This is a genomic window from Sphingopyxis sp. Q841, from assembly GCF_052384365.1.
Lineage (GTDB): Bacteria > Pseudomonadota > Alphaproteobacteria > Sphingomonadales > Sphingomonadaceae > Sphingopyxis > Sphingopyxis terrae_A.
In genome coordinates this window covers 1-114,172 of sequence record NZ_JBQSUM010000004.1, presented here as the reverse complement: position 1 = coordinate 114,172, position 114,172 = coordinate 1, and the positions used below count along the sequence as shown (strand labels likewise).

At 63.9% G+C, this 114,172-nt stretch carries 97 protein-coding genes, 3 tRNA genes and 1 pseudogene; 51 read left to right on the top strand and 50 right to left on the bottom strand.

The genetic code is table 11. The features are described from left to right. Window positions 1-54: 54 nt before the first annotated feature. Entirely contained in the window at window positions 55-468 is a 414-nt protein-coding gene (locus ACT17R_RS16645; protein WP_444809848.1) for a hypothetical protein, read from the bottom strand. Beyond that, the gene (locus ACT17R_RS16640) at window positions 458-1,363 is read right to left on the bottom strand and encodes a hypothetical protein (protein WP_444809847.1); all 906 of its coding nucleotides are present in this window, start codon (window positions 1,361-1,363) and stop codon (window positions 458-460) included. The genes ACT17R_RS16645 and ACT17R_RS16640 overlap by 11 nt, the downstream gene beginning before the upstream one ends. 242 nt (window positions 1,364-1,605) lie before the next feature. On the opposite strand from ACT17R_RS16640, the gene ACT17R_RS16635 reads away from it, so the two are divergent. Further along, window positions 1,606-2,235, top strand: a complete 630-nt coding sequence (locus tag ACT17R_RS16635; protein ID WP_033073847.1) for a tyrosine-type recombinase/integrase — start codon at window positions 1,606-1,608, stop codon at window positions 2,233-2,235. 402 nt (window positions 2,236-2,637) lie between these two features. Here the strand turns inward: ACT17R_RS16635 and ACT17R_RS16630 are convergent, their stop codons facing one another. Then, window positions 2,638-3,336 (bottom strand): 2OG-Fe(II) oxygenase, encoded by a 699-nt coding sequence (locus ACT17R_RS16630; RefSeq protein WP_186401722.1) that lies wholly within the window; start codon window positions 3,334-3,336, stop codon window positions 2,638-2,640. Window positions 3,337-3,519: 183 nt separating this feature from the next. On the opposite strand from ACT17R_RS16630, the gene ACT17R_RS16625 reads away from it, so the two are divergent. The 4 genes from ACT17R_RS16625 (at window position 3,520) to ACT17R_RS16610 (ending at window position 10,821) form a co-directional block, all read left to right on the top strand. Then, the gene (locus ACT17R_RS16625) at window positions 3,520-6,723 is read left to right on the top strand and encodes an autotransporter outer membrane beta-barrel domain-containing protein (RefSeq protein ID WP_234178968.1); all 3,204 of its coding nucleotides are present in this window, start codon (window positions 3,520-3,522) and stop codon (window positions 6,721-6,723) included. 96 nt (window positions 6,724-6,819) lie between these two features. Next, window positions 6,820-7,503: an RNA polymerase sigma factor gene (locus ACT17R_RS16620; RefSeq protein ID WP_313906801.1), complete on the top strand. Its 684-nt coding sequence runs from the start codon at window positions 6,820-6,822 to the stop codon at window positions 7,501-7,503. Beyond that, window positions 7,493-8,434, top strand: a complete 942-nt coding sequence (locus ACT17R_RS16615; protein WP_062902452.1) for a FecR family protein — start codon at window positions 7,493-7,495, stop codon at window positions 8,432-8,434. Before ACT17R_RS16620 ends, ACT17R_RS16615 begins: the two co-directional genes overlap by 11 nt. Window positions 8,435-8,436: 2 nt before the next feature. Further along, a complete protein-coding gene (locus tag ACT17R_RS16610) occupies window positions 8,437-10,821 on the top strand; it encodes a TonB-dependent receptor domain-containing protein (protein WP_444809846.1) in 2,385 nt (794 codons plus the stop codon). 22 nt (window positions 10,822-10,843) lie between these two features. On the opposite strand, the gene ACT17R_RS16605 is transcribed toward ACT17R_RS16610, so the two are convergent. Continuing rightward, window positions 10,844-11,983 carry an acyl-CoA dehydrogenase family protein gene (locus ACT17R_RS16605; RefSeq protein ID WP_217373444.1) on the bottom strand — a complete coding sequence of 380 codons (1,140 nt, stop codon included), beginning with the start codon at window positions 11,981-11,983 and terminating at the stop codon, window positions 10,844-10,846. 111 nt (window positions 11,984-12,094) lie between these two features. After that, window positions 12,095-13,288: an acyl-CoA dehydrogenase family protein gene (locus tag ACT17R_RS16600; RefSeq protein WP_003051642.1), complete on the bottom strand. Its 1,194-nt coding sequence runs from the start codon at window positions 13,286-13,288 to the stop codon at window positions 12,095-12,097. A gap of 170 nt (window positions 13,289-13,458) precedes the next feature. Between ACT17R_RS16600 and ACT17R_RS16595 the strand changes: the two genes are divergently transcribed. Continuing rightward, window positions 13,459-14,535, top strand: a complete 1,077-nt coding sequence (locus ACT17R_RS16595; protein WP_062902455.1) for an MBL fold metallo-hydrolase — start codon at window positions 13,459-13,461, stop codon at window positions 14,533-14,535. 545 nt (window positions 14,536-15,080) lie between these two features. Here ACT17R_RS16595 and ACT17R_RS16590 read toward each other — a convergent pair. The 5 genes from ACT17R_RS16590 to ACT17R_RS16570 form a co-directional block, all read right to left on the bottom strand. After that, window positions 15,081-15,881, bottom strand: a complete 801-nt coding sequence (locus tag ACT17R_RS16590; protein ID WP_234178962.1) for a PAS domain-containing protein — start codon at window positions 15,879-15,881, stop codon at window positions 15,081-15,083. A gap of 190 nt (window positions 15,882-16,071) precedes the next feature. Further along, window positions 16,072-17,694, bottom strand: coding sequence for a TadG family pilus assembly protein (locus ACT17R_RS16585; protein WP_186401728.1), 1,623 nt, complete (start codon window positions 17,692-17,694; stop codon window positions 16,072-16,074). Between the two features lie 2 nt (window positions 17,695-17,696). Further along, the gene (locus ACT17R_RS16580) at window positions 17,697-18,056 is read right to left on the bottom strand and encodes a TadE/TadG family type IV pilus assembly protein (RefSeq protein WP_082819954.1); all 360 of its coding nucleotides are present in this window, start codon (window positions 18,054-18,056) and stop codon (window positions 17,697-17,699) included. Window positions 18,057-18,318: 262 nt separating this feature from the next. Further along, window positions 18,319-19,197, bottom strand: a complete 879-nt coding sequence (gene yghU / locus ACT17R_RS16575) for a glutathione-dependent disulfide-bond oxidoreductase (RefSeq protein ID WP_003044038.1) — start codon at window positions 19,195-19,197, stop codon at window positions 18,319-18,321. Window positions 19,198-19,274: 77 nt separating this feature from the next. Then, window positions 19,275-20,453: a CaiB/BaiF CoA transferase family protein gene (locus ACT17R_RS16570; RefSeq protein WP_217373446.1), complete on the bottom strand. Its 1,179-nt coding sequence runs from the start codon at window positions 20,451-20,453 to the stop codon at window positions 19,275-19,277. Between the two features lie 142 nt (window positions 20,454-20,595). Between ACT17R_RS16570 and ACT17R_RS16565 the strand changes: the two genes are divergently transcribed. The 3 genes from ACT17R_RS16565 (at window position 20,596) to hspQ (ending at window position 24,486) form a co-directional block, all read left to right on the top strand. Then, window positions 20,596-23,832: an amidohydrolase family protein gene (locus ACT17R_RS16565; protein WP_444809845.1), complete on the top strand. Its 3,237-nt coding sequence runs from the start codon at window positions 20,596-20,598 to the stop codon at window positions 23,830-23,832. Window positions 23,833-23,923: 91 nt separating this feature from the next. Continuing rightward, window positions 23,924-24,013: transfer RNA gene (locus ACT17R_RS16560), tRNA-Ser, on the top strand. A gap of 89 nt (window positions 24,014-24,102) precedes the next feature. Then, window positions 24,103-24,486 carry a heat shock protein HspQ gene (hspQ, locus tag ACT17R_RS16555; RefSeq protein WP_062902462.1) on the top strand — a complete coding sequence of 128 codons (384 nt, stop codon included), beginning with the start codon at window positions 24,103-24,105 and terminating at the stop codon, window positions 24,484-24,486. A gap of 33 nt (window positions 24,487-24,519) precedes the next feature. On the opposite strand, the gene ACT17R_RS16550 is transcribed toward hspQ, so the two are convergent. Further along, window positions 24,520-25,404: an ABC transporter permease gene (locus ACT17R_RS16550; RefSeq protein WP_003044048.1), complete on the bottom strand. Its 885-nt coding sequence runs from the start codon at window positions 25,402-25,404 to the stop codon at window positions 24,520-24,522. Window positions 25,405-25,512: 108 nt separating this feature from the next. On the opposite strand from ACT17R_RS16550, the gene ACT17R_RS16545 reads away from it, so the two are divergent. Both ACT17R_RS16545 and ACT17R_RS16540 read left to right on the top strand, forming a co-directional pair. After that, the gene (locus ACT17R_RS16545; RefSeq protein WP_062902463.1) at window positions 25,513-26,208 is read left to right on the top strand and encodes a GcrA family cell cycle regulator; all 696 of its coding nucleotides are present in this window, start codon (window positions 25,513-25,515) and stop codon (window positions 26,206-26,208) included. After that, entirely contained in the window at window positions 26,205-26,603 is a 399-nt protein-coding gene (locus ACT17R_RS16540) for a PaaI family thioesterase (protein ID WP_062902464.1), read from the top strand. Before ACT17R_RS16545 ends, ACT17R_RS16540 begins: the two co-directional genes overlap by 4 nt. A gap of 57 nt (window positions 26,604-26,660) precedes the next feature. On the opposite strand, the gene ACT17R_RS16535 is transcribed toward ACT17R_RS16540, so the two are convergent. Then, window positions 26,661-27,506 (bottom strand): outer membrane protein, encoded by an 846-nt coding sequence (locus tag ACT17R_RS16535; protein WP_217373449.1) that lies wholly within the window; start codon window positions 27,504-27,506, stop codon window positions 26,661-26,663. 182 nt (window positions 27,507-27,688) lie between these two features. Here ACT17R_RS16535 and parE point away from each other — a divergent pair, with 182 nt between their 5' ends. The 4 genes from parE to ACT17R_RS16515 all read left to right on the top strand — a co-directional run bounded on the left by parE (window position 27,689) and on the right by ACT17R_RS16515 (window position 32,225). Further along, a complete protein-coding gene (gene parE, locus ACT17R_RS16530) occupies window positions 27,689-29,668 on the top strand; it encodes a DNA topoisomerase IV subunit B (RefSeq protein WP_062902466.1) in 1,980 nt (659 codons plus the stop codon). A gap of 82 nt (window positions 29,669-29,750) precedes the next feature. Next, window positions 29,751-30,275: an RNA polymerase sigma factor gene (locus tag ACT17R_RS16525; protein WP_444809844.1), complete on the top strand. Its 525-nt coding sequence runs from the start codon at window positions 29,751-29,753 to the stop codon at window positions 30,273-30,275. After that, a complete protein-coding gene (locus tag ACT17R_RS16520) occupies window positions 30,272-30,865 on the top strand; it encodes a hypothetical protein (protein WP_217373450.1) in 594 nt (197 codons plus the stop codon). Before ACT17R_RS16525 ends, ACT17R_RS16520 begins: the two co-directional genes overlap by 4 nt. Before the next feature lies 1 nt (window position 30,866). After that, a complete protein-coding gene (locus ACT17R_RS16515) occupies window positions 30,867-32,225 on the top strand; it encodes a serine hydrolase (RefSeq protein WP_217373451.1) in 1,359 nt (452 codons plus the stop codon). On the opposite strand, the gene ACT17R_RS16510 is transcribed toward ACT17R_RS16515, so the two are convergent. The 7 genes from ACT17R_RS16510 to uvrC are packed head-to-tail and all read right to left on the bottom strand — an operon-like array spanning window position 32,194 to window position 38,772. Further along, window positions 32,194-32,985, bottom strand: a complete 792-nt coding sequence (locus tag ACT17R_RS16510; RefSeq protein WP_062902469.1) for a LysR family transcriptional regulator — start codon at window positions 32,983-32,985, stop codon at window positions 32,194-32,196. The genes ACT17R_RS16515 and ACT17R_RS16510 overlap by 32 nt on opposite strands. Further along, window positions 32,982-33,383, bottom strand: coding sequence for a Co2+/Mg2+ efflux protein ApaG (apaG, locus tag ACT17R_RS16505; protein ID WP_040590068.1), 402 nt, complete (start codon window positions 33,381-33,383; stop codon window positions 32,982-32,984). Before apaG ends, ACT17R_RS16510 begins: the two co-directional genes overlap by 4 nt. A 17-nt stretch (window positions 33,384-33,400) precedes the next feature. Then, window positions 33,401-34,606, bottom strand: a complete 1,206-nt coding sequence (locus ACT17R_RS16500) for a trans-sulfuration enzyme family protein (RefSeq protein ID WP_058811394.1) — start codon at window positions 34,604-34,606, stop codon at window positions 33,401-33,403. Window positions 34,607-34,612: 6 nt separating this feature from the next. Then, window positions 34,613-35,659: a 3-isopropylmalate dehydrogenase gene (gene leuB, locus ACT17R_RS16495; protein ID WP_062902471.1), complete on the bottom strand. Its 1,047-nt coding sequence runs from the start codon at window positions 35,657-35,659 to the stop codon at window positions 34,613-34,615. A gap of 50 nt (window positions 35,660-35,709) precedes the next feature. Then, on the bottom strand, window positions 35,710-36,447 hold the full coding sequence (gene recO, locus ACT17R_RS16490; protein ID WP_058811392.1) for a DNA repair protein RecO: 738 nt from the start codon (window positions 36,445-36,447) through the stop codon (window positions 35,710-35,712). Next, entirely contained in the window at window positions 36,435-36,827 is a 393-nt protein-coding gene (locus ACT17R_RS16485) for a PaaI family thioesterase (RefSeq protein ID WP_082819955.1), read from the bottom strand. The genes recO and ACT17R_RS16485 overlap by 13 nt, the downstream gene beginning before the upstream one ends. Window positions 36,828-36,837: 10 nt before the next feature. Beyond that, window positions 36,838-38,772 carry an excinuclease ABC subunit UvrC gene (gene uvrC / locus ACT17R_RS16480; protein WP_444809851.1) on the bottom strand — a complete coding sequence of 645 codons (1,935 nt, stop codon included), beginning with the start codon at window positions 38,770-38,772 and terminating at the stop codon, window positions 36,838-36,840. A gap of 66 nt (window positions 38,773-38,838) precedes the next feature. On the opposite strand from uvrC, the gene ACT17R_RS16475 reads away from it, so the two are divergent. Then, window positions 38,839-39,558 (top strand): SDR family oxidoreductase, encoded by a 720-nt coding sequence (locus ACT17R_RS16475; RefSeq protein ID WP_058811863.1) that lies wholly within the window; start codon window positions 38,839-38,841, stop codon window positions 39,556-39,558. Between the two features lie 75 nt (window positions 39,559-39,633). After that, complete coding sequence (locus ACT17R_RS16470) at window positions 39,634-40,071, top strand: surface-adhesin E family protein (protein ID WP_062902472.1); 438 nt, start codon at window positions 39,634-39,636, stop codon at window positions 40,069-40,071. Window positions 40,072-40,134: 63 nt separating this feature from the next. Here ACT17R_RS16470 and ACT17R_RS16465 read toward each other — a convergent pair whose 3' ends face one another. The 8 genes from ACT17R_RS16465 to ACT17R_RS16430 all read right to left on the bottom strand — a co-directional run bounded on the left by ACT17R_RS16465 (window position 40,135) and on the right by ACT17R_RS16430 (window position 46,692). Then, a complete protein-coding gene (locus tag ACT17R_RS16465) occupies window positions 40,135-40,686 on the bottom strand; it encodes a F0F1 ATP synthase subunit B family protein (protein ID WP_217373453.1) in 552 nt (183 codons plus the stop codon). Beyond that, complete coding sequence (locus ACT17R_RS16460) at window positions 40,679-41,179, bottom strand: F0F1 ATP synthase subunit B family protein (protein WP_003044101.1); 501 nt, start codon at window positions 41,177-41,179, stop codon at window positions 40,679-40,681. Before ACT17R_RS16460 ends, ACT17R_RS16465 begins: the two co-directional genes overlap by 8 nt. Before the next feature lie 87 nt (window positions 41,180-41,266). Further along, window positions 41,267-41,494: a F0F1 ATP synthase subunit C gene (locus ACT17R_RS16455; RefSeq protein WP_003044110.1), complete on the bottom strand. Its 228-nt coding sequence runs from the start codon at window positions 41,492-41,494 to the stop codon at window positions 41,267-41,269. A gap of 40 nt (window positions 41,495-41,534) precedes the next feature. Beyond that, window positions 41,535-42,320, bottom strand: coding sequence for a F0F1 ATP synthase subunit A (locus ACT17R_RS16450; RefSeq protein WP_003044113.1), 786 nt, complete (start codon window positions 42,318-42,320; stop codon window positions 41,535-41,537). A gap of 68 nt (window positions 42,321-42,388) precedes the next feature. Further along, on the bottom strand, window positions 42,389-42,709 hold the full coding sequence (locus ACT17R_RS16445; RefSeq protein ID WP_217373454.1) for an AtpZ/AtpI family protein: 321 nt from the start codon (window positions 42,707-42,709) through the stop codon (window positions 42,389-42,391). Between the two features lie 204 nt (window positions 42,710-42,913). After that, on the bottom strand, window positions 42,914-43,309 hold the full coding sequence (locus ACT17R_RS16440; protein WP_062902475.1) for a YdbL family protein: 396 nt from the start codon (window positions 43,307-43,309) through the stop codon (window positions 42,914-42,916). A gap of 15 nt (window positions 43,310-43,324) precedes the next feature. Beyond that, a complete protein-coding gene (locus tag ACT17R_RS16435; RefSeq protein ID WP_371830003.1) occupies window positions 43,325-43,486 on the bottom strand; it encodes a YnbE family lipoprotein in 162 nt (53 codons plus the stop codon). Window positions 43,487-43,539: 53 nt separating this feature from the next. Beyond that, window positions 43,540-46,692: a YdbH domain-containing protein gene (locus tag ACT17R_RS16430; RefSeq protein ID WP_217373455.1), complete on the bottom strand. Its 3,153-nt coding sequence runs from the start codon at window positions 46,690-46,692 to the stop codon at window positions 43,540-43,542. 157 nt (window positions 46,693-46,849) lie between these two features. Between ACT17R_RS16430 and radC the strand changes: the two genes are divergently transcribed. Together radC and rnk are read left to right on the top strand one after the other, a co-directional pair. Further along, on the top strand, window positions 46,850-47,584 hold the full coding sequence (gene radC, locus ACT17R_RS16425; protein ID WP_217373456.1) for a RadC family protein: 735 nt from the start codon (window positions 46,850-46,852) through the stop codon (window positions 47,582-47,584). 229 nt (window positions 47,585-47,813) lie between these two features. Continuing rightward, window positions 47,814-48,242 (top strand): nucleoside diphosphate kinase regulator, encoded by a 429-nt coding sequence (rnk, locus tag ACT17R_RS16420; RefSeq protein WP_217373457.1) that lies wholly within the window; start codon window positions 47,814-47,816, stop codon window positions 48,240-48,242. A 69-nt stretch (window positions 48,243-48,311) separates the two neighbouring features. Here the strand turns inward: rnk and ACT17R_RS16415 are convergent, their stop codons facing one another. Continuing rightward, on the bottom strand, window positions 48,312-48,821 hold the full coding sequence (locus ACT17R_RS16415) for a calcium-binding protein (protein WP_217373458.1): 510 nt from the start codon (window positions 48,819-48,821) through the stop codon (window positions 48,312-48,314). A 215-nt stretch (window positions 48,822-49,036) separates the two neighbouring features. Here ACT17R_RS16415 and purB point away from each other — a divergent pair, with 215 nt between their 5' ends. The 8 genes from purB to ACT17R_RS16375 all read left to right on the top strand — a co-directional run bounded on the left by purB (window position 49,037) and on the right by ACT17R_RS16375 (window position 56,531). Next, window positions 49,037-50,350 (top strand): adenylosuccinate lyase, encoded by a 1,314-nt coding sequence (gene purB, locus ACT17R_RS16410; RefSeq protein WP_062903210.1) that lies wholly within the window; start codon window positions 49,037-49,039, stop codon window positions 50,348-50,350. Window positions 50,351-50,436: 86 nt separating this feature from the next. Continuing rightward, a complete protein-coding gene (locus ACT17R_RS16405) occupies window positions 50,437-50,784 on the top strand; it encodes a lipopolysaccharide assembly protein LapA domain-containing protein (RefSeq protein ID WP_058811860.1) in 348 nt (115 codons plus the stop codon). Then, window positions 50,781-51,455 (top strand): orotidine-5'-phosphate decarboxylase, encoded by a 675-nt coding sequence (pyrF, locus tag ACT17R_RS16400; RefSeq protein ID WP_003044140.1) that lies wholly within the window; start codon window positions 50,781-50,783, stop codon window positions 51,453-51,455. The genes ACT17R_RS16405 and pyrF overlap by 4 nt, the downstream gene beginning before the upstream one ends. Before the next feature lie 139 nt (window positions 51,456-51,594). Then, a complete protein-coding gene (locus ACT17R_RS16395) occupies window positions 51,595-52,227 on the top strand; it encodes a phosphoribosylanthranilate isomerase (protein ID WP_217373460.1) in 633 nt (210 codons plus the stop codon). Window positions 52,228-52,326: 99 nt separating this feature from the next. Continuing rightward, window positions 52,327-53,547 (top strand): tryptophan synthase subunit beta, encoded by a 1,221-nt coding sequence (gene trpB / locus ACT17R_RS16390; protein WP_062903211.1) that lies wholly within the window; start codon window positions 52,327-52,329, stop codon window positions 53,545-53,547. Further along, the gene (trpA, locus tag ACT17R_RS16385) at window positions 53,544-54,335 is read left to right on the top strand and encodes a tryptophan synthase subunit alpha (RefSeq protein ID WP_217373461.1); all 792 of its coding nucleotides are present in this window, start codon (window positions 53,544-53,546) and stop codon (window positions 54,333-54,335) included. The genes trpB and trpA overlap by 4 nt, the downstream gene beginning before the upstream one ends. Next, window positions 54,332-55,183, top strand: coding sequence for an acetyl-CoA carboxylase, carboxyltransferase subunit beta (gene accD, locus ACT17R_RS16380; RefSeq protein WP_444809843.1), 852 nt, complete (start codon window positions 54,332-54,334; stop codon window positions 55,181-55,183). The genes trpA and accD overlap by 4 nt, the downstream gene beginning before the upstream one ends. A 31-nt stretch (window positions 55,184-55,214) precedes the next feature. Next, window positions 55,215-56,531 carry a bifunctional folylpolyglutamate synthase/dihydrofolate synthase gene (locus ACT17R_RS16375; protein ID WP_186401916.1) on the top strand — a complete coding sequence of 439 codons (1,317 nt, stop codon included), beginning with the start codon at window positions 55,215-55,217 and terminating at the stop codon, window positions 56,529-56,531. On the opposite strand, the gene ACT17R_RS16370 is transcribed toward ACT17R_RS16375, so the two are convergent. From ACT17R_RS16370 to ACT17R_RS16360, 3 genes are all read right to left on the bottom strand, one after another. Continuing rightward, window positions 56,528-57,925 (bottom strand): MFS transporter, encoded by a 1,398-nt coding sequence (locus tag ACT17R_RS16370; RefSeq protein WP_003044156.1) that lies wholly within the window; start codon window positions 57,923-57,925, stop codon window positions 56,528-56,530. The genes ACT17R_RS16375 and ACT17R_RS16370 overlap by 4 nt on opposite strands. A gap of 80 nt (window positions 57,926-58,005) precedes the next feature. Further along, window positions 58,006-58,743: a DUF1223 domain-containing protein gene (locus tag ACT17R_RS16365; protein ID WP_217373462.1), complete on the bottom strand. Its 738-nt coding sequence runs from the start codon at window positions 58,741-58,743 to the stop codon at window positions 58,006-58,008. Window positions 58,744-58,801: 58 nt separating this feature from the next. Continuing rightward, a complete protein-coding gene (locus ACT17R_RS16360; RefSeq protein ID WP_003044165.1) occupies window positions 58,802-59,239 on the bottom strand; it encodes a response regulator in 438 nt (145 codons plus the stop codon). Window positions 59,240-59,396: 157 nt separating this feature from the next. On the opposite strand from ACT17R_RS16360, the gene ACT17R_RS16355 reads away from it, so the two are divergent. Next, on the top strand, window positions 59,397-60,251 hold the full coding sequence (locus tag ACT17R_RS16355; RefSeq protein ID WP_040590028.1) for a pseudouridine synthase: 855 nt from the start codon (window positions 59,397-59,399) through the stop codon (window positions 60,249-60,251). Next, a complete protein-coding gene (gene rsmD / locus ACT17R_RS16350) occupies window positions 60,251-60,793 on the top strand; it encodes a 16S rRNA (guanine(966)-N(2))-methyltransferase RsmD (RefSeq protein ID WP_217373463.1) in 543 nt (180 codons plus the stop codon). The genes ACT17R_RS16355 and rsmD overlap by 1 nt, the downstream gene beginning before the upstream one ends. Here the strand turns inward: rsmD and ACT17R_RS16345 are convergent. Both ACT17R_RS16345 and ACT17R_RS16340 read right to left on the bottom strand, forming a co-directional pair. Further along, complete coding sequence (locus tag ACT17R_RS16345; RefSeq protein ID WP_186401919.1) at window positions 60,790-61,896, bottom strand: aspartyl protease family protein; 1,107 nt, start codon at window positions 61,894-61,896, stop codon at window positions 60,790-60,792. The two genes, rsmD and ACT17R_RS16345, sit on opposite strands and share 4 nt — an antisense overlap. Before the next feature lie 131 nt (window positions 61,897-62,027). Continuing rightward, entirely contained in the window at window positions 62,028-63,266 is a 1,239-nt protein-coding gene (locus ACT17R_RS16340) for an MFS transporter (RefSeq protein ID WP_082819959.1), read from the bottom strand. A 235-nt stretch (window positions 63,267-63,501) separates the two neighbouring features. On the opposite strand from ACT17R_RS16340, the gene ACT17R_RS16335 reads away from it, so the two are divergent. Then, a complete protein-coding gene (locus ACT17R_RS16335; protein WP_003044180.1) occupies window positions 63,502-64,305 on the top strand; it encodes an enoyl-CoA hydratase-related protein in 804 nt (267 codons plus the stop codon). Between the two features lie 89 nt (window positions 64,306-64,394). Here ACT17R_RS16335 and ACT17R_RS16330 read toward each other — a convergent pair whose 3' ends face one another. The 3 genes from ACT17R_RS16330 to ACT17R_RS16320 all read right to left on the bottom strand — a co-directional run bounded on the left by ACT17R_RS16330 (window position 64,395) and on the right by ACT17R_RS16320 (window position 66,329). Further along, a complete protein-coding gene (locus ACT17R_RS16330) occupies window positions 64,395-64,997 on the bottom strand; it encodes an HD domain-containing protein (RefSeq protein ID WP_186401920.1) in 603 nt (200 codons plus the stop codon). Between the two features lie 71 nt (window positions 64,998-65,068). Then, complete coding sequence (locus ACT17R_RS16325) at window positions 65,069-65,782, bottom strand: hypothetical protein (RefSeq protein ID WP_444809842.1); 714 nt, start codon at window positions 65,780-65,782, stop codon at window positions 65,069-65,071. Beyond that, window positions 65,766-66,329, bottom strand: coding sequence for a hypothetical protein (locus ACT17R_RS16320; protein ID WP_058811854.1), 564 nt, complete (start codon window positions 66,327-66,329; stop codon window positions 65,766-65,768). The genes ACT17R_RS16325 and ACT17R_RS16320 overlap by 17 nt, the downstream gene beginning before the upstream one ends. A gap of 162 nt (window positions 66,330-66,491) precedes the next feature. Between ACT17R_RS16320 and ACT17R_RS16315 the strand changes: the two genes are divergently transcribed. Beyond that, window positions 66,492-66,938 (top strand): RrF2 family transcriptional regulator, encoded by a 447-nt coding sequence (locus ACT17R_RS16315; RefSeq protein WP_058811379.1) that lies wholly within the window; start codon window positions 66,492-66,494, stop codon window positions 66,936-66,938. A 74-nt stretch (window positions 66,939-67,012) separates the two neighbouring features. Here the strand turns inward: ACT17R_RS16315 and ACT17R_RS16310 are convergent. Continuing rightward, window positions 67,013-67,088: transfer RNA gene (locus ACT17R_RS16310), tRNA-Ala, on the bottom strand. 121 nt (window positions 67,089-67,209) lie between these two features. Next, entirely contained in the window at window positions 67,210-67,530 is a 321-nt protein-coding gene (locus ACT17R_RS16305) for a TIGR02300 family protein (protein WP_003044196.1), read from the bottom strand. A 124-nt stretch (window positions 67,531-67,654) separates the two neighbouring features. Here ACT17R_RS16305 and aroA point away from each other — a divergent pair, with 124 nt between their 5' ends. The 6 genes from aroA to ACT17R_RS16275 all read left to right on the top strand — a co-directional run bounded on the left by aroA (window position 67,655) and on the right by ACT17R_RS16275 (window position 73,018). After that, window positions 67,655-68,983, top strand: a complete 1,329-nt coding sequence (gene aroA, locus ACT17R_RS16300; protein ID WP_217373464.1) for a 3-phosphoshikimate 1-carboxyvinyltransferase — start codon at window positions 67,655-67,657, stop codon at window positions 68,981-68,983. After that, complete coding sequence (locus ACT17R_RS16295) at window positions 68,980-69,636, top strand: hypothetical protein (RefSeq protein ID WP_062902490.1); 657 nt, start codon at window positions 68,980-68,982, stop codon at window positions 69,634-69,636. The genes aroA and ACT17R_RS16295 overlap by 4 nt, the downstream gene beginning before the upstream one ends. Further along, window positions 69,633-69,908: a CBU_0592 family membrane protein gene (locus ACT17R_RS16290; RefSeq protein ID WP_444809841.1), complete on the top strand. Its 276-nt coding sequence runs from the start codon at window positions 69,633-69,635 to the stop codon at window positions 69,906-69,908. Before ACT17R_RS16295 ends, ACT17R_RS16290 begins: the two co-directional genes overlap by 4 nt. Continuing rightward, window positions 69,905-70,534 carry a (d)CMP kinase gene (locus ACT17R_RS16285; RefSeq protein WP_186401923.1) on the top strand — a complete coding sequence of 210 codons (630 nt, stop codon included), beginning with the start codon at window positions 69,905-69,907 and terminating at the stop codon, window positions 70,532-70,534. Before ACT17R_RS16290 ends, ACT17R_RS16285 begins: the two co-directional genes overlap by 4 nt. A gap of 293 nt (window positions 70,535-70,827) precedes the next feature. Further along, a complete protein-coding gene (rpsA, locus tag ACT17R_RS16280) occupies window positions 70,828-72,540 on the top strand; it encodes a 30S ribosomal protein S1 (protein ID WP_003044206.1) in 1,713 nt (570 codons plus the stop codon). A gap of 199 nt (window positions 72,541-72,739) precedes the next feature. After that, window positions 72,740-73,018, top strand: a complete 279-nt coding sequence (locus tag ACT17R_RS16275; RefSeq protein WP_003044209.1) for an integration host factor subunit beta — start codon at window positions 72,740-72,742, stop codon at window positions 73,016-73,018. 86 nt (window positions 73,019-73,104) lie between these two features. On the opposite strand, the gene ACT17R_RS16270 is transcribed toward ACT17R_RS16275, so the two are convergent. From ACT17R_RS16270 to ACT17R_RS16260, 3 genes are read right to left on the bottom strand one after another with little or no spacing between them, the layout of a single operon-like run. Then, a complete protein-coding gene (locus ACT17R_RS16270; RefSeq protein ID WP_444809840.1) occupies window positions 73,105-73,770 on the bottom strand; it encodes a hypothetical protein in 666 nt (221 codons plus the stop codon). Window positions 73,771-73,814: 44 nt separating this feature from the next. Continuing rightward, window positions 73,815-74,582, bottom strand: a complete 768-nt coding sequence (locus tag ACT17R_RS16265) for an ABC transporter permease (protein WP_003044212.1) — start codon at window positions 74,580-74,582, stop codon at window positions 73,815-73,817. After that, the gene (locus ACT17R_RS16260) at window positions 74,579-75,526 is read right to left on the bottom strand and encodes an ABC transporter ATP-binding protein (RefSeq protein WP_062902493.1); all 948 of its coding nucleotides are present in this window, start codon (window positions 75,524-75,526) and stop codon (window positions 74,579-74,581) included. The genes ACT17R_RS16265 and ACT17R_RS16260 overlap by 4 nt, the downstream gene beginning before the upstream one ends. Window positions 75,527-75,616: 90 nt before the next feature. Between ACT17R_RS16260 and ACT17R_RS16255 the strand changes: the two genes are divergently transcribed. The 4 genes from ACT17R_RS16255 (at window position 75,617) to ACT17R_RS16240 (ending at window position 79,879) form a co-directional block, all read left to right on the top strand. Then, a tRNA-Leu gene (locus tag ACT17R_RS16255) sits at window positions 75,617-75,703 on the top strand. A 28-nt stretch (window positions 75,704-75,731) separates the two neighbouring features. Next, the gene (locus ACT17R_RS16250) at window positions 75,732-77,240 is read left to right on the top strand and encodes an ABC transporter substrate-binding protein (protein ID WP_062902494.1); all 1,509 of its coding nucleotides are present in this window, start codon (window positions 75,732-75,734) and stop codon (window positions 77,238-77,240) included. Window positions 77,241-77,281: 41 nt separating this feature from the next. After that, window positions 77,282-77,704, top strand: coding sequence for a DUF4112 domain-containing protein (locus ACT17R_RS16245; RefSeq protein ID WP_003044221.1), 423 nt, complete (start codon window positions 77,282-77,284; stop codon window positions 77,702-77,704). A 66-nt stretch (window positions 77,705-77,770) separates the two neighbouring features. Further along, window positions 77,771-79,879 carry a prolyl oligopeptidase family serine peptidase gene (locus tag ACT17R_RS16240; RefSeq protein WP_217373466.1) on the top strand — a complete coding sequence of 703 codons (2,109 nt, stop codon included), beginning with the start codon at window positions 77,771-77,773 and terminating at the stop codon, window positions 79,877-79,879. Window positions 79,880-79,887: 8 nt separating this feature from the next. Here ACT17R_RS16240 and ACT17R_RS16235 read toward each other — a convergent pair whose 3' ends face one another. Beyond that, on the bottom strand, window positions 79,888-80,655 hold the full coding sequence (locus ACT17R_RS16235) for a COG4705 family protein (protein WP_062903216.1): 768 nt from the start codon (window positions 80,653-80,655) through the stop codon (window positions 79,888-79,890). 91 nt (window positions 80,656-80,746) lie between these two features. Here ACT17R_RS16235 and ACT17R_RS16230 point away from each other — a divergent pair, with 91 nt between their 5' ends. Beyond that, the gene (locus ACT17R_RS16230; protein ID WP_186401926.1) at window positions 80,747-81,289 is read left to right on the top strand and encodes a helix-turn-helix transcriptional regulator; all 543 of its coding nucleotides are present in this window, start codon (window positions 80,747-80,749) and stop codon (window positions 81,287-81,289) included. A 277-nt stretch (window positions 81,290-81,566) separates the two neighbouring features. Here ACT17R_RS16230 and ACT17R_RS16225 read toward each other — a convergent pair. Then, window positions 81,567-82,376 (bottom strand): annotated as a pseudogene (locus tag ACT17R_RS16225) (IS3 family transposase); the annotation flags it as partial. Between the two features lie 75 nt (window positions 82,377-82,451). Between ACT17R_RS16225 and ACT17R_RS16220 the strand changes: the two are divergent. Continuing rightward, window positions 82,452-83,558, top strand: coding sequence for a 2OG-Fe(II) oxygenase (locus ACT17R_RS16220; protein WP_444809839.1), 1,107 nt, complete (start codon window positions 82,452-82,454; stop codon window positions 83,556-83,558). A 15-nt stretch (window positions 83,559-83,573) separates the two neighbouring features. Here the strand turns inward: ACT17R_RS16220 and ACT17R_RS16215 are convergent, their stop codons facing one another. From ACT17R_RS16215 to ACT17R_RS16195, 5 genes are all read right to left on the bottom strand, one after another. Continuing rightward, a complete protein-coding gene (locus ACT17R_RS16215) occupies window positions 83,574-83,990 on the bottom strand; it encodes a helix-turn-helix domain-containing protein (protein ID WP_186401929.1) in 417 nt (138 codons plus the stop codon). 258 nt (window positions 83,991-84,248) lie between these two features. Next, window positions 84,249-86,498: a BamA/OMP85 family outer membrane protein gene (locus ACT17R_RS16210; protein WP_444809850.1), complete on the bottom strand. Its 2,250-nt coding sequence runs from the start codon at window positions 86,496-86,498 to the stop codon at window positions 84,249-84,251. 64 nt (window positions 86,499-86,562) lie between these two features. Beyond that, window positions 86,563-87,927, bottom strand: coding sequence for an HlyD family type I secretion periplasmic adaptor subunit (locus tag ACT17R_RS16205; protein WP_062902499.1), 1,365 nt, complete (start codon window positions 87,925-87,927; stop codon window positions 86,563-86,565). Beyond that, window positions 87,924-89,720, bottom strand: a complete 1,797-nt coding sequence (locus tag ACT17R_RS16200) for a type I secretion system permease/ATPase (RefSeq protein WP_444809849.1) — start codon at window positions 89,718-89,720, stop codon at window positions 87,924-87,926. The genes ACT17R_RS16205 and ACT17R_RS16200 overlap by 4 nt, the downstream gene beginning before the upstream one ends. Before the next feature lie 2 nt (window positions 89,721-89,722). Then, on the bottom strand, window positions 89,723-90,925 hold the full coding sequence (locus tag ACT17R_RS16195; protein WP_444809838.1) for a helix-turn-helix transcriptional regulator: 1,203 nt from the start codon (window positions 90,923-90,925) through the stop codon (window positions 89,723-89,725). A 503-nt stretch (window positions 90,926-91,428) separates the two neighbouring features. On the opposite strand from ACT17R_RS16195, the gene ACT17R_RS16190 reads away from it, so the two are divergent. From ACT17R_RS16190 to ACT17R_RS16155, 8 genes are all read left to right on the top strand, one after another. Next, the gene (locus ACT17R_RS16190; protein WP_444809837.1) at window positions 91,429-92,874 is read left to right on the top strand and encodes a TolC family protein; all 1,446 of its coding nucleotides are present in this window, start codon (window positions 91,429-91,431) and stop codon (window positions 92,872-92,874) included. Window positions 92,875-93,156: 282 nt separating this feature from the next. Continuing rightward, entirely contained in the window at window positions 93,157-95,346 is a 2,190-nt protein-coding gene (locus tag ACT17R_RS16185; RefSeq protein WP_186401935.1) for a calcium-binding protein, read from the top strand. Between the two features lie 462 nt (window positions 95,347-95,808). After that, a complete protein-coding gene (locus tag ACT17R_RS16180; protein WP_444809836.1) occupies window positions 95,809-96,795 on the top strand; it encodes a M23 family metallopeptidase in 987 nt (328 codons plus the stop codon). Between the two features lie 466 nt (window positions 96,796-97,261). After that, window positions 97,262-105,469, top strand: coding sequence for a DUF5801 repeats-in-toxin domain-containing protein (locus tag ACT17R_RS16175; RefSeq protein WP_444809835.1), 8,208 nt, complete (start codon window positions 97,262-97,264; stop codon window positions 105,467-105,469). Window positions 105,470-105,562: 93 nt separating this feature from the next. Next, window positions 105,563-106,966, top strand: coding sequence for a TolC family outer membrane protein (locus ACT17R_RS16170; protein ID WP_444809834.1), 1,404 nt, complete (start codon window positions 105,563-105,565; stop codon window positions 106,964-106,966). Beyond that, entirely contained in the window at window positions 106,963-109,149 is a 2,187-nt protein-coding gene (locus ACT17R_RS16165; protein ID WP_444809833.1) for a type I secretion system permease/ATPase, read from the top strand. The genes ACT17R_RS16170 and ACT17R_RS16165 overlap by 4 nt, the downstream gene beginning before the upstream one ends. After that, entirely contained in the window at window positions 109,146-110,207 is a 1,062-nt protein-coding gene (locus ACT17R_RS16160; RefSeq protein ID WP_444809832.1) for a cell wall hydrolase, read from the top strand. The genes ACT17R_RS16165 and ACT17R_RS16160 overlap by 4 nt, the downstream gene beginning before the upstream one ends. After that, complete coding sequence (locus tag ACT17R_RS16155) at window positions 110,204-111,481, top strand: HlyD family type I secretion periplasmic adaptor subunit (protein WP_444809831.1); 1,278 nt, start codon at window positions 110,204-110,206, stop codon at window positions 111,479-111,481. Before ACT17R_RS16160 ends, ACT17R_RS16155 begins: the two co-directional genes overlap by 4 nt. 102 nt (window positions 111,482-111,583) lie before the next feature. On the opposite strand, the gene ACT17R_RS16150 is transcribed toward ACT17R_RS16155, so the two are convergent. Next, window positions 111,584-112,324: a LuxR C-terminal-related transcriptional regulator gene (locus tag ACT17R_RS16150; RefSeq protein WP_444809830.1), complete on the bottom strand. Its 741-nt coding sequence runs from the start codon at window positions 112,322-112,324 to the stop codon at window positions 111,584-111,586. Between the two features lie 520 nt (window positions 112,325-112,844). Beyond that, the gene (locus tag ACT17R_RS16145) at window positions 112,845-113,948 is read right to left on the bottom strand and encodes a transglutaminase-like cysteine peptidase (protein ID WP_444809829.1); all 1,104 of its coding nucleotides are present in this window, start codon (window positions 113,946-113,948) and stop codon (window positions 112,845-112,847) included. Window positions 113,949-114,172: the final 224 nt, after the last annotated feature.

Sequence of the window (114,172 nt, the reverse complement as noted above, 5' to 3'; positions counted from 1 at the left end):
CTGCTTCGCTTCATTACGTCCGACTCCTTCGCGCCGGACTCTACTCAAAATCGGTCACATTTCAGGGGAGCACGTCACCAGCTTTTCGATCCAATTTTTCGTGTCGCCCAGATAGCGATCAGCGGAATACCCGACCCGATATAACGGGGCGCCTCCAATAGGGACCTCGATCGCCTCGTAAGTGATATTGGTCAATCGCCCAGCGAGCACGCGGCTCGCCACGTGACAGTCATGCGTATGAATAAACGCAGGCATACCCGTAATTATCCGCTGCTCCTTCGGCCAGAGATGGAAGCGCCATTCCTCGTCATCATCGCGGGCTAGCAACGCCACATAAAACCCGTGCGGATGCCGTAAGCAAGGCAGGTTTTGTTCAGCGAGCCAGTCTCGGATTTCTCCCATGGCTTCGTCGACGGAACAATCGTTCGAGATAATAGACGACAGGATACTCGTTCGATCATGAGGCATACGGTGACTGTGCTTTCGTAGCTGCCCTAGCCGCAATTTCCGAACTGGCCGTTACAACATCTGATCCAAATAGCTCGCTAAGCGAAACGGGCAGCACGCCACCAGAGGACGAGACCACGCGCTCAGACTCATCGAACACCCATCGAAGTTCGGCACTGTACGCCGCAAACTCTGGCTGCCCTCTATGGTAGCGGTAGGCAGCGTCGTTTGGGTCCTCCCGTGTCACTATCAAGGCATCAGCTGTCCCTTCGATTCTGAACGTCGAAAGCCTGGGGCTTAAATATAAATCTGCGCTTATGAGGCCATTATTCTCGTTAAGGGCCGTTAAAATCGCAAGTATTGTTGCATGAATTTCGGTTCGTACATAACCCGGGCTCCATGTATTCCGATCAAATGAAGCCGATTGCCGATATCGAGAGTAGCGCGCGCACAAAGATTCGTTCCGAAAATCAAGAAGTGCAACTTCGAGACGAAGAGGAGCGCGAGAAGTGCGCGCCTTCTCGATAATGATAGGAAGTATACTTGCGCGAAAATGTCTGCCAGTTCGAACGAAAATCTTGTACTCTGTTCCATGTCGGGCAAGTTCTGTAAGGCTACTAGAAATGTCCTTTGGGAACAGGTAGGACTGCATCAAAACCTTACTAGGGTCAGAAAAAAAGTACCAAAGATACAATCCGGACAGCAGCGCAAAGACACCGGCGGCAGGCACCGAAATCAGTAAGTTGACGAAGGCATTCCATACCGGAGTTTCCGGTACATTGTGAGCGACCAGCAATGCTAGCAGCGAACCCACCACTAGAACCAGCACGGTGGCGAGTACAAATGCTCGCCTCTGCGAGCGGGAGCCAAGAATCGTGGCCAAATCCATGGCAGTTGGAGGTTTTTCGTTGATCATTCGTATCCGCCTTTTCCTCATACCTAAGGGCCCAGCGCTTTCTACGCCAGCGCGTTGATGGAGCTAGCTGGAATCGAAACCCGCGCTTGACGGAGGGCGGGGAAGGGCGAGCTTTTTTTGCAGCCATACAGCGGAACGTCTGCTATCCGCTTTTTGGAACCAAAACCCGCCTAGCCGCAACCAGCCCTCCCCTTAGCCCGCGCGTTTCCCTTTGTGGCCATTTTGGCCGCAGGAGAACGATCATGGGTAGATCAGAATTCGACTATTTACCTCCACGACCGGCGTGGAATGCTGGTCGAAAGGTAGGTGCAAAGCGGCCGTTAAAGCCACGGCAGATCTGGGCAATTCGCTTCCACTTGGATCGAGAGCATCGACTTCGAGACCGGGCGCTGTTCGATCTCGCAATCGACAGCAAGTTGCGAGGCTGCGATCTTGTGAAGATCAAGATCGGTGATCTCGTCGCCGGCGGTGAGTTGAGAACGCGGGCGATGGTGATCCAGCAAAAGACCAATCGACCAGTTCAATTCGAAATCATGTCGGATGCTCGCGGGAGCCTATTGGCATGGCTCGAGCGGCGCGGTGGATCGATCGAGGATTTTGCGTTCCCGAGCCGGGTTGACCACTCTGCTCATATGAGCACGCGTCAATATGCCCGTCTCGTCGATGAATGGGTCACGGCCGTTGGCCTCCGAAGCGAGGATTATGGGACGCATTCGTTACGCAGAACAAAGGCGTCGATCATTTACAAGGCGACCGGCAATTTGCGTGCTGTGCAGATTCTGCTGGGTCACACCAAGATTGAGAATACTGTGCGATATCTCGGCGTCGATGTGGAAGATGCGCTAACACTGGCGGAAGGCATCGAAGTCTAACCGTCAAATCTCGATATCCTAGAGAGCGAGCGATCTTGATTTTCTCGGAACGTCCGCTCTCTCTGCTTGCTCCCCGAAAGCCGACTGTCTCCAACCGGCCAGTCAAACTCATTGACCGCCCCCCGGCTGGTTCGCTTCCCCCGCTCCGCATCTGCTAACTTCAGGCCTAAAAATCCTCGGGCGATAATAAAGTTGTCTGTCGCGTTGCGCGATGGAGTGGAAAAGAAAATATTAGACAATCACAGCGAACAATGGCAGAAGAGTTACACGGACTGAATCATGAATTCAGATGCGCGGTGGAACCGTGTGGGTCCGAAATCAAGCGGATGTAATTTGAAAAATCATTTCAAATACATAGGTTTAACCTAATAAAACCACCCTGTCCGCCATCGCCGCACGCGCCTAACGCGCGTCGTGAAATATGATGCCGAGCGTTAAGCGCTCGCCTCTGCGAATTTCGCTGACGCCGTGGCGCATTTTGACGCGGTAGGTGCCGCGTGTTCCGGCTCGCGGTGCTTCGTTGACCGCGAACACGACCGCGTCACCCATCCGTAGCGGCACGACATGTGCGCGCGACTGCATTCTCGGGCGCTGTTCGGTCAGGACGAATTCGCCGCCGTCGAAATCGACTTCCGGCTCGGACAGCAGGACCGCCACCTGAAACGGAAAATGGAGGTCGCCGTAAAGATCCTGATGGAGGCAATTATAGTCGCCGGCGCGGTACCGTAGCAGCAGCGGCGTCGGCCGAACCTGACCCGACGCGTGGCAAAGGCGTGTGAAGGCCGACAGATCGGCGGGAAAGGAGGCGCTCGCTCCCAAACGCGCCGCCCATCGGTTCGCAAGCGGCGCCAGGCTTTCATACAGGCGCTGCCGCAACCGTTCGAGGACAGCGGGAAAGGGATAAGCAAAGTAGCGATATTCGCCGCGGCCGAAACCATGACGCTGCATCGTCACCGTGCTGCGAAAGCGCTCGTCGGCGTCGAACATCGCGCAAAGATCGGCGCAATCGGACGGGGTGAGCAGCTTCGGAAGCCGGTGCCACCCCTGCCCTTCCAGATCAGATTCAGGCTGCGGCGTCCGTATTTCCGGTTCGGCGGTCATTGGCATTCTTCCCCTTCGTCGTGCGGTGAGAGGCGGCGAATAGCGGGACCGTGCATCCGATCCGTTCCGTTTCTTGCGGCCAAAAGCCGGCGCGCGACTTTTTTCCAAGGTCGCGCGCGGCGCGCTCCGTCTTGTGTTCGGTTCCGGGCCATCGACCCGGGGGGACATCAAAAGAGGAACTCCATGCGCAAGACCCTGCTGGCATCGACCTGCCTGGCGACGATCATCGCCATGCCTGCATACGCCGAAACGAGCATCACCACCGCGACGACAACGCCGGTCAGCACCTCGACCGTCAAATCGGGCGCAGCCGACGATATCAAGATCGGCTCTGCAGGCTCGATCAAGCCGACGAGCGGCACGGCGGTCACGATCGACAGCAACAACAAGGTCACCAACGACGGCACGATCCAGATCACCAATTCGGACGGCGCGCGCGGCATTTTTGCCAATGCGGGCGTGACCGGCACGATCACCAATTCGGCGACCGGCAAGATCATCATCGACGAAAGCTATACCCCCACCGACATCGACAATGACGGCGATCTCGACGGGCCCTTTGCGGTCGGATCGAACCGCGTCGGCATCGCAACCGGCGGCGCCTTTACCGGCAATATCGTCAACAGCGGCGAAGTGACGGTCGAGGGCAATGATTCGGCGGGCATCCGGCTTGGCGGACCGCTCACCGGCAATTTCACGACCGACGGCAAGGTATCGGTCATCGGCGACCGCGCACTCGGCGTCGGACTGCAGGATGTCACCGGCAATGTCCGCCTCGCCGGCACGATTACCGCGCAGGGTGTGGATGCAGTCGCCGCGCGGCTTTCGGGCAACATCAACGGCGCGCTTGTCGTGCAGGGCACGCTCACCGCCACCGGCTATCGCTACACGGCGGCGCCATCCGACCCGGCGAAGCTCGACGCCGACGATCTGCTGATCGGCGGCCCGGCGCTGTCGATCGAAGGCGATGTCAGCGGCGGCATCGTCCTGGCTGTCCCGCCCAAGGACACGAACGCTGCCGACAAGGATGAGGACAAGGACGGCATCGACGACGACAAGGAAGGATCGGCGGTCGTCCGCTCCTTCGGTTCGGCCCCCGCGATGCGGATCGGCTCGGCGGACCGCGACATCGCGATCGGTGCCGTTGCCGGAACGGGAACCGGCTTCGGCCTGATCATCGACGGTTCGGTGCAGGGAAACGGCCTTTATGCGGGCAAGGACGCGACGGCGATCCAACTCGGCGGCATGGGGCATAATGTTACCATCGCCGGCGGCGTGGGTATCAGCGGCAGCGTTCAAGCCACGTCGAAGGATGCGTCGGCAACCGCGATCCGCGCCGGTGCGGGAACGATCACGCCGGAAATCCGCAACGCGGGCAAGATCGAGGCGACGGGCGGCAGCAGCGCGACCTCGTCGATCACCGGCATCCTGGTGGAAGCGGGCGCCGACGTGGCGCTGATCCGTAACAGCGGGTCGATCTCGGCCAAGGCCGGCGGCGATGCCGCGACCGCGCGCGCGATCGTCGATCTGTCGGGCAATGTCGACATGGTCGAGAACAGCGGCGCGATCAGCGCCAGCGGCGCGCTCGCGTCGTCGGATCGCAATGTCGCGATCGACCTGTCGGCCAACGGCGGCGGTGCGACCGTCAAGCAGACGGCGGTTGCATCGGGTGTCACCGCGCCGTCGATTACGGGCGACGTCCGCTTCGGTACCGGCAACGATATCTTCGACATCGCCGACGGTTCGGTGAAGGGGAACAGCTATTTCGGCGCCGGCGACAACCGCCTCGCGCTGTCTGGCGACGCCACCTATGCCGGCAATGCGCGCTTCGGCAGCGGCAATGACACGATGGCGCTGACGGGAACGTCGGTGTTTACCGGCAATGCCGACTTCGGCGGCGGCACGGACATCTTGTCGATCGGCGGCACCGCCCGCTTTGCGGGGCAACTCGCCAATGCGCAGGGTCTTGCGGTGTCGGTCGACGGCGGCACCTTCGACATTGCCGGCGCGGCCACCATCTCGTCGCTCGCGGTGACCAACAAGGGCATCGTCGCGGTCACGCTCGACAGCGGCAGCACCGGCACGGCGTTGCAGGTGACCGGCACGGCCAGCTTTGCCGCCGATTCCAAGTTGGCGCTGAAGCTGTCGAGCATCGAGGATGCCGAGGGTGACCACGTCGTCCTGACGGCAGGAACGCTGACCGGCGCGGACAATCTGACGGCCACATCGACGCTCGTGCCCTTCCTCTACAAGGGCACGCTGACCTCGACGGCGAACGAGCTGCGCGTCAACATCGCGCGAAAGAGCACGAGCGAGCTTGGCCTCAACCGGTCGCAGGCGTCGGCGTTCAACGCGGTCGTCGATGCGCTTTCGGCCGACCAGGTGGTCGAAGGCGTCTTCCTCGACATCGTCGATGGCGACCAGTTCCGCAATCAGCTCAACCAGATGCTGCCCGAACATGAAGGCGGCGTCTTCGAAACCGTCACCTCGGGCTCGCGCGCGCTCGCACGCTATCTGCAAGACCCCAACGCGCCGTTCCAGGACGAGGGCAAATGGGGCTATTGGGTCAACCAGGCCGTATGGGGCACGTCGAAGAGCATCGGCGATACCGCGGGTTATGATGTCAGCGGCTGGGGCATTTCGCTCGGCGCCGAGATCAAGAGCGGCATCGGCAATTTCGGTGCGTCGGCGGCCTTCCTCAGCGGTAAGGACGGCAACAGCAGCAACGACAGCGAGGTCAGCTCGACCCAGTGGGAAGGCGCGCTCTACTGGCGCCTGAATTCGAACGACTGGCTGGCCCATGCGCGCGTTTCCGGCGCTCCGATCCGGCTCAAGGGCACACGCGTGTTCAGCGCCGAAGCCGGTGCCGAGGATATTCGCGAAACGATGCGCGGCAAATGGGATGCGACGCTGTGGTCGGCATCGGGCTCGATCGCGCGCGACGCGCAGCTTGGCGGGATCAGCTTCCGGCCCACGCTCGCGGTGGATTATTTCAAGCTCAAGGAAGACGGCTATGCCGAAACCGGCGGCGGTGACGCGCTCGATCTGACCGTCGCCGGCCGCAGCAGCGACGAATTGTCGGTCAGCGGCACCGTCGCGCTTGGGCTCGAGTTCGGGGGCGCCGACGAATATGACGGCTGGACACGCTTCGAAATCGAAGGTGGCCGCCGCCAGATCGTCAGCGGGTCGCTGGGTGCGACGGTCGCGTCGTTCAAGGACGGCACGCCGTTTACCCTGGTCCCCGATGATCGCACGAGCGGCTGGGTCGGCCGCATCCGCGGCATCGTCGGCAATTCGGCCTTTCAGGCCGGCGCCGAAGTGTCCGCGGAAGAACAGCAAAGCCATATCGGCTGGGCGTTCCGTGCAAGCCTGCGCGTCGGCCTCTAAGCCCCCCATCGGGGCCGGTCGCAGCCGCAAGGGGGAGGCACTCCCTACCCCCGCCTCCCCCTTGCAAAGGCCGACAGAATGACAACCCCCGGAACCATGCCGATGCGCGCGTTCGCACTGGTACCGGTGCGTGGCCGCGCTCGACCGCGGTTGCAAGCCTCCTCGCTGCCGCTATATGGCGGCATCAGCGGGGGGGCGTATGGTGCCGGTCGGGCGGGCCGGGATCGAAAAGGAATGGCGTTCCGAAACAAGTTCAGAATGACCGAGGCAAATGACCGATCCGACGCGGCCCACGGCATCGAGGGCGTCCTGCTCGCCAACCGCGACCGGATCATCCGGTTTCTGACGGTTCGCGGCGCGGGCGATGCTGCCGAAGATCTGTTTCAGGATTTGTGGATGCGCCTGACCGAACGCCACAGCGGCCCTGTAGCCGACCCGCTCTCTTATGTCATGCGCGCGGCCAATAATTTGATGCTTGACCGCTATCGTTCGGTGCGTCAGAGCCAGTTGCGTGACAAGGCGTGGGGCGAAGCGAGCGCAGCGCAGAAACCCGGCGCCGAGGCGGTGCTTATCTCGCGCGAGCAATTGGCAATGACCGAGCGCGCCATCGCTGCGACCGGCGATCGCCCGGCACAGGTCTTTCGTCGATTCCGCTTCGACGGGGTATTGCAACGCGATATCGCCGCCGAAATGGGCATCAGCATAAGTACGGTGGAGGCCGATCTCCGCAAGGTCTACGCCGCGCTCGCTGCCGTCAGGAGGCAATTCGATGCCGGCTGACCATGTGACCGCGAGCGAAGCCCAGGCGATCGACTGGATCGTCCGCCAACGCGCGCCCGACTTTGCCGATTGGGACGGCTTTGCCGACTGGCTTGCCGAGGACCCAGGACATGCCGAAATCTACGACGCGTTGGCGAGCCTCGACCTCGATCTCGATGCGTTGCCCCCCGCTGCGCCGTCGGTATCCCCGGCGAATGATCCGGCTGAACTCGATCGGGGCATGCCGCGTCGCTGGTGGCTTGGCGGAGCGGTCGCCGCGGCGATCGTCGGGGTCGTCGCCCTCCCCTCGCTCGACCTGTCGGGCGGCCGGAACGTGATCCAGACCGCCGCGGGTGAGCATCGCACGATCACCCTTGCCGACGGCTCGCGGATCGAGATCAACGGCGGCTCGACCCTGCGGCTCGACAAGGACCATCCGCGCTTTGCCCGGCTGGAAAGCGGCGAAGCGATGTTCCATGTCGTGCACCGCACCGACAGCCCTTTCGTCGTCGAAACGGGCGGAACGCAGATCATCGATCTCGGGACGGCCTTCAATGTGGTGCGCGCCGGCAATCGGACCGCGGTCGCGGTTTCGGAGGGCGTCGTGCTCTATTCCCCCGATCGCAGCAAGCTGCGCCTGGTGGCTGGGCAAGCGATCGACGCGCGCGACGGCGATACGCAGCCGCCACGCATACGGCGCGTCGGTACGGCCACGGTCGGTGGATGGCGGAGCGGCCTGCTGGTCTATGACGGCGCGGCGCTTCAGACCGTCGCCGACGATCTGAAGCGGACGGCTGGGATATCCGTGCAGATCGATCCCTCGGCGTCGCGCTTGTCGTTCCGCGGTACCCTCGTCGTCGACAAGGCGAGCGATCGCACCGTGGCCGACCTTGCGGCGCTGTCGGGCGCCAAAGCCGAGCGGCGCGGCGATGGCTGGGTGGTCAGCCGCTGACGATGCACGCGCGCCTGTCTCTTGCGCTGGGACTCGCGACTATCATCCTGCCCGCGCAGGCGATGGCGGCTGAAGAACGCGCGTTCGACGTGCCGCGCGCCAGTCTTTCGACCTCGCTTCCGTTGCTCAGCCGTCAGGGCGGTGTCAGCATCAGCGTCAGCGACCCGGCGCTGTGGCGGACGCGGATGCGCCCGGTGCGCGGGCGGATGTCGGTCGACGAAGCGATCCGGCAGATGCTCGACGGCACCGGCGTGCGCGCAGTGCGGGTCAGCGCCACAAGCTGGCGAATCGAGAAGCAGGTCGCCCCGCGCTCCGTACGTCGCCCGCCCCCGCCTGCGGTGCCTGCGGCAGCGCCGCCGCCCGAAGCGCCGCCGTATGAATTCATCGTGACCGCGACAAAGGCCGACCTGCCCTATTCCAGTTTTGCGGGCGTCGTCACCCGGATGGATGGCGACGATCTGGCATTCGGCGGCGAGCGCGGTACGGAATCCATCCTGTCGCGAATGGCCACCGTGTCGTCGACCCATCTGGGCTCGGGCCGCAACAAGCTGTTCATCCGCGGAATCGCCGATTCCAGCTTCACGGGGCCGACACAGGCAACCGTCGGGCAATATTTCGGCGACATTCGGCTGAGCTACAACGCCCCCGACCCCGACCTGCGCCTCTATGACATCGACAGCGTCGAGGTGCTCGAAGGGCCGCAAGGCACCCTCTACGGCGCGGGATCGCTTGGCGGCATCATCCGCGTCGTGCCGCGCGCACCCGACGCGCGAGAGGCGAGCGTACAGGCAATCGCCGGTCTGACCGCAACCCAGCATGGCGAACCGGGCGGCGACATCGGCGCCATCGCCAATGTCCCGATCGGCGACAGCGGCAGCGCACTGCGCCTTGTCGGCTATATGATCACCGATGGCGGCTATATCGACAATCCGCTGCTCGGCCAGAATGACGTCAATCGCGTCACGGTGCGCGGCGGCCGCGGGACATTGCGCCTTGTCCCGGCGGCCGACTGGACCGTCGATATCGGCGGCGTCTATCAATCGACGACCGCCGACGATGCCCAATATGCCGACAAGGATGCACCGCCGCTGACGCGCAATTCGCTCGTCGAGCAGAATGCGCGCGGCCGTTACGGGATGGGCACGCTCGTCGTTACACGCGACTGGGACAATCTGCGCCTGCAATCCTCGAACGCCTATATCGATCACCGGCTTTACGAGCGCTTCGACGCCACCCCCGCGGGCGGCGACCCGCGCGTTCTGGACCAGTTCAACGATACGCGCATGTGGGCGAGCGAGACGCGATTGTCGCGCCCCTATAGCGATGGTTGGGGTTGGGTGGTCGGCGCGAGCATCGTCGACAATGAAACGCAGCAGCGCCGCGAATTCGGCGGCATCCAGATGCGGTCGGCACTGACCGGCGTCACCAACCGCGTTACCGAATATACCGGCTATGGCGAGCTGACGGCCGAACTTTTGCCCGATGTGATTGCTACGGCGGGGCTGCGTTACTCGCACGCACGCTTGGGCGGAAGCGGCGAAGACGTCGCCCTCGCTCTGGCGCTCGCAGCGTCGGGCAAGGCGATCACCGCGCATCGCAACGAAAGCGACCTTCTTCCTTCCTTCGCCATTCTCGCGCGGCCGCTATCGAACCTGACGCTTTATGCGCGGTATCAGGAGGGGTTTCGGCCCGGCGGCCTTGCCGTCGACGGCAATTTCGTCCGCCGTTATCGCAACGACCGGGTTCATACGTGGGAAGGCGGCATAAGGCTCGGCGAGCGCGGCCGCACCCCGTTCGATGCCAATATTTCGGTATCGCACACGCGCTGGTTCAACATTCAGGCCGACTTCATCGACGGCAACGGCTTTCCGACGACCGCCAACATCGGCGATGGGCGTATCACCAGCATCTCGGGTTCGCTCGCCGTCCGCGTGACGCCCACTCTCTCCTTCGATCTGGGCGCGGTCTATAACCATAGCCGCGTCGATGATCTGGCTCCCCAAATCGCGCTGGTTGCCGATTTTGCGCCGGGCCGGCTGGGGCGGATCCCCAATGTCGCAAGCCATGCGGTGCGCGGAGCGATCACCTATGCGGCGCCCGTCGGCGACGACAAGGAAATCCGGATCAACGGCTGGGCCAACTATATCGGACCGTCGCGGCTCGGGATCGGGCCGGTGCTTGGCGAGGGCCAGGGCGATTATGTCGATACCGGCCTTGCGATGCGGCTCGGCAACGGGCGGCGCGGCCTGTCGGTGACGCTGACCAATCTGCTCGATTTAAAAGGGAATCGGTTCGCGCTCGGAACGCCCTTCGTCGAGGGGAGCCCCGGCTATCTGACGCCGCTGCGGCCGCGGACGCTGCGGGTCGCCGTCGACATCGCTTATTGAGCGCGATGCCGACGGCACACCCTCATTCGGCGAGGGTCAGTTGCTCGAACCTGTCGAGGTGATAGTCAGCGCTGCCGAACTGCCCCTCGATCATCGTCGCACGCTTGAAATAATGGCCGATCGCCAGTTCCTGCGTGATGCCGATGCCGCCGTGCGTCTGGATCGCATTCTGGCCGACGAATTTCGCGCCGCGGCTCACCTTCGACTTGCACGCAGAAACAGCCGCCTTGCGCGCATCGGCCGCGAGGTCGAGCTTCAGCGTGCCCATGATCGTCATCGACCGCGCCTGTTCGACTTCCATGAACATGTCTACCATGCGGTGCTGCAGCACCTGGAACTTGGCGATCGGAACGCCGAACTGCTTGCGTTGCTGGGTATATTCCAGCGTGCCTTCGTGCAGCTTCTGCATCACGCCGGTCGCCTCGGCACAGACCGCGACGGTCGCTTCATCGACGATCTGTTCGATCAGCGGCAGCGCGGCGCCTTCGCCGCCGAGCAGCGCATCGCCCGGGACCACGACATTTTCGAAATAGATTTCCGATGCGCGGTTGCCATCGACGGTGGGATAATCGCGGCGCACGATGCCGGGAAGATTGGCGTCGATCAGGAACAGCGACACGCCATCCTGGTCGCGCTGGCCGCCGCCGGTCCGCGCCGTGACGAGCAGATGGGTCGCCCAAGGTGCGGCATAGACGACGCCCTTGTGACCGTTCAGGACATAGCCCGCTCCATCCTTCTTCGCAGTCGTGCGTAGATTGGCGAGATCATAGCGCCCCTGCGGTTCGGCGTATGCAAAGGCAACGATGGCGTTGCCGCCGATGATTTCGGGGATCATCGCATCGGCCTGCGCGCCGCCAACGGCCTTCAACGCGCCGCCCGCGATCACGACGGTCGGCAGATAGGGCTCGATCCCGATGACCTTGCCCAGTTCCTCCATGACGATCGCATTTTCCAGCGCCCCGCCGCCAAGGCCGCCCTGTTCTTCCGAAAAGGCAGCGCCAAGCATTCCGAGTTCCTGCGCCAGCGCCGTCCAGATCGCCGGATCGCGCCCGCTGTCCGAATTGATGAACTTCTGACGCGTCTCGAAATCATAGGTGTCCGAGAGGAAGCGCGACAGCGTGTCGCGGATCATGTCCTGCGTTTCGGTATAGGTGAAATCCATTGTCGTTATCCTCGATTTCATCGTCATCCCGGCGAAAGCCGGAATCTCACCGCCGCATCATGGCAACAGGTCGAGATCCCGGCCTCCACCGGGATGACGTTGATTATGTGATCAGAGTCCCAGAACCATCTTCGCGATGATGTTGCGCTGGATCTCGTTCGACCCGCCATAGATCGTGGTCTTGCGCATGTTGAAATAGGTCGGCGCGGCGCGGTGTGCATAGTCGGGACCGATCGGGTGCTCGTTATCGCCTTCCCCGAAGCCGCGGAAATAGGGCGCCCCGTAATGGCCGACCGCTTCCAGCGTCAGTTCGGTGAGCCGCTGCTGGATTTCGGACCCCTTGATCTTGAGCAGGCTCGATTCCGGTCCCGGTCCCTTGCCGGCATTGGCGCCGGCCAGACTGCGCAGTTCGGTAAATTCAAGCGCGGTCAGGTCGATCTCCAGTTCCGCGACCTTGCGCTTGAAGAAGGGGTTCTGAAGCAGCGCCTTGTCGCCGTCGAGTTCGGTGCGCGCGATCGCCTTGACGCGTTCGACGCCGCGCTTCGACGAGGCGACACCGGCGATGCCCGTGCGTTCGTGCGCGAGGAGGAATTTGGCGCAGGTCCAGCCTTTGTTCTCCTCATAGACGCGCTGCTCGACCGGCACGCGCACGTCTTCGAGGAAGACTTCGTTGACCTCATGCTCGCCGCCGAGCGTGATGATCGGACGCACGGTGATGCCGGGCGACTTCATGTCGATCAGCAGGAAGGAAATGCCCTCCTGCTGCTTGGCGTCCTTGTCGGTGCGAACTAGGAAAAAGCCCCAGTCGGCATGCTGCGCCATCGTCGTCCAGGTCTTCTGGCCGTTGACGACATATTCATCGCCGTCCCGCACCGCGACGGTACGCAGCGAGGCAAGGTCCGATCCCGAACCGGGCTCCGAATAGCCCTGGCACCACCAATCCTCGCCCGACAGGATGCGCGGCAGGAAGCGCGCTTTCTGTTCGGGGGTTCCGAAGGTGTAGATGACCGGGCCGACCATCGACAGGCCGAATGGCATCAGGCGGATACAATCGGCGCGCGCGGTTTCTTCCGAAAAGATGAAACGCTGCGTCGGGGTCCAGCCGGTGCCGCCATATTCGACCGGCCAGGCCGGCGCGACCCAGCCCTTTTTGTAGAGAATCTTGTGCCACGCAAGGAAGTCTTCCTTGGTCAGTTCATCCCCTTCGTCCTGCTTGCCGCGCAGCTCGGCGGGGTAATTTTCGGCGATGAAGTCGCGCACTTCCTTCTGGAAAGCGAGATCTTCGGGGCTGAACTCCATGTCCATTTTCTGATTCTCCCTTGGGCTATGGCGCCCTTATAGAAAGCGCTCACGTTTACGTAAAGGTAAGTTGCGCGACGAAACGCAGTCGTCCGGAGACTGCGCCGAACATCGGCCCTTGTCCAGACGCCCGCGTCGTCGCATGAAAGGAGCGGACCAAGGGGCGGGAGAGGAAAATGCGGAAATCTTTGCGGCTGCTCGTCGCGCTTGCGGTGCTGATCGCGCTGTGCGGCGGCGCGGCAATGCTGTTCCAGCAACAGATCGGCATGTGGGTGTTCAAGCGCGGCGTCGAGCGCGGCGTCGGCCGCGACCATCTCGCCGGTCTGCCCGACGGTCTGCATGTGGCGCTGTGCGGCACCGGATCGCCGCTCCCCAACCGCGATCGTGCTGGCGCCTGTACGGTGGTGATTGCCGGCAAGGCGATGTTCGTTGTCGATGCCGGCGAAGGCGGCGCGCGCAACATCTCGCTGATGGGGCTGCCCAATGGCCAGATCAAGGCGCTGTTCCTGACCCATTATCATTCGGATCATATCGACGGCATGGGTCCGATGATGCTGCTGCGCTGGACGGGCAGCGGCAACAAGGCGCCCCTGCCCGTCTACGGCCCGACGGGACTCGATCAGGTGATCGGCGGCTTCGACGCGGCCTATGCGCTCGACAATGGCTATCGCACAGCGCACCACGGGCCGGTCGTGACCCCGCCCGCCGCGGCGGGTGCGACGGCCCTCCCCTTCGCGACGCCCACCGAACCGGTCGTCGTCTATGAAGCGGACGGCCTCCGCGTGACCGCCTTCCCGGTCGATCATCGCCCGGTGCAACCCGCGGTCGGCTATCGCTTCGATTACAAGGGGCGCAGCGTCGTGCTGAGCGGCGATACGGCGCCATCGAAAATGGTAGAACGGGTTGCCAAGGGCGCCGATCTTCTGGTGCACGAAGCGCTGCAACCCGAAATGGTCAAACTGATCGCTGCGCAGCTCAAGGCGTCGGGCCGACCGCAGACCGGGCAGATCATGGACGACATCCTCGATTATCACGCCAGCCCCGCGCAAGCGGCGGACAGTGCGAAGGTCGCCGGGGTGCGAATGCTCGTCCTCAGCCACATCGTCCCGCCCTATCCGTCGCGCTACCTTGACGCCGCGTTTCTAGGTGATGCGAAGCGGCGCTATCCGGGACCGATCGTCGTCGGCGAAGATGGCGACTTTTACTCGCTTCCCGCGGGCAGCACCGCGATCACGCGGGGGAACTGGTTCTAGCAAATCGGGGACGGGAGTCGGAATGGCGGAGAGCGACCGGTTGCGGACGATGCGAGATGGCCGCGCCTATCGCCTCCGCTGGTGATACATCACGATAACCGATTGTAGCTTGCCGTCATCTGTCCAGCCGTATCGATCTACCATGTTCTGCGGCTGCGGGAGCTCGTTAAGAAAGTGGCCCACAACTTCAAAAGAGCATTCCGGCGTGGCGATGTAATAGTCGCACCGCACATTATTCACAGACACTAAAACGGGCTTCTGCGACGGGCGAGACGCAAATCGAGCAAATCGTGGGCCGTAGTCCGTTTCCCACTGCAAGCGGATATAGGCGGCAACCTCGTCAGACGTTGGAAGCCTCTCTTCTGCACGAGCCTGCTCCATCGAGATTGCATAATTTGCACACCCGGAAAAGCAAAGCAGGGCGAGGACCATTGGGACACTCTTCATTCGCCTAGATGTAGCAGGCATAGGCCGACTTTCCACCCAGTAACCGCCGTTCGCCGCCGATTTGGAGGGAATGACCGGAATCGATCGTTATCGACCGCTCACCCCGCCCGCGGCGACCTTGGTACCGCCACGACCACCGCGCCATCGCTGGCATAGGCGCCGCGCCGTTCGGCGATCGACAAGGTTACGGGCACCGCCTCGCCTTCGCGGCTGATCAGCTCGGCCTCGACGCGCGCGGGTTCGCCGGTGCGGAATACGGTTTCGAGCGCTTCGGCAAAGCAGCGCCGCGTCGCGATCGACAACAGCGCCGAAAAGCGCACGCGCCGGATCGCCAGCGCGTCGACGCCTACCATCGAAATCAGCGCAGAATTGGCGTCCTCGATCGCCTCGCGCACCGAAAGGCGGGCGTGGCCGATCATTCCCTGCGCCTCGATCGCCGCAATCGTCGCGGCGCGCGTGTCGCCTTCGACCGCCCCCTCGAAGGTCGCGCTTGTGTCGCGAAGGATCATCGCGCCGCCCGCGGGAACCGGCACCAGGTCGACGCGCAGCCACTGGCGCGGATGCAAAAGACCAGGCACCTCGCCCGCAAAGCGTTCGCGGCATTCGATCAGCCGGGCGACATGGCTCGCCGCCAGACTTGCCCCGAAACCCGGAAATATATCGACCAATTGGCGCCCGAGCAGATCGTCATCACCGGCGACCAAATCGCGCGCGGCGGGGTTGAGCGCCACGATGCGCCGGTCGCGATCGAACAGCAGCACCGCATCGCGGATCGCCTCGACGAGGTTCGCAAGCGAGGCCTGCAGCGCGTCGACCGCTTCGCCGCTCGCGGGCTTGCGCAGCCGCCGGTAATCATCGTGCGAGATCAGAACGTGCGCGTCCTTTCCATGGTGTGTCACTACAACCGGCCGCCGCGCCGACCGGAGCCGCCAGCTTGCAAATCCCCGGATGAAGTCCGCCGCCGATACCCGTTCGGGTTCCTGTGCCGTCGCCAAATTCGCCTCCCCTTCGAAGCCATGGACATATTATGGGAGGAACGCGGGGCGGCTGGCGGCGCGGCGTACCGGCAATGGCGCCGAAACGGAGCGATCAGACCAATCGCGCCTTGCCGCACCGCAGCGCGTTGACCCGCGCATCCGCCTCGCCCAGATGCAGCCCCAGCGTCGCGGTGACGCTTTCAAGCACGCCGTCGAGCACGGGCGCGGCCAGCCCGACCGTGTCGCCGACAAGGCTGGTCAGCGCCTTGGCGTTCAATCCGATCCCGAGGATGTTGACCGACAAATCCATCCGATCGGCGAGTGATTTGGCGGCGCCCGATACCAATCCGCCGCTTTCGACCGTCTTGACGCGGCCAACGTCGATGTCGTCGCGCGTGAAGCGTGCGGGCTTTTCGGAAAGATCGGACAGCACCAGTTCGGCCTTTGCGTTTACGCTCGCGAGCGGCAGGCTGAGCAGCTTGACCGGCTGCGGGTTCAGTGGGCGCTGTATATTCTGAAAATCGATCGCATTGACCTTGCCGATCGACAAGGTTGCGGGGGCCGTCTTGATCCCCAGTGTTACCGCGTCGCTGCCGTGGTGGCAGTCGATGTCCGAAATGCGCGCTTCGGCCGATCCCAATTCGGTATAGACCGGGATATCGATTGCGGCGAGCGGCGTGTTGACGCTCGCCGCCAGCTTGAGCCTGACCTGCGCAGTGCGCACGATGACGTCCTGCTTTTCGGTCACCGCGATCAGCGGCGAGTTGGCCGGCGGCTCGCCGATCATCAACGCCACATCGACCCCCGAACCCCCGGGAATGGTGACGCCGGTCGCAAGATCGAGCTGGCGATTGGCGTTGGCGAGCAACAGCATCGTTCGCACCATGCTGAGCGCGTTGACCTTCACCGGATTGGCTGGGTCGATCCGGATGCTCGATGCGCGCGGGCCGAGGTCGATTGCGCGCGACGGCAGGAGGCTACGCGGCAGTGCCGCATCGGCGAGCGTGCCGATCGCTTTTGCCGCCTGCCCGTCGCTTGCCTTGGCGAGCGCGCCCAGCACTTGTGGCAAGGTCGCCTGGGTATCGAGCGTCTGGCCAAAGGTCAGCACGTCGGCATCGAGTTCGGTGCGCAACGCGTCGGAAAAAGCGAGCAGATCGATGTCGGCATCGGCCAGCGCCTTATAGTCCATTAGGTTCAGGTTGACCTGACTCCCCGTGAGCGCCGACAGCAGCGCATTGCGCAGACCGCCGTGCACCGCGGCGACGCGCGAGCCGAGCGAGAACGCGGCATAGCCCTGCCGCGCGGCGGTGGCGCTGGCATATATGACGCTATGGTCGCGTCCGGTCAGAAAGCGCCCGAAGAACAGCGGACGCTCGCGGGTGAGCACGACATGGATTGCGTTGGGAGTGTAGCCGCCGCGGGCGAAGCGCTGTTCGGCGGCTATGCCGGGATCGGCGGTATAGGTTCCGGCTTGGAAGGCCGATATGGTGATCGCGCAATTGCAGTTGGCGGCGATGATCCGGTCGGCCGCCGCCCGTTCGTTGCCGGGGCGTCCCGCCGCCGCCAGCGCGGCGGCATCGGCGATGCCCTGAAGCTTGCGGCGGTCGAGATAGAGCGATCCGAAGTCGACCGCCAGCGCCGCCGAGCCGATCAGCATCGTCATCGCCAGCGCCGATGCGATGCTGATCCCGCCGCGCGTATCGCGCGCCAGCTTTGCGAGGATGCGCCGGCGCATCGTCAATCCGCCGGCAGTTCGAAGGTCGCGCGGGCGCTGATCACATGGCCGGGCGCCGGAACGAAGGAGGAGCGGAGGAAATGGTCGGCGGGAACGGTGTAGGTCAACGCGACGGTCACCGCCTCGCTTGTCTCACTGACCGCTATCGTGCGGTTGGCGGGGCTGTAATCGCCGATGCTCGCCATGCTGCGATCAACCGCGCGGATCGCCACCGCCCGGCGATCGGCGGCGTCGAGGCCGACAATCGCGGCGCGCGCGCCATCGTTCGCAGCTTGCTGCACATTATGTGCGAGGAGGAAATATTGCCCGTAGATCAGGATGCCGATGAGCAGCGTCAGAAACAGCGGCAGCACCAGCGCCATTTCGACGATCGCCGCCGCCCGCTCGTTGCGGGCCAGACGCAGAACCTCGCGAATGACCGTCGGGCGGCGGGCGATGTTTTGGGGGGTATGGACCTGTCATGCGGCCAACATGACCGCTGCGCGTCAAGCATCGCTCAAAGGCGGCGTGTGGGAATTTTGCGCAATTTACCGAATATGGGCGCAGCGGTCGGCGGCGAAATGCACGGCACGCGGGCAGAAGTTAACGATCGCCCGCGCGCCCCGCATGCAAAATGCGCAAAAATTATCCGTTCGCTGCCTGCAGCTTGTCCTCAGTGCGGAGGTCGAAATCCGACGCATCGTGGCGTTCGCGCAGCTGGGACGCGGGGTCGCCCATCACCCGATTGACCATGCGCCCGCGCTTGACGGCAGGGCGCGCCGCAAGCTGATCGGTCCAGCGCTGGACATTCTTGTAGTCCTGCACCTGCAGGAACTCGCCGGCGTCATAGATCAACCCCTTGGCAAGCGCGCCGTACCAGGGCCAGATCGCCATATCGGCAATGCTGTAATCGCTGCCGGCGATATATTCATTGTCGGCCAGACGGCGGTCGAGCACATCCATCTGGCGCTTCACTTCCATCGCATAGCGGTTGATCGGATATTCCTGCTTGAAGGGCGCATAGGCATAGAAGTGGCCGAAGCCGCCGCCGAGAAAGGGCGCGCTTCCCATCTGCCACATCAGCCAGGACAGCGTTTCGGCGCGCTGCGCGGGATCGGTCGGCAGGAAAGCTCCGAACTTTTCGGCGAGATGGATCAGGATCGCGCCCGATTCGAACACCCGGATCGGCGTGTCGCCGCTGCGATCGACGAGCGCCGGGATCTTGCTGTTCGGATTGGCGTCGACGAAACCGCTCGAAAACTGGTCGCCCTCGCCGATGTTGATCAGCCACGCATCATATTCGGCGCCCGAATGACCCGCCGCGAGCAATTCCTCCAGCATGACGGTCACCTTCACCCCATTGGGCGTACCCAGCGAATAGAGCTGGAGCGGATGCTTGCCGACTGGCAAATCCTTGTCGTGGGTTGGGCCAGCGATCGGGCGGTTGATGTTGGCGAAACGTCCGCCGCTTTCCTTGTCCCAGCTCCACACTTTCGGCGGCACATAGTCATTCTGGTCGGCCATCGGACACTCCTGCGCTAGATTTCGGTTGTGGTTCGCAACTTAGGAAGGCGATGTTACCCCGTCCACCGCAAGGCGGATCAAATAATCCTTTGCGCGCGCAAAGCGGAAATGCTGGCGGCATCATAACCAAGCTCCGCAAGGATCGCGTCGCTATGTTCGCCCGCCTGCGGTGCGCGCTGCGCTGTGACCTTTGCCGCATCCGACAACCCGATCGGCGCGCGAATTACCGGCGCTGGCGCGGGAGAGCCGGGATAGGCAAGCGGCTCGATCAGGCCCATCGCGGCCACCTGCGGGTGCGCCAGCGCTTCGCCGGGCTTCAGGATCGGCGCGGCAGGAACGCGCGCGGCGCCAAGCTCGGCAATCGCCGCGTCGGTGCTGCGTTCGATGCACCAGCTCTGCATGATCGCGCTCAGTTCGGCACCATTATCGCCGCGGTCGATGTCGCTTGCGTATCGCGGATCGTCGACCAGTTCGGGGCGCCCGACCAGCGCCGCCCAGCGCGCGAAGATCGCGCCGCCGACGATCTGGGTAACAATCCAGCCGTCGCGGGTGCGAAACAGATCGGTGGGCGCCGAGCTGAAACTGCGATTTCCCATCGGCTGACGTTCGATCCCGTTGATCGCATGATCGATCGTCAACGCGTTCGAAAAGGCCAGCGCGGTGCCGAGAAGCGAACCCGAAACGCACTGCCCCCGCCCCGTCCGCTCGCGTTCACGCAGCGCCACCATGACCCCGAAGGCGCAGTGGAGCGCAGTGCCGAAATCGACGTAATTGACCTGCGCGCGATAGGGCTGGTCGGGCGTGCCGGTCAGGTGAATCGTCCCCGACATTGCCTGACCCACCGCGTCGAAGCCCACGCTCCCCGAAAGCGGCCCCTCGCTGCCGAAGGCCGACGCGGTTGCAAGAATGATGCGGGGATTGATCGCCGACAGGCTTTCATAATCCAGTCCAAGCTTGCTCAGCACATCGTGCGGCAGGTTGGCGATCACGACATCGGCGCCGGCGACCAATTTGCGTACGATCTCGCGGCCCTCGGGCGTTCCCGGCTTCAGGCTCAGGCTCCGCTTGCCGCGCGCCATCTGCATGAACATCGCGCCCGATCCATCCTCGGCGACGGGCACGGTAAAACGGTCATCATTGCCGCCGGGCGCCTCGATCCGGATGACATCGGCGCCATAATCGGCGAGCAAGGCGGCACAATAGGGGCCCGCAATATAGCGCCCGAAATCGAGCACGCGTATTCCCGTCAGCGGCACAAATCTCTCCCAGTCCTTTATTGCTACCTATCGCGCTAGCAGCCGTCCGTCGACGCCGCCAGCGGCTTCGTCGAAAGCGGCGGCTTGCGCTTTGCGGGGAGCGCCATATGCTCACAGCATAATTACAACAGGGGATAATTTCATGGCGCGCATTGCACTCGCCCTGGCCGCGACTCTGGCCTGTTCGACATCGGTTTTCGCTCAACAAGCAGCCACGCCTGCGGCCGACGCAAAGCCCGAAAAATGGGACGTCAACGCGCCGCCCGGAATGGTAACGCACAAGGTGCCGATCGCGGTCGACGAAGGCAGCTGGATGAACATCGATGTCGCGCCGGATGGCAAGACGATCGCCTTTGACCTCCTCGGCGATATCTACACCATGCCCATCGCTGGCGGCACGCCCACCCGTATCGCCGAAGGGCTCGCTTATGAGCATCAGCCGCGGTTCTCGCCCGATGGCAAGCGCATCGCCTTCGTCTCCGACCGCGGCGGCGGCGACAATATCTGGATCATGAACCGTGACGGCAGCGACAAGCGCCAGCTGTCGAAGGAAGAATTCCGCCTGCTCAACCAGCCGAGCTGGAGTCCCGACGGTGAGTTCATCGTCGCCAAGAAGCATTTCACCACCGGGCGCTCGCTCGGCACCGGCGAAGTCTGGCTCTATCATGTGTCGGGCGGGGCAGGCGTTCCGCTGGTCAAGCGCCCGAACGAGCGGCATCAGAAAGAGCTGGGCGAACCGATTTTTGCGCCCGACGGCAAGCATGTCTATTACACGCGCAACGTCACGCCGGGGCCGATTTTCGAATATGCGCAGGACAGCAACACCGACCTGTTCCATATCGAACGCTATAATCTCGACACGGGAGAGGTCGACACCGCCGCATCGGGCGATGGCGGCGCGGTGCGCCCCACCCCCTCGCCCGACGGAAAGAAGCTCGCCTTCGTCCGCCGCGAGGGCGCGCAGTCGAAACTCTACGTCAAGGATCTGACCTCGGGCGCCGAGAAGAAGGTCTATGACGCGCTCGATCAGGATGTGCAGGAAACCTGGGCGGTCACCGGCGTCTACCCGAATATGGCGTGGACGCCCGATAGCGGAGAAATCCTGTTCTGGGCCGGCGGAAAGCTGCGCCGCGTGGCCCCCGGAGGTGGCGATGCGCGGATCATTCCCTTCCAGATCGACGATGACCGCGTGATCATCGATGCGACGCATCCCGTGGTCAAGGTCGCACCCGACAGCTTCCAGACCCAGATGCCGCGCTGGGCCGAAGTCTCGCCCGACGGCAAGCAGGTGGTTTTCGAGACGCTCGGCAAGCTTTGGGTCAAGCCCGCGACGGGCGGCACCGCGCGCCGGTTGACCGCGGACAAAAGCGCCGCGTTCGAACTCTGGCCGAGTTGGTCGTCCGACGGCAAGCAGATCGTCTTCGTGCGCTGGACCGACGCCGGTCTTGGCGAAATCCATACCATCGCTGCAGGCGGCGGCGCGTCGCGCAAGGTGACGAGCGTCCCCGGCCACTATGCCGAACCGCGCTATTCCCCGGATGGTAAGCTGATCGCATTCGAGCGCCGTTCGGGCGGCGGCTTGACGTCACAGCGCTGGGGCGACGACCCCGGCATCTACAGCGTCGCAGCGACCGGGGGCGCCCCCGTCCGGATCACCGACAATGGCGCCAAGCCGCAGTTCGGCACCGATAGCGACCGGATCTTCATGGTCGCGTCGGGCGACGGCAAGAACCAGCTGGTCAGCACTGACCTCAACGGTCAGGACAAGCGCGTTCATGCCAGCGGCGACCTGGTCAGCGATTATGAAATTTCGCCCGACGGCCGCACCCTCGCCTTCCGCGAGAATCATGATGCCTATGTCACCCCGCTGATGCCCGGCGGTCAGGACGTATCGCTTTCGACCAAGAGCGGCGCCCTGCCCGTCACGCGGATCAGCGGCAGCGGTGCCGACTATATGCATTGGTCGGACGGCGGCCGGCGTCTCCACTGGACGCGCGGCGCAACGCTGTTCAGCGCCGACCTGGGCGCAATGTTCGCTGACGCTCCCGGCGACGACCGCGCGGTGAAATTCACGCCGCCCGCCGAAGGCGTTTCGCTTTCGATGACCCAGGCTGCAGCGAAGCACAAAGGCGTCGTGGTGATCACCGGCGCCAAAATCGTGACGATGGCGACCAAGGACGGCGGCATCATCGACAATGGCGCGATCGTCATCGACGGCGACCGCATCGTTTCCGTAGGGCCCGCGGGCGCCGTGACCGTTCCGGCAGGCGCGGTGACGGTCGATGCGACGAGCAAAACGATCGTTCCGGGCTTTGTCGATGCCCATGCCCACGGCCCGCATGGCGATGACGAGCTGGTGCCGCAGCAGAATTGGTCGGAGATGGTCAACCTCGCGATGGGAACGACGACCAGTCACAACCCGTCGTCGCGCGCGTCCGAAATCTTCGTGTCGTCGGAAATGCAGCGTGCCGGCCTGATCCTCGCGCCGCGCATCTTCTCGACCGGCGAGATCATCTACGGCGCCAAGGCGGCAGGCATCTATGCCGAAATCGACGGCTATGAAGACGCTCTGGCGCATGTCCGCCGCCTGAAGGCCCAGGGCGCGCATAGCGTCAAAAACTATAACCAGCCCCGCCGCGAACAGCGACAGATGGTGGTCAAGGCCGCGCAGGCCGAAAATATGGCGGTCGTGCCCGAGGGCGGCTCGCTCTACACGATGGACCTGACGCTCATCCAGGACGGCAACACGACCGTCGAGCATAATATTCCGCTGCACACCTTCTACAAGGATCTGGTGCAGCTGTGGGGCCAGACGAAGACCGACTATACCCCGACGCTGGTGGTGACGTACGGCGGCCCTGCTGGCGATCCCTATTGGCGCGCGCATACCAATGTGTGGGAACAGCCGATCCTCGCGCGCCACATCCCGCCTGCCATTCTGGCGGCGGACAACAAGCGCCGCGTGATTGCGCCCGAAAGCGACTATGTCGACGATGATTCGGCGCGCGAGGCGGGCAAGATCGCCGCGGTCGGCCGCAACGTGTCGATCGGCGCGCACGGCCAGCAGGCCGGCGTCGGCGCGCATTGGGAGATATGGTCCTTCGTACGCGGCGGTTGGAGCAATATCGATGCATTGCGCGCCGCAACGATCATGCCGGCCACGGCGCTCGGCTATGCAAAGGACGTCGGCTCGCTCGAGGCCGGCAAGCTCGCCGACCTGCTGATTCTCGATGCCGATCCGACCGAAAATATCCGCAACACCGAACAGATCCACCGCGTGATGCTCGGCGGACGGCTCTACGACCCGATGACGCTCAACGAAGCCGAAACCGGCAATCGCAAGCGCGATCCCTATTGGTGGGAGGCCGACCGGCCCTGATGCACCGGTGAAAAATGGCGGCGGGACGCAATTTTGTGACGAAGGGGTTGCAACATATGCGGACCGCCGCTAGGGGCAACCGCCTCAGCGAGGAGAGTTGGCTGAGTGGTCGAAAGCGTCGCACTCGAAATGCGAAGTGCCGGCAACGGTACCGAGGGTTCGAATCCCTCACTCTCCTCCATTTTTCCCCATGTTTCGACCCGTGGCGCGGGCCGTCGCGGGACTGGGGAATGGACTTGAATCCCCCGCGGATCGTCATAAGTTAACGACATGACGATCAAGAATACTTCCCTGCCCGATACGCCCGCCGCCGCTATATCCGCGCCGCTGATCGAACGCGCGCGCTTTGCGCCGGGCGATATCGTGCGGCACCGGATGTTCGATTTTCGCGGCGTCGTGTTCGACGTCGATCCGGTCTTCGCGAACAGTGAGGAATGGTATCAGGCGATCCCCGAGGCGATCCGCCCGGCCAAGGAACAGCCCTATTACCACCTACTCGCCGAAAGCGAGGACAGCGCCTATATCGCCTATGTCAGCCAGCAGAATCTGGTGGCCGACGGCGACGAAGGGCCGGTCGATCACCCGCAGGTCGAGGCGATGTTCGACGGGCTCGATCGCGGTCGCTACCGCGTCCGCTCGATCCACCGCCACTGACCTGACCGGCCCTCGCGGGTCGGTGCGGACTCTTCAGGCCTTGAGCTTCCAGCCTGACGCCAGAAGACGATAGGTGATGACGCCCAGCAGCGCATTTACGCCGATAAGGAACAGCGCTGCGGTCGCGACCGGATTGGCAATCGTCGAATCGACCGTGCCGATGAAGCCGTACCGGAACCCCATGATCGCATAATAGACGGGGTTGCCGTGCGCGACCGACTGGAACCAGGGGGCGAGCTTGTCGACCGAGTAGAACGTCCCGGACAGCAGCGCGAGGGGCGTGACGACGAAGTTGGTGACCGCGGCGGCATGATCGAATTTTTCGGCCCACACCGAGGTCAGCAGCCCGAGGAAGCCCAGCATCATCGCCCCGAGGACGCCGAACAGCGCGACCGCCCATGGATGCTGCGGGGCGACGTGGACGCCGGGCCAGAACAGCATGGCGGCCCAGAGCGCGATACCGACGAGGATCGCGCGCGTCACCGCGGCGCCGACAAGCGCGATAATCAGCTCGCCCACGGCGAGTGGCGGCATCAGATAATCGACGATTGTGCCCTGAATCTTGCCGACGAGGAGCGAGAAGCTCGAGTTGGCGAAGCTGTTCTGCAGCATCGCCATCATGATCAGGCCGGGGGCAATGAAGTCGGCAAAGGGAACGCCGATGACGCGGCGACCCGCACCGCCCAGCGCGACGGTGAAAATGACGAGGAAAAGGAGTGTCGTGACCGCCGGAGCCCAGATAGTTTGGAGCTGGACCTTGAAAAAGCGCCGCACCTCCTTGACATATAGCGCCTGCATCCCCGGAACATTGAGCGTCCGGATATGCGGGACACCGGGTTCCGCGAAATGCGGCGCGGCACGGAAATCGCCTGAGCCTGTGCCCGACTCCGGGCGCGAAATTTGGGGCTGGTCGTTCATGGCGTTCTCGCCTATCGCCTCCCCGATCTTACCGCAAGCTGGGCTGTGACTGCGCGCGTCCTTTCGGGAATGCGATCCGCCCGCGGCGTGGAATGATGAGGAATAAAGATGTCATGGACTGATGAGCGCATCGAACAGTTGCGCAACATGTGGGAAAAGGGCCTGACCGCCAGCCAGATCGCCGACGAGCTCGGCGGGGTCAGCCGCAATGCCGTCATCGGCAAGGCGCACCGTCTGGGGCTGAAATCGCGCCCGTCGCCGGTCAAGGCCACCGACAAGCCGGTAAAGGCGCCCGCGCCCAAGGCGGCGGCGCCCGCTGCACCCAAGCCGGCGGCCGCGCCTGCTGCACCCCGTGCTGCCGCACCGGCGGCTCCGCGTCCGGCAGCTGCACCGCCCAAGGCCGAACCGAAGCCGGTTGCCTCCGATGCCTCGGCCCCGGAAACCGACGCGCCATCCAAGCCTGATGCGCCGCGCATCGTCTCGATCGGCCCGGGAGGCTTCATTCGTCAGGGACCCGGCGACCAGCAGGCTCCGATTCCGCCGGCGCCGCCGCGCCGCCTTGTGCCCGCAAAGCCGAGCCCCGAGATCGCCGACAAGACCAGCCTGCTCGATCTCAACGATCGTATCTGCCGCTGGCCGATGGGCCATCCGGGCGAGCCCGATTTCCATTTCTGCGGTGAGGCGGTGAACCCCGGCTTCCCCTATTGCGTCGAACATTGCGGACGCGCCTATCAGGCACAACTGCCGCGCGGGACGCGCCGCCCGCCGCCGCCGCCGCCCTTCGGGGGGCCGCGCGTCCGGTGAGGCCGTTCGGACAGGATTTCGAATTCGCGCGCTTCATGGGGTTCGAAATGGTCGAACGCGGCGATGGTCGATGCCGGATGGCGATCGACATCGACCGCGCGCGGCACTTCAATCCGCAGGGCGTTGCGCATGGCGGCGTCGCCTATTCTCTCGCCGATACGGCAATGGGCGGGGCGCTGACGAGCCAGATGCCCGACAGCAAATGGTGCGCGACGCTGGAAATCAAGTTCAACTATCATGTCGGCGTGCGCGAAGGCCGGCTGATCTGCGATGCGAGCGTGCTGCATCAGGGCAAACGCATCGCCAATATCGATGCGCGTCTCTATCAGGACGACCGGCTCGTCGCGAGTGCCAACGGCAATTTCGCAATCTTCGACGCCCCGCTCGACCGATAGACTGACCTACGAAAAGGCGCCGGATCGCTCCGGCGCCTTTCCTTCATTTCCAGCCTGTTAAAAACGGAAGCTCAACGTTCCGCGAACGCTGTGCGTCCGGAAATGCGGATCGCTGCGCTGGATATTGGTGCCACCGCCGTTGAGGAGGAACGGGTTGGTTGCGGGCGCGCTGCCCGCGCCGACGTTCACCACATAATCATCGTCCTTCACGTCGGTGTAGAGATATTCGAGCCCGACCGCGATGTTGTTCGTGACCATCACCTCGGCGCCGCCGCCGGCGGCATAGCCCCAGGCGTTGGTCTTGCCATTGTCGGCAAAGCTGTTGGCGGTGTTGGTCGTCGTAAAGCGGTTGTCGAGCCGCGCATAGGCCGGACCGCCAGTGACATAGAAGAGCGCGCCGCCGCCGGGCGTATAACCCGCGCGCAGGCGGGCGCTGGCCTGCCAATCGGCTTCGCGGCTCATCGTATAGCTCGCGGGGGTGGTCGAAAAGCCGGTGACGCTATCGCGGGCGACGCTGTGACCACCCTCGATCAATGCGCCGACGACGAAATTGCCCATACGCTTGTCGAGCCCGAGCCGACCGAAGAATTCGGGGCCGTCCTTGTCGTTGCGGCAGCCGACGTTCGCGGTGCCTGTCGCGGCGCCATTGCAGAAACCGGGGGAGAAAGCGTCGGCGCCGGTCGAAGTCGTGACCTGATCGCCGTAGGTGCCGTCGCGATCGGTATCGAAGACGAGCGTTTCACCGCGATCGCTGCCCTGCAGCGTCGCGCCGCCGCCGACCGAGACATAGGGGCCGTTGAAATCCTGCGACCTGTCGCGCGCGGTGGATCCGCTGTCCTGAGCCATGGCCGGGACAGCCAGCATCGTCGCCGCCGAAGCGACGAGGAGAGAGGCGAGTTTCATATATTTTCTCCACTTTTTGAGTGACTTTGCAGTCACCCGATCAACCCGCCGGCTTTCGGCGAAGTTCCTGCCTGTGCTGAAAACGGGATGAGCCGAGCGGCAGGAAATCGGTCCGCGCCGCGCCCTGGATCGCCCGAAAACCGCGCTTGCCAGCGCCCTTCCCAGCCCCCTATAGCAAGGCCATGAGTCACGATTTGTTCGACAGCTCCGCCCCCGCTACTGAAAGCTACAACGCCTCCCAGATCGAGGTGCTGGAAGGGCTCGAACCCGTCCGTCGCCGTCCCGGCATGTACATTGGCGGCACCGACGAGCGTGCGCTGCATCACCTTGCCGCCGAAGTTATCGACAACAGTATGGACGAAGCCGTCGCGGGCCATGCGACGCGGATCGAGATCACGCTCGACGTCGGCAACCGGTTGACCGTAGTCGACAACGGCCGCGGTATGCCGGTCGATCCGCATCCGAAGTTTCCGGGGAAATCGGCGCTGGAAGTCATATTGACCATGCTCCATTCGGGCGGGAAGTTCGAGGGCAAGGCCTATGCGACGTCGGGCGGCCTGCACGGGGTTGGGGTCAGCGTCGTCAACGCGCTTTCGATCGAAACCATCATCGAAGTTGCACGCTCCAAACAATTGTATCGTCAGTCTTTTTCGCAAGGCCTGCCCTTGGGCCCGATCGAGGAACTGGGGCCCACGCCGAACCGCCGCGGTACCAGCGTGACCTTCGTGCCCGATCCCGCGATCTTCGGCGAACATGGCCGGTTCAAGCCGCAGCGGCTCTATCGCATGGCGCGATCGAAGGCCTATCTTTTCGCGGGGGTCGAAATCCGCTGGAAATGCGCGCCCGAACTGATCGGCGACGACACGCCCGCAGAGGCGGTGTTCCAGTTTCCGGGCGGACTCGCCGACCATCTGAAGGAACAGATCGGCACACGCGAATGCGCCACCGCCGAACCTTTCGTCGGGCGGCAGGAGTTCCCCGATGAACAGGGACGCGCCGAATGGGCGATCGCCTGGCCGCTGTGGTCGGATGGCAGCTATAGCTGGTATTGCAACACCATTCCCACCCCCGCAGGCGGCACGCACGAAGCCGGGCTGCGCGCTGCACTGACCAAGGGGCTGCGCGCCTTTGGCGAGTTGATCGGGCAGAAAAAGGCGGCACAGATCACCGCCGAAGATGTCTTCAACGGCGGCGAGATGATGCTGTCGGTCTTCATTCGCGACCCCCAGTTCCAGAGCCAGACCAAGGATCGGCTGTCGAGCCCGGAGGCCGCGCGCCTCACCGAATATGCCGTGCGCGACCATTTCGACCATTTCCTCTCGGACAATATGGATCGGGGCCGCGCGCTCCTCGGGCTGATCCTCGAACGGATGGACGAGCGGCTCAAGCGCAAGGCGGAACGCGAGGTCAAGCGCAAGACCGCGACCAGCGCGCGCAAGCTGCGCCTGCCCGGCAAGCTGACAGATTGTTCGAACAACGGCCCGGAAGGCACGGAATTATTTATCGTTGAGGGCGACAGCGCCGGCGGTAGTGCCAAACAGGCGCGTGATCGCAAGACGCAGGCGATCCTGCCCATTCGCGGCAAGATATTGAATGTCGCCAGCGCCAGCGCGGACAAGATCCGCGCCAATCAGGAAATCGCCGATCTTGCGCTCGCGCTCGGCTGCGGGATGCGCAAGGATTGCGATGCCGACCGCCTGCGCTACGACAAGATCATCATCATGACCGATGCCGACGTCGACGGCGCGCATATCGCGACGCTGCTGATGACCTTTTTCTTCCAGGAAATGCCCGACATCGTCCGCACCGGCCATGTCTATCTGGCGCAGCCCCCGCTTTACCGCATCACCGCGGGAGCAACGTCGGCCTATGCGCGCGACGACGCCCACCGTGCCGAACTCGAAGCGACCCTGTTCAAGGGCAAACGCGTGGAGGTCGGACGCTTCAAGGGGCTGGGCGAGATGAATCCCAACCAGCTCAAGGAAACGACGATGGACCCGGCGACGCGGTCGTTGCTCAAGGTCACGCTGCCGCAGGAGTATGAGGAGCGGCAGATCGTCAAGGATCTGGTCGACCGGCTGATGGGCAAGCATCCCGAGCATCGATTCCAGTTCATTCAGGCCAATGCCGCGACACTGGACGAGGCGGCGATCGACGCCTGAAGCGAATTTTTCGCCTCCCCTGTCAGAAACACGCGCCGCCGGCGACTAACCGGATATTGGCACGGGCTTTTGGGAGATCGGGGTGACCGGAAAGGCGCAAGACAGGCTGTTCGAAGAGGCGATCGACCGCTTCGGCGGCGCTATCGCCCGCATGGCGCGCGGCTATGAAGCCGATCCCGAACTGCAACGCGACCTTCTCCAGGAGTTGCAGGTCGCGCTTTGGCAGAGCTTCGCCCGCTTCGATGCCCGCTGCGCGATGAGCACTTGGGTCTGGCGCGTGGTGCATAATCGCGCCGCCTCGCACGTCGCCGCCCAAGCCCGCAAGCGTCGGCGGCCGTGGGTCGATATCGAGGATCTGGCGCTTGCCGATGAAGCCCCCTCGCCCGCCGAGCGCGCCGAGACCCATCAGGCGCTCGCCTTGATGCTGGCTATCATCGACCAGCTCGGACCGCCCGACCGGCAGATATTGCTCCTTTATCTCGAAGGGATGCCAGCGGCCGAAATCGCCGACGTCACGGGCGTGTCGTCCGAGGCCGTCGCAACCAAGGTCCATCGCTTCAAATCCATGCTCACGCGCCGTTTCGTCGGCCTGGGAGATGCAACATGACCGATTTTTCCGACGACATGACCCTTCACACCCTGTGGCAAAGCGATACGGCCGCGTTCGACCCGATGCCGGTCGAGGAAGTCAGGCGCCGCGCGTCGCGGCTCGGCGACATCGTCGCCCGGCGAAATCGCCGCGAATATTTGGCCGCCGCCATCGTGATTGCGGGTTTTGCCGTCTATGCCGTGCTCCTTCCCGGCCTGCTGTTCAAGCTGGGCAGTCTGCTCGTGATTGCCGGGACACTGTTCGTCAGCTGGCAGCTAACCCGCCGAACCTCGCGTCCCGATCCGGCGGCAGAAGCCGCGGACATCCGGTCCTATTACCGCGCGCGCCTCGTTCGTGAAGAGCATATGCTGTCGCGCGTCGGGCGCTGGTATCTTGCACCTTTGCTGCCCGGTCTGCTGCTGTTCATGACCGCACAGGCGCTGGATGACCGTTATGGCATGGTTGGTAGCACGGTGCTGATCGGCGGGCCGTTGCTGCTTTTCGGGGCCATCTGGCTCCTCAACCGGCGCGGCGCCGCGCTGCTGCGACGTCAGATTGCGCGGATCGATCGCGATCCGCCCGCCCCTGTTCCCGAACAAGGAGAATGATATGAACCGCCTGCACCGCCTTGCTGCAGCTGCCCTGCTCGCCGTCCCCTTGGTCGCGCTGCCTGTCGGCACCGTCCATGCTCAGCCGGGCACAGCCGCACGCGCCGAACAGAGCGCCTTCGACCGCCGCGCCGGTCAGCTCGTCGCCCTGTTCGAAGGGCGGGTGCCCTATGCCGAATATTTTGCGCCTTCCTTTCGCGCGGCGATCCCAGAAGCGCGATTTCGGGAGATCAGCGAAAATCTGGTCGGCCAATATGGCAAGCCGGTCGCGGTCAAGCGAGCGACATCAGACGACGGTCAATCGGGCACGATACTGCTCCGCTTCGAACGCGGGACCGCGACGATCCGCCTGGACGTCGGCCCGGCCCCCGAAGGGCTGGTGCTGGGACTTCGAGTAACCGGATTTGTGGCTGCCAACGATAGCATCGCCGCAGTTGCAGCGGAAATCGCTGCTTTACCGGGCGATACCGGGTTTCTTGTCGCCGAAGTTGACGGCGACAACATTCGTCAGATTGCGGGTTTGGGCACCGATCGGCAGTTTGCTGTCGGATCGATATTCAAACTCTATGTGCTCGACGAGCTCGCTGCGCAGGTGGCGGCGGGTAAGCGGCATTGGGACGATGTCGTCCCGCTTGCCTATCCCAGTTTCTCGTCGGCGGCGACCGCCAACTGGCCGCTCAACACGCCGGTTACGCTGCAAACGCTGGCGAACTGGATGATCTCGGTCAGCGACAATGGCGCCGCCGACACGCTGATTCATCTGCTCGGCCGCAAGGCGATCGAAGAACGGATGCGCGCCGCGGGCAATAGCGCCCCCGCACGCAACACGCCCTTTCTGACGACGGTCGAGGCCTTCGCGCTCAAGGGCAACAATTTCGCTGATCTCCGTTCAGCCTTTCTCTCCGGCAGCGAAGCGGAGCAACGCAAGATCGTCGATGACAATGCCGATCGCTTCACCCTCGCCAATGTTGACGGCGTCAGCTTCGAAGGAAAACCGCGCTTTATCGACAGCCTCGAATGGTTCGCCTCGCCGATGGATGTGGCGCGGGCCTTTGCCGATCTGCGGGCGCGCGGTTCGGCGCCGACGATGGCGGCGCTGGCGATCAACAATGGCGTCGGCCCCGCAGCGGCGGCGGACTGGTCCTACCTTGGCTACAAGGGCGGGTCGGAGCTTGGCGTGGTGTCGATGAGCCTGCTCGGACAGCGCAAGGCCGACGGCAAATGGTTCGTCGTCACGGCAAGCTGGAACAATGCGGCCTTGGACCTCGACGGCAACAAGTTCGCCGGTCTCGTCACCCGGCTGCTCGCGCTCGCAGCCAAGGAGGGCGTTACGCCGTCAGCGCCGCCACCAGCGCCTTGACCTTCGCCTGCCGCCATTGCGGGGTCGGCGCGACGAGCCAATAGCCGCGTTTCGTATCCATCGCCTCACCCACTTGGCGCACCCGCCCGGCGGCAATATCGGCCTCGGCGAGCATGGCCGGGACGCAGGCTTGCCCCAGACCGTTGGCTGCGGCGTCGATCGCAAGCCCGGCATCGCCCAGCCGCAACGCGGGCTCACCCTCGGCGACGGGGCATCCCGGCCACGCGATCCGCGTGTCGTTGCCGCCGCCAGGCCCCGCAACGGTGACCATCGATGCCGCCGACAGCGCGACGCCTTCATGGTCGCCGGCCCCATCGGTCCAGAAAATCGCGAGATCGAGATTGGCCTCGGTAAAATCAATGCCGCTATCGGCTGACACAAGCGTGAACCGCACGTCGGGCGCCTGCTGGCTGTACCGCGCGAGACGCGGGGCCAGCCATTTGGCGGTCAGGTCGCGCGGCGCGGCGATGGTCAGCGATTGCGACGACTGCCCCGCCTGCATTGCGCGGACCGATTCCTCGAACTGCAAAAAGCCCTGCCGCAGCGCGTCGAGCCCGGCATGTGCTTCCCCCGTCAGTTCAAGACCCTTAGGGGTGCGGCGGAACAGGACGACGCCCAGCATGTCCTCCAGCGCGCGGATCTGTTGACCGACCGCCGCCGGGGTCACCGCCAGCTCGTCGGCGGCACGGGTAAAGCTGAGATGGCGGGCAGCGGCGTCGAAGACGCGCAGCGCGTTGAGAGGCAGATGGGTGCGCTTCATGACGCGGTCGCGGGGGCCACGAGCGGAAAGGCCGGAATTGCCGCCAGCATCTGCGACCCGTCGGTCATTTCCATCACATAGGTGCCGACCATCCCGCCTTCGGGCGTCGGCAGCGGGCATCCCGAAACATAGTCGAACGACCCGCCGGGCGCGATGAGCGGCTGTTCGCCGACAACGCCTTCGCCCTCAACCTCGCTCACCTGCTCGCGGCCGTCGGTGATCCGCCAATGCCGCGTCAACAGCTGCACCGCGGCCTCACCGTGATTTTCGATGCGGACATGATAGGCCCAGAACCAGCGCCCCAGCGCCGGATGCGACTGTTCGGGCAGGTAGCTGACCGACACGCGCACCGTGATCGGCCCGGTTGTCGCGGCAAAGGGGAAGAGGGAGTCGATCATCGCGCCGCCAGCGTCGCTCAAAGCCCGACCTTGGTCAATGCCTGGTCCAGATCGGCGATCAGATCGCGCGGATCCTCCAGCCCGATATTGATGCGCAGCATCCCCTCCTCGATGCCCATGTCGGCGCGCGCCTCGGCGCTGACGCCATAATGGGTGGTCGACGCAGGATGGCAGCACAGGCTGCGCGCATCGCCGATATTGTTCGAAATATCGACGAGTTCGAGCGCGTTCAGAAACGCCATCGCTTGCGCCCGATCCTCGAGGAAGAAGGAGAAGATCGGCCCGCAGCCATCCATCTGGCGCATCGCCAGATTATGCTGGGGGTGGCTGGCCAGGCCGGGATGCAGAATGCGCCGCACGCGCCCCTCGATCGCCTTGCCGACCGCCAGCGCATTCTCCGACTGGCGGCGGGCACGCAGGTCGAGCGTTTCCAGCCCCTTCAGAACAACCCATGCGTTGAACGGCGACAGGTTCGGGCCGGTATTGCGCTGGAACGGCAGCAGCACCTCGTTGATGAATTTTTCCGTTCCGCACACCGCTCCGGCGAGGACGCGGCCCTGCCCCTCCATCAGCTTGGTCGCTGAATAGGCTACGACGTCGGCGCCGAATTCCAGCGGGCGCTGAAGCGCGGCGGTCGCGAAGGCATTGTCGACGACGGTCGTGATGCCATGCGCCTTGGCGAGATCGCACACCGCCTGCAGGTCGACGATATCCATCGTCGGATTGGCGGGGGTTTCGAAAAAGAAAAGCTTGGTGTTCGGCTTGATCGCTGCCTTCCACGCGTCAAGGTCACGGCCATCGACGACGCTCGTCTCGATCGCGAAGCGCGGCAGCAACGTATCGACGAGCCAGCGGCACGACCCGAAGGCCGCTTTCGCAGCAACAACATGGTCGCCAGCGGACAATTGACACAGGAGCGCCGTCGTCATCGCCGCCATGCCGGTGGCTTGCGTCCGGCACGCCTCGGCACCTTCCATCAACGCGATGCGTTCTTCGAGCATCGCAACGGTGGGATTTTGCAGGCGCGAATAGGTCATGCCCTGCGCCTCGCCGGCAAAGCGGGCCGCGACTTCCTCGGCGCTGTCATAGGTATAGCCGGAGGTCAGGAACAGGGCCTCGGACGTTTCGCCATGTTCGCTGCGCCACGTCCCGCCGCGCACCGCCTGCGTGGCCGGACGCCAGTTCCTCGTCTTGCTGCGATCGAATCCCGTCGTCTTTTTCATCTCGCTCTATCCGTTCAAAGCCGCGACAACCGCATCGCCAAGCGCTGCGGTGCCCATCGATCCGCCCAAATCGGCGCCGCGGCATCCGTCGGCAAGGATTTTCGCTACCGCACTCTCGATGCGCGCCGCGCTCGCCTCGTCGCCGCCCGAATGGCGAAGCAGCATCGCAAGCGACAGGATCATCGCGAGCGGGTTGGCTATCCCTTTACCCGCAATATCGGGGGCGCTGCCGTGAATGGGCTCGTACAGTCCCTGGCGGCCTTCGCTCAGCGAGGCCGATGCGAGAAGACCGATCGAGCCGACGCACATCGATGCCTGATCGGACAAAATGTCGCCGAACAGATTGCCCGTGACGACCACGTCGAACTGCCCCGGATTGCGCACCAACTGCATCGCGGCATTGTCGACATACATATGACTGAGCTCGACGTCGGGATAGTCGGCCGCAACCTCGATCACGACGTCCCGCCAGAGCTGCGAGGTTTCAAGGACGTTCGCCTTGTCGACCGAGCACAGCCGCTTCCGGCGCCCTTGCGCGGCGCGGAACGCGACATGCGCGATACGCCGCACTTCGCTCTCGCTATATGCCATGATGTCATAGCCTTCGCGCTCCCCGGTCGCGGTCGTGCGCATGCCCTTTTCGCCGAAATAGACGTCGCCGTTGAGTTCGCGCACGATCAGCAGGTCAATCGCCGAGGCGACTTCGGGCCGTAGCGCAGAGCTGTCTTCCAGTCCCGCGAACAGCTTGGCCGGACGAAGATTGGCGAACAGGCCGAGTTCCGACCGGAGGCCGAGAATAGCCTGCTCGGGCCGCAAATGACGCTCGACAGCATCGAAGCGCGGATCGCCGACCGCACCGAACAGGATCGCATCGGCCGCCTTGGCCTTTGCGAGCGTCTCGGGCGGCAGCGGGTGGCCGCTGGCGGCATAGGCCGCACCGCCGACAAGCGCGCGGTCGATCGTGATGGGCAACGCCAGCGCGGCGAGGGTCTTTTCGGCCTCGACCATGATCTCCGGTCCGATACCGTCGCCAGCCAGCAGCAGGATTTGCACGTGCGTCGCCCTTTCCTATCTTCGCGAGCCGCTTAGACAGCGGCGGCCCCTCACGCAACCGCCCTGCCCAGCCTGCCGAGCAATCTTTCCCTCACCGCCAGCAAGTCGCGGTTTCGGCCATCGAGAATGTCGCGGTCGAGGAAATGGCCGGTGATGGCAAGTCCGGCGATGACGTCGGCAATCGACGGATCGGCATCGCGGCCGCGCAAAAAAGGCGGCAGTGGCATCAGCCGCGCTTCATATCCAGCCGCGGCGGCGCGGCCGACCGCCCCGCCTGACTTGGGGCTGACAAAGGCCAGATCGTCGGCGGTGCCGGTCGCCACGCATTCGTCGAGGCTGAGCCCGAAACCGAGCTCGGCAAGCAACAGCAACTCATAGCGCGCGAGCGCCGCTGCCCATAGCCGCGCCGCCGGCGCCACCGCAATCGCCTCCAGAAGCGCCGACAGCGCGGCGTAGAGCGACGGGTAGGGCTGGCTTTCGGGAAGCGCCGCCGCGGTCAGGCTGGTCGCCCAGTCGATCGCGGCGGCCGCCAGCGGTTCGGCGAGCAGTGGCGCGCGGCTGGCGATCATTTCAACCGTTGCGCCGCCAAGCTGATCCTCGGTCCGCGCCCGCAGGTCGAGCGCGACGAGGTTTCCCGGCATAAGTATCGGGCGCAGGCGCCGCGATCGCCCCCCGCGCACATAGCCGGCGACAAGGCCGGCGCGTTCGGTGAGGGCGCGCAGGATCGCGCCATGTTCGCCATGCGCCCGAACCGCGCAGACGATGGCATCGGCGGTCAGGCCGGCCAAAGCACCATCTGCGTCTGGGTGACGAGCGCGACCTCTTCGCCCCCTTCGGTGCGGATACGCGTCTGCCAGACCGACAGGCGCTTCCCGATCTTGACCGGCGTCGCTTCGCCGACGAGCACCGACCCGACCGGGCCGGCGCCAAGGAAATTGGTCTTGCTTTCGATCGTCGTCGTGCCGCTTGCGCCGTCGGGCAAGGTCAGGAAGGCGCCGACCGCGCCCAGACAGTCGGCAAACGCCATGATGGCGCCGCCGTGGACGATATTGCCCGCGGTGCAGATGTCGGGCCGCACGGGCAACCGCCCGGTAACGCGCTCTTTCATCCCTTCCTGTATCGTCACGCCCAGCGTTCCGGCGAGCGGCATGGCGGCTGCGAAATCCACGTTCTTCTCCTCAGCTTCCCGGATTGTAGAAATCATAAACGGCCTGCGCGACCGCCGCGCTGACGCCCGGCGCCTTTTTCAGATCGTCGAGGCTGGCGCTGCGGATCGCGCGCGCGGTGCCGAAATGCATCAACAGCGCCTTCTTGCGAGCCGGTCCGATGCCCGGAACCTCGTCAAGCGGCGAGCTGCCCATCGCCTTCGCGCGCTTCTGCCGATGCGCGCCAATGGCGAAGCGATGTGCCTCGTCGCGCAATCGCTGAATGTAGAAAAGCACGGCATTGTTCGGGGGCAGCGTGAATTCGCGGCCGTCGGGCAAATAGAATGTCTCGCGCCCGGCGTTGCGATCCGGTCCCTTGGCGACGCCCACATAAGGAAGATCGTCGATACCGAGTTCCGCGAGCACGGCGCCCGCTGCGGACACCTGCCCTTTGCCGCCGTCGATCAGCACCAGATCGGGCCATTCGCCCTTGTTGCGTTCGGGATCCTCCTCGAGGGCGCGCGCGAAGCGGCGCTGGAATACTTCGCGCATCATCGCGAAATCGTCGCCCGGCTGCGTTTCCGGGCGCTTGATGTTGAACTTGCGATAGGCGCCCTTGATCCAGCCTTCCGGCCCCGCGACGACCATCGCGCCGAGCGCGTTGGTGCCCTGAATATGGCTGTTGTCGTAGATTTCGATCCGCTGCGGCGGTTCGTCGAGATCGAACAGATCGGCAAGTTCACGCCCCAGTTTCGCCTGACTGCTGCTTTCGGCAAGGCGGCGGTCGAGTTCTTCGCCGGCGTTACGCACCGCCTGTTCGAGCAGTCGCTTGCGATTGCCGCGCTGCGGGACGCTGATCTCGACCTTGCGGCCCGCCGTTTCGCCGAGCGCTTCGGCAAGGACCGCGGCGTCCTCGGGCTCGCGATCGACGAGGATCAGCTTGGGGGGCGGCACGCCCTCGTAAAATTGCATGAGGAAGCTCGCCATCACCTCAGGTTCGGGCACCCCCGCGACATGCGCGGGAAAGAAGCTGCGATGCCCCCAATTCTGCCCGCCGCGAATGAAGAAACCCGCAATGCAGAGCTGCCCGCCCTTTGCGGCCAGCGCAAAGACATCGGCATCGCCCAGCCCGTCGGCATGCACCGACTGGCTACCCTGGATGAAGGTGAGCGCCTTCAACCGGTCGCGGAGCACCGCGGCGAGCTCGAAATCCATGGCTTCGGCCGCGCGCGTCATCGCGTCGCCCAGTCGCTTCTGCACCGCGGTCGAGCGGCCTTCCAGAAAATCCTGCGCATCGCCGACGAGTTCGGCATAATCGGCCTTGTCGATACGATCGACACACGGCGCCGAACAGCGCCGGATCTGATAGAGCAGGCACGGCCGCGAACGATTGGCGAAGAAGCTGTCGGTGCAACTGCGCAACAGAAAGGTCTTCTGGAGCGCGTTGAGGGTGCGGTTCACCGACCCCGCGCTGGCGAACGGGCCGTAATAGCGTCCCTTGGCACGGCGGGCGCCGCGATGCTTTTGTACCCGCGGGAAGTCATGATCCATGCGGAGCAGGATGAAGGGGAAGCTTTTGTCGTCGCGCAGCAGGACATTGTAGGGTGGACGATAGCGTTTTATGAGCTGTGCCTCGAGCAGCAGCGCCTCGGCCTCGCTTGTGGTCGTCACGATCTCCATAGCGCGCGTCTGCGCGACCATGCGCTGCAACCGCTGCGGCAGCCGCGCGCCCTGGGTGTAGTTGGTGACGCGGTTCTTCAGCGCGCGGGCCTTGCCGACGTACAGAACGTCGCCGCGCGCATCGAGCATCCGATAGACACCGGGGCGCACCGGCAGCTTGCGCACGACGCCGCGAATGACCTGGGCACCGCGCTCCAGATCGGGCTTGTCGGCCCCCTCCCCCTCGCCGCGGACGACATAGGTGGCCTTCTCTTCGTTGAATCGTTCGGGAGCGTTGGGACGGACCATCATTTCCATGTAGGCGATGGCCGCACGGCCCGCCATAGTGTGGCAGGTAAAAGCATGGAGGGGGCGATGGAATTACACGGCAAACTGGCGCTGGTGACGGGCGGAAGCGACGGAATCGGGCGCGAAATCGCGCTGCAATTGCAGGCGGCGGGTGCCGAGGTGGTCGTGACGGGCCGCTCACCCGAAAAACTGGCGGGGATGCGGGCGCTGGGTTTTGAAACGATCGCCGGCGATCTGTCCGAGCCGGCGGGAATCGATGCCGTCGTCGCGGGGGTCGCAGGGCGACCGCTGGCGCTTCTGGTCAACAATGCCGGGGTCGGTAGCGATTATGAGCTGGACGAGCCGGCGACTCTCGACAGCGCGGCGCAGTGCATCCGTACCAACCTCGACGCGCCGATCGCACTCTGCACGCGGCTGCTGCCGATCCTGCGCGCCCAGCCCGCCGCCGCGATCGTCAATGTGACCTCGGGGCTCGCGATCGCACCGCGCGCCGGCGGTTCGATCTATTGCGCCACCAAGGCCGGGCTGCGCGCCTATACGCAGGCGATCCGCCACCTGCTGCGCGACAGCAATGTGGCGGTGATCGAGGCGCTGCCGCCGGTGGTGGAAACCAATATGACCGCGGGTCGCGCCGGGAAAAAGATGAGCGCGCACGATTGCGCCGCCGAAATCGTGCGCGGCATCCGCACCGGCAAGCGCGAGGTGAATGCGGGGGCGGTGAAGCTGTTGCAACTCGTCAACAGCGTCTCACCCGCCCTCGCCCGCCGGATCATGATCAAATATTGAGGCCGCCAATTTCGGCTTTGCGCGCCTGAACGGCTGTGGCAGGCCGTGCACGGGGCGCACCATCAGGGGGATATTATGCGCATGATTTTTGTGGCGGCCACGCTGTTGCCGCTCGCCACGCCGGCTGCCGCCGCCGAATGGTATCTGGTCGGCGGCAATGATTCGACCCGCACCTATGTCGACCTTGCGAGCTTGCGCGCGCTGAGCGGCAAGATCGTCGGCGACGTGCTGAGCGTCTATGCCAAACCGCTCAACGGCGGACCGATCGTGGGTGCAAAAATTCGCGAGGAGCTCGATTGCGGTGGCAATTCCTTCCGCACGCTCGAATATAGCTATTACCGCGCCGACGGCAGCTTCATCGAGAGCGAACCGTCCGAGACGATCACCGAACACAAGACGCCCGCCGCCAACAGCATCAACGAGGCGATCATGGATTTCGCCTGTTACCGCAAAGGCGGGACCGCTGTCAGCGATCCGTTCAGCGATGCGGCCGACAATTTCGACGAGTATTGACACGAAAAAGCGGGCGTCTCGCTTAGACGAGACGCCCGCTTTTCATGGCCCGATCGGGAAAGATCAGCTCTTGGCGACGGCCGCGATCGCCTGATCGATCAGCGCCTTGTCGGCGCCCGCGTCATGCTTGGCCGCGATCAGCGCTGCGGCCGCATCGGTCGCCGCCTTGGCCGCCGCGGCACGAACCTCGGCAACCGCGTTGGCTTCGGCCGCCGCGATGCGGTCTTCGGCCATCTGCTTGCGGCGAGCGATCAGCGCGGTCGCATCGCCCTTCGCCTTGGCGACGAGCGCTTCGGCCTCGGATTCGGCACGGGCGCGGAGCTCGTCGGCTTCTTTCGCCGCATCGGCAAGCTTGGCCTCATATTCGGCCTTGAGCGATTCGGCATCGAGGCGAAGCTGTTCGGCTTCGCCGAGCTGCTTCGAAATCTCTGCGATCTTCTTGTCGAGCGACGCGCCGATCATCGCCGGCACCTTCTTCCAGACAAGAATGCCGAGGAAGGCGAGCATCGCGATCGACACCCACACGGTAGCGTTAAGCCCGAAAGCCGTCGGATCGGCATGCGCCTCTCCGGCAGCGCCGGCAGCTTCGGACAGGATCACCAGGAAATCAGCCATGCAGCACCGCCTTCACCGCAGCCTTTGCGTCGGTTGCGGCAACTTTCACGCCCGACAGCTTGGCCACTAGGTCGGTCGCCGCTTCGGCAGCGACCGATTCGATTTCCGCCATTGCCGAGGTACGCGCAGCGCCCACATCGGCTTCGGCCGCTGCCAGCTTTTCCGAAAGCTCGGCATCGACCTTTGCCAGACGCTTTTCGGCGTCGCGAGCGGCCTTGTCCTTGGCGTCCGAAACCGCCTTCTGCGCCGCAGCGCGGCTCGCCTCGCTCTGCTGGCGATAGCTCTCCTCGAGGCCGTCGGCGGCCGCGTGTGCGGCCTTGGCCGCCGCCAGATCGTCGGCGACCTTGCGATCGCGCGCGTCAACCGTCGCCTCGATCTTGGGCAGCATGCCGCGGCCGATGACGATGTAGATGCCGGCAAAAACGACCAGCAGCCAGAAAAGCTGCGAGGCGAGATACCAGTTATCAGCGGTTAGCTGGGCTATCTGGGGCATGAAAGGCGAACCTTAAACTTATGAAAAACCTGCAAATCGGTGCAGCCGGTCCCCATCCGAGAACCGGCCACGCCGGATCGTCCGAAATCAGACGACGAAGAGCAGGATCATCGCGACGACGAACGCGAGCAGGCCGAGAAGTTCGGCAGCCGCGAAGCCGATGAACAGGCGACCCTGCTGGCCGTCGGCGGCCGCGGGGTTGCGCAGCGCGCTTTCGAGGAAGCTGCCGAAGACGTTACCCACGCCGATGGCGGCCATGCCGGCACCGATAGCGGCGAGACCAGCACCGATCAGCTTTGCTGCTTCTGCGTCCATTGTAATACTCCTTGGGTGTAAGCGTTTGGTATAAACGGGATTAGTGAAGGTTGACCGCGTCGTTGATGTAAAGCGAGGTCAACAGGGCGAAAACATAAGCCTGGATGCCGGCGACGAGCAGTTCGAGCGCGCTGATGCCGATCATCAGGATGAAGCTGAGGACCGAGACGATCGAGCCGAGCCAGACGGTTTCGGCGTTGAAGCCGTTGATGACGAAACCCGACAGCACCTTAAGCAGAACGTGACCCGCCGTCATTGCGACGAAGAGACGCAGGCCGAGGCTGAAAGGGCGGACCATGAAGGACACGAACTCGATGGGCGCGATGATCGGAATCATCGGCAGCGGCGTGCCGTGCGGCACAAAGAGCGAGAAGAAGTGCAGGCCATGGCGCCAGAAACCGACGACGAGCACGATCGCAAAGCTGACCAGCGCAAGAACCCCGGTGATCGCGATATGGCTGGTCACGGTGAAGGGATGGATGCCGAAAACACCAAGCGGCAACATGCCGAGCAGGTTGCAGAACAGGATGAACATGAACAGCGAGAAGACATAGGGCGTGAACTTGCGCCCTTCGCTACCGATATTCTGCGTCATCATGCTGGAGATGAAACCCGTGAAGCCCTCGACGGCGGCTTGCCAACGGCCGGGAACGAGCTGACGGCGCATACCGCCCCACATGAAGATGCCGAGCGTGATGGCCGCGACAACCATCCACAGCGCGCTGTTGGTGAACAGGATTTCGTGCCCGCCCAGATGGAAACCGCCGCCGAGCGGGGTCACCTCGAACTGGTGCATCGGGTCGATCTTGCCGGATTCCGCCGCCACTCTTCACTCCACGCGCATTGCGGGGCGGCTCATCGGGCCGTCCCGCCAGAAATTCCCTTTGATCCGCGCTACTTGCGTGGACCCGAAGCGATGCGAATGATGTTCCGGAACGCCACGACGATCCCCATGAACAACATTCCCAACAACCCCCAGGGCGACGAGCCCGCGATGCGGTCGATCAGCCAGCCGAACAAGGCGCCACCGATCAATCCACCCAGCAGTTCCGCCAGCACCCGGTTCCCGAGCCGGTAATTGGCATCGGATTCCGGACTGGCGGCGCCTGCGGTCCGTTTCGCTTCTGCGGCTTCGGCCCGGTCCAATCGCTCTTCGAGCGAGACCAGGCGCGAATCCTCCGAAGTTTGATCCGGATCGCTGCCCTTCCCCGTCATCTTCCGCCATCCTCCTGAAACAGAACCGAAAAGAATCGGTGCCGCCCGCGAAAAAGGCCCGGAAAAAGCCGGGGGACCCCTAAGGCGCGGCCCGTTTAGGAACGCCGCCCGATTAAGTCAATGCCCGTGCGCAGGCGCACAAAAATGCCGCCGCGTTTAGGGGCGCGGCGGCATAATGAGGCACGAAGGCCTGCTGCTAATTCGTCAGTTGGCGGCGCAACGCGGATCGCGCACCGGCGGGCTGCTGTCGCGCGTCAGCCATTTGCCGTCGGGCGTGCGGTATTTCTCGCCCGGCGCGGTCTTCAGGATCAGATTGCAACCCGTCACAAAGGCGAACTGTTCGATCGTGCTGCCCGCCGGCGCGTTGCGCGTATAGGCGTCCTTGCGCTTGATATTGATGTCGCTGACCAGCTTGCGCACTGCATCGGTCGGCGTGGTCACAAAGCCGAGGTAGCCGTCGGGCTGTTCGCCGATCAGGCCCGCAGCGCGCGCATTTTCATAGGCGGGGTCGCGCTGTGCCAGCGCCGGCGTGACCAGCGCGGCGACCGCTCCGGCGGCGGCCAGCGCGGCGATTGCGGGTTTGAACATCTGCTTCATCATCTTGTTTCGTCCCTGTCAGAAGATAGAGCCATTTTGTTCGATCAGCTTTTTCGCGTCGCCGTCGATCCTGTACACCACTTCCTGCTGGATGCGGATATTCAGGTTGATCTCGATCGGCTTGTCGGGCGCTGACACCTGAACGCAGCCGCCGAGGCCCATCGTTCCGATCGTCAGCAACAGACACCGACCGCCTATGGCCGCTCTCCTCATCTTTCCTATCTTCCTTACCGTCATTGCACGGGCTCGCTTGCTGGAGGCTGAACGGGCGCCGCCTTCGCCGCTGCGGCGGCTTCGGCATCGCGCTGGGCTTGCAAGAGCTGCGACAAATTCTGCTCCACCAGGACCGATGGATCGTAAAAGCTCTTTGCAGAGAATATCAGGCCGCGGAAAGGCCCTTCGACACGAATGTTGAAGATCAGCGGGATTTTGGCGACCTGATCGACCAGGAAATTGCGCTTTGCGCCGATACCCTGCCCGATCCCGCCGAAGCGGATTTCGGTCACCATTTCGCCGTCGAGGTTGCCGTTGAGGACAATCGTCAGATCGTCATATTTCAGCGATCGCAGCGCCCCGAACGCAAAATTGGCCATCGTGCCGAGGTTGTGATTGGAAAGTTCGCCAACATAGGCGAGCGTGCCGCCGCCGTCGCGCGCGTCGATCCGTCCGTTGACCACGCGCCCGCCGAGCCCGTCGAACTCGACCGGCAGCGTCCCGTCGAACTTGCCCGTCGCGTTGATATTCTCGAACCCGAACTGCTGAAGGAAAACCGCGGCATCGACGCCGACGACATCGAACATCAGGCGGCGCGGCTGGGTGGCGCTGAAATCGAGCGTAGCGGGGTGCAGCAGAAGCTCGCCGCCAGCGAACGGCCAGCGCCCACCCTCGATCCGCACCCGATTGCCGCCGAGGAGCTGATAGTCGATCTTGCCGTCCACGACAGGAATGCCCGGATTGACTTCCTTCAGCGCGACGGTCTGCCCCGGCGCCGAATGGAGCCCCAGCAGATCGTCGAACGTCAGCGTCGACGTCAGTCCGGTCACCGGGCCGAAAGCCGCGGCGAGGTCGGTATTGGCGGTCGCAAAGGTGCCCCCGCTCGTGACGCCCTCGGCATTCCACTCGATCCGCCCGTCGCCGACGACCGAACCCTGGACATTGGCCACGACGCCTTGCGCAAGCGTCGTGAGCTGTTCGGGCTGGAAATTATCGTCAAAGCGCAATTCCTTGACGATCAGATCGGCGGCGCCGCTGCTGTCGGCAAAGCGATGGCGGATCACCGTATCGAGAATCTTCTTGCCGCTTTCACGTTCGTCGAAACCCGCCCTTGCGTCGATCACGCCGTCGGCGAAACGGAGATGCGCGTCGCGGCTGATCAGCGGCGCAAAGCGCTTGTCCGCCGCCGCATCGGTCAGCACCAGCCCGCCGTCGAGCGTCAGCGCGCCGTCGGCCCAGCGCCAGTTGCCGGCAATCTCGCTCATGCCGAGCGGGACGGCACCGATCTTGCCCTGCGCATCGGCAAGCGTTCCGGCCATCCCCTGTCCGCCCGCCGCGCCCGAAAGGCGTCCGGCGGCGAAATGCGTCATGCTGTCCCCGGCCCCGATCCGGACATCGGCGTTGGCAAGCGACCAGCGCCACCGCGCCAGATCGACCTCGCCGGGACCGCTGTCAAAAGCAAAGGGTGACGCCCCGCTGGTGCCGCGCAGCTTGAGGCCCGGAAGCCGGACGGCACCGCGCACCCCCGCGGATCCCACGCTGAACAGCGGCGCACCGGGGGTGCTGCACAGGTCGATACCGTTATTGACAAGGCGCAGCCCCGACACGTCGATCTTGTTCGCGGTGACACGGTGGCAGCCGCCGTTGAACGCCATCCCGCCGGTCGCGGCGATGGCACCGGCAATCGGCACGCGCAGCCTCTCTACGCGCCCGCCCGCAAGCGGCCCCGACAGGGTGGCGCTAGTCGAAAAGCGCATCGCGGCGCCCGGCGCGCTCGAAAAACGCACCGGATCGAGCGCCAGACGCGCGCCGCCCGCCTGATAGGCGTCGATTTGCGCCAGCCCGGTCATGTGGCCGTCGGCACGGCGGTCGAGTTCCATCGCGCCGACCGGAAGGCCACCGCCGCCGAAGGTCCAGCGCCCCGTTGCGATGACCTCGGGCCGCGGCGCGGCGAAGAGATAGCCGATGCGGCTGTCGGCGCTGCTCGCGAAGCGTGCGCCGCTGCGGCTCGACAGGCTGGGCGCGGCAAGCTCGAAACGGAGCGCCTCGCCCTGCCCGGTCAGCGCGATCGCCGCTTCGCCGCTTGCACCCGCGAGCGCTGCGGCGAAGGCGGTCGCCGCGCGGTCGCCGATCGGGCCGAGCGGGGTACCGCCCAGCGCCGCGGCGCTGTCCGCGACCGACCGGCGCAGACGCGCGCTCGCGCTTGCATCGGCGAAGCGCAGCCGGCCGTCGAAATTGGGGGTGACGTTGCCGACCGCGCCCTTGCCCTCCAGATGCACGCCGCTCGCCGCAAAATCCGGCCCGGCCAGCTTGGCAACATCCGCCACCAAGGTCAGCCCGGTGCGATCGGCGGTGCCGGTGAAGCGGCCCTTCACGCCGACCCGCTCGGCGGCGAGCGCGGGCATCGTCAGGCGCTGGACCAGCGCGTCGGCGGTGCCGTCCCATTGCTGCAGATTTTCAGCAAGCGAGACGTCCAGCGCGATCTGCGGCGCGGCGACCGCGACCGGCTGCGCGCCGCCGCAAGTCACGGCCGCGCCGCGCAACGGCCCAGTCAGCCGCGGGCGCACATCGCGCACCGCGAGTTTGCCGTAGAAAGTGATTCCCGTGCCGCGGCAATCGGCAGCGGCGATATGCGGGGCCACGAGCGCGAGGGTTCCCGCAAAATCGCGGCGCAAATTGCCGCCGCCGTTCAGCGCCGCGCCGACATTGCCCCACGGCGTTTCGAGCCGCGCCCGCGCGTCGCTCAGCCGGACCGCCATGTCGGGCAATGCGAACGGACTCTTGTCGGTTGGGTCGCGAAATTTGTCGAGCGCGCCGAGCGACAATTGCCCATCGACGAAGCGGCCGTAGAGCCGCAGGCCGTCGGCGCGCACCGATGCGACATAGGGCCCGGACAAGCCGAGCCCGACCGACACCTCAAGCACCCGCGCGGTCAGGTCGGGATGCGCCGGATTACCGATAACGACATTGCTGAGCCGCTGGGTCGACAGGCCGATGCGTTCGATCGTGTAGCGTGCCGGCACGCCCTTCTTCGCAAGCTGGTCCTGAATGAAACGGTCGGCGATCGGGGCGCGGGCAACCCAAAGTCCGAGCGCCAGCGCACCGAGCGCGCCCCCGACGATCCACGGCGCCTTGCGCCGTCGCCGCGCGCGGACTGTCTCTGCCTCGCTCACCCGCGGCCGAACCCATCGACCGCCTGTGACGTCACGCCGTCATCATATGCCCGGCCAAAGCTCACTGCGCCTACCATTGCTGTCCCATGCCCATCGGCAACGCAGGGCAAGGCCATTCGATGCAGGAAAAAGCGCCGCGACATAGGCGCTTGTGTCTATGAGCGTTGAGTGGTGCCCACAAGGCGGTTATTGCCTTGACGATGGCCGACGCGCCCGCCCCCCTTCCCGATCATGCGGCCACCGGTCGCGGCTTCGCGCGCGCCTGCTCGGCGGCGATGCCGACGGTATGGCCGATTACGAACTGGTCGAATATCTCCTCGCGCTTGCGATCCCGCGGCGCGATACTAAGCCGCTCGCCAAGACATTGCTGCGCGAATTCGGTTCGTTCGCACAGCTCGTCAGCGCCGATCCCGAATCGCTGCGCCGAATCGACGGCATGGGCGACGGCACGATCGCCGCGCTCAAGATCGTCCAGCAGGCCAGCCTCCGGATGCTGAAAGGCGAGTTCCGCGAAAAGCCCCTATTGTCGAGTTGGGATGCGCTGCTCGACTGGCTGCGCGCCGACATGGGACCGATCGAGGTCGAGCGGGTGCGGGTGCTGTACCTCAACTCGCGCAACATGCTGATCCGCGACGAGGTCGCGAGCGAGGGGTCGATCGACCAATCGGCGATCTATGTGCGCGAAGTCGTCAAGCGCGCACTCGAACTCGGCGCCGCGGCGATCATCATCGTCCACAATCACCCCAGCGGAAATCCCGAACCGAGCCGCCAGGATATCGCGATCACGCGCGACCTGGCCGATGCCGCAGGGCGGCTGGGTATCGCGCTGCACGATCATATCATCATCGGCGGCAGCGGCCACCGCAGCCTCCGCGCGCTCGGGCTGCTCTGAATCAGGAGGCCGGAAAAGCCGGGCTTTACTTGCCCGGCCTCAGGCGACATCATCGCGTCATGCAGATTCGGCAGCGCCATCTTCGCTTCCGCCTTCACGCGGGTCAGCTTCTCGCGGGCTTCTAGCCCCGGGCTGTGGCGTGCCATGCCCCGGACCGGGGCAAGATTTCCGAACCATCCCGACAGGAGCGCGGCCGCGCCCTGCCCTTTCCATGCGGAAAGCCAATAGAATGACAGTAGCCAAGACCACCTCGACCAAGGCGAGCAAACGCCCGCCCATTCACATGATCGATTCGGAGGCCGATGCGCTTACCGATCTTGCCCTCGGCATCGAAAAGCGCATGCCGCAGGTCAGCGTACTGCTGATGCGCGAGATCGGCCGTGCGACCGTTCACAAAGAACGCCACGTCCCGCGCGACGTCGTGACGATGAACAGCGAGGTCGATTTCGTCGACGAAGCGAGCGGCGCGGTGCGCAGCGTCCGGCTGGTCTATCCGTCGGATGCCGACATCGCGTCGGGACGAATTTCGATCCTGACGCCCATTGGCGCCGGATTGATCGGGATGCGCGCCGGCAGCGCGATCCTGTGGCCCGATCGCGACGGCCACGAACGGGCGTTGACGATCCGGGCGGTCATGCAGCCGCCGCGCGCGGCTTGACGGCCATGGCGATGCAGCCGCCGGATCGCTCCGACGGCTGCATCGCCCCAAGCGGGGAGGACTGCGAAATCAGGCGCCGCGCGAAAGGAACGCGACCAGTTCTTCCTTGGTAACGCTGCCCGACTTGTCGGCGTCGGCCGCGCCATAAGCCTGATCAATCCAGCTCTTCACATCGGCCGATTCGGGATCAACGGCGGGGTCCTGCGCGGTGCGCAGCTTCTTCATCCATGCGCCGAATTCAGCGGCGCTAAGGTCGCCCGACTTGTCGCCATCATAGGTCGGAAATTCGGTTTCGACGATTTGGGCGATCTGCGCGGGGGTCGCGGCCGCGCTGCTCGACGGCGCAGGGCTGGCGGGCGCGGTCTGCGCAGGCGCCTCGCCGGCCGGGGCCATCGTATCGGTGGCCGGCTCGATGGGGGCGGGAGCTGTCGTGTCGGTCGGTGCCGGCGCACTATCGGGCATCGGCGCAGCCTCGGGCTGCTCGGTCGGCGGCGTGGTGCCCGGCGACGGCGGTGCTTCCTGGGCCAGCGCGGGGAAACTGATCGCGGCGGCGCCGATCAAAAGAACTTGCTTCAACATTATCTATCTCCTGTATCGGCGGCGGACCCGCATCTGTTTGCGATCCGCCGCCTTTTCTGAAGGGGCATGGGGGCAACCGTCCGCGTTCGCTGGAAGTTGCGGCGCGCGGGTGATTGGCGAAGCGGTCGACCCCTGCTAGGGGGCGCCCCATCGTGATTCCGCCGCGGTTTTGCGACAAGGCGCCGAACAGCGGCGCACAAAAGGAAGGTATATCAATGGTTCCGCGCTACGCCCGCCCGGACATGACCGCCATCTGGTCGCCGGAAAATCGCTTTCGCATCTGGTTCGAGATCGAGGCGCATGCGACCGACGCGCTCGCGGAACTGGGGACGGTTCCCCAATCCGCCGCGAAGGCGCTGTGGGACTGGTGGGCGACGAACCCCGTCATCGACGTCGACGCGATCGACGCCATCGAGGCGGTCACCAAGCATGACGTCATCGCCTTCCTGACCTGGGTCGCCGAAAATGTCGGCGAAGAAGCGCGCTTCATGCATCAGGGCATGACGTCGAGCGACGTGCTCGACACCTGCCTCGCGGTGCAACTCGCGCAGGCCGCCGACATCTTGCTCGCAGACCTCGACGCGCTGCTCGAGGCGATCAAGCGACGCGCATACGAACATAAGCTGACCCCGACGATCGGGCGCAGCCACGGCATCCATGCCGAGCCGGTCACCTTCGGCCTCAAGATGGCCGAAGCCTATGCCGAGTTCGCGCGCTGCAAGGCGCGGCTGGTCGCAGCGCGCGCGGAAATTGCGACCTGCGCGATTTCGGGCGCGGTTGGCACCTTTGCCAATATCGACCCGCGCGTCGAAGCGCATGTCGCGGCGAAGCTGGGCCTCGCGATCGAACCCGTGTCGACGCAGGTCATTCCGCGCGACCGCCATGCCATGTTCTTCGCAACGCTCGGCGTGATCGCCTCGTCGATCGAACGCCTGTCGGTCGAGGTCCGCCACCTTCAGCGCACAGAGGTGCTCGAAGCGGAGGAATATTTTTCGCCGGGGCAGAAGGGCTCGTCGGCCATGCCGCACAAGCGCAACCCGGTGCTCACCGAAAATCTGACCGGGCTCGCGCGCATGGTGCGCAGCGCCGCCATCCCGGCGATGGAAAATGTCGCACTGTGGCACGAGCGCGATATCAGCCATTCGTCGGTCGAACGCTTCATCGGTCCCGACGCGACGATCACGCTCGACTTCGCGCTCGCGCGACTGACCGGCGTGGTCGACAAGCTGCTCGTCTATCCCGAGCGCATGCAGAAGAATCTCGATCGCATGGGCGGCCTCGTCCATTCGCAGCGCGTCCTGCTCGCGCTGACCCAGGCAGGGGCGAGCCGCGAGGACAGCTATGCGCTCGTCCAGCGCAATGCGATGAAGGTTTGGGAAAGCGACGGCCAGCTTTCGTTGCTCGAACTGCTGAAGGCCGACGCTGACGTGACTGCGCGTCTGTCGGCCGAGCAACTGACCGCGCTGTTCGACCTCGACTATCATATGAAGCATGTCGATACGATCTTTGCGCGGGTGTTCGGCGGCTGAACGCGCCGGGCCTCGCCCAGAGACTCGCATCATGCGCCAAAGTCGCTTAGGGTTCGATGCAGAGGCCGGTAAAGGAGCGCAATAACGTGGGAATCGTGCGAACCGTCATCTGGGTGTTGCTGACCATCATCCTCGTCGTCTTTTCGATGGCCAACTGGAATCCTGTCACCGTGACCATATGGCCGGGACAGGTGCTCGACACCAAATTGCCGGTGCTGATCTTTGCCGCCTTCCTGATCGGCAGCCTGCCGCTGTGGATCGCGCTGCGTACCTCGCGCTGGTCGCTGAAGCGCCGTATCGAAACGAGCGAACGGCAACTTGCCGATTTGCGCGCCATGGCCAACCGCCCGGCCGAGACGCCGCTCACCCCCGAACCGGCGCCGCAGTCGAAGCCCGTCAACGACATCCCACCCTCGCCGCTGGATCCGCAATGAGTTCGCCTGTCTATCTTGCCATCGACACCCCCCACCTCGATGCCGCGCTGACGCTGGCGCAGCGGGTGCGCCACCATGTCGGCGGGTTGAAGCTCGGCCTCGAATTCTTCTGCGCCAACGGCCATCACGGGGTGCACGAAATGGCGAAGCTCGGCCTGCCGATCTTCCTCGACCTCAAGCTGCACGACATCCCGAACACCGTTGCCAAGGCGATCCAGGCGCTGCGTCCGCTCGAACCCGCGATCCTGACCGTCCACGCCGCGGGCGGCCGCGCGATGATGGAAGAGGCCAAGGCAGTCGCGGGAAGCGCGACCAAGGTGGTCGGCGTTACCGTGCTCACCAGCCTCGACGCGCCCGATCTCGATGATATCGGCGTCGGCGGCACCCCGCACGACCAGGTCGTCCGCCTTGCCGCGCTGGCCCGCGAATCGGGTCTCGACGGCATCGTCTGCTCGGGCCAGGAAGTGAAGGCCGCGCGCAAGGCATGGCCCGGCGGCTTCTTCGTCGTACCGGGGGTGCGCCCTGCTGACGGCCGTGCCGGCGATCAGAAGCGTATCGTTACCCCGGCGCAGGCGATGGCTGACGGCGCCTCGATCCTCGTCGTCGGCCGACCGATCAGCCAGTCGCAGGACCCCGACCTCGCGGCGCGCGCGATCGAAGCGACGCTGTAAACACACTTTCATTCAACCATCGTAATTGCGAGGAGCCGAAGGCGACGAAGCAATCTCCAGCTATCGGGATTGTGTTACGCCGATGGCTGGAGATTGCTTCGCTTCGCTCGCAATGACCTAAATGATCGAACCCTGATATATGCCCCCACTTGTCAAAATCTGCGGCCTCTCTACGCCCGAAACGGTTGACGCCGCTATCCGGCTCGGCGCGACGCACATCGGCCTCGTTCACTATGAACCGAGTCCGCGCCACGTCGATCTGAAGACCGCTGCCGCGCTTCGCCAGCGCGCCGGGGGGAAAGTGAAGGTTGCGCTCCTTCTCGTGAATGCCTCGCGACAGGTGACCGGCGAGGCGCTCAGCGCGGTGCGCCCCGACATCGTCCAGTTTCATGGCAATGAAACACCCCAATGGCTCGCCGCGGTCAAACGGCTCGTTCCTGCCGAAGTCTGGAAGGCGGTCGGCCTGAAGGATGCCGGAACGCTGGAACGCGTCCGGCAGTTTGAAGGTGCGGCCGACCGCATCTTGTTCGATGCGCCGGCAGCGGCGTTGCCCGGCGGCACCGGCGCCAGCTTCGACTGGTCGCTGCTCAAGGGCCATCGCCACTCGATCGATTGGGGCGTCGCAGGCGGACTGACCCCGGCCAATGTCGCACAGGCGATCGCCGAAACCGGCGCGCCGCTCGTCGATGTGTCGTCGGGGGTCGAAAGCGCACCGGGCGTCAAGGATATGGACAAGATCGCCGCTTTCCTTAAAGCGGTCGGCAGATGCTGACACCGCAGTTCCTCATGATGCGCATCGGAAAACGATGGCGCTGACCGCTTGAGACCCGATCTTCAAGTGCGCGCCCACCCGTAACCGATGGAAATGACCATGACCGAAGCACCGACCCTGCCCAACAGCCTCCGCACCCAGCCCGACGCGCGCGGCCATTTCGGCGCCTTCGGCGGCCGCTATGTCGCCGAAACGCTGATGCCGCTCATCCTCGACCTCGAACGCCATTATCGCGCTGCGCAGGCCGACCCTGCCTTCAAGGCCGAGTTCGACTATCTGCTCAAAAATTATGTCGGCCGCCCGAGCCCGCTGTGGTTTGCCGAGCGGCTGACGAACGATCTGGGTGGCGCGAAGATCTATTTGAAGCGCGAAGATCTGAACCACACCGGCGCGCACAAGATCAACAATTGCATCGGTCAGATCCTGCTCGCCAAGCAGATGGGCAAGACCAAGATCATCGCCGAAACCGGCGCCGGCCAGCACGGCGTCGCGACCGCGACCGTGGCAGCGCTCTTTGGCCTGCCCTGCACCATTTTCATGGGCGCGGTCGACGTCGCGCGGCAGCAGCCGAACGTCTTCCGCATGAAGCTGCTCGGCGCCGAAGTCGTCGCGGTCGAAAGCGGCGCGAAGACGCTGAAAGATGCGATGAACGAGGCGCTCCGCCACTGGGTCGCGAACGTCGAGGACACCTTCTACATCATCGGCACCGTCGCGGGGCCGCATCCCTATCCCGAACTGGTGCGTGATTTCCAGTCGGTGATCGGCGAGGAAGCGAAGGCGCAAATTCTCGAAGCCGAAGGGCGCCTGCCCGACATGCTGATCGCCCCCGTCGGCGGCGGGTCGAACGCCATCGGGCTGTTCCATCCCTTCCTCGATGACACAGACGTCGAGATCGTCGGCGTCGAAGCCGCGGGCGAAGGATTGGGCGGCAAGCACGCCGCCAGCCTCGCCGGCGGCAAACCCGGCATCCTCCACGGCAACAAGACCTATCTGCTGCAGGATGAGGACGGCCAGATCACCGAGGCGCACAGCATCTCGGCGGGGCTCGACTATCCGGGCATCGGCCCCGAGCATAGTTGGCTGCATGACATCGGCCGCGCGCGTTACGAACCGGTCACCGACGAAGAGGCGCTCGCAAGTTTCCAGAAACTGACCAAGCTCGAAGGCATCATCCCCGCGCTCGAAAGCGCGCACGCGATCGCCGCTGCCGAACGCATCGCGCCGACGCTGGGCAAGGACAAGATCATCATCGTCAATTGCTCGGGCCGCGGCGACAAGGACATCTTCACCGTGGCGGAAGCATTGGGGGTAAAGCTGTGACCCGCTTCGCCGCCGCGTTCGCCAAGCCGCGCCCTGCGCTCGTCGCCTTCATCACCGGCGGCGATGGCGACACCGCCGCGAACCTTGACGCGCTCGTCGCGGGGGGTGCCGATGTGATCGAACTGGGCATGCCCTTCACCGATCCGATGGCCGACGGCCCCGCGATCCAGGCCGCAAACCTGCGAAGCCTCGCCAAGGGGACGACCACCGCCGACCTGTTCGGTATCGCCGCCGCCTTCCGCCAGCGCCATCCCGACACGCCGCTCGTGCTGATGGGCTATGCCAATCCGATGACGATCCGTGGCGCCGACTGGTTCGCCGCAGAGTGCGCGAAAGCAGGGGTCGACGGCGTCATCTGCGTCGATATTCCCTCGGAGGAAGATCCCGAACTCGGCCCCGCGCTCCGCGCTGCCGGGGTCGACCTGATCCGCCTCGCAACGCCGACGACCGACGCGGCGCGCCTGCCAGACGTGCTGAACGGCGCGGGCGGCTTTCTCTATTATGTTTCGGTTGCCGGGATCACCGGGATGCAGCAGGCCGCTCAGGCGAGCATCGAGGATGCGGTTGCGCGCCTGAAAGCCGCGACCGACCTGCCGGTCGCGGTCGGATTCGGCGTTCGCACCCCCGCGCAGGCGGCCGACATCGCCAAGGTTGCCGACGGCGTCGTCGTCGGATCGGCCTTCATCGACATCATTGCCGAGCATGGCGACGCCGCGGCGGCGCATGTCGAGGCCTTCGCCCGTTCGCTCGCCGATGCTATCCACAGCGCAAAGGAGATCGCCGCATGAGCTGGCTCGACCGCGTTCGCAACGCCCTGCCCTTCACCGCCAAGCGCGACACCGCCGACAACCTCTGGCACAAATGCCGCCAGTGTCAGCAGATGGTGTTCGTCAAGGAGTGGGAAGACAATCTGAACGTCTGCCCGCGCTGCGACCATCACGACCGCATCGGCGCCAAAGAGCGCTTCGCGCAGCTTTTCGACGGCGGCCTGCACGAGTTGATCGCCGCCCCCGCGGCACCCGAAGATCCGCTGAAGTTCCGCGACACCAAGAAATATGTCGACCGCATCAAGGCCGCACGCGCGCAGACCGGCGACCGCGACGCTTACCAGAACGCCTTCGGCCGCATTTCGGGCCAGGGCGCCGTGATCGGGGTGCAGGATTTCGCCTTCATGGGCGGATCGATGGGCGTCGCGGTCGGCGAAGCCTTCGTCGCCGGGGTCGAGGCCGCGATCAAGCGCGGCGTCCCCTACGTCGCGATCACCGCCGCGGGCGGCGCGCGGATGCAGGAAGGCACGCTGTCGCTGATGCAGATGCCGCGCGCTACGGTTGCGCTCCAGCGGCTGCGCCGCGCGGGCCTGCCTTATGTGGTGCTGCTCACCGACCCGACGACGGGCGGCGTGACCGCGAGCTATGCGATGCTGGGCGATGTGCAGATCAGCGAGCCCAATGCGCTGATCGGCTTTGCGGGCCAGCGCGTGATCGAAAATACGATCCGCGAAAAGCTGCCCGAAGGATTCCAGCGCGCCGAATATCTGCTCGATCACGGGATGATCGACATGGTGGTGCATCGCAAGGAGCTGCCCGCGACGCTCGGCCGCCTGATCGGCTATCTCGCGCCCGAAAAGGCGGCTTGATCCCTCCTCCTGACGGACGGAGGGAGAATCCATGCCCGACCACGCGCACAGTTCCGATCCCGCCGTTCAGGCGCAGCTCGACCGCCTCGCGGCGCTGTCGCCGGGTCGCGACATATTGGGGCTGGAACGCATCGGCGAACTGTGCGCGCGCCTCGGCGATCCCCAAGACCGGCTGCCGCGGACCTTCCATGTCGCAGGGACCAACGGCAAGGGATCGACCTGCGCCTATCTGCGCGCAATACTGGAGGCGCAGGGGCGCAGGGTCCACGCTTATACCAGCCCGCACCTCGTCCGGTTTAACGAGCGCATCCGACTGGCGGGCACCCTGATCGATGATGCGGCGCTCGCCGCCTTGCTTGGCGAAGCCCTCGACGTCGCGGAAGGGCTGCACGCAAGCTTTTTCGAGGTGACGACGGCGGCGGCTTTCCTTGCCTTTTCGCGCATCCCCGCCGACGATTGCATCATCGAGGTCGGGCTGGGCGGACGACTCGATGCGACCAATATCATCCCGGCGCCGGCGGTGTGCGGCATCGCCTCGCTCGGCATCGACCATGAGGCCTTTCTGCTCGCGCCCGAAGACGGCACCCCGACGCGCCCTGCCGAACGGATCGCGTGGGAAAAGGCCGGCATAATCAAGCGCGGCGCCGCGCTGGCGACGCTCGCCTATCCGCCGCCGCTGGCGCGGGTAATCGCGGACCGGGCCGAGGCGGCGGGCGTGGTCCCGTTCGTCGAGGGCGAAACCTGGTCGGTCGAAGCCGTCGGCGACGCCTTTCGCTGGCGGTCGATGGACGGGGAACTCCCCGCCTTGCTGCGCCCGCGCATGGCGGGCGGGCATCAGATGCGCAACGCGGGCCTTGCGATTGCGATGCTCCATCTCGCGCCGGGACCGAAACCCGATGCGGGCGCGATCGAGCGCGGCATCGCCGCGGCTTACTGGCCGGCGCGGTTGCAACGACTGGAGAGCGGACCGCTCGCAAAGCTGCTCCCGCCCGCCACGACGGTGTGGCTCGACGGCGCCCACAATGCCGATGCAGGGCATCAACTCGCGCAGCATTTTGCGGGCGATGCGCGCCGCATCCATCTGGTCACCGGGATGCTCGCCAACAAGCATCCCTCGGCGTTGATCGATCCCCTCGCCGGCAAGCTCGCCTCGATCACCGTCGTGCCGGTGCCCGGGCACGAGCATCATGGCGCCTCAGCCTTCGGGCCGGAAGCGCTCGCGGCCGATACCGTCGAGGCTGCGCTGGCCGGATTGGCCGTAGACCCTGTGACCGAGATCGTCCTGATCGCCGGCTCGCTTTACCTTGCGGGCGAGGTGCTGCGCGCGAACGGCGAATTGCCCGATTAGGCCGACGCCTCGCGCGCATGCCGGGTACCCGCCGTGCCGACCGATTGGTCAACGAGCCCGCTGCGCATCATCAGCCAGAATAGGACAATACCCGGCAGGGCCGCGGCGACGGTGAACAGATAGAAGTTCACATTGCCCATATTGTCCATCATCGCGCCCGCCGTGGTGCCGGTCAGGAAACGACCGACAATGCTCGCTGCGGAGGAGATCAGCGCATAATGCGCCGCAGTGAAGCGCAAGTCGCAGAGTGCCGAGAAATAGGCGACGACGACGACGCCGCCGATGCCGCTCGCAATATTTTCGAACCCGATCGCGCCGGCGAGGCCCCAATTGCTGTGGCCCGCCGCCGCGAGCAGCGCGAAGCTGAAATTGCTCACCGCCATCAGGATCAGGCTGAGCAGTACCGACTTTTTCATGCCCATCCGCGCGTAGAGAATCCCGCCGATGAAAATGCCGATCAGATAGGCCCAGAAGCCGATACCGACGTCGTAGATCGCAATCTCGTCATTGCTGAAGCCAAGATCGTTGAGCAGCAGGCGCAGCGTCAGATTCGCGAGCGTATCGCCGATCTTGTGGAGCAGGATGAACAGCAGCACCAGCCAGGCGCCATGGCGACTGAAAAACTCGCGGAAGGGACCGATGATACCCGCGACAAGTCCTGGTTTGCCTTCGCGCGAGAGTGCCGCGCGGTGCCGCTCGGGCTCGCCGACCCAAAAGCCCGCAATGACCGCCGGCAATGCAAAAAGCGCACATGCCAGATAGGCCGCCTCCCATCCTTGCCGCGCGGCAAGATAGAGCGCGAGCGCACCGGCGCCCGCCGATCCGATCCGCCAGCCATATTGCGACATGCCCGATCCGACACCGAGTTGTTCGGGCTTCAATATCTCGATCCGGTAGGCGTCGATCACAATGTCGAACGTCGCGCCCGCTGCACCCACGAGAACCGCACCGACCGCCATTTCGAACAGCGCGGCGAATTCGCCTTCATGGCCAAGCCCGAACCGCTGCATGAGGTGCCCCACGGGGGACTGGCCGACCTGCTGCGGATCGACCAGCGCGAGATTGCCGACCGCCAGCATGACGAGCATGGCCGTCAGGATCAGCCAACTGATCCGTTGGCCGACCACCCCGGCCCCCGGAAGGCGGATCGTATCGACGATCCAGGCCCACAGCGGTTTGAAATTATAGACGAGAAAGGCGAGCGAAAAGGCGGTGATCGATGATTTTTCGAAACCGTCCTGCGACAGTCGCGTCGTCAAGGTGGCACCGATCATCGCATAGGGAAATCCCGACGAAATGCCGAGCAGCAGCGCCGCCAGCGGCGCGCGTTCCAGATAGGGCCGGATGCTGTCCCACCAGCTTTGCGGTGGCGGCGGCGCCATATCTGCCTGCATAGATCCTCCCTGTCGCGCTCGGCTGACCGGCGACGCATCGAACCGTTCGGCCTAAAGCAACAGGACCAAATTGGAAGCATCTATTTGGCGGGGCGCCCGATCCAGCGGACGGCGTGCGCGCGCCCGCCGGCGCGGTCCTGCAACAGCACCGCCCAGCGGTCGGCGCCGCGCTGGCCCGCGATCGCTGCGGGTATTGCAGCCGCGCAGGCGCCGCTTGCGGGGCAAGGAACCGCCGCCTCGGCCAGCACCACATTGGTATAGCCCAGCGTCCGGTTGCCATTCTCGCCGCGGGCGACGTCGACCGAGGCGCGGTGCGCGATCGCCAGGAAGCGCAATTCGGCACCCGCTGCGGACCGCGAAGCGACCACACGGCCGCCGTCGAGGCGAAGCGCCGCGTCGCTTGGCGCGGCGCCGAGCATCCGGCGCAGCGCCCGCTCGTCCGATCCGACGGCGGCCGCGCTCCCCTGCACGACGGTTTCGGGGGTATAAACGCCCGCCCCCGGCAGCCCGCGCCGCGCATAGCGGTCCTGAAGCGCATCGTTCGCGGCGCGCGCGAGCGTATCCTTCCATCCCAGCCGGTCCCAATAGGTAACGGGGCGGCTGACCGCGACCACGGAGCCTTCGGCATCCAGTCTTTCGAGCAACCGGTCGGCGGGCGGACAGGAGGAACAACCCTGGCTGGTGAACAACTCGACCAGCACGGGCGCCGCGGGCGGCGTCGAAGCCGCGATGGCGGCGGACGGTCGATCGGATGGCCCGAACAGGAGCGCGGCGGCCGCCCCCAAAGCCAAGCTGAACAGCGGAAGCAATATCTTCAACGGGATCCTCCTCGCGCATCGGCACTCAACCGCCGGTTCGGTGGAGGCAGCGGGCCGGTTACGCGGCCTCGGGACGCCAATAGGTTTGCATCCCGCTCACCTTGCGCGGCATCTTGTGCTTGCACACCATCGTCTCGACGGCGCGAACCGCGTGGAGAAGCGCCGCCGCCCCGTGCGGCTTGGTCAGGCAGGCGAGCGCGATGTCGCCCGCATCTTCGGGACATTGCCCCGTTACCAGCAGTACGGCAACGCCGCGGTCGCGCGCGAGCCGCGCAACCTCGCGTCCCGTCATGTGCCCCGCGAGCTTGAGGTCGAGGATCAGCGCATCGATCGTCTTGTCTGCCAGCATCGCGACAGCCGCTTCGCCCGAATCGACCGTCGCAACGACGTCATAGCCACCATGCTTCAGGGTCCGCTCATTGTCGAAAGCGACCAGCGGATCATCCTCGACGATCAGCAGCCGTTTGAAGCAGGACGGGCGGGACGCGAAGAGCATTTTACCTACCTTCCGTCCGCCGCATGACTCTGCGTGCGCGTCCTCGCAAGATTGCTTTTGCTTGCCATCGACGAAGCGACACTTTTCCGGCTATGAGCGTGGCCATATTACAACATCCCTTTTCCCGAATAACGATATGAAAGCCGCATCCGTTCCGATGACGACACGCCGCCCACCCCGTTCGCCGTCCCGCCCGCCCGCTTCCCCGCAGGGCGACGCTCCGCGTGGCCGCCGCAGCGCGCGCGCTGCACAACCGCCGCGTAAGGCTCCGCCGAAGGAAGAGGAGCGCGAGGACGGGCCGCAGCGCATCACCAAGCTCCTGGCGCGCGCTGGCGTCGGGTCACGGCGCGATGTCGAACGAATGATCGAGGAAGGCCGCATTGCACTGAACGGCGCGGTGATCGTGCAACCGGCGCCGCTGCTCTCATCGCTCGAGGGCTTGACCGTCGACGGCAATCCGGTCGCAAAGCCCGTATCGACGCGCCTCTATCGCTTCTACAAGCCGGTCGGCTGCCTGACCGCGGCGCGCGACCCCAAGGGACGCAAGACGATTTATGACGTGCTGCCCAAGGGGCTGCCGCGGCTGATGCCCGTCGGGCGGCTCGACTATAATACCGAGGGCTTGCTGTTGCTGACCAATGACGGCGAATTCAAGCGCCAGCTCGAACTGCCCGCCAGCGGGGTCGAGCGCACCTATCGCGCCCGCGCGTTTGGCGACATCAGCCAAGCGCAGCTCGAGGAACTGGTCGAGGGGGTCGAGATCGACGGGGTCCGCTATGGCAAGATCGACGCCAATCTCGAACGGCGGACGGGGCGCAACCAGTGGATCGAGCTGACGCTGACCGAGGGCAAGAATCGCGAGGTTCGCCGCGTGCTCGAACATCTGGGGCTGCAGGTGAGCCGCCTGATCCGGACGCGATATGGCGCTTTCGAGCTCGACGGCCTCGATGTCGGCGCGGTCGAGGTCGTACCACGCGATGCCTTGTTCCAGTTCCGGCGGCGGATGAGCTGATGCGCGTCATTTCCGGCAAATGGCGCGGTCGCAAGTTGATCGCGCCCAAGAATGATGCCACTCGCCCGACCGCCGACCGCACGCGCGAGACACTCTTCTCCATGCTTGCAAGCCGGCTCGGTAGTTTCGAGGGCTTGTATGTCGCCGACCTGTTCGCGGGGTCGGGCGCGCTGGGGATCGAGGCCTTGTCGCGCGGCGCCGCGCAGTGCCTGTTCGGTGAGCAGGATCGCGAGGCGATCGACGCCCTGCGCAAGAATCTGGCGGCGCTCGGTGCGGCCGGACGCGCCGAGGTGCGGGCCGGTTCGGTCCTCGCACTTGGGCCAGCGCCACGCAGTTTCGATCTGCTGCTGCTCGATGCGCCCTATGCAACCGGCGCGGGCAGTGTCGCACTCGACAAGCTGGCGCGGCTCGGCTGGGTCGATACCGATAGCTGGATCTCGATCGAAACAGGCGAGAAAGAAAGCGTCGACGTCGCAGGCTTCGCGATCGAAGCGGAGCGAAAGGTCGGAAAAGCTAAGCTGACGCTGCTCCGTGCCGACTAAAGATAGGGCTTCAGATTGAACTGCGCGTGACCGCGCTTCCCGTCGCGTTCATAATCGAACGCGACTTGATCCCCGGGCTTGCCGCCCAGCCGGCGCAACATCGCGTTCCATTCGACCCCCACAAGCGTATCGCCCGGTTGCAGCCCGGCGTCCTTGGCCGGGCTGCCGTTGCCAACATCCTCGATCACGATACGCGTACCTTTGCGGTCAAGCCACAGCCCCGACATCGGATAGCGCTCGGTTCCTGCAAAATCGAGTCCGTTGGGCGCCATCCATAGCTGTTTGCGCTTGGGATCCGTCGACAGGTGGAAATGGCGGATCATGTCCAACCCGACCAACCCCTCGACATTATCGAAATTGCCGTTCCGCGGGCCGGGCTCAGCAAGTGTGACCAGCGCGCGCGGAAAGGCGAATTTGTGAAGAAGGACCTTGTCCGCCCGGAACATACGGGTCCGCAGACTTCCTTTGCCGAAGCCGCTTGCACGCACGGGAACATAGGGTCGTTCGCTATCCCACCAACCGATGTCGCGCGCCGCCTTGCCATCGAGCAGGATGTTGCGGGGTGCGCCTGTGTCGATCAGGAAGCGCCCGGAAAAATCGCCGATCTGCACGGGCGTGGTCAAACCGTAGCTCGCCCGGCGGGGCATATAGCTTTCGGGTATCAGATACATGCCAGGCCGCTCGCTACGGCCATCGGGATAGATGCGCCACTGGTTCGCCACGAAATCAAGATCGCTGTCCATATCGGTAAACAGCGGCGCGCCGATCAATCCCCGGGTGCTCGAGTCGACGACTGACTTGGTGCCGTGAAATTCCATATAGGGGATGCGAAAGGTGCCGCCGATCACCACATCCTCGACGCGCAGGACCGACGTCCGCTCTACCCCGCCCAGGCCGCCGATAATGCTCGCGCCGCGTTCGCGCAGCTTGACGGAGTTCGCCCAGCTATCCGAAATCAGGCTTTCGGTGGTACCGGTGTCGAGAATGAACGGTTCGGGAGGCAAGCCTTCCACCGACACATCAAGCCAGACGCGATTGCCCTGCAGCCTGATCGGTGCGGCGAAGACCATTGGCGCCAAAGCGGCTGCGGAACCCGGCAGCATGAGGCCGGCGATGACCGGCCATGAGGCGATGAAAGAACGGCGTGCGATCAAGGACATGGGCAGATCTCGCGGTGGTGGGAGACTATCCGTTTGTTAGAGATTCAATGATGACGCCGCAATGACATTGCGCCTCACGCGTCACCGCGTTCAATTTTTGTCACCAAGGCCAGGCCGCAAAAGCTGACCAGTCCGGCGAGCGCCAGATAGAGGCCGACGACCTCGGTTCCGCGCCAGTCACCGAGCGCCTGCGCCGCGATCGGCGCGGCTGCGCCGCCCAATATGCCGCCGACATTGAAGGCGACCGACGCGCCGGTGTAGCGGACGCGCACGGGGAACAGGCCGGTCAGCCAGCTCCCGAGCGGGCCGTAGACGAGGCCCATGACGAACAGCGATGTGGCGAGACCTGCGAAGATCGTCAGCCAGCTCCCCGAGGCCAGCGCCGGACCGAACAGCAAGCCGACGAGCATCGTCGCGCCGCAGCCCCAGCGCAGCACGCGCTGCGCACTCGACGCATCGCTGGCATAGCCCGCAAAGATAATGCCGCCCGCCATGAACAATATCGCACCGAGCTGGATGAGCAGAAACTCCTCCTTCGGATAGCCGAGCGTGGTGGTGCCGTGCGCAAGGGCGAAGCTGGTCGCGAGATAGAAGATCGCGAAACAGGCGACGACCGCGAAGGTGCCGGCAAGCGTCGCGACGAAGTGGCCGCGCAGCAACTCGCCGATCGGCACGCCGACAGGCGCGTCGCGCTCCAACGCCTCCGAAAAGGCCGGCGTCTCACCGATCTTGAGCCGCACCCACAGGCCAAGGCCGACGAGCACGGCGGAAACAAGAAAGGGGATACGCCAGCCCCACGCCGCAAAATCGGCATCGCTCAGCCAAAGGCCGAGGAGCAGGAACAGTCCGTTGGCGGCGATGAACCCGACCGGCGCGCCAAGCTGCGGGAACATGCCGAAGCGCGACTGCCATCCCGGCGGCGCATTTTCGACCGCGAGCAGCGCCGCACCGCCCCATTCCCCGCCCAGCCCGAAGCCCTGCCCGAACCGCAAGATGCACAGCAGCAACGGTGCGACCCAGCCGACCATCGCATAGGTCGGCAGAAAGGCGATAAGCAGCGTCGAGGCCCCCATCAGCATCAGCGAGGCAACGAGCGTCGACTTCCGCCCGATCCGGTCGCCGAAATGGCCGAACACGACGGCGCCGACCGGCCGCGCGAAAAAAGCGAGCCCGAAGCTCATGAAGCTGAGCATCAGCTGCGCCGACGGCGATTCCGAAGGAAAGAAAAGCGGCCCGAAGACCAGCGCAGCCGCGGTGCCGTAGATATAAAAATCATAAAATTCGACTGCGGTGCCGACCAGACTTGCGGTCAAAATTCGGCGATGTCTGCGATATGGCTCCAGATTCACAGTCGCCCTCCCCCCCGGTCAAATCACCCCAGTTATCATCTGTTCCGGTGTGCGATTGCCGACGCGATGTCAAACCGGCGCGGGGCATCGGGGCCCGAGCGCACTGTCGCTACCGTGCAACGCCCCTTGCACTCATCCTCCGAATCGGTCACACCTTTACGTGAACGTAAAGGTAAAGACCGCGAGAGGATTCTTCCCCATGACCGACATACCGACCTTCGACACGATCAAGCTCGCGTGCAGCGACAATGTCGCGAAGATCACGCTCAACCGTCCCGAACGGCTCAATTCGATGCCGCCCGCGATGGCCGACGATATCCGCGCCGCGCTCGACTGGATGGGCGTCCTTGGCGCGCGTGCGCTGCTGATTACCGGTGAGGGTCGCGGTTTCTGTTCGGGCGCGGATCTGGCGGGCGATCGCAGCGCAACCGCTGTCGGCGGCGGCGCGAACAGTCGCAAGGCGCTGCGCAACCATTATAACCCGATGCTGCTCGCGCTCGCCAATCTCGACATTCCGGTCGTGACCGCGGTCAACGGCCCCGCCGCAGGGGTCGGATGCAGCTTTGCGCTGTCGGGCGATTTCGCGATTGCTGGCAAAAGCGCCTATTTCCTCCAGGCTTTCGTCAATATCGGCCTCGTCCCCGACGGGGGATCGTCGTGGCTGCTGCCACGGCTCGTCGGCCTGCCGCGCGCGACGCAGATGATGATGCTCGGCGAGAAAATCTCGGCCGAACAGGCCGCCGATTGGGGACTGATTTACAAGGCGGTCGAGGATGACGCGCTGATGGCTGAAGCCGAAGCGCTCGCAAAGCGGCTGGCCAGCGGACCGACGGTTGCGCTCGGCACGATGCGCAAGGTGCTGCGCGGCGGGTTGACGCAAAGCTATGCCGACACGCTCGACGCCGAGGCGATGGGCCAGTATCTGGCCGGCAACAGCGCCGATGCCGCCGAGGGCATCGCGGCCTTCCTTCAGAAGCGCAAGACCGAGTTCAAGGGCAAGTGAACTACTAGTGCTCCCCGGCGAAAGCCGGGGTCCTTTTGCGCGCCTTCTGACCCCGGCTTTCGCCGGGTATTACCCATGAACGCTGGGGCTTACTCCGCCGCTTCTTCGACCATAATCTTCTTGTAGATGCTCGTGCGCGGATAGGAGCAGAGACGCATCACCATCGGCTCGAAGAATTCCAGCGGCTCGCTTTCATAGTCGGGGTCGAACGCTGGCGCGTCATATTTTTCGCAGAATTCGGCGCACGCCGCGTAATAGGGATGGTCCTTGAACTGGTCGCGCATGTCGCGGTCGAGCCCGAGATAGTGGAAGAAATAATGGCCCTGGAAGATGCCGTGGTGCTGGACGATCCAAAGATTTTCTTCCGACAGGAAGGGCTTGAGGATCGCCGCCGCGACATCGGGATGGTTGAATGCGCCCAGCGTGTCGCCGATGTCGTGGAGCAGCGCCATCACCACATATTCCTCGTCGCGCCCATCGCGATGCGCGCGCGTCGCGGTCTGCAGGCAATGCTCGAGCCGATCAACGGGAAAGCCGCCATAATCGCCGCCAAGCAGTTTCAGATGATCGAGGATGCGCTTGCCGTTCTGCGGCGCGAATTCCTTCTGCTCGCGCGCGATGATATCCCAATCTTCCTGTGTGCCGTCGATCATCGAACGGAAGGACGCGTGATCGTGCGTCATGTCGGTCATGGCTGGCTCTCCCATATATCGGCGGCCAGTCTATGCGTTTCGTTGCGATATGCAACGCTGTTCAGCCGTCGCTATTCTACCGCGTAGGTCACGCCATATTTCAGCGCTTCGTCGAGCGTCAGGCAGCGGCGCGTCGATTTGTCCGGGCCGCTGCCCTTCACCGCCTTCTGCCGATACATGATGTCGGTCAGCAATTTGCGCGACACGCCCATCTTGATCAGGAAATCATTGTCCTCGCTCGCCAGCAGCGCGCTGTCCTGTTCGACGTCGCCGATCAGCTCGGTCGTCGCATCGGTGCCCATCGCCACGCTTTCGTCGATCAGCGAGCGGTCGCCGGTGCTGGTGAACATATGGACGATGAACTCGCCGCCCGGCTCGATCAGCCGCGGCGCGCCGCCCATGAAGACGAAATTGCAGGCGCTGAAACAGGCCCAGCCGCTCGGTATGCGCGTCGCAAGGCCGGGGTTCGACCGGATGATGCGCCCCGCGGCGTTGCCGGCGCGCGCATCGCCGCCGGGCGAACGCAGCCATATCTCGGATACGTCCGGATTGGCCTTCAGCGCGGCGCTCAGCCGGTCGGGCAGTCCCGAATCAACGCGGCCTTCGCCGAGCATCACCTTCATCGCGCCGCGCTTTTCGACCGTCAGCTTCATCGTCGGATTGGCCGACCAATTGGGGTTGAGCGGACAGGTCGGATTGATCGGGTCCATCTCGGTCGCCGCGGTCAGGCTGACGACCGCAAGCGCCGTGAGGGCGAGCTTCGGCAATTCAGGCCGCAAGAACATAGCGCGTATCACCCGGGCCCTTGCACATGCGTTTCGACACACGGGTTTCCTCGCCATCGACGATCACGAAGTCGTTGACGGTCATGCACTTCCTGCCGCCGTCCTCTGTGTTGATCGAAGCCACGGTCGACGACCCGCTGACATTGTCGCGCGTTTCGCTGGTCCAGTTCGACGTCGTGCCGACCGCTTCGCCGCGTGTCACCTCTTCGGTGGCCTTGGCGGCCTGCACCTGTTCGGCGGGGTCGAGGCGGCAAGCGATGGCGTCGGTCAGCGTTCCGCTGACCTCGGCGATCGGGACATAGGAATAGACGCCCGCCTTGCTGGCCGCGTCGCCCACCGCATCGCGGATCACACCGCCCAATATGCCGCGGCCGACGCTGCTGCCCTTCTTGCCCTTGGGACAACCGCCGTTGTCGCTTTCGCTCGACGTCGGGGCGGGGGTCGGCGTCGTGACCTTGCGCAGCAGCCCGCCGAACTGTGCCTGCGCGGGCGCCACCGCCAGCAGGGTGACGGCGGCCCAGGCGGGGACCAACATGATTCGCTTCATATGCGGCTCCAAAAAACCCGTGCCAAAACCTGTGATCGCGACCCCGCTTATCGCCGCGAAACTACGCCGCGCTGTGATTTCAATCAATGGGGCTGGCGCTGAGGCGATAATTGTCATGTCGGGAGGTTGAAATTATCGGCAAAGTGGATCAGACAGCGCGCCATGCTCTCGCAGAAGACCCGCTACACGATACGTGCCTTTCAGCATCTTGCCGATCATTGGGGCAAGGGTCAGGTCCAACTCGCGGACATTGCCGAGGCGCAGAATATCCCGCCCAAATTCCTGACCGTCATCCTGTCGGAAATGGCGCGCGAAGGGTTGCTCATCTCGCAGCGCGGACGCGATGGCGGCTATCAGCTTGCGCTGCCGCCGGTCGACATCAGCTATGGCGATCTTGTCCGGCTGACGCGCGGGTCGCTCGCGCTGGTCCCGTGTGCCAGCCGCAATGCCCACGAAACCTGCAAGAATTGCCTGCCCGAAGCCGAATGCCGGATGCGCACGCTGATGCTGAAGGTGCGCGACGATACCGCCGCGATCCTCGACCGGATCAGCCTGGCCGACCCGATCGGCTTCGAACCCTTGTTCGAAAAGGAAGAAATGGCGCTCTGACGCGCCACGCCAACCGGCACGGCAAAGAAAAAGGCCCGAACGCCGGTGCGTCGGACCTCTTGTTTTCGAGGAAATGGTGGAGCCTAGCGGGATCGAACCGCTGACCTCTACAATGCCATTGTAGCGCTCTCCCAGCTGAGCTAAGGCCCCGTGCCATTTCGTCTGGCCGCCCTGGGTGGTGCGACCGGGACGCCGCCTTTAGCAGCGCCTGCGTTCGATGCAAGGGGCCAAATGCATCTCCGCGATGCTTTTTTGGCCCCTCGCCGAAAAATCAGCTTTCGTCGTCTTCGTCGTCGCCGGTGGCGACGCCCAGATCGTCATCGCCGCCCAGATCGACATCGTTATCCGGCGAATCGCTGTCTTCATCGACATCGACGTCCAGATCCAGATCCTCGTCGATGGCCTCTTCCTTGACCTTGGTCGGCTTCTCGACTTCCTCGAAGGGCATCGGCTGCTTCGATTTCAGCACCGATTCCGGAATCCAGGAATAGCCGCAATTGATGCAGCTGACCGGATCATCCTTGGTCAAATCGTAGAATCGGGTGGCACATTTCGGGCAGCTACGCTTCGTGCCCCATTCAGCCTTTACCATATAAGCCTCGTAACCTTTTGGAAATCGGTTGATATTTCGGAAAAAGATGGGCGCCGGGCCGGCGATCCGTCAAATCGGCGTGCGCCTTGCCAGATTGTCGGGCCGCTGTCAAAAGCCGCACGCCATGACTGACCAGAATGCCCGCCCCCGCAGCTTCGCCGCGTCCGCTCCGCTTAAAGGTAGGATCGCGATTCCCGGCGACAAGAGCATTTCGCATCGCGCCCTGATGTTGTCGGCGCTCGCGGTCGGCACCAGCCACGTGAGCGGGCTGCTTGAGGGGCATGATGTCCTCGCCACCGCCGCGGCCATGCGCGCGATGGGCGCGAATATCGACCGCACCGGCGACGGCGAATGGGTCATTGAAGGCGTCGGTGTCGGTGGCCTGCTCCAGCCGCGCGAAGCGCTCGACATGGGCAACAGCGGCACCTCGACGCGCCTGCTGATGGGCCTTGTTTCCAGCCATCCGATCACGACCACTTTCGTCGGCGATGCCAGCCTGTCGGGACGCCCGATGGGGCGCGTCATCGATCCGTTGTCGCAGATGGGCGCTGACATCTCGGCCTCGCCGGGTGGCCGCCTTCCCTTGATGGTGCGCGGCCTCGCGCCCGCGGTGCCGATCGAATATCGGCTTCCGGTCGCCTCGGCGCAGGTCAAGTCGGCGATCCTGCTCGCCGGCCTCAATACGCCGGGAATCACCACCGTGATCGAACCCGTGCCGACGCGCGACCATAGCGAACGGATGCTCAAGGGCTTCGGCGCCACGCTGGACGTCGAAGTAGAACCCGACGGCACTCGCTGGATTTCGGTGATGGGCGAAGCCGAATTGCGGCCGCAAACGATCGTCGTTCCGGGCGACCCCTCGTCGGCCGCTTTCTTCATCGTTGCGGCGCTGCTCGTCCCCGGATCGGACGTCACTATTGCCAATGTCGGCCTCAACCCGACCCGCGCCGGCCTGGTCGAGGTATTGAAGGCGATGGGCGGGGATATCGAACTGCTCGATGCGCGCGAAGTCGGCGGCGAGCCCGTCGCCGACCTGCGCGTCCGCCACAGCCTGCTCCGCGGCATCGCGGTCGATCCGGCAGTCGCGCCGAGCATGATCGACGAATATCCGATTCTCTTCGTCGCCGCCGCGCTTGCCGAGGGGACGACCGTGACGACCGGCCTCGACGAGCTGCGCGTCAAGGAAAGCGACCGGCTGTCGGTCATGGCCGCGGGCCTCGCGGCGATCGGCGTGCGGGTCGAGGAGAGCGAGGACGGCCTCGTCATCCACGGCACCGGCGGCGACCCGCTGCCCGGCGGCGCGACCATCGCCGGCCACCTCGACCACCGCATCTGCATGAGCTTCGCCATCGCGGGCCTCGTCAGCAAGGCCCCCGTGACGATCGACGATATGGCACCGGTCGCAACGAGCTTTCCCAATTTCGAGGCGTTGCTGGAGGGCCTGCAGCGATGAACCGTCGTCCCATCCTGTCCATCGCGGCCCCGATCGCGCTCCTCGGCCTAAGTGCCGGCGCGGCCGGCGCGCAACAGGGCGCCACCCTTCCGACAACCGCCGACACGGCGGGCGCCTTTGCCGATACAGCGCGCGCGCCGGACCCGACGGCATCGGTCACCAGCGCGACGTGCGACGGCGACGTCGAATATTGTCCGAGCGGTGCGCAGCTTCGGGTCGACCGGAGCTTTTCCGATTATCCGATCGATAGCCGTGCGGCAGACGCCGGCAGCGGACTTCGGCCGATCGACGACGAGCCCTGCATCCCCGACGAGGGCTGCGAACGGCGCGACGCCGCCGGTGTGCGTCATTTTCTGTACGGAGACGGCGCCGACGACCTCCGTGTCATGATCAAGACGGTGGAGGCAAGCGAGTTCGAAGGGCGACCGATCGGCGCGCTCGATATCGGGGCGGCGCGCGACCAGTCCGAGGTGAGGGCCCGGGTTCGCCGCTTTCTGCCCGATGTGGCGTTCGACTGCGACCCGTCGCTCGTGTCGGGAAACGTCGGCCCCGTCGAATGCGGCGCGACGCTCAACCCCGGCTGGGTCGAAATCGGCTTCGACCACGATGGCCGGCTGCTCCGCGTGCGATTTGACGGCTATCAATTCGTATGAGCGCCTATATCTCCTCCTTTGCCGCGAACGCGATCGGCATCATCGGCAGCATCCTGTTCATCGCTGCGTTCGCCTATGCAAACATGGCCAAGACGCTGGATCAGTTGCTGTTCAATGCGGTGGACCTTGTCGGCGTGATTTTGCTGCTGATCTCGCTGTCGGTTCATTTCAACTTGGCGGCGTTTCTGCTCGAAGCGGCTTGGGCGCTGATCGCTTCCTGGGGCTTGCTGCGCGCCCTTCGCGCGCGCCGTACCCGCGGTGATTCGGCATGATTATCGCGGTCGACGGCCCTACTGCGTCGGGCAAGGGCACTATCGCCAAGGCGCTTGCCGAGCATTTCGGCCTCCCCGTGCTCGATACCGGGCTGCTCTATCGCGCTGTGGGCTATCAGACGCAGCTCAATCATGGCGATCCGGACAAGGCGGCCGACGCCCTCGTCGCCTGCGATTTTCCGGACGCCTTGCTCGACGATCCCGCGCTTCGCTACGAAAGCACGGGCAGCCTCGCCAGCCGCGCGTCGGTGCATCCTGCGGTGCGCAAGGCGCTGTTCCAGCGGCAGGTCGATTTCGCCAACCAGCCTGGCGGCGCCGTGCTCGACGGGCGCGATATCGGCACCGTGATCGCGCCGCACGCCGACGCCAAACTGTTCGTGACGGCAAGCGCCGAAGAACGCGCCCGCCGCCGCCATGCCGAGATGCTGGGGCGCGGGGTCGAAATCGGCTATGACGCCGTGCTCGCCGACATCCACGCCCGCGACGCCCGCGATATGGGCCGTGCCGACGCCCCCCTGCTCCGCGCCGACGATGCGATGCTGCTCGACACCTCGGCGATGGACCGCGATGCCGCGATCGCCGCCGCCATCGCCTTCGTCACCGAACGGACAAAGGCGCGCGGCTGACGGGAGTCCGCGGCCGACAGGGCTTTTCGCCTTGCCGAAAGCCGCGTTCGCGACTATACGCGCGCCGTCCGACGGGCCTTGTGGCCGGTCGAGGCACGGACGAACCGTCGCTCTCTATCGAGCGTCGGGCGTGATGGGCTATCCCCGTCGCGCCCTTTTTGCTTTGCCCGTGCTTCTGCCGCCAACCGGTCTTGAGGATGTTCTGCTTCGCATTCGGCGGGCAGGACGGATCGGCCACAAGACCAGCGGAACCAACCGCTTGGCCGGAACAAATGAAGTAAGGAAGAACCCATATGGCCTCTACGGCTTTTCCGTCGCGCGACGATTTCGCCGCGATGCTCGACGAATCGCTGGGTGGTGCTGATGGCGGCTTTGAAGGCCGCGTCGTCAAGGGCACCGTGACCGCGATCGAAAATGACCTGGCAGTGATCGACATCGGCCTGAAGAGCGAAGGCCGCGTGCCGCTTCGCGAATTCGCGATGCCCGGCCAGAAGGCCGACCTCAACGTCGGCGACGAAGTCGAAGTCTATGTCGACCGCGTCGAAAACGCCAATGGCGAAACCATGCTGTCGCGCGACCGCGCTCGCCGCGAAGCCGCCTGGGACCGCCTGGAAGAAGAATTCAACAAGGAAGCCCGCGTCGAAGGCGTTATCTTCGGCCGCGTCAAGGGCGGCTTCACCGTCGACCTTGGCGGCGCCGTGGCGTTCCTTCCCGGCAGCCAGGTCGACATCCGCCCCGTGCGCGACGTCGGCCCGCTCATGGATCTGCCGCAGCCGTTCCAGATCCTCAAGATGGATCGCCGCCGCGGCAATATCGTCGTGTCGCGCCGCGCCATCCTTGAAGAAACGCGCGCCGAACAGCGTTCGGGCCTGATCCAGAACCTGGAAGAAGGTCAGATCATCGAAGGCGCGGTCAAGAACATCACCGATTATGGTGCGTTCGTTGACCTCGGCGGCATCGACGGCCTGCTCCATGTCACCGACATGAGCTACAAGCGCGTCAACCACCCGAGCGAAGTCATCAACATCGGTGACACGGTTAAGGTGCAGATCATCCGCATCAATCGCGATACGCAGCGCATCAGCCTCGGCATGAAGCAGCTCGAAAGCGATCCGTGGGAAGGCGTCGCCGCCAAGTATCCGGTCGGTGCGAAGCTCACCGGCACGGTCACGAACATCACCGACTATGGTGCGTTCGTCGAACTCGAACCCGGCATCGAAGGCCTGGTCCACGTCAGCGAAATGTCGTGGGTCAAGAAGAACGTCCACCCCGGCAAGATCGTTTCGACGAGCCAGGAAGTCGACGTCATCGTCCTCGAAGTCGACAGCGACAAGCGCCGCATCTCGCTTGGCCTCAAGCAGGCCCAGTCGAACCCCTGGGGTGCCTTCGCAGAAGCGCATCCGGTTGGCTCGGTTGTCGAAGGCGAAGTCAAGAACGCGACCGAATTCGGTCTGTTCGTCGGCCTTCCGGGCGACGTCGACGGCATGGTTCACATGTCGGACATCGCGTGGGGCATCTCGGGCGAAGAAGCGCTGCACCTCCACCGCAAGGGCGAGAATGTGCAGGTCGTCGTTCTCGACGTCGACGTCGAGAAGGAACGCATCAGCCTCGGCATCAAGCAGCTTGAAAAGGGTGCTCCGGCCGTCGGCGGCGGTGTCGCCGCTTCGGGCTCGCTGAAGAAGAACGATGTCGTCACCGTCTCGGTCCTCGAAGTCCGCGACAACGGCCTCGAAGTCCAGGCCGGCGAAGATGGCGCCACCGGCTTCATCAAGCGCGCCGACCTCGGCCGCGACCGCGACGAACAGCGTCCCGAACGCTATCAGGTCGGTCAGAAGTTCGACGCGATGGTCACCGGCTTCGACCGTTCGAAGAAGCCCAGCTTCTCTGTCAAGGCGATGCAGATCGCCGAAGAAAAGGAAGCCGTCGCACAATATGGTTCGTCGGATTCGGGTGCGTCGCTCGGCGACATCCTCGGCGAAGCGCTGAAGGCCGGCAAGAAGGATTAATCCTTCCCCGCTTTTGCGGTGAAACAAAAGGCCCGCAGAGTGTCCCTCTGCGGGCCTTTTTCTTTCAGCGATATGTTTTGAAAGAACCCTGAATCATGATAGGTTCGATGCCGCGTTGGGAGGGGTCCTCACGCTGTGGAACCGGCAAAGACCGGATGGCCTGCGCCCGTGGGGCGCGCGTGATAACTAGGGGAAGCTGATGATCCGGTCGGAACTGGTTCAAATGATCGCGAGTGAAAACAGCGATTTGCGCCTCGAAGAGGTGGAACGCATCATCGATGAATTCTTCGACGCCATCGTCGAGCAGCTTGCGGCGGGGGGCCGCGTCGAGCTGCGCGGCTTCGGCGCCTTCTCAACCCGCGAACGCGAGTCGCGCACCGGGCGCAATCCGCGCACCGGCGCGCCGGTCGCGGTAAGCGCCAAGAGCGTGCCCTATTTCAAGCCGGGCAAGGAAATGCGCGAGCGGCTGAACGGCTGAACGGCCAAGCCAAAGCCAGCCGCAGAAAAGACCGGTTTCGCGGGATTTTTCTGCGGCCTTCCTGTCAATCAACGGAGCGCGGGGGCTCAATGCTTGCGCCGCGCTTCCTGCTTGCCGACATCCCGACAATGCGCACTCCCATATGCTTCCTGATATGGTTGCCCAATGCAGGCGATCAATCCATCGACCACATCGAGATTCTGCGGCCAAGACGGCGGGACACTGACCTGCGATCGATCAAGTGTATCGAAACCCGGCGGCATGGGCGAGTTGGCAAGACGGTCCCGCGCCTCCTTCAGCGCATCCATGTCTCCCTCCAGAAAGGCGATCGTTGCCAAGACATATTGGTTCCAAGGCAGCGCGTAGTCGGTCCAGCCTTCAAAGCCCTCGGGGCCCTTCTCCGGCTTGATCGACTGGCGCATCAGGCGAGTGGCCTGCGAAACCTGTCCCGCCATAGCGCGGAGCTGCGCCTCGTGCCATTTGAAGGAAGGCAGCTGCCACTGTCGCACCAATGTTTCTCGGTGACTTTCGATATATAATGCGATCGCATCAGCGGCGGCAGCTTGGCATCCGTCTCGATTGGCGAGCTCTCGCCAACCGGCCTTGTCATCTTGATCGAACATATTCGGATCAAGTTGCAGTATGGCGTTTCGGTCATAGGCACACGCCGCGCGTTCTTCGGCCTCTACGTCGGCTGTTGTAGGAACGAGGAAGAACGCCAAACCTGCCAACCGAATCTTTGGAGTTTTCATCTCCGCTTACTCCTTAGCGATCTTGACGCTCGCCATGCACGCCCTCAGTTCTTGAGCCGGTAGCCCGTGCGGAACATCCAGAAGATCAGGCCGAGGCACAGCGCCAGAAAGAGCGCCACCGCGCCCATGCTGACCTCGATCGCCACGTCGCCCTGTCCGAAAAAGGTCCAGCGAAAGCCGCTGATCAGATAGACGACGGGATTGAACAGCGTCACCGCGCGCCACGCGGCGGGCAGCATGTCGAGCGAATAGAAGGCGCCGCCCAGGAAGGTCAGCGGATAGACGACGAGCAACGGGATCACCTGCAGCTGTTCAAAGCTCTGCGCCCAGATGCCAATGATGAAGCCGAAGAGGCAGAAGGTCACCGCCATCAGCACCATGAAGCCGACCATCAGCAACGGATGCGCGACCTGAATGTCGACGAACAGATGCGCGGTCGCGAAAATGATCGCGCCGATGATTACCGATTTGGTTGCCGCCGCGCCGACATAGGCGATCAGCAATTCGAGCGGCGACATCGGCGAGGACAGCATCTCGTAGATCGTCCCTGTCCATTTGGGCATGTAGATGCCGAAGCTCGCGTTGCTGATGCTTTCGGTGAACATTGTCAGCATCATCAGCCCCGGCACGATGAACGCGCCATAGGGCACCGAGCTGACGTCGCTCATCCGGCTACCGATCGCCGATCCGAAGACGACGAAATAGAGCGTCGTGGTGATGACGGGCAACATCAGGCTGGTCCACACCGTGCGCCCGAAGCGCGCCATCTCGAACATGTAGATCGCGCGGATACCGCGGACGTTGCCGATCATGTCGCCGCTCCTTCGCCATCCCTGGGTTCGTGTACCAGCCCGACGAAAATATCCTCGAGCGAGCTTTGCCGTGTGTGCAGATCCTTGAAGGCGATGCCGATATCGGTCATCCGACGTAGCAGTGACGGCACGCCGGTCGCCTCGGCCTGGCTGTCGAATTCATAGACAAGCTCATGCCCCTCCTCCGCCAGTTCGAGCGTCCAGTCGCCGAGTTCGGCCGGAATGGCATCGAGCGGTTCGGCAAGATTGAGCGTCAGCGTCTTGCGCCCCAGCTTCTTGATCAGCGCGTTCTTCTCTTCGACGAGGATCAGCTTGCCGCGCGTGATGACGCCAACGCGGTCGGCCATTTCTTCGGCCTCTTCGATATAATGGGTGGTCAGAATGATCGTCACCCCGCGCTCGCGCAGGCCCCGCACCATATTCCACATGTCGCGGCGCAGTTCGACGTCGACCCCCGCGGTCGGTTCGTCTAGGAAGAGGATTTCGGGTTCGTGGCTCAGCGCCTTGGCGATCATCACGCGGCGTTTCATTCCACCCGACAATTCCATGATCTTGCTGCCGCGCTTGTCCCACAGCGACAGATCCTTCAGCAATTGCTCGATGAACGCCGGATCGCGCGGTTTGCCGAACAGACCGCGCGAAAAAGTCACGGTGGCCATCACCGTTTCGAACGAATCCGTATGCAGTTCCTGCGGCACCAGCCCGATCATCGATCGCGCCGCGCGATAGTCGCGGGCATGATCGTGACCACCGACCGTCACCCTGCCCTCGCTCGGCGTCACGATACCGCAGACGATGCTGATAAGCGTCGTCTTGCCTGCCCCATTGGGGCCGAGCAACGCAAATATCTCGCCCTTCTCGATGCTGAGGTCGACACCCGCCAAAGCGCGATGCCCGCTCTTGTAAGTCTTTCCCAGACCGGAAATTTCCAGAACCGCTGTCATGCGCGTCGGTCTAGCCGAGGAGCGCGCCGGGACAAAGCGGCAAAGATGACTTGACCTCCCCTCACCCATCGGCATGACAGGCCGCGGTGCGCGGACGTGGCGGAATCGGTAGACGCAGCAGACTTAAAATCTGCTATCCGAACGGGTGTGCGGGTTCGAGTCCCGCCGTCCGCACCAACCGCTGGCACAGGGGAGGCACAGGAATATGACGCGCCGCAGCCTCCGTTCGCGCCGCGGCGCGCGGTTCGCGGGCACCGCGCTGCTGGTCGCCGCGCTCGCCGGATGCGGCCTTTTCGGCGGTGGCGGGGGTCCGGTGCGGATCGCCGCGATGGGGCCGCTCAACGCCGCGGCGAGCCCGCTCAACGGCGAACTGTCCTCGCCCAATGCAGCGCTGCTCGAAATGACGGCGCAGGGGCTTGTCGGCTATGACGCCGACGGCCAGATCGACACCGGTCTTGCCGAACGCTGGACGGTGACCGGCGACGGGCGCAGCTATATTTTCCGGCTGCGCGAGGCAAAATGGTCGAACGGTCGCGAAGTCACGGCCGACGACGTGGTTTCGGTGCTGCGCGGCTATCTTGGCACGAACAGCCGCAACCTGCTGAAGGACGATTTCCCGGAGATCGAGACGATCCGTGCGATGACCGATCAGGTCATCGAAATCCGGCTCGCAGTGCCGCAGCCCAATATGCTCGAACTGCTCGCGCAGCCTTCGTTGACGATCGTCTACAAGGGCATGGGCTGGGGGCCGATGCGATCGCGCAAGGCCGGACGCGCGCTGCTGCTGACGCCCGCGCCCGACCCGCTCGCCGACGATCCCGAGGCCGCCGAAGCCGCCGCAAACGATCCCGCCGCGTCGGTCGAACTCGTCGGCACGACGCCCGCCGGGGCGCTGGCCCGCTACAATAATGGCTATGCCGACGGGGTGATCGGCGGCCGCTTTTCGACCCTCCCCTATTTCCTCGTGTCCAGCATCGGCCGCTCGCGCCTCATCGTCGATCCGGTGCCGGGGCTTTTCGGCCTTTCTTTCACCAGCGCCGAAGGGTTCCTCGCCTCCGACATCAACCGCGATGCCCTGTCGCGCGTCGTGCGGCGGCAGCGCCTGATCGACGCCTTCGGCCTTGCCGAATGGCAGCCGCAGCGCGCGCTTCGGCCGGCAGTCTACCGCCGCGACGGCGGCCCTGAACCCTTGCAACCCGCCTGGGCCGACTTCGACAATGATTCGCGCTTCGCCCAGTCGAAGCGCGTGGTCGACAGTTGGCGCGCCGCCGGGCGAGAGATTGCGCCGCTCCGCATCGCGGTCCCCCAGACGCCGGGCGGCCGCATTCTCTTTGCCTATGTCGCCGCCGACTTTGCCCGCATCGGTATCGAAAGCCGCCGCGTCGCTATGGATGCGGCATCGGACCTGCGCCTGATCGACGAGGTGGCGCCGAATGACGACGCCCTCTGGGCGCTCCGCCGGCTGTCGTGCCAGCGCGACACGCTGTGCAACCGCGAGGCACAGGCGAAGATCGATCAGGCCGTGCTCAATATCGACAGTGGCCAGCGCGCGCGCCAGATCGGCGAGATCGAAACGATGCTGGGGCGCTACACCCCGTTCATTCCGATCGCCACGCCGCTGCGCTGGTCGGTCGCGTCGCAGCGGCTTACAGGGTTCAAGCCGAATGCGCGGGCGGCCCACCCATTGAATCGCTTGCTCGCCAAACCCAACTAATAATAGGCGCACATCGTCGTGCGCGGTTGGAAAGGACGCCGATGCCCCCCTCGACGCCCAATACGGACGCGATTTTCGAAGCCTTGGTTGCCGATCGCAACAATCCTGCGGCGCTGCGCAAGCGCATCGAAACGCTGGAGCTTCTCCTCGAACGCAGCTTCACCATTCCCGGCATCAACCGGCCGGTCGGGCTCGACGCGATCGTCGGGCTGGTGCCCGTCGTCGGCGATGTCGTGACCGCCGTCATGGGGGCCTATATCATCTGGGAAGCGCGCAATCTGGGCATGCCCAAATGGAAGCTGTGGCGGATGATGGGCAATCTCGGCGTCGACACTGCGCTTGGGGCCATCCCGCTCGTCGGCGATGCCTTCGACTTTCTGTTCCGGTCGAACACGCGCAATCTGCGCATCATCCGGAAACATCTCGACAAGCATCACCCCGGAACGATCGTCATCGACCAGTAGGCGGTTCCCATCGGGTGTCTGATAGTGCTAGCACAGCAGCTTCAGACCCTGCTCATGGAGACCGAGATGATCCGCGCCCGCCTTGCCGCGCTCGCCCTTGCCTGTTCGCTGTCCGCGGCGGCCTTCGCCGCGACCGAGACCGACCCTTGGTTGTGGCTGGAGGATATCGACGGGGCAAAGGCGCTGGCGTGGGTGAAGGCGGAAAATGCCGCGGCCGACAAGCTGATCCTAAATCGCCCCGGTTTCGAACAGGATCGGGCGCGCGCGAAAGCGATCCTCGACGACGACCGCCAGATTGCCGACCCCGGTCAGGTGATGGGCGATACCATCACCAACTTCTGGCGCGATGCGGACCATCCGCGCGGCATCTGGCGGCAAAGTCCGCTGAGTGCCTATCTCGCCGGAACGCCCGAATGGACAACGCTGATCGACGTCGACGCGCTCGGCAAGGCGGAGGGGCAAAGCTGGGTCTGGCACGGCGCCGACTGTCTTGCCCCCACCTACACGCGCTGCCTCGTCTCGCTCAGTCCCGGCGGCACCGATTCGGACATCGTGCGCGAATGGGACCGCACCACCGGCCGCTTCGTGACTGACGGCTTTGCGCTGCCGCAGGCGAAGAGCGCGGTCGTTTGGGAGGACGCAAACACGCTGCTCGTGGCCACCGACTATGGCGAAGGCAGCATGACCGCGTCGGGCTATCCGCGCATCGTCAAACGCTGGAGGCGTGGCACGCTGCTTGCCAGCGCAGCGGTCGTCGCCGAAGGCGAAGCGAGCGACGTCGGGATCAACCCGATCGCGATCGACGACGGCAAGACGCGCTGGATCCTCATCGCCCGCAACAAGAGCTTCTATACCAGCGACTACAGCATCCGAGCCGCCCACGGCGCGGGCTTCGTCCCGGCGCCGATTCCCGACACCGCCGACCTACGCGATGTCATCGGCGGTCAGGCAATCATCTTCCTCAACAAGCCCGCCGACGGCTTCGGCGAAGGCTCGCTCGTCGCGCTGTCGCTCGCCGACGCGGCGGCCGGACGCCCCGCGAAAATGGCGGCGGTGATGGCGCCGACCAAGGCGCAGGCGATTGAGGAGGTCAGCGCGACCGACAATATTCTCTGGGTCAAGGCGCTCGACGATGTCGAAGGCAAGCTGTTCGCGCTGCGCCGCGATCCCGCGAGCGGCACCTGGACCCAGCGCGAGGTGCCGCTGGCGGCCAACGCTACGGTGCATCTGGCCGGCGCGATCGCCAAGCGCGACACGATCTTCGCGACTGCCGAAACGATGCTCGACCCGCCGACGCTTTATGCCGTCACCGACAACGCCGCGCCGCGTGTCGTGCAAAGCCTGCCCGCAGCCTTCGACGCCAAGGGCATGACGGTGGAAAAGCGCTTCGCGACGTCGAAGGACGGCACCAAGATCCCCTATTTCCTCGTCCGCAAAGCCGGCGCTAAAGGCCCCGTGCCCGCGCTGATCCACGCCTATGGCGGCTTCCGCGCCGCGCAGACGCCGGGCTATCTGACCGGTCAGCCCTATCGCGCCGGTCCGCTCGGCCTGTTCTGGGTCGAGGACGGCAACGCTTATGTCCTCGCCAATATTCGCGGCGGCGGCGAATATGGCCCCGCCTGGCACCAGGCGGCGCTGCGCGAAAAACGCCAGAACAGTTTCGACGACCTCCACGCCGTCGCGGAGGATCTGGTCAAGACCGGCATCAGCAGCAAGGGCAGGATTGCCATTTCGGGTCGCTCGAATGGCGGCGTGCTGGTCGGCGCCGCGATGACGCAGCGCCCGGATCTCTATGGCGCGGTCATTGCGGGCTCGCCGCTCGAGGATATGAAGCGCTATAACAAGCTGCTCGCGGGCGCCTCGTGGGTCGCTGAATATGGCAATCCCGACGATCCCGCCGACTGGGCCTTCCTGTCGAAATATTCGCCCTATCAGAATGTCCGCAAGGGCGTGAAATATCCGCCGATCTTCCTGTACCTTTCGACGAAGGATGACCGCGTCCATCCCGGCCACGCCCGCAAATTGGCCGCAAAGCTGCAGGATTATGGCAACCGCGTCTATTATCACGAATATCTGGAAGGCGGCCACTCGGTCGGCGCCGACCATGCCGAGGACGCCGTGCGCGCGGCCATGCTCCACGCCTTCTTGCTGCGCGAACTGGTCGAGCGGAAATAGCCGGTCGCTCAGCCGCCGCGATCGTCATGCGCCGCGGCGGCGCGCTGCGGCAGCGCGAGGATCAGCGTGACGATCGCGATGGCAAGCACCGCCGATGCACCGGCGCGGCTCAGCGCCAGCCCGCCATGATCGACCGGCTTGTCCAGAAAATCGCCGACCACGGCGCCGAGCGGACGGGTCAGGATGAAGGCCGCCCAGAACAGTGCGACATGGCTAATCGCGGTGCGATAATAAGCGATGGCGAGCAGCGCGAGCAGCGCACCGAAGATGATCGCCGACCCGAGGTAGCCGAGCGGGCCGTCGGCAATCCAGTCGCCGAGCGCGGTGCCCAGCGTCTGCGAAAAGGTGATCGTCAGCCAGTAATAGAGCTCGGCCCGCGGTTCGTGCACCGACTGGATCGAGATGCTGCCCAGCGCGCGGTGCCAGACCGCGAGCGAGGCCAGTACCGCACCGAGCAACAGCAGCGAACCGCCGGGGTAACCGATGCCGAGCGAGCGCGTCGCAAAGTCGGCCATCGTCGTTCCCGCCGTCGTCGAGGCGATGATCGTCGCCCAATAGAGGAAGGGATGAAAGGCGCGGGCGCGAATCTGCCAGACGATCAGGATCGCCAGCACCGCCGCAAAAATCGCGGTGCCGACCAGATAGCCCAGATTCATCGACATGCTCACCGTGTCGCCCGCGGTCTCGCCAAAGGTGGTCGCCAATATCTTGATGATCCAGAAACCCAGCGTCACCGCCGGCACCTTGGTCAGCACCTGCTTTTCCCTATCGGTCATTTGCATCTCCTTGTGTGGCGCACGATTAGCGCGGCGGAGCGTTTCGCCCTATAAGCAGGCGCTTATTCCCGTCCCGATAAGCGGAAGTGCCATGCCATCTATCCAGTCTGCGCCCGGTAAAAGCCGCTTTTCGTCCCGTCTGATCGGCCCGATCGCCGTGGTGGCGCTTCAAGCCGTCGCCGCGAGCTATTTCGTCGTCGACGGGATCGACGATCTGATCGAACAGGCCGGACGCGGCTTCAGCGTCGAGGTGATGATGGAATGCCTCGTCGCCCTCGCACTGCTCGCCGGCGTCGTACTCGGCGCGCGCCACCTGCGCCGGATCGCAGCCGATCTCGCACGCGCCGACGATGCGCTCGCCCGCGCTCGCGGCGCACTCGCCGACCATATTGCCCATCGCTTCGATGCCTGGTCACTGACGCGCGGAGAGAGCGACGTCGCGTTGTTCGCGCTCAAGGGCTGCGACGTCGCCGAAATCGCTCGACTCCGCGGCGCTGCGTCAGGCACCGTGCGCGCGCAGCTCAGCCAAGTCTATGCCAAGGCAGGCGTCGGCAGCCAGGCCATGCTGATGTCGCTGTTTCTGGAAGACCTGCTCGACACTGATCCCGCCGCGGGGCCGCGACGCGGCAAGTGAGGATCGTCGTCAAAAGCGGTGGTGGCAGGGCTTGTATCGAACCGCACGCTTAGCCATTGATATTTAATTCTTTATTCTTCGATGTCCGCGTCCTACCCCCACATATTTCCCCACATGTTTGGGGCCATAACTGTAGTTCGACTAACAAAATGGTCCAATTTGATATCAATGGAGAGGGCATTTTGAGCGCGTTTCGATCGCACAGTTTGGGCCAGGTCATCAAGAGCTACACCCCGTTTCTGGACCACCCTGCTGGCGGCTTTCCAGCGTGCGGGCATCAGGGCGGGCCATGTGCCGCTGACGCCAACATAAGCGATATCGGTGGTTTGTTGCCGATCGCGCTGTGCGGTCGTATCTCGGTGTAGTCTCTACGCCAAGCCTCGCATTTTTGGACCGCATCATCCAGGCTCATGAACCAGTGGGCGTTCAGGCATTCCGCCCGGAACTTCCCGTTGAACGCGTTGTCGGTGGGCTTGCCAAGCCGCAAGAAGCCGAGCGTCACGCCTTTCATGTAGGCCCACAGATCGAGCTCGCAGGAGATAAATTCGATGCCACTTTCAGCCCATATCGAGGCGGGATAACCCACCTGCCCGCAGACCCGTTCCAGCATTTCGACCACGTCCGGTGCCCGGAACCGGAACCGCGGAACTACTGCCGGCGAGAACCGGCGGAAGGTGTCGACCACTGTGAGGATCCGCAGCTTCGGTCCTGTCGCCACCTGGTCCTGGACGAAGCCCTTGGCCCATACATCATTAACGCGGGAGGCCGCACAGCGGCCTTCCCTCAGCTTCGCCTTCACACGCCGTTTGGGCGGCTTATTGCGCAGCCCAAGGCCCATCTCCTTGTAAAGCCGATAAACCTGCTTGCCGTTGATCGCCCAGCCTTCGCGTTGAAGCAGCATATGAATACGGCGATAGCCGTACCGAACCCGCGTCTCCGCGAGCTCCTTGATCCGCTGCTTGAGGTCGGCCTGATCGGCACCCTTGCCACGATAGTGGTAGCTGGATCGTTCTGACCGGAGCACGCTGCAGGCCCGCCGGATGCTGACCTGCCATGTGCTGCGAATATCATCGACGAGTTGGCGCCGCGCCCGGCGCGCTTGTGCCCATTTCTCCCAAATGCTACAAGGTTCGAGCATCACGCGGGGGCGGGGGGCGGTATCATGGCACGATCTGCGACGCGGGAAGATTCCATACCGAAACCGATCGTCGGATCGGCAGCGCCATGGTTCAAGACGCATGTACTGGACGTAAACCCGCAATATACGTTCCATACGGTTGCCGGACGCGCAGTCTTGCTGTTTTTCATGGGCTCAGCGACCGTCGATCGGGTCCGCGCCGCCCATGCCAGGCTGATGGCTGATCCCGATCGTTTCGACGACAGTCGCTGTTCGTTTTTCGGAGTCATTCTGGATGTCGCGGACCATGCGGCCGGGCGGATCACTACGCGGATTCCCGGGATCCGCTACATCCTCGACAGTGATCGTGCGGTCAGCAACGCATATGGCGCCTCTTCGGCAGACAACAACCATTACGAACCCTATATCATCGTGCTGGATCGCCAGTTACGCGTTGCCGGTCGCTATCATCTGGCCGACGCCGACAAGGCGCTGGCGCTGACCGATCGCCTGACCCAAGAGGGCAAGCCCGAAGACTGGGCGCCGGTACTGTCCGTGCCGCGTGTCTTCGACCGCGCGACCTGTCGGCGGCTGATTGAGCTTTATGACGCCGAAGGCGGGCAGGATTCCGGCTTCATGCGAGAGGTTGACGGCAAGACGATATCGGTCATCGATCATGGCCACAAACGCCGGTCGGACGTCACGATCAAGGATCCGGCCTTTTGCCGCGCGCTCAGTGCCCGGGTGAACCATTGCCTTCGTCCGGTGATCCAGCGCGCCTTCAACTTCGACGCGACCCGCATGGAGCGCTACATTGTCGCGTGCTACGACGCATCGGTCGCCGGTCACTTTCGGGCCCATCGCGACAATACGACAATGGGCACCGCGCACCGCCGCTTTGCGGTGACGATCAACCTCAATGATGATTTCGAGGGCGGCGAACTGCGTTTTCCCGAGTTCGGTGCGCGCACATACCGCCCCGCCCCCGGCGGCGCGATCGTGTTTGGTTGCGGCCTGCTGCACGAGGCGACGCCGGTCACGCAAGGGCGGCGCTACGCGTTTCTACCCTTTCTATACGATGACGAGGCGGCCGCGCAGCGTGAGGCGAACAATCAGTACCTCGGCGAAGGGGTAGGCTCTTACCGGCAATAGCCGTGGCGGGGCATTTCAGAGCTCGATCGAAATTTTCACATTTTGCGCCTTGATCCCGGCAAGCGCCGCAATGCTGAGCTTGGCGGCATAGATCATGATGCTGAGCCGCTGCGGATTGGCGATCCCTGCGGGCATGTCGCCATGTTCCCACCCCGTCGCCAACATCGCCTCGACTTCGTTGTCAGGAACCGCTGCCTCGAGCCCGCCGACAAGTTCGAGCTGCGAGATACCGAGGACGTTCGCCAAAACGCGCAGGTTTCTAAGCCGCGGCCGGGTCTTGCCCGATTCCCACGCCCATATCGTCGGCCGACTGAGACCCGTCCGCAGCGCGAGCTCCGAGCGGCTGATGCCGCACAGCTCGCGAAAACGACGAAGCCGCGTCGGAAGAGGTTCGGTCGTGCCATAATAGACGGGGCCGGCCGAGGCACTCATGAACGGCGCAGCTTCCATCCGGTGCGGCCGAGAACGCGGAGCCGCGCGCATCGGCCAAGAGCCGGTTCGATGCGGATCGACAGACGGTCTTTCGTGCCGATGACGTTGCAATTCATTATCGCCCCCAAAGTCCGCCATCATAATCGACCTCACTTGCCAGAAGCGCCGGTTTTCCATCATTCCCAGATGGGGACATCCGAAAATCCGCCGGTCCCGCGATTGTACAGATATGGAGGCTGCGCGCCTTGCGCTCGACTGCTAGAAGGCCGTTCCCAAGGAGATGGAGAATTTCCTTGAACGATCGCCTTCCTGGCGCACGACGGGCTGGGCGAGACTGAACCGCAATTGCCCTGGCCCAGCGTTGAATGCCAGCCCCAAGCCGACCGCCACGCGTGGCTTCGCTGAGTTTCCGATCAGTCGCTCGCCGGTAATCAGCTCGTTCTTCGACGCGCCGAACACGGACCCGGCATCAACGAAAACGCTGGGGATGACACCGAATTTTTGCATCGCGCCTTCCACCCGAAATGCCACTTCCAACCGCCCGGCATAATAGGCACGGCCGCCGATCGCCGTCGGCGGGGCAACGGGCGCCTTCAGCGGAACGACCTTGGGTCCGATCCCGCGCAGGTCGAAACCGCGCATGCTGTTGCCGCCAATATAGAAACGGTCGAACAGCGGGATTGTCCGCCCCCCGATCGGTTCCATTATCCCCCCCTCCAGTCCCAAGGACACATCAAGCATGTCGCCGATACGGCGGTGGAAGTTACCGGCTGCGCGAAACCGGACAAAGCGCGACGTGCCCCCCGGTCCGGCGATTTCCGGCGTGAGGCGAAGCTGAAATCCGCGCGTCGGACCGACCGCGCGGTCGCGCCGGTCGAGCGTGAGTCCAACGCTCAATACCGAACTGGTCGACCGGCCCAGCGCATTGCAGAACGGGCTGCCATGCAGGCCGACGTCACATTGCGCATTCTGCTGGCGAATCAGGAAATCCTCGTCCGAATAGCGGTAATTTGCGGCGACCCGCAGGCCCCGGCCGAAGGGTTTCGCGGCATAGAAATTAACGCCGCGTGCGCTCTGCCGAAACACAGACGATTTGCTTTGAGCGTCGAAGCCTACCGCGGTGGATCGGGAATAGAAAAATGTCGGCGCCAGCAACAATTTTCTGCCCATGAAATTAGCATCAGCGAGACCAAATTCGAACAGGCGCTGAATTTTCGAGTAGCGCACCGATGCGTTGATGTCGCGGCCCGGCGCGCCGATGTTGGTGCGCGCGATCTTGACGGTACCGATCGGCCCTTCGAGCGACGAATAGCCACCCGAAAAAGCGATCCCTCCCCGCGGCAGCGTCTTGATCGCCAAAAGATCGGTCTCGCTGGCTTGGCCGTCAGCGCCATCAATGCCGGTGACGGCCTCGGACGGCAGGACAGCGCCATCGTCCTCGACGTTGCCGGTCGGCTGCGACGCCATACCCAGCTTCGAAGCTTCGGGCCGCGCGAGGAGCGCGGCCCGGCGCCGCCCCCCGTCGCCGAGCCAGGGGGCGGCAGAGACATCGGCCTCGAAGGCGGGGAATCGGCCCATGCTTGCCGTCGCATCACGGCCAACGCGATTGGCGCTGCCGACGGAAAAGCACGGCGGCCCCGCCCGGTTCTGGGCAGCCACCACGCACGCCAGATTTATCATGTCTGAAGGCAGCGCTGGCGGATCGAAAGTGGTGACGGGAGCGGACGGACCGAAGCGAATAGCAATGCCCGGCCTCAAGCTGTTCGGAATTGCGTTCACCGCGCCGCGTGGAGCCCGGCCGCGCTCCGCCCCTGTCGGGCCGCGCGCGATAGCGGCCGTCTGCCACACCGCGCGCCCCTGCTTATCCGCGAACTTGCCGTCCCGAGGATCGAGGCAGTCGCCACAAATGGCCCGATCCGTGACAGACGTCTCTGCGCGCGCGATCACCGCTCGTCGGCGAAGCCCGGCATTACCCAGCCAATCCGCGCCGCCGACGTCAACATCGACATCGACATTGAGATTGGCAGATGTTTCGCCGATCGCCCCCTTCGAGGCGGTGTCGAAGCCGACATCGTCAGCCTCTCGCGCGCTGGCCAACGACGAAGGCGAGGCAGCGGCAGTCCTTGGTGCGATCGGCGCGTCCCAGTCGATAGCCAAGGGCGTGGCCTGTGCACTTTTCCGATGCGCATCCGACGCTTCGGTCGGCGGTCCGGCTTCGGCCAAACCTGGCGCAATCGGCGCTGACAAGAAAAGCGTGCCCGAAGCGTCCGCCCGCGCCTCGTTGGAAGAATCGGCATCCGCGGGCTCGGGCGGCCAACCTTCCTGGACCGCCAGAACACGCGCCATCGCCGTCGAGTAGCGAAAGGGAGCATAAGGTGGCGCCTGAACGATCGCGCGCTCACGCGCATAGAGCGGCGCGGATTCGCAGACGCAGAATATCGCCGCGACGCCCAGCGCGGCGCCTTGCACCGTCTGACGAAGGCTGCGGAACGATATTCCAGATTCCACCAAGCTCTTCCCCCCATTATGCTGGCCGCCCCCGGCGTTCGCAGTGGACCAAGCCGCGTCGGGGTCATCCCTCGCGGAAGGACCGATTGAAACTGTCGATCATCGGCTGGAACAGATATTGCACCAGCGAACTGGACCCGAGGTCGATATAGACCTCGGCGGGCATTCCCGACATCAACTGGACATCGGGGTATTTCCTGAGCTGCGCTGCCGATACCTCGACAATCACCTTGTAGTAGATTTGCTGCGCGTCCTTGTCGTAGATCGCATCGGGACTTACATCCTTGACAGTCCCGAGGAGGTTGGGGATCACCCGTGCCTTGTACGGCGTCAGCTTGATCTCTGCCTTCAACCCCTTGTGTACCACGTCGATGTCGATCGGACGTAACCGTGCCGACACTACGATCTTTTCAGACGTGGGCACAATGTCGAGGATCGGCTGGCCGGCTCCGATCACGCCCCCGGGCGTAATCAGCCGCAGATTGGCAACGCGACCGGCGATCGGCGCGACCACCTGCTGACGCGCGCGAATATCGCTACTGACCGTCAGCTTCTCGCGTACCTCGGCTATCTGCAATTGCACCTGGCGCTGCTGTCCGGCTGCTTCGAGCACGGCCTGCCCGCGCAGCGACACCATCTGGGCACGCGTCTCGCCAATTGTGTCGCGTAGCCGATCGAGGTTGTTAGCGAGCTTGCCCCGCTCACCGTCAACCAATGCCCTCTGGCGTTGCAGCGCGAGCAGCCGCGATTTTCGCTCCAACCCCTCATCGACAAGCATGTCGACGCTGATCTGTTCATCGTCGAGCAGTTTTGCCTGATCGGTCAGCGCCGCGATTTGCGCTTCTGAGCTGCGGATATCGGCGTTCGACTGACCAACCCGCTGTGAGAGGATCTGCGTCTGCTCGGCAAGACCACGCCGCCGCGAGGCGAATTCCGCATTGGAGGCGGCAATGATCTCCCTCACCTGGGGATCGTCCGCCGCCTCCAGCAATTCGGCCGGGTAGCGGACCACCGACAGGCCCAACCGCTCGGCGGTGAGCCGCGCGTCTTGTGCGAGCAGGCCGTACAAGCTGGTCCGCATGGCCACGTCCGATGCTTCGCTCTGCGTCGCGTCGAACAGCACGAGCGGTTGGCCGGCGCGCACCTCCTGCCCTTCCTTCACCAGGAATTTGCGCACGATGCCGCCTTCCAGATGCTGGACCGTCCGGCGCCCTCCGCCTTCGGCCTCCAGAAATCCACTGGCGATCGCCGCGCTGTTCAATGGCGCAGCCCAGCTCCAAGCCGCGAAAACGACCACGAACAGACCGATCGACACCAGCGCGAGACGCATCGATCCTCTCACCCGCGGACCAGCGACATCATGCGCGGGGGGCGGCAGCGCCAGGCGCACCCGATCCCCGTCCTCGCGGAAGCGAAAAGGGATGTTCATGCCTCCATTCCCCCGTGTTTGAACATCGCTGGTTTGGCGTTGCTGGGATCTGCTGGGGGCGCGGCCTCGCCGGGCGCGATGGACCGCCGCTTACCGGCCATCTCTTCGACCACCGTCCGGGCATCGCCGAATTTCGCAACCTGACCGTCCATCATCAGTAATATCTTGTCCGCCAGTTCGAGCAGATTGGCGCGATGCGAGACGATGATCGTCGTCATGTTGAGCGCCTTCAGCTTCTTGATCGTTGCCAGCAGCGCCGCGTCACCGCGCGCATCAAGGCTGGCGTTTGGTTCGTCGAGCACGACTAGCGGCGGCAGCCCGAACAGCGCACGTGCCAGCCCGATGCGCTGACGCTGACCACCTGACAGCTGATGCCCGCCATCGGTGAGGACGCAGTCATAGCCGCCATTGAGGTGCAAGATCATATCGTGGCAATCTGCCAGCTTTGCCGCCGCGATCACGTCAGCATCACGTGCATCGGGACGAAAGCGCCCGATATTCTCGCGGATCGATCCGGGCAGCAGTTCGACGTCCTGCGGCAGATAGCCGATGTTCGGGCCAAAATCGCTGCGCATCCAGTCGAAGGTATCGGCGCCGTCGAGCCGCACATGCCCTGACAAAGGCTTGAGTACTCCGACGAGCAACCGCGACAAGGTAGTCTTGCCCGACGCTGACGGACCAACGATCGCCAGCGACGTTCCTGGCGCGATCGCAAAGCTGACGTTTTTAAGGATCGCACCCTTCATGCCGGGCGCCGAGTAGGTCAGCTTTTCAACGGCCATCGCGCCCGACGGCTTGGGCAACGCCATCTGCGACGGGCGCGGCGTGGGCAGGTCACAAAAACGTGACAGGCGTTTTAGACTTTCACGCGCCAGCACGAACTGTTTCCAATAGCTCATCGCCGCCTCGATTGGTGCGAGCAGACGCGCAATCAGGATCGATCCGGCAATCATCGCGCCCCCGGTGAGCTGCTGGTCGAGCACGAGCAAAGCGCCGATGCCGAGGACGGCGATCTGAACGAGGTTGCGGACAAACTTCATCCACGCCAGGATCTTGCTAGACTGAAACTGGGTGCGGTCGACCGCGTCGGTTTCGGCGATGTAGCGCTCGCGCCAATGTGCGATGGTATCCGGGCCCATCCCCATGGCGTCAATGACTTCGCTGTTGCGGACCAGCGATTCGGCATATTGCATGTTGCTGCTGGCGAGTGACTGGGCCCTACTGATCGCCGCGCGGGTGATCCTTTCATTGTACCAGGTGAGGCCGAACAACGTTGCTGCGCCGACCGCGGACAGCAGGCCGAAGACCGGGTGCAGCAAAAAGACGACCAGCAGGTAAAGCGGCACCCACAACATGTCGACGACGCTGAATACCGTCGGGGTCGAGATGAAATTCTTGACCTGCATCATTTCGCGTAGCGCTTCGAGCCGGACGTTCGGCGCGACCAGCCTTTGTTCAAGCGAGCGCAGCAGCAGCGTCGGGCCCAATTGCTGCGCCATCCAGGTGCCAACCCGGTTCGCAACCTGTTGCCGAATGCCGTCGAGCGTCGAACCCAACGCAACGACGAGAGTGATTGCCAGTGCGAGGAAGAACAGCGTGTCTTTGCTCTGACTGGTCAGGACGCGGTCAAAGACCTGCATCATGAATAGTGACATGGCCAGCGCCGCCATGTTGGCGATCGCGGAGAACAGGATGAGCCGAACCGCAATCGGCTTTTGCGGGATCAAAAGCTTTTTGAGCAGATTGTCCGGATTGGCAGACGCCCGCCCAGCGGCGAGAGGGTTCCAAGACATGTCTATTGTCCCAGTCGCGCAGAGCCATCCGCAGCGTTCAGCGGCAGCACCAGACCCGAGATCAATCCGGCCAACTCCATCTGGCGATGAACACCCAACTTTGCGCGCACGCGCTTCAGATACGTCCGCGCCGTCTCCTCCGACAGCCCGCACCCTTCCGCCGCAGTGCACAGGCTGCTCGATTTCAGGAAGTGGCCCAAGAACCGCTGTTCGGACGGCAGCAAGCCGAGCGCTTCGAGCAGCGATGTCGGTGCATCGACCTTGCCCGGACCCATTATGATCACCATGGCACAGCGCGTCATGTTCTCTCCGGTGCGCGATTTGGCCGAGATGACGTAGGCGAGTCGCCATTCACCATCGCGGCAATCGAGCCGGAAGACATCTTCGACCGGCGCATCGGGCGATGCGGTGGCGGCGCGGCGTATGCTTTCGCGCAATTGCTTGGCTTGCCTCGGATCTGCGGCGAAAATCGCGCCGTCAGCGGCGCGGATCAGCCATTTTCGCTGTTCGACCAAACTGGTGGCCGCACTGTTTAGAAACAGGGGCTGTGCGTCGGCCGACAACAGCGCCATCGCCATCGAAACCCGGTCAAACATACCCTCCAGCATGGCAGAGCGTTGCGACTGCTGTGCCAGCTGCGCCACCCCGGTGGCCGACTCTGCAAGTAGCGGCGTGATCAGCTGCAGTGATGCCGCATCACGATCGCTGAAATGCGCCTCGCCATCCTGGCGAAAAAACAGCGCGCGAATGTCCTTGCCATCACGCTTCATCTGGATCGCAATGCCGTTGTGGAGCGGACTGTCGACGTGAGCGTCAATCGGTCCAGCTGCCGCGCGGAACAGGGCGCCGGAAAACTGGAAATGATGCACCGGCTGCGCGCCGATCCGCCCCCAGATATCCTGCATCATTACCAGCAGATGCCGAGTAGCGGTGGGGTCGCCGCGCATCTGGTCGAAGCCGATCAAAAAGGAGTGACGTTGACGCCTCGTTCCCGGCAGTGTGACGGTCAAAATCGCCGACCTCACATCAAATTGCAGCAAGTAATCGTGCCAGAGCCGCCGGGTGTTGGCGGCGGCATCGTCCGACAGGCAATGGTCCGCCATGACGTCATGATCTTCGCCCCCTGCCAACGCCTCAAACAGGTGGACATCGCCGCGGATCGCTTTGTCGCGCGTCGCCTCGTGATATTGGGTTGGAAATTCCATGGTCGCAGACATTAGGGCCCCCAAAAAACATCGTCCCCGAAGCGAGGCCGAGGCTCGCAACAGGCGTTTCACGCGCGACCATGATGTCTGGCGCAATGCTCTGGTTACGGGCCAGAACCTATGCGCCCACCGGGATTGCCCGAAGCAATTGTCACCCGGCGTTGGCTTTCGATTGACGCGAATCTCTCGATAGCGTCGCCGGCCGTGACGGATGCTGGCGACGCACTTTGTCTATTTCGATTCGGCCGATCGAGTCTATTATCCCCTCGGACATATCCGTTAGAGTAGTTTCCCGTTCCGCCGCCGCACATTACTCTTTGATAGCTACGAATAGAGGGGGTCGGCACTCGAATCTGGAATGATTCAGGAGGGGTGACGTGCGGAAATCAAGGACGTTTTGGGCGAGCACGCTCGGCGCACCCGCTGCCGCCGCGGCGTTCGCCATAGCTCCGACTCCACTGCTCGCGCAGTCGGCGTCGTCCGCGGTCGCGCCATCGAGCACGATGGCCGCGCTCGCGCGTCAAGTCGTCATCTCCAACCCCGAAATCGCGGCACAGCGCCATCAGGTTCGCGTCGCGGCCGCACGGCTACAAGCGGCCGAGGCAAGCTATTTGCCGACGATCGAAGCGAACGGCGTCGTGCAGCGGCGTGAGATCGACATCAAAAACGGTAGCAGTACGAACGACGCGCGCTACACCGCCGGACAGGCCGGGATCGAGGCGCGGTTGCGCTTCTATGACGGCGACCGCACTTACAACGGCGTCAAAATCGCCAAGGCCGAACTGGAAGCGACCAGCGCGGGGCTGGACGCTGTTATTTCGGACGTACTGCTCGAACTGCTGACCAGCGCCGCGGACGTCCAGCTCAACCGCAAGATCCTGCGATTCACCGAGGCACAGACTGAGGCAATCGGAGAGCAGCTACGCGCGACGTCGCGTCGGCTCGAATTTGGTGAGGCCACCCGTACCGATGAAGAACTGGCGCGCGCGCGGTTCGCGACCTCGCAAGCCGGGGTCCTTTCCGCGACCGAAGAACTGGGCGTCAACGGACATCGGTTTCGCAATATCAGCGGGCAGTCTGGAACGATGGTGCCGCCTCTGCCGCCGCTCGCGGAGGTTCCCTTATCGCTTGCCGCGGCTCAAAGAATTGCCCAGGATGCGGCGCCGCGGCTCCGAGCTGCGCGGCTCAACGCCCAGGCGGGCAAGTCGGGGGTGCAATTTGCCACTGGCGCATTGCTCCCGCAACTGGATGCGGTTACCGGCTATGATTATCTGACCGGCGGCGCGACCAATACATTCACGGGCAAATATCCTGACGATCGCTCGTCGCTCTATTACGGGCTTGAACTGCGCGTGCCAATTTTCCTGCCGCGCGATCATGCCGAGGTTCGCCGCGCTCGCGCGGTCCGCGATCAACGCCTTTCGCAAGTTGATATGGCGGTACGAACGGTAGCGGAGGAGGTCGCGAACGCTTGGGCGCGCTGGCAGTCAGCAAAGAGCACGATCGTCGCAGCTGAGGCGGCGGTCGCGGCCACACAAGAAGCGGCAGAGGGCATCAAGAAGGAAGCGGTCGGTGGCAACCGGACCCTCACCGACGTTCTGAATGCGCAGAATGAATTGCTGAACGCGCGTGTCACCCTGGAGCGCGCCCATCGCAACGAATTTGTCGCGCGCGCGAGCTTGCTGGCAGCGACAGGGCAGCTCGACACCAGGGCCATTCTCGACGGCCGCTGCTGCAGTTCCGACACGAGCGAGCGCCCGACGATGTCGGCGCTCGGCCGACCTCGCGTGGCCGACGTTAACAAGGCCGTTGCCGATCCCGCAACAGCGCCTCGCCCGCAGACGTCAACGCTGGGTCAGACGCCCGATCGCGACCCCTCCGACACTGCTGCGCCTGCGGGAAGCTCGGGACGCCCGGCAAGCTCGACGCTCGGTCAAAAACTTAACTAGCAAGCACGTTTTCTTGCCGGATTGTGCTGCTTCGGCAAGTGCAGAAAGTGGTGAAAGCCGCGCAGCTCGGGAAAAATCGCGGCATGCGTTCGGCGCCGATCTGCCCCAAAATGAACCACCTCATAAATATATCCCCCATGTCCCCAAGCAGGAATGTCCGGTCCCCCTGCCCCGCCATATCCCATTGTCATGGCCTCGAGTTTTCGGGGTCATTTGGGGGGATGGCAAAGCCGAGTCGGCGAAACCGCATCCCTGCGACCCACCAATGAAGAGGATAGCGAAATGCCTACAGTTGGATCATCTAACGCACCGACCAATCCCAAAAATCCCACGGCTCGTGGCCAGGTATTGGGAACCAATGCGGTCGACTTCATCGATCTGAACACCCTCGTCCACACCGCGAACCTGCCTTATAACGCGCGCGGCAACGGCGGGGCGGACACCGTTTTCGGCAATAATTTCGACAACGATCTTTACGGCGATGCGGGTGACGACAATGTCATCGGCCGCAGCGGCAATGATCGCATCGACGGCGGAAACGGCAACGACACGCTGATCGGCGACCAGGCGAGCGTCTCGGTCCCCGCGCCGGGCCAAGTCCTTTACACCGGCGACGACAACGGTGTTGCGGATGGCAACGACACGCTGCTCGGCGGCGCTGGTGCCGACACCGCGTGGGGCGGCGGCGGGAACGACTTCCTCCGCGGCGATGCCGGAGACGACGTGCTTTATGGCCAATCGGGCGATGACCGCGCCGACGGCGGCGCTGGCAACGATATCGTCGATGGCGGCACTGGCAACGACAATCTCTACGGCGGGACCGAAACCGACGTGGTGACCGGCGGCGACGGCGACGACTATATCGATGGCGGCACCAACACCAATGGCGTCGACCTGCTTTCGGGCGGCGACGGCAACGATGTGATCTTCGGTGACAAGGGCGTCAATCGCAAAGCCGACGAAGATTATGCCTATAATCAGAGCAACTATAACCGCGGCATCGGCCAAGCCGACGAAATTTCCGGCGGCGCGGGCGACGACCAGGTCTTCGGCCAAGGCGGCAACGATCTGATCGACGGCGATGCCGGCGATGACCTGTTGTGGGGCGATGATGGCGACGACACCATCTTCGGCGGCAACGGTTATGACCAGCTCGACGGCGGCGAAGGCGACGACTCGCTTTCCGGCGAAAATGGCGATGACGAACTTAACGGCGATGCGGGCAATGATGTCATCCGCGGCGGCGCGGGGCTCGACTTCGTCCAGGGCGGTGCCGACGATGACGACATCGGCGGCGGCGACGACGACGATACGCTGAACGGCAATGACGGCAACGACCTTGTCCACGGCGACGACGGCAACGACGTGATCGCTGGCCAGGGCGGTAACGACACCCTCTATGGCGATGACGGCGACGACGTGATCCGCGGCAACGGGGATCCTTTCTTCGACCCGCTTGATCCGGAGAATACCGATGCCGATTTCATCTCGGGCGGCAACGGCAACGACATCGTCAACGGTGACGAAGGCGATGACGTTATCGAAGGGAATGACGGCGACGACCTGCTCGCGGGTGATGACGGCAACGACAGCATCGCCGGCGGCGATGGCAACGACAACATCACCGGCAACGACGGCAACGACGTTGTTTCAGGCGGCGACGGCGACGACGTCATTCAGGGCAACAACGGCAACGACAACCTCGCCGGCAACGAGGGTGACGACCTGATCTATGGCGGAGCCGGCAACGACCTGGTCGATGGCGGAGACGGCAATGACCAACTCGCCGGCGACATGGGCGCCGATACCATGTTCGGTGGCGACGGCGATGACGTCATGTATGGTGACACGCTGTACGAAAACCTGGGCAACACCCCGGGCGGCAACGACACCATGTCGGGCGGTGACGGCAACGACTATATGTCGGGCGGCATGGGCAACGACAAGATGAACGGCGATGACGGTGACGACACCATCCGGGGCGACACCGGCAACGACACCATCGACGGTGGTCTTGGCGATGACAACCTGGAAGGCGAAAGCGGCAACGACAAGATCACTGGCGGCGAAGGCGATGATCATATGTCGGGTGGCGCGGGCAAGGATCTGTTCCTGTTCGACGCGACCGATTCGTCGCCCGGCTTTGGCGACGACGTCATCGGCGCACCGTTCAGCCTCGGATCGGGCCGCGACTTCAACCTCGCGAACCGTGACACGCTGGTATTCGATGTCGATGCCGGCTTCGATCCCGCTGCCGACATGTTCGTCATCACCGGCGACTGGGACGGCCAGGGTGACGCGCTCGACGTGTACATCTTTACCGCGGTCGGCTCGGTGCTGATCGAGGACTTCTGGGAAGGCGCCTCGGCCCCGATCGCGGCGATCGCTGCGCTGGGTGGTTATGACACGGTTGATGCGCTCAACGCGTACAGCCAGGGCAATGCGTCCTACGACATGATCACGTTCGTCTGAGGACAAGGCTTCGTACGGGGAGCCACTCCTCGACGGACCTCTGCAAACTGGAGGGCAGGCCGCGGCCTGCCCTCCTTTTTATGTTCGGAAAAATCCGCATATCGCCAATGCCACAATGAATTCGGATCGTCACCGAGCGGCAATTTTTTGCAATGTCCCCATCAGGGAATGGCAAGAAACCGCGCCTTCCGCCAATTTTGACGCAAGGATGACAAGCTAGAATCATCCGGACGACGCCTGCTTCGATCGAGCAGGTCTGCAGAGATTGGGTATAAGAAGAATAGGTTTCTGTCGATATTCGGGCGGCAGTTTCGTCCCTCGGCATTCGGCGGAATTTAGTTCGGTCAGCTCCCGCTGGCTAGCCGTGTCCGCCGCCATGCCCCCTGGCGGCGGCCGGCATCGATTTTCCACCCATTGTCACGTTTGCGCCGCGAACGGCCTGCCCGAAACCTGAGCCCAACCATGATGCACATGTTCATCCTGCCTTTGTCGATGGCGTTCGCGGCATTGCAGCCGCTGCCGCCGGACGGCGCCCCTGCACTCAACCTTCCCGTTGACTGCATTGTCGGCCGTTCCTGCCTTATCCAGAAACTGTTTGATCACGACCCGGGGCCGGGCCGCCGCGACTATCGTTGCGGCCAGTTGACGACGAACGGGCATGACGGGATCGACATTCGCCTGCGCACCATGGCCGACATGCGGGCTGGATTTGCAGTCCTGGCCGCGGCACCCGGCACGGTGCTCCGCACGCGCAACGGCGAACCGGACGTCAGCGTCAACAACCGAGGGGCACTCGATGGCAGGGACGCCGGAAATGCGGTCGTGATCGACCATGGCGGCGGCTGGCAGACCCAATATAGCCATCTTCGCCAAGCCAGCATCGATGTGCGCCCGGGCCAGCGCGTCAGCGGCGGGGAGCGGATCGGGTTGATCGGTTTGTCGGGAAATAGCGAGTTTCCGCATCTGCATTTCACCGTCCGGCATCTCGGTAGGGCCGTCGATCCGTTTGTCGGCACCGCCCCCCTTCCGCCCTGCAATTCCGAAGTCCGCACGACGGGGCTGTGGACAGCGGTGACGGCGCATTCGCTGGGGTACGAGCCCAGCGCAGTGATCACGGGCGGCCTCGCCTCGGCAGTACCGCCCAAGGCAGTCACCGATCGCGACCCGCCCCCTATGCCGAACGGACGACACGCGCCGCTGATCCTGTGGGTCGATGCGATCGGCGCGCGCGCCGGTGACTATCAGGCATTTTCGATTGCCGGGCCCGACGGACAGATCGTGCATGAACAGCAATCGGTTGTCGAAGGCGGCGGGCTCAGCTGGTTCGCCTATAGCGGCAAACGCGCACCGGCGGCAGGCTGGCCCGCGGGCCGGTACACCGGCCGATATGTGTTAAAGCGCGAAAATGCAATTGTTGCCAGGATTGAAACGACCGCCATGATAAAATGAGATTTTTCATTGAGATCAAAATATCCAATTGCAAAACCAAATGATATAATCATATTTTCAATCAAATATTAAGTTATCAAATATTATTACGTAAAGAGATTGAATTTAAATCTCTTTCAAGACAATATTCAACATGAGACAACTCATAGGGACATATTTGATATTTTTAGCAATATAAATGGAAAATTAATCCATAAGATATTGTTTTAATACAAAAGTATATGTGTCCATACCGGAAATTGCCATTGCAGAATCACCCCCCGGGGTTTGTATTTCCCGGCGAGTGACAAGACGCGGGCACAGGTCGCCAAAGAGAACCCAGCACGATCACAAGAGCTTGCATGGTGGTTCCGCCCCATATCCGGCGCGGAAATGCGGTGCAGTTCGCCGGTGTGCGCAGCGGCCCCGTACTGGCTGCTGCCCCGTGACCGGCGAACAAAGGTGCAGGGGGCATTAGGCGATGGGGTTGAAGCGGAACGAAAAGGCCGGCGAAATCGCCACCCCCGCGCGCGCCACCCCGCCCGGCGCGGCCTCGATCCTGCCTCTCGATGGCGTGATCCAGCTTCCACCCGGAACACGCCTCGATGCAATCAAGCTTTCGGGAAACGACCTCGTCGTCACGCTGCCCGACGGGCAAGTCCTGGTCATCGTCGACGGCGCGCTGCGTATCCCGCACATCAAGGTCGGCCCCATCAACATCCCGGCGCCCACCGTTGCCGCCCTGATCGCAAATCAGGAGCCTGAACCCGCCGCCGGGCGGCCGCAAAGCTCGGGCGGCAATTTCGCTCAAACCCCAGGCGACATTGGCGATCCGTTCGCGCTCGGCAACCTGCTGCCGCCGACGGAGTTCGGCTTTCCGAAAATTCCTGCTCTCGAAGTCATTCCCGACGCGGTCGACGACAAACCCCGGGTTGTTATCACGACCCCGGACCAGACGGTCGGGGTCACCGCCGCGACCGCCGTGGTTTCTGAAGCGGCGCTGGCCGCGCGCGAAGCCGAACCGGCCGGCAGCAATCCTGACTCGCCGGGCGAAACGACCAGCGGGACGATCCAGATAGCCGCACTTGACCAGCCGGTCGTCGTCACGGTCAATGGCACGGCCGTCACCGAGGTCGGCCAGCTTATCCCGACCCCGCTGGGTCAGTTGACCATCACCAGCATCGCCCCGGGGCTGATCGGGTACACCTACACGTTGACCGACAACAGCACCGACCCCGCCGCGACCGATACGGTAACGATCACCGTTACTGACAACGACGGCGACGTCGGGAGCGCGACGCTGACCCTGACGCTCGAGGACGATGCTCCCATCGCTCGCGCTGACATCGACGATACCGAAGCCGGAAGCCGCCTGCCCGAGTCGGGCAATGTCATCACCGGCGCGGGAACCGCAAGCGGTGCGGACGGCGCCGATACGCCCGGCGCCGACGGGGCAATCGTCACGGGTGTCCGGGGAGGATCGGCGACCGAGTTCGGCCCGACCGGAACGCCGGTGCAGGGTCAATATGGCCGTCTGGCAATCGCGGCCGATGGCACCTACGCCTATGTCCGGTCCGCCGGTACGCCCGGCGGAGTCAGTGATGTCTTTACCTACCAGCTCACCGACGGCGACGGCGATGTATCGACGGCGACACTGACGATCCGCATCGGCGACAGCGCGCCCGCGCTGATCCTGCCCGCAGCGGGCGACGACGGCACCCTCGTCGGCGAAGCCGGCCTGCCTGATCGCGATGGCGAAAGCCCCGGTTCGCGTTCGGGCGACGATTCCAACTTCACGTCCGGAACGATCCAATTTTCTGCCGGCGACGGTCCCGCCGCGCTGACGATCAACGGGGTCGCGATCACCGAAGAGGGCCAGGAAATCGCGCTCACCACCGGGACTTTCTATATCGTCTCGATCAACCCCGATTCGATCGAATATTTATTTGCCCTTACCGACAACACGCTCGGCGCCGCGACGTCGCAGCCGATCACCGTCGGCATCACCGACCTGGACGGCGACACCATCTCCGCCAGCTTCGACATCGATATCCTCGACGACGCGCCCGAAGCGGTCGCCGATTACGACAGCGTCGCTGCGGGCAGTTTTGCCCCGGCCACCGGCAACGTAATCACCGATGCCGAGAATGACGGCGGGCGGGACATCCCCGGGGCCGATGGCGCCAGCGTCTCGTCGGTGTCGGGCGGCGGCGCCGCCGTGGCGGCGGGTGACCCGGTTGCCGGCCTGTATGGCGTGCTGACGCTGAACAGCAATGGCAGCTACAGCTATGTCCGAAATCCCGACACGCCGGGCGGCGTGTCCGAAACCTTCACCTATACGCTGACCGACAGCGACGGCTCCGTCGCCACGGCCACCCTCAACATCGCGATCGCCGACGACAGGCCAGACGCCGTGGCCGACGAAGGAGAGGTCGGCGAAGGCCAGACGCTCGAGGTCGATGCCGCGGGCGGGTTGCTCGCCAACGATGACCTGGGCGCGGACGGCACCAAAATCCTGGGCGTGCGCGCCGCTGGCGCAGACCCGTCGGCGGCGGCGACAGGCGGCGTCGGCGCGGTCATCATCGGCCTGTACGGTGAGCTGACAGTCGCCGCCGACGGGAGCTATATCTATGTCGCCAATCCGAATATTGTCCCACCCGGCACCGCCGAAGATGTTTTCGTCTATACGCTTGTGGATGGAGACGGCGATCAGTCGACAACCACCCTGACGATCCGTCTGAGCGACTCGGGATTGTATGCGGACGTCGTTCAGTTGCAGGTCGACGAGGCAGCGCTCGCCGCCGGCAGCGATCCCGAGAGTGACGCGGAAACAGCGTCGGGCGACCTCAATGACAATGTCGTCGGCGGCACGGGACCATTCGAATTTGGCTTGGTCGGCAACGGCGTAGGCACCCATGGTGTATTCACGCTCAATTCCGATGGAAGCTATTCCTACACGCTGACCGGCGCGATCGACGGGCCGACGGATGACGATGGCACCAACCTTGTGCCCACGGTCGAAAGCTTCACCTACACTATCACCGACGCGTTCGGGAATGTGACGCAGAGCGAAATCGTCATCGACGTGCTGGACGATGTGCCGGTCGCACGGCCGGCACCGTCGATCACCGTCGCTGAAGACGCCGCTGCAATTTCGGGCAATTTGCTGGCGAACGATACGCTGGGCACGGACGGGGCCATGGTCACTTCGGTCACGATCGGCAGCGCGATCGTAGCGGTCGCCGCAACCGGCATCACCAGTTACAACACCGCCAACGGCACTTACACATTTCAGGCAAACGGCGCTTGGGGCTTTGATCCGGCGCCGCAGGTCAGCGTGTTTCCGATCCACGCCGACTTCACCTACACGATCACCGACGGTGACGGCGACCAGTCATCGGCAGTACAGCAAATCCGTCTCGCCGACGGAAGCCTGCCGACCGCAAGCGGTCCGATCCAGCTGACCGTCGATGACCAGCATCTCGAAACCGGATCGAGGCCGTCGCCAGCGCAACCCGTCTCAGCCAGCGGCAACATCCTTTTCACACCCGGGTCCGATGCGATCGCGTCGATCGGCTTTGGCGACATTTCGGCGCTGGACGGCGGGCTCAGCTGGACTCTGGGATCGGATAACCAGATCATCGGCTGGGACGCCGACGAAAACCCCGTCGTCGTGATCGACCTCAGCGTTTCCGGCAACGTGGCGACGGTGACCGCCACCCTGCAATATAATTACGCGCTGCACCCCGATACGACGATCGACGATCTGGTCGATCTGGGGTCGATCGAGGTTGTCGCGATCGACGCCGATGGCGATATAGTCGCGGGAACGGTCAGTATCTCAGTTTCCGACGACGTTCCGTCGATCACTGCCCTGTCGCCCACGACGGGTTTGCTCACGGTTGACGAAACCGACCTTGGCTTCGATGCAACCGCCGATTTCACCAAGCTTTTCAAAATCGTGATGGGCGCGGACGAAGGCACTGTCGGCTATAGTTTCGAAGTGACCACCGCGAGCGGGCTGGTCGATGTCGCGACGGGGTCGAAGATCATTCTGCAGGCGTTCGGCAATGTCGTCGAGGGACGATTGCAGGATTCGCCAACGATCGTCGCGTTCCGCTTGACCGTAGCCTCCGATGGGCAGGCGACGCTCAACCAGATCCGCGCCGTCCGGCATCCCGATGATATGAATCCGGACGATGCGATCACGCTCTCGCCGACGATCATCCGGCTGACCGCGACGGTCACCGACGCCGACGGCGACCATGCATCGGCGCTGGTCGCGATCGGCAACGCGCTGGTGTTCAAGGACGATGGGCCGTCGATCGACGCCACCAACGTCGACACGAATGCGATCACGCTCACCACGCAGGACGCCAACACACGCGGCGACGCGCTCGACGTGGCGACCGCCAATTTTTCGGCGGCCTTTTCGACGTCTCTGGTTAATTTTGGCGCCGATGGCTCCGCGGATGCGGGCACGGTGACCTGGACCTATTCCCTCGCGCTGGGCTCGGCGGCCGCGACCTCCGCCCTGACCAGCCACGGCGTGCCGGTCACGCTGGCCATTATCTCCGGCGAGATCGTCGGCAGCGCGGCCGGTACGCCCATTTTTTCCATCGCCGTGAACGCAGCGACCGGCGTCGTCACGCTGGCCCAATTTGCCGAGATCGACCATCCGCTACCGGGCTCTCCCGGCGATTATGCCGCGCAGCTCGTTGAACTGGCGGCCAATCTGGTCGAACTGCGCGGCACCGCGACGATCGTCGATCGAGACGGCGACAGCATTTCGGATACGGTGGCGGTGGATCTGGGCGGCAATATCCGCTTTGCCGACGATGGCCCGTCGATCGCCGCCGGCGGGACCGCGTCGCCTTTGACGGTCGATGAAAGCAATTTTGCCGCCGATGCGACCGTCGATCTGTCGGGCCTTTTTGCCGGAACGACCGACTCCGGCGCCGATGGCCCGGGCGCTGTGACCTATGAACTTGGCGTTGCCGCCGGGACCAGCGGCCTGATCGATTCGCTGACGGGCGAAGCGGTGATCCTGTCGATCGAGGGCGGCGTCGTTTTCGGGCGCACCTCGACGCACGAAGTCTTCCGCATTTCGGTGGTGCCCGGCGGCCTCGTCACTTTCGACCAGTCGCGCGCGGTCCTCCACACGCCCGACAGCGGCCCCGACCAGGCGCTTTTCCTGGCGGGTAGCAATCTGATCACGCTGACCGCGATCGCAACGGACGGCGATGGCGACACCGCGCGAACGACGACCGACATCACCGGGCAATTTGCGATCCGCGACGATGCTCCGAATGCGGTGGATGACCAGGACAATGTATCGCGCGACGGAGAGGTTTTTGCCGACGGCAATGTGCTGACCGGACTTGGCGGGACCGACGCCAATGGCATGGACGGATCGTCCGACAATGCAGGCGCCGATGGCGGGCTGATGGTTGTCGGCGTGGCATTCGGAGCATCCACGGGAACGCCGGGGGCCGTCCTTTCGGGCAACTATGGCTCGATCGTCATCGCCGCGGACGGAAGCTACCGCTACGACCTCGATCCCAGCGATCCAGCGGTTGTCGCGCTCAATCCCGACACGACGCTGACCGAAAGCTTTGAATATACGGTGCGCGACACCGACGGCGACACGTCGGTCGCGACGCTCACCATCTCTATCACCGGGATCAATGATTTCCCTGTTGCGCGCGCCGACACCAACTGGGTGCTTGACGGCGTCAGCGGTTCGGATCCAATCGCTGCCGGTAATGTGTTGCAGGACATCGCGCATTCCGGTGCGCCCTTTGGCAGCTTTGCCGACGTCGCGGATAATGATCCCGACCTGGAGGCGATCACCGTCACGTCGGCAGGAACATATGTGGGCCTCTACGGCACGCTCGTGATCGATGCTGGCGGCAGCTACACATACACGCTCGACGAGGACAAGCCCGTCGTCAACGCGCTCGACAGCGGACAGACACTGACCGAAAGCTTCGCCTATACGATCAGCGACGGATCGCTGTCGGTCGGCTCCACGCTGACCATCACGGTGTTCGGAAACGACGATGTACCAACGATCGGCACCGCGATCGCGCGCGTATCGGAAGAAGGCCTGCCGAGCGGGCTGCCAGACACGGCACCGAATGCGACGCTCGACACCACCAACAGCGCCGTAATCAGCGGTACGCTCGCCATAGCCGACGCCGACGCCGGCGAGACACTGACCGCAACCCTCGGCGATCCCGGTGCGGTGCTGACTGCGGGTGGCAGCGCGGTCGCCTGGACCGGCGTCGGTACCGGAACCTTGATCGGTTCGGTCGGCGGATCGGAGGTTATTCGCGTCACGCTGGCATCGAACGGCGCCTATACGGTCACCCTGTTGCGCGCTGTCGACCATCCCAATGTCGCGCTCGAGGACCTTAAGGGTTTCTCCGTGCCCGTGTCGGTGTTCGACGGCACGACGACGACGACCAGCGCGTCGGCAATCCAGATTGTGATCGAGGATGACGCCCCGACCGCCACCGGCGAAACCGGATCGTCGTCGCAGCCGATGCAGGATGTGAACACGCTCTTCATCCTCGATTTCAGCGCCAGCATCGACGATGGCGAACTCAACACGATGCTCGATGCCGTTCAGGGCGCGCTGACGCAGCTCGATAGCGCCGCGTCGGGCGCATTAGCGATCAAATTCGTGATCTTCTCCTCGGGCTCGTTCGCATCGGAATCCTTTTCGACCGCGGCCGACGCGAATGCGTATCTCGACTCGCTCAATCCGGCAGCGGGCGGCGAGCGGCCGTCGGAGGACGATATCGGGCTGAATACCAATTACTCTGGCGCCATCCAGACGGCGCTGGCCAATTTCGCCGCGATCCCCGGCGCCAGTAACCAGGTCTTTTTCCTTAGCGACGGCAACCCGAACCAGCAGATCCAGTTCGGCGGCATTCCGCCAACGGTTATCAATTCGCTGACGGCAGCCACGGCGACAGCCTGGAACGACTTTGTCGACGGCAATGGCGTTAATGTTACCGCGATCGGTATCGACAACAATCCCTTGCAACCACTCAACATACAGCGGTTGCAAGACATCGACCTGAACGCGGCACCGGGCAATGCCCCTATCCTGGTCGACGATTTCGACGATCTGGTCCCGACCTTGCTGTCGGTCATCGTCCCTTCGGCGGTGTCGGGCGATCTCGACGCGAACGATTTCTTGGGTGCCGACGGCGGCCGCCTGCTTTCGATCACCGTCGGCTCGACCACCTATAACTGGGACGGCGCTTCGAGCATCGCCGTATCGAGCGGCGGCAGCATTGCTGGGACGACCCTGAACGCGATAGCGACCCCGATGGGCGGCACACTCACCCTGAACTTCGCGACGGGCCACTATAACTACCAGCCGCCCAGCCCGATCACGGTGACCGCGACCGAAGTGTTCACCTATGTGGTCACCGACCGCGACGGCGACACCGCAACCGCCAACCTGTCGGTCACCATCACCGCACTCGCGCCGCCGATCGCCGTCGACCTCGACGGTGACGGGGTGGAATTTGTTTCGAACGCGGCCGGGGCCAGCTTTGACTATGATGGCGACGGCATCGCCGAAACCACTGCATGGGTCGGCGCCGATGACGGGCTGTTGGTGATTGACAAAAATGGCGACGGCAAAGTCAACAACGGATCCGAGCTGGTCTTCGGCAGCGGCGTGCTGTCCGACTTGCAGGGGCTAGCCGCCGCCTATGACAGCAACGGAGACGGCAAGCTGGACGCCGCCGATGCCGAGTTTTCGAAATTCGGGATCTGGCAGGATGCCAACGGCAACGGCATGACCGACGCGGGCGAATTCCGCTCGTTGGTCAGCGAAGGCATCATCGCTATATCGCTGACGCCAGATGGACGCGCCTATGTCGCCGCTAACGGACAGGTCGAGGTCCGGGGCGAAGCGCTTTATACGCGCGCCGACGGCAGCACCGGCAAGCTGGCGGATGCAGCTTTCGCGACCAACTTCGCCGATCAGCAGCGGATTGCCGCAATCAATGGTACGGCGGGGGTTTCGGCTGCAATGCTGGTCGCAGGGCTTGCCGCAACGGCCCCGCTGGCCGCTTACCCACCGGGAGCACCCGACGGCGAAATCTCGGTTTCCGGCCCGCAGGTCCAGGTGTCGAGCGAAGCGGCGGAACAATCACTGACCCTGCCCGAAGCAAAAGCCGACGGCTTGGTCCACGAATTCTATTCTGGCCCCGAGATCGCCCGGATCGAGCGCGAGGATACCTCGTGTCGGTTGGGCGACGACGACCGCGATGCGGCGCATGACGACACAGCCGATACGGCGCCGCCCGATCCGGACTACGTCGGGTTGCTAGCGGCAACCGAAATCGACCTTCCACCCGAACCGGCGAGTTCTTCCGCATCGGGCGATCAGATACAGTTGACGACGACGACGCAAGCAGTGACCGCTCCCGCTGCGGCGCAGATCGGCACAATCGTCGCCGCTGCCCTGGAGGGGCCGGCGGTCGAACTCGACGCCTTGCTGGGCCCCGTGGAGCCTCCCGAACCGGTACTCGCCCGCATCATGCTGGGCGTCGGCGGGATCGGCGACGGGATCGGCGGCGGCGCATCGGGCCACTCGTTCATCGCCGATCTCACACAGCAACATGTCGTGGTTCAGCTCGAGCAGATAGCGTCGGCCGGGCACGCCTGAACCACAGGCGGCGATGTCGGTCAGGACGAACCACGGGCGCAGACCAGAGATCACGCAGAAGGATCTTCGACTTCGACCGGACAATGCAGGGGAATGATGATGTCGAAATTTCGCACCGCAGCCTTGTCGCTCACCGCCGTGGCGCTCGCCACGACGCACGACGTGGGCTGGGCCCAGCGGATCGAGCTGAAGACTGCAGTCGAGACTGCGGTCCAGACCAATCCCGAAATCAACCAGGCGATCGAGAACAAGACCGCGATCGAATTTGAACGCGAGCAGGCGCAGCGCCTGTTTGCCCCGCGCATCTCGATCGAGGGATCAGTCGGCATCCGCCGCCTTGAAAATGGCACGCGCCGCGCGCTGGGCATCGCCGATGACGTGCTTTATCCGATGGAAGGCAGCCTCAACGTCGAACAATCGTTGTTCGACGGCGGCGTGCGCCGCAACGAGGTGCGGCGCCAAGCCGCGCGTACCGACGGCGCCGCGTTCCGTGTCGAGGAACGCTCGCAGTTCATTGCGCTCCAAGTTACGCGCCAGTATCTCGACTATCTGTTGCAGCAACGGATTGTCGCGGCATCCGAAGACAATATTGATTTCCACAGCAAGCTGGTGACCGACCTGCGCGAAGGGGTCGCGAAAGGCTCGCTCAGCATCGCCGACCAGCAACAGGCCGAGGAACGCCAGCAGGCCGCTCGCGCGCGGGTGACCGAAGCAAATCTTGACCTTGTCAATACCTCGGCCTCATTCCGCACACTGACCGGCCTCGACCTTGTTGACGGTGCGGCCTTGCCGCCGTCTCTGGCAGACAGCATTCCAGCCACGCTCGAAGACGCGCTTGCCCGTGCCCGCGAACGCAACCCGCGCGTGCTTGAAGCGCAGGCGGACCTTGATGCCGCGCATTTGCTGCTGCGCAAGGCAAAGGCCGAATTATCGCCGACGCTGGCGCTTGAAGGCAATGCGCGGATCGGCGACGACATCGACGGTTTTCGCGGCGAAACCAACGACCTGCGCGCCGGGGTCGTGCTGCGTTGGGATGTCTTCAACGGCGGCCTCAAGCGATCGAAGGTGCAGGAAATGCATCGGCGCGAAAAGGAAGCGCGCTATCGGGTGGATCAGATGATCCGCGAAGCCGAAGAGGATGTGCGCGTCGCGTGGAACACCTGGGATGCACAAGGCAAGCTGGTTAAAGAGCTGGAAGAGCAGAGCCGGGTTTCGGACGAATTGCTGCGCTCGTACCGCGCACAGTTCAATGTCGGTCGCCGCTCGTTGCTCGATGTTCTCGACGCGCAGAATACGCGCTACAACGTCCAGGTTCGTGCCGAGACCGCGAAGTTCGCGCAATTCTATTCGGAGTTCAAACTGCTTGCGGCGCTCAACGACCTGCTTGCGGCGATGGATGTCCAGCCGCCCGCGGCCGCCGCCGCGACCGCACGCGAACGCTTCAAGCTTCGGCCTACCCCGGAAATGAACCCCGAAGCGATGCGGGATCCCACATGAACTATCCGGCCGACGCCCGCGGGGCGCGACAGTCGCGCCGAACGTCCCCCGCAACGGGTTTCGAAGCGTGGCGCAGTACCCCGGCGCAAGGCGACGAACTGCTTGCGTCGGTGGCGGCGATTGCCGCGCTGTTCGAGCGCCCTTTCTCTGACCTGAGGGCAAAGAAAGGGCTGGCGCTCGACGACGACGGTCTGCTTCCGCTCGATCAGATCGATCATGCGCTCGACGCCGTCGGCCTCCGCTGCCACTTGGTACGGCGACCGCTGTCTGCATGGAATTCGCACGACGTCCCGGCCATTCTGTTGCTAGCCGACGACCGCCCGGTGGTCCTGACCGCGATGGAGGGCAATGACTGTTGGATCCGCCTGCCAGGCGACCCAAGCGACCTTCAGATCGAATGCCGGCTGCTCATGGCCGACTATTCGGGACGAGGGGTCATCGTGCGCCACAATCCCGCCAGCGAAGCCGTGCGCGAACGCCCGTGGGACGAGGTTACGAGACAGCACTGGTTCTGGAGCGAGGTGTGGAAAGAGCGGAGCCAATTTGGCTATGTGATGTTCGCGTCGCTGCTGATCAATCTGCTCGCTTTCGCGATGCCATTGTTCACAATGAACGTGTACGATCGCGTTATTCCCAACAAGGCGGCGGCCAGCCTGTGGACGCTGGCACTCGGCGCGTTGTTTGCCATCGCGGTCGAATATGGGCTGCGGCTGGCGCGCACCGGACTGATCGACGAGGTCGGGCGCGGGATCGATGCGCGGCTGTCGCAGCGCCTGCTCGACAAGGTTCTCAACCTGCCGATGGCGACCCAGCGCGGCAGCACCGGCGCGCTCGCGCGGCGGGTGACCGATTACGAACAGGTCCGCGATTTCTTCGCCTCGACGACCATTGTGCTGGTGACCGACATCCTGTTCCTGGTCGTGTTCGTTGCGCTCATCGCGGTGCTCGGCGGCTGGCTGGCAGTCATTCCGATGGTGGCGATGGTCGTCATGCTCGCGATGGGCTGGGTGTTGCAGCGTCGGATGAGCGCCGCCGTTGCGGACGCACAGGTCGATTCCAGCATGCTGCAGACAACGCTGGTCGAAACGATTGGAAGCCTGGAAACCGTCAAAGCCTGCCGCGCCGAGGGCCGGATGCTCGGCAAATGGCGGCGCTTGTCGGCATCGAACGCCTATACGCAGGAGGAAATGCGCAAGCTGACTGCAACCGCGGTCAACTTGGCGACACTGTGCCAGCAGGCGACTAGCGTCGCCCTGATCATTGGCGGCTTCTATCTGTTCAACGCGGGAATCATTTCGATGGGCGCGATCATCGCGATCGTAATGCTAGCCAGCCGCTCGCTCGCCCCGGTCGGCCAACTCGCCTTCCTCATGACCCGCGGACGGCAGGCGTTTGTTACGCTGAAAAGCCTGCAACAGTTGATGGATCAAGAGGACGAGCGCGACAAGGGCAGCCGATCGATCACCCCCGAAGTACGCGAGGGGCGGTTGCAGCTCGACCATGTCAGCTTTCGCTACCCCGACACCGAACGGGAATCGCTGGCCGACATCAACCTGGTCATCGAGCCCGGCGAACGCGTCGGACTGATCGGCCGCGTCGCCTCGGGTAAATCCACGCTCGGGCGCGTGCTGTGCGGCCTCTATGATCCCACCAGCGGTAGTTACCGCATCGACGGGCTGGAAAGCCGCCAATATGATCCGCACGACCTGCGTTCGACTTTGCGCTTCGTCGGCCAGGATGCCGAGCTGTTCAGCGGCACTGTGCGCGAAAACCTCTTGGTCGGCGCCAGCGAGGCCGACGACGCCAGCATCATCGATGCCGTTCGCCGGTCGGGCGCTGATGAATTTCTGGGCCGAGACACGGCGGGTTTCGATTTTCATATCGGCGAACGCGGAGCGCGCCTGTCAGGCGGGCAACGCAGCTTTCTCGTCCTTGCGCGCGCGCTGCTGAGCCCGGCAAATTTGATGTTCCTCGACGAGCCGACCGGCGCGATGGACAGCCAGACCGAAAAGCATTTCGTCGACCGGCTGAAGGCGGCTATACCTGCCGACCAGACGATGATCATCGCAACCCACCGGATGACTGTGCTGGGTCTGGTCGACCGTCTCATCGTCATGGATCACGGCCGCATCGTCGCGGATGGGCCGCGCGACGTAATCCTGGCGCAGCGAGCGGTATCATGACCGCTGCAACTGCCCGGCGATATGGGACCGTTGCCCGCGACGACAGCCGGCGCACCATATTGTGGCTCGTGGTCATGGCGGTGGTGGTGACCCTGCTGACCTCGCGGACGATGTGGAACCAGCTTTTCGCCTTCGCAGGCAGCGATACGCCCGAGGCCGAGTACGACAGCGCCGACACCCCCGTGATCACCGACCGGGAAATAGCGCGGCTCATCAAGCTGACCGAAGAACCCGCGACGACACCGATTCTGGCACCCGATACGGCGATGACGCGCAATCAGGCAATCCCCTTTTACACCGGGCCGGTTGCATCGGCGCGACCCTTTCATCCGATAACAGTCGATCGACAGGCGGCGTTGACCGCGCTGCGCTGTCTGACCCAGGCCGTCTATTTCGAGGCGGCGTATGAGCCTATCGCGGGACGACGTGCGGTCGCGCAGGTCGTGATCAATCGTGCTCGGCACCCCGCTTTCCCCAAATCGATCTGCGGTGTGGTCTATCAGGGGGTCAACCGCCCCGTGTGCCAGTTCAGCTTCACCTGCGACGGCTCGCTGAGCCGGCGGCCCGATCCAGCCAAGTGGCGAGAGGCTGAAGATGTGGCACGCGCCGCGCTGGCGGGCTATGTCGAGCGTTCGGTCGGTCATGCGACCCATTATCATGCCAATTACGTGTCGCCCTATTGGGCACCGAAGCTGGTCAAGATCGCGCAGCTGGGCGCGCATATCTTTTATCGATGGCCCGGAAAATGGGGTGCCCCTGGGGCGTTTTCGGGCCGCTACAGCGGCGTCGAAGTCATCCCGACGATATTGGCGCGCAGCGCGGTCAAACGACCGCCCGAAGCCGGCGAAGGCGGCGGGAAGATCGAGGGATCATCGGCCAGCGCGCGCGAAGCCATGCAGGACCGCCGCGCAGACAACGACGCCGGCGGCCGGCTCGACCCGGCGCTGGGCTGGCAGCTAGCGATTCCCGAAGCCGAGCAGACCAGCCGCGCTTCGCGGATGATGGCGCGGCAACAGGCCGGCGAATTCGATGTCGCCATTAAGGAGAGCGGACCATGATCAGATCACGGCCCTATGTGGGCACGCGCCGGGTCATTTTGGCGTCAGGCGTCGGCATGTTCGTCTTCGTCAGCTGGGCCAGCTTTGCGCAGGTCGATGAAGTCACTCGCGGCCAAGGCCGTGTCATACCATCGAGCAAGGCGCAGATCGTCCAGTCAGCCGAGCCGGCAACGATATTGGACATCGTGGTGCGGTCGGGGCAGCCAGTACGCAAAGGCCAGTTGCTGGTCCGGCTTGACGATACTGAATCTTCATCACAGCGGGGCCAGATCGAGGCTGAAAATCGCTCGCTCGCCGCGCGCGCTGCACGGTTGGACCGGGAGGGCAATGGTGGCGCGGCAGCCGATTGCGCCCCGGACGGCCGCGGCATCCGCCCTGCCGAGTGCAGTCAGGAAGCCGATTTGCAATCGGTGCGCGCCGCGACGCAGCGTAGCCGCCGGATGGCATTGTCCGCAGCGGTCGAGCAGCGTCGCCGGGACTATGGCGAGGCGCAGGCGACGATTGCCTCGCTGCGGTCAAGCCTGTCGCTGGCACAAGACCAGGTCGATCTGCTCGCGCCCCTAGCGGCCAAATCGATCGTGCCGCAAACCGAATTGCTCAACGCCCAGCGCGAGGTGACCGAGGTACGCGGCAAGCTTGCTGCCGCCGAGCAAGCGGCTTCGCGCGCCGCCGCCGCGATCAGCGAGGCACAGGCGCAGGTTGCCGCGGCTGGACTGGAGTTTCGTCAGGAGGCGCTCGACGAACGCAGCCAGATCGTCGCCAAGTTGGCAGTCAATTCGGAGTCGCTTCGCGGCGCCGCGGGACGCCAGCAACGCAGCGAAATCCGCTCACCCGCCAATGGCATCGTCAACGACGTCCAGGTAACAACGGTAGGCGGGTTCGTGCAAGCCGGACAAAAAATCATGCAGGTCGTGCCGGTCGGCGATAAACTTCTGGTCGAGGCACGCGTCGCGCCGCGCGACATCGCCTTCATCAAGGTCAACGACCGCGCCAACGTCAAGGTCACCGCCTATGATTTTGCGATCTATGGTGGTCTGTCGGGACGCGTCGTCCAGATTTCGCCCGACAGCTTGTATGACGAGACAATGAAGGAAGCCTATTTCACAGTCGTCGTCGAAACCGACGTTGCCTATCTGAAAAGTGGCCGTCGCAAGTTACCGATCACGCCAGGGATGGTTTGCGATGTCGAGGTGCTGACGGGCAAGAAGAGTGTGCTCAGCTATTTGTTCAAGCCGTTCCTGCGTGCGCGCTCGGAGGCGTTTACCGAACGCTGACGAATGCCCGAGACAGTTGCGAATGGCGGAGACAGTTGCGACAAGGGAGCTGCGGTAGCTGGCGCAATCCCCTTTTTGATATCGCCGCCGAGCTCGATCGCCTCAGGCGGCGCGTCCGGGCAGCGGCGGTGGCCTAAACGGCGCGCGAACGGGTCTTACCTCGCGGAGGTTTAACTGAACGGGCTCCCCCAGGCCATTCTTGACCCCCCAGGTTGCCGCTTGGGTACGATTCTCGACCCCCAGCTTGCGCAGGATCGCCTTGACATGAACCTTGACCGTGGCCTCGCAAATGCCGAGCTGCCGTGCGATGACCTTGTTCGCCATCCCGGCCATGATGCTTTCGAGGATTTCGATCTCGCGGCCGGACAGCCCCACCGAGGCGGCGCTGCTTTTCCAGTCGCCGCCGAGCGCTGCCGGAACCCAGCTGGTCAAATTGTTGACCAGCTGTGATGGGAAAACTTTCTCGCCCAGCGCCACCAGCTTGATCGATTCGACCAGCGGCGCGCACAGGATTTCCTTGACGATGACGGCATCGACACCAATCTGAAACGCCTCGACTACGTCCTCAAAGACATAATGGTCGAACAGTAACGCCAGGCGCGCATGGTCTTTTTTCGCGGCCAGCCGCCGACAGGCGTCGAGGCCAAAGCCGGTATCGCCGCCATCGACGACGATCACGTGAATATCGACATCATCCGCTACTCGCCCCAACGGGTCGAACAGCGCCGAAGCATCGGACACCGATGCCTGGATTTGAAAGCTTTCGCCGGAAAGGATGTTGCGTAACCCCTCCCTCGCGATCTCATATCTCGCCAATAAAGAAATCTTGATCAACTGCGACATTTCCGCCTCCGCTGAATTACCAGTCAAGGCGACCCCACCGGTCTGGGCCTCGGTCTAAACTCCAGATCCGCTTCGATATTCGTCGCGGTGGATTCCCGCGTTAGAAAGTTAACATTTCCATTCTGTTGCCCAAAGATTAACCGAAAGGTTATACAACTAAATGACAGAATCTACGACAATTTTTGACATATACCCACAAAGAGTGATGGTTGATTTCGCGGCAAGGTTGCTGGCGACTGAACCAGATGGCCCGAAGCGACCGTAAGTGCAGGAAACGCAAAGGTTTAGGGTTCACTCGCAATGCGGCCATGTCACTAGCCTTTCGAGTGATCGGGATGGCATCACACGACCGGGTCGCGACTACAAACCCTAACGATTCTGGTTAATGCAAAGCCCTCGGACGATCAATGTTTGGATTCTAACCCATCATAGGCGCGAATCGGCTTTGTTGCGGACTGATTGGGGCGTTTATCTTCTGGCACCCGGCGATCAACGCGCGAACATTCTTGGGTCAAGACCATTAATTCCCGATCGAAGCGTCGAAATTGCGAAGATATCGGGGTTGGGAAGGTGCCGCGGGTTGCATCGCTACCCGCAAGGCCGCGAGGGAGAAGGCCTTCGCCGACGCCTTTGGCGCCGCTGCGGCGGCCCTCACTACGTCCCCCCCCGTGTCCCGGTAGCCATGGACCCAGCGCCGATCGCCGCTGAACGACATCATGGGGCGCATAGCGACGGCCTGTCGCCCATCCAAGATGCGGTCAGTCATGTTATCGAGCACCACCCAGCCCGCCGCCGATCGCACGAGTAATAATGCATGGTCGGAGCTGACCGCCATGTCGCGCAGCAGGACAAGCTTCATCCGTTCATCGTCGATACCGGCTGCCCGTAACATCTGCATTTTCAAGATCGCGAAATCTTCGCAATCGCCTCTGCCCCGCGCCACCGTCTCTTCAGCGGTCGCCCAAAAGTCGCGTTGCCGATAGTTGCTCTCGTCGTCGGCATAGGCGATCTGGCGATTCACCCATTGATTGACACGCTCGAGCGTCGCCTCCTCGCTTAATTCTTGTGTTACCGCAGCGCGATCGAGTTGCGCCCGCATCATGCGCGCGGAAGGCGCCCGGTGAACACGCAACCAGCGATCGTCAAAACGCGTTGTTTCAACAGGGATTGCGATGGTCCCAAGCTCGCTGCTGTCATCCGCCAGCCCCCTTTCCATCGCTGCTAGCGGCGTTGTGCACTCGACGCGAATAGATACAGCATCCGCTCGATCCGCCCCGAACACAGGGTCGGCGCCCCGCGTGAGCGCGCGAACGGCGATCGAATTGCCGGGGGCAGGAACAGCGCCGAGCGCCGCCGCGGGTCGCTCCTGACTCATCCGAACGCGGCTGAGCGCGCTGGGAGCGCCGGCCTCCGACGCACGCTCGCCACCGAAATCCGGACCCGCGGGTGCCAGCAGGGCGCTCCTGCGGCAAGTGTCGGCGATCGCAAAAGCTTTGGCATTGCCAATCTTTGTCGCGGACGATTCAATTGCGGCATGCGCCGCGGCCGGCGCCATCGCCGCACCTGCGGTTAACGCCAGTGCGGTTACGCTGGCGATAGTGGAAGAGCGAGACCATCCGAACATGCCGACAGCAATGCCGCAACACCGTGAGAATTCGCTTCATCATCATGGTTAACGTGGCACTTCTTTCCCAACCGGTTCCAGCGATGCACGGCTGGGAAACCGCCGGAATTGTCTGTCGTCAGAACATTTGGCGCAGATCGCGGCGTTGATTAGCGGAGCGCGGGCCTCGTCCTGGGGTTGATATTAAGCGGCGAGCTTGCGGTGCTGCAAGCGTCGGTGTTCGA

What these genes read in the sequence shown, in the direction of transcription:
- ACT17R_RS16645 (WP_444809848.1), bottom strand. Translation starts at nt 468, where the DNA reads ATGCCTCATGATCGAACGAGTATCCTGTCGTCTATTATCTCGAACGAT.
- ACT17R_RS16640 (WP_444809847.1), bottom strand. Translation starts at nt 1,363, where the DNA reads ATGATCAACGAAAAACCTCCAACTGCCATGGATTTGGCCACGATTCTT.
- ACT17R_RS16635 (WP_033073847.1), top strand. Translation starts at nt 1,606, where the DNA reads ATGGGTAGATCAGAATTCGACTATTTACCTCCACGACCGGCGTGGAAT.
- ACT17R_RS16630 (WP_186401722.1), bottom strand. Translation starts at nt 3,336, where the DNA reads ATGACCGCCGAACCGGAAATACGGACGCCGCAGCCTGAATCTGATCTG.
- ACT17R_RS16625 (WP_234178968.1), top strand. Translation starts at nt 3,520, where the DNA reads ATGCGCAAGACCCTGCTGGCATCGACCTGCCTGGCGACGATCATCGCC.
- ACT17R_RS16620 (WP_313906801.1), top strand. Translation starts at nt 6,820, where the DNA reads ATGCCGATGCGCGCGTTCGCACTGGTACCGGTGCGTGGCCGCGCTCGA.
- ACT17R_RS16615 (WP_062902452.1), top strand. Translation starts at nt 7,493, where the DNA reads ATGCCGGCTGACCATGTGACCGCGAGCGAAGCCCAGGCGATCGACTGG.
- ACT17R_RS16610 (WP_444809846.1), top strand. Translation starts at nt 8,437, where the DNA reads ATGCACGCGCGCCTGTCTCTTGCGCTGGGACTCGCGACTATCATCCTG.
- ACT17R_RS16605 (WP_217373444.1), bottom strand. Translation starts at nt 11,983, where the DNA reads ATGGATTTCACCTATACCGAAACGCAGGACATGATCCGCGACACGCTG.
- ACT17R_RS16600 (WP_003051642.1), bottom strand. Translation starts at nt 13,288, where the DNA reads ATGGACATGGAGTTCAGCCCCGAAGATCTCGCTTTCCAGAAGGAAGTG.
- ACT17R_RS16595 (WP_062902455.1), top strand. Translation starts at nt 13,459, where the DNA reads ATGCGGAAATCTTTGCGGCTGCTCGTCGCGCTTGCGGTGCTGATCGCG.
- ACT17R_RS16585 (WP_186401728.1), bottom strand. Translation starts at nt 17,694, where the DNA reads ATGCGCCGGCGCATCCTCGCAAAGCTGGCGCGCGATACGCGCGGCGGG.
- ACT17R_RS16580 (WP_082819954.1), bottom strand. Translation starts at nt 18,056, where the DNA reads ATGGCGCTGGTGCTGCCGCTGTTTCTGACGCTGCTCATCGGCATCCTG.
- yghU (WP_003044038.1), bottom strand. Translation starts at nt 19,197, where the DNA reads ATGGCCGACCAGAATGACTATGTGCCGCCGAAAGTGTGGAGCTGGGAC.
- ACT17R_RS16565 (WP_444809845.1), top strand. Translation starts at nt 20,596, where the DNA reads ATGGCGCGCATTGCACTCGCCCTGGCCGCGACTCTGGCCTGTTCGACA.
- hspQ (WP_062902462.1), top strand. Translation starts at nt 24,103, where the DNA reads ATGACGATCAAGAATACTTCCCTGCCCGATACGCCCGCCGCCGCTATA.
- ACT17R_RS16550 (WP_003044048.1), bottom strand. Translation starts at nt 25,404, where the DNA reads ATGAACGACCAGCCCCAAATTTCGCGCCCGGAGTCGGGCACAGGCTCA.
- ACT17R_RS16545 (WP_062902463.1), top strand. Translation starts at nt 25,513, where the DNA reads ATGTCATGGACTGATGAGCGCATCGAACAGTTGCGCAACATGTGGGAA.
- ACT17R_RS16535 (WP_217373449.1), bottom strand. Translation starts at nt 27,506, where the DNA reads ATGAAACTCGCCTCTCTCCTCGTCGCTTCGGCGGCGACGATGCTGGCT.
- parE (WP_062902466.1), top strand. Translation starts at nt 27,689, where the DNA reads ATGAGTCACGATTTGTTCGACAGCTCCGCCCCCGCTACTGAAAGCTAC.
- ACT17R_RS16520 (WP_217373450.1), top strand. Translation starts at nt 30,272, where the DNA reads ATGACCGATTTTTCCGACGACATGACCCTTCACACCCTGTGGCAAAGC.
- ACT17R_RS16515 (WP_217373451.1), top strand. Translation starts at nt 30,867, where the DNA reads ATGAACCGCCTGCACCGCCTTGCTGCAGCTGCCCTGCTCGCCGTCCCC.
- ACT17R_RS16510 (WP_062902469.1), bottom strand. Translation starts at nt 32,985, where the DNA reads ATGAAGCGCACCCATCTGCCTCTCAACGCGCTGCGCGTCTTCGACGCC.
- apaG (WP_040590068.1), bottom strand. Translation starts at nt 33,383, where the DNA reads ATGATCGACTCCCTCTTCCCCTTTGCCGCGACAACCGGGCCGATCACG.
- ACT17R_RS16500 (WP_058811394.1), bottom strand. Translation starts at nt 34,606, where the DNA reads ATGAAAAAGACGACGGGATTCGATCGCAGCAAGACGAGGAACTGGCGT.
- uvrC (WP_444809851.1), bottom strand. Translation starts at nt 38,772, where the DNA reads ATGGTCCGTCCCAACGCTCCCGAACGATTCAACGAAGAGAAGGCCACC.
- ACT17R_RS16475 (WP_058811863.1), top strand. Translation starts at nt 38,839, where the DNA reads ATGGAATTACACGGCAAACTGGCGCTGGTGACGGGCGGAAGCGACGGA.
- ACT17R_RS16470 (WP_062902472.1), top strand. Translation starts at nt 39,634, where the DNA reads ATGCGCATGATTTTTGTGGCGGCCACGCTGTTGCCGCTCGCCACGCCG.
- ACT17R_RS16465 (WP_217373453.1), bottom strand. Translation starts at nt 40,686, where the DNA reads ATGGCTGATTTCCTGGTGATCCTGTCCGAAGCTGCCGGCGCTGCCGGA.
- ACT17R_RS16460 (WP_003044101.1), bottom strand. Translation starts at nt 41,179, where the DNA reads ATGCCCCAGATAGCCCAGCTAACCGCTGATAACTGGTATCTCGCCTCG.
- ACT17R_RS16455 (WP_003044110.1), bottom strand. Translation starts at nt 41,494, where the DNA reads ATGGACGCAGAAGCAGCAAAGCTGATCGGTGCTGGTCTCGCCGCTATC.
- ACT17R_RS16445 (WP_217373454.1), bottom strand. Translation starts at nt 42,709, where the DNA reads ATGACGGGGAAGGGCAGCGATCCGGATCAAACTTCGGAGGATTCGCGC.
- ACT17R_RS16440 (WP_062902475.1), bottom strand. Translation starts at nt 43,309, where the DNA reads ATGATGAAGCAGATGTTCAAACCCGCAATCGCCGCGCTGGCCGCCGCC.
- radC (WP_217373456.1), top strand. Translation starts at nt 46,850, where the DNA reads ATGAGCGTTGAGTGGTGCCCACAAGGCGGTTATTGCCTTGACGATGGC.
- rnk (WP_217373457.1), top strand. Translation starts at nt 47,814, where the DNA reads ATGACAGTAGCCAAGACCACCTCGACCAAGGCGAGCAAACGCCCGCCC.
- ACT17R_RS16415 (WP_217373458.1), bottom strand. Translation starts at nt 48,821, where the DNA reads ATGTTGAAGCAAGTTCTTTTGATCGGCGCCGCCGCGATCAGTTTCCCC.
- purB (WP_062903210.1), top strand. Translation starts at nt 49,037, where the DNA reads ATGGTTCCGCGCTACGCCCGCCCGGACATGACCGCCATCTGGTCGCCG.
- pyrF (WP_003044140.1), top strand. Translation starts at nt 50,781, where the DNA reads ATGAGTTCGCCTGTCTATCTTGCCATCGACACCCCCCACCTCGATGCC.
- ACT17R_RS16395 (WP_217373460.1), top strand. Translation starts at nt 51,595, where the DNA reads ATGCCCCCACTTGTCAAAATCTGCGGCCTCTCTACGCCCGAAACGGTT.
- trpB (WP_062903211.1), top strand. Translation starts at nt 52,327, where the DNA reads ATGACCGAAGCACCGACCCTGCCCAACAGCCTCCGCACCCAGCCCGAC.
- accD (WP_444809843.1), top strand. Translation starts at nt 54,332, where the DNA reads ATGAGCTGGCTCGACCGCGTTCGCAACGCCCTGCCCTTCACCGCCAAG.
- ACT17R_RS16375 (WP_186401916.1), top strand. Translation starts at nt 55,215, where the DNA reads ATGCCCGACCACGCGCACAGTTCCGATCCCGCCGTTCAGGCGCAGCTC.
- ACT17R_RS16370 (WP_003044156.1), bottom strand. Translation starts at nt 57,925, where the DNA reads ATGCAGGCAGATATGGCGCCGCCGCCACCGCAAAGCTGGTGGGACAGC.
- ACT17R_RS16360 (WP_003044165.1), bottom strand. Translation starts at nt 59,239, where the DNA reads ATGCTCTTCGCGTCCCGCCCGTCCTGCTTCAAACGGCTGCTGATCGTC.
- ACT17R_RS16355 (WP_040590028.1), top strand. Translation starts at nt 59,397, where the DNA reads ATGACGACACGCCGCCCACCCCGTTCGCCGTCCCGCCCGCCCGCTTCC.
- rsmD (WP_217373463.1), top strand. Translation starts at nt 60,251, where the DNA reads ATGCGCGTCATTTCCGGCAAATGGCGCGGTCGCAAGTTGATCGCGCCC.
- ACT17R_RS16345 (WP_186401919.1), bottom strand. Translation starts at nt 61,896, where the DNA reads ATGCTGCCGGGTTCCGCAGCCGCTTTGGCGCCAATGGTCTTCGCCGCA.
- ACT17R_RS16335 (WP_003044180.1), top strand. Translation starts at nt 63,502, where the DNA reads ATGACCGACATACCGACCTTCGACACGATCAAGCTCGCGTGCAGCGAC.
- ACT17R_RS16330 (WP_186401920.1), bottom strand. Translation starts at nt 64,997, where the DNA reads ATGACCGACATGACGCACGATCACGCGTCCTTCCGTTCGATGATCGAC.
- ACT17R_RS16325 (WP_444809842.1), bottom strand. Translation starts at nt 65,782, where the DNA reads ATGTTCTTGCGGCCTGAATTGCCGAAGCTCGCCCTCACGGCGCTTGCG.
- ACT17R_RS16320 (WP_058811854.1), bottom strand. Translation starts at nt 66,329, where the DNA reads ATGAAGCGAATCATGTTGGTCCCCGCCTGGGCCGCCGTCACCCTGCTG.
- ACT17R_RS16315 (WP_058811379.1), top strand. Translation starts at nt 66,492, where the DNA reads ATGCTCTCGCAGAAGACCCGCTACACGATACGTGCCTTTCAGCATCTT.
- ACT17R_RS16305 (WP_003044196.1), bottom strand. Translation starts at nt 67,530, where the DNA reads ATGGTAAAGGCTGAATGGGGCACGAAGCGTAGCTGCCCGAAATGTGCC.
- aroA (WP_217373464.1), top strand. Translation starts at nt 67,655, where the DNA reads ATGACTGACCAGAATGCCCGCCCCCGCAGCTTCGCCGCGTCCGCTCCG.
- ACT17R_RS16295 (WP_062902490.1), top strand. Translation starts at nt 68,980, where the DNA reads ATGAACCGTCGTCCCATCCTGTCCATCGCGGCCCCGATCGCGCTCCTC.
- ACT17R_RS16290 (WP_444809841.1), top strand. Translation starts at nt 69,633, where the DNA reads ATGAGCGCCTATATCTCCTCCTTTGCCGCGAACGCGATCGGCATCATC.
- ACT17R_RS16285 (WP_186401923.1), top strand. Translation starts at nt 69,905, where the DNA reads ATGATTATCGCGGTCGACGGCCCTACTGCGTCGGGCAAGGGCACTATC.
- rpsA (WP_003044206.1), top strand. Translation starts at nt 70,828, where the DNA reads ATGGCCTCTACGGCTTTTCCGTCGCGCGACGATTTCGCCGCGATGCTC.
- ACT17R_RS16275 (WP_003044209.1), top strand. Translation starts at nt 72,740, where the DNA reads ATGATCCGGTCGGAACTGGTTCAAATGATCGCGAGTGAAAACAGCGAT.
- ACT17R_RS16270 (WP_444809840.1), bottom strand. Translation starts at nt 73,770, where the DNA reads ATGAAAACTCCAAAGATTCGGTTGGCAGGTTTGGCGTTCTTCCTCGTT.
- ACT17R_RS16265 (WP_003044212.1), bottom strand. Translation starts at nt 74,582, where the DNA reads ATGATCGGCAACGTCCGCGGTATCCGCGCGATCTACATGTTCGAGATG.
- ACT17R_RS16260 (WP_062902493.1), bottom strand. Translation starts at nt 75,526, where the DNA reads ATGACAGCGGTTCTGGAAATTTCCGGTCTGGGAAAGACTTACAAGAGC.
- ACT17R_RS16250 (WP_062902494.1), top strand. Translation starts at nt 75,732, where the DNA reads ATGACGCGCCGCAGCCTCCGTTCGCGCCGCGGCGCGCGGTTCGCGGGC.
- ACT17R_RS16245 (WP_003044221.1), top strand. Translation starts at nt 77,282, where the DNA reads ATGCCCCCCTCGACGCCCAATACGGACGCGATTTTCGAAGCCTTGGTT.
- ACT17R_RS16240 (WP_217373466.1), top strand. Translation starts at nt 77,771, where the DNA reads ATGATCCGCGCCCGCCTTGCCGCGCTCGCCCTTGCCTGTTCGCTGTCC.
- ACT17R_RS16235 (WP_062903216.1), bottom strand. Translation starts at nt 80,655, where the DNA reads ATGACCGATAGGGAAAAGCAGGTGCTGACCAAGGTGCCGGCGGTGACG.
- ACT17R_RS16230 (WP_186401926.1), top strand. Translation starts at nt 80,747, where the DNA reads ATGCCATCTATCCAGTCTGCGCCCGGTAAAAGCCGCTTTTCGTCCCGT.
- ACT17R_RS16220 (WP_444809839.1), top strand. Translation starts at nt 82,452, where the DNA reads ATGGCACGATCTGCGACGCGGGAAGATTCCATACCGAAACCGATCGTC.
- ACT17R_RS16215 (WP_186401929.1), bottom strand. Translation starts at nt 83,990, where the DNA reads ATGAGTGCCTCGGCCGGCCCCGTCTATTATGGCACGACCGAACCTCTT.
- ACT17R_RS16205 (WP_062902499.1), bottom strand. Translation starts at nt 87,927, where the DNA reads ATGAACATCCCTTTTCGCTTCCGCGAGGACGGGGATCGGGTGCGCCTG.
- ACT17R_RS16200 (WP_444809849.1), bottom strand. Translation starts at nt 89,720, where the DNA reads ATGTCTTGGAACCCTCTCGCCGCTGGGCGGGCGTCTGCCAATCCGGAC.
- ACT17R_RS16195 (WP_444809838.1), bottom strand. Translation starts at nt 90,925, where the DNA reads ATGGAATTTCCAACCCAATATCACGAGGCGACGCGCGACAAAGCGATC.
- ACT17R_RS16190 (WP_444809837.1), top strand. Translation starts at nt 91,429, where the DNA reads ATGGCCGCGCTCGCGCGTCAAGTCGTCATCTCCAACCCCGAAATCGCG.
- ACT17R_RS16185 (WP_186401935.1), top strand. Translation starts at nt 93,157, where the DNA reads ATGCCTACAGTTGGATCATCTAACGCACCGACCAATCCCAAAAATCCC.
- ACT17R_RS16180 (WP_444809836.1), top strand. Translation starts at nt 95,809, where the DNA reads ATGATGCACATGTTCATCCTGCCTTTGTCGATGGCGTTCGCGGCATTG.
- ACT17R_RS16170 (WP_444809834.1), top strand. Translation starts at nt 105,563, where the DNA reads ATGATGATGTCGAAATTTCGCACCGCAGCCTTGTCGCTCACCGCCGTG.
- ACT17R_RS16165 (WP_444809833.1), top strand. Translation starts at nt 106,963, where the DNA reads ATGAACTATCCGGCCGACGCCCGCGGGGCGCGACAGTCGCGCCGAACG.
- ACT17R_RS16160 (WP_444809832.1), top strand. Translation starts at nt 109,146, where the DNA reads ATGACCGCTGCAACTGCCCGGCGATATGGGACCGTTGCCCGCGACGAC.
- ACT17R_RS16155 (WP_444809831.1), top strand. Translation starts at nt 110,204, where the DNA reads ATGATCAGATCACGGCCCTATGTGGGCACGCGCCGGGTCATTTTGGCG.
- ACT17R_RS16150 (WP_444809830.1), bottom strand. Translation starts at nt 112,324, where the DNA reads ATGTCGCAGTTGATCAAGATTTCTTTATTGGCGAGATATGAGATCGCG.
- ACT17R_RS16145 (WP_444809829.1), bottom strand. Translation starts at nt 113,948, where the DNA reads ATGTTCGGATGGTCTCGCTCTTCCACTATCGCCAGCGTAACCGCACTG.